Source organism: Pseudomonas sp. GW822-FHT02G04 (assembly GCF_058802085.1).
Genome location: NZ_JBXANU010000012.1, coordinates 1 through 115,343 on the forward strand (window position 1 = coordinate 1; position 115,343 = coordinate 115,343).

At 60.4% G+C, this 115,343-nt stretch carries 96 protein-coding genes and 1 pseudogene (1 of these 97 running past the window's edge); 59 read left to right on the forward strand and 38 right to left on the reverse strand.

The genetic code is table 11. The features are described 5' to 3' along the window. Nucleotides 1–162: 162 nt before the first annotated feature. Together AC1RO5_RS16410 and aptA are read right to left on the reverse strand one after the other, a co-directional pair. Nucleotides 163–1,656 (reverse strand): CoA-acylating methylmalonate-semialdehyde dehydrogenase, encoded by a 1,494-nt coding sequence (locus tag AC1RO5_RS16410; RefSeq protein WP_105340352.1) that lies wholly within the window; start codon nucleotides 1,654–1,656, stop codon nucleotides 163–165. A gap of 63 nt (nucleotides 1,657–1,719) precedes the next feature. Then, entirely contained in the window at nucleotides 1,720–3,069 is a 1,350-nt protein-coding gene (gene aptA, locus AC1RO5_RS16415; protein WP_493176250.1) for an omega-aminotransferase AptA, read from the reverse strand. Between the two features lie 125 nt (nucleotides 3,070–3,194). On the opposite strand from aptA, the gene AC1RO5_RS16420 reads away from it, so the two are divergent. The 3 genes from AC1RO5_RS16420 to AC1RO5_RS16430 all read left to right on the forward strand — a co-directional run bounded on the left by AC1RO5_RS16420 (nucleotide 3,195) and on the right by AC1RO5_RS16430 (nucleotide 5,465). Then, a complete protein-coding gene (locus tag AC1RO5_RS16420; RefSeq protein ID WP_007940170.1) occupies nucleotides 3,195–4,115 on the forward strand; it encodes a LysR family transcriptional regulator in 921 nt (306 codons plus the stop codon). A 110-nt stretch (nucleotides 4,116–4,225) separates the two neighbouring features. Then, nucleotides 4,226–4,876: a TetR/AcrR family transcriptional regulator gene (locus tag AC1RO5_RS16425; RefSeq protein WP_493176252.1), complete on the forward strand. Its 651-nt coding sequence runs from the start codon at nucleotides 4,226–4,228 to the stop codon at nucleotides 4,874–4,876. A gap of 7 nt (nucleotides 4,877–4,883) precedes the next feature. Further along, nucleotides 4,884–5,465 carry an IMPACT family protein gene (locus AC1RO5_RS16430; protein WP_493176253.1) on the forward strand — a complete coding sequence of 194 codons (582 nt, stop codon included), beginning with the start codon at nucleotides 4,884–4,886 and terminating at the stop codon, nucleotides 5,463–5,465. 371 nt (nucleotides 5,466–5,836) lie between these two features. Here the strand turns inward: AC1RO5_RS16430 and AC1RO5_RS16435 are convergent, their stop codons facing one another. After that, on the reverse strand, nucleotides 5,837–6,013 hold the full coding sequence (locus tag AC1RO5_RS16435) for a hypothetical protein (RefSeq protein ID WP_493176254.1): 177 nt from the start codon (nucleotides 6,011–6,013) through the stop codon (nucleotides 5,837–5,839). Between the two features lie 30 nt (nucleotides 6,014–6,043). On the opposite strand from AC1RO5_RS16435, the gene AC1RO5_RS16440 reads away from it, so the two are divergent. From AC1RO5_RS16440 to AC1RO5_RS16450, 3 genes are read left to right on the forward strand one after another with little or no spacing between them, the layout of a single operon-like run. Next, nucleotides 6,044–7,609, forward strand: coding sequence for an ABC transporter ATP-binding protein (locus AC1RO5_RS16440; RefSeq protein ID WP_493176255.1), 1,566 nt, complete (start codon nucleotides 6,044–6,046; stop codon nucleotides 7,607–7,609). An 11-nt stretch (nucleotides 7,610–7,620) separates the two neighbouring features. After that, nucleotides 7,621–8,727, forward strand: coding sequence for an ABC transporter permease (locus tag AC1RO5_RS16445; RefSeq protein WP_018928370.1), 1,107 nt, complete (start codon nucleotides 7,621–7,623; stop codon nucleotides 8,725–8,727). Then, a complete protein-coding gene (locus AC1RO5_RS16450; RefSeq protein ID WP_493176256.1) occupies nucleotides 8,727–9,653 on the forward strand; it encodes an ABC transporter permease in 927 nt (308 codons plus the stop codon). The genes AC1RO5_RS16445 and AC1RO5_RS16450 overlap by 1 nt, the downstream gene beginning before the upstream one ends. On the opposite strand, the gene AC1RO5_RS16455 is transcribed toward AC1RO5_RS16450, so the two are convergent. Further along, nucleotides 9,650–10,063: a hypothetical protein gene (locus AC1RO5_RS16455; protein ID WP_493176257.1), complete on the reverse strand. Its 414-nt coding sequence runs from the start codon at nucleotides 10,061–10,063 to the stop codon at nucleotides 9,650–9,652. The two genes, AC1RO5_RS16450 and AC1RO5_RS16455, sit on opposite strands and share 4 nt — an antisense overlap. Before the next feature lie 92 nt (nucleotides 10,064–10,155). Here AC1RO5_RS16455 and AC1RO5_RS16460 point away from each other — a divergent pair, with 92 nt between their 5' ends. From AC1RO5_RS16460 to AC1RO5_RS16480, 5 genes are all read left to right on the forward strand, one after another. Next, nucleotides 10,156–10,842: an SDR family oxidoreductase gene (locus AC1RO5_RS16460; RefSeq protein ID WP_493176259.1), complete on the forward strand. Its 687-nt coding sequence runs from the start codon at nucleotides 10,156–10,158 to the stop codon at nucleotides 10,840–10,842. 191 nt (nucleotides 10,843–11,033) lie between these two features. After that, nucleotides 11,034–12,392 (forward strand): 8-oxoguanine deaminase, encoded by a 1,359-nt coding sequence (locus tag AC1RO5_RS16465; RefSeq protein WP_493176261.1) that lies wholly within the window; start codon nucleotides 11,034–11,036, stop codon nucleotides 12,390–12,392. A 236-nt stretch (nucleotides 12,393–12,628) separates the two neighbouring features. Continuing rightward, nucleotides 12,629–13,711 carry a BMP family ABC transporter substrate-binding protein gene (locus tag AC1RO5_RS16470; RefSeq protein ID WP_493176262.1) on the forward strand — a complete coding sequence of 361 codons (1,083 nt, stop codon included), beginning with the start codon at nucleotides 12,629–12,631 and terminating at the stop codon, nucleotides 13,709–13,711. Nucleotides 13,712–13,847: 136 nt separating this feature from the next. Continuing rightward, nucleotides 13,848–14,813, forward strand: a complete 966-nt coding sequence (locus AC1RO5_RS16475; protein ID WP_493176264.1) for a 2-oxoglutarate and iron-dependent oxygenase domain-containing protein — start codon at nucleotides 13,848–13,850, stop codon at nucleotides 14,811–14,813. Between the two features lie 81 nt (nucleotides 14,814–14,894). Further along, nucleotides 14,895–15,848: an adenosine deaminase gene (locus tag AC1RO5_RS16480; protein ID WP_007940157.1), complete on the forward strand. Its 954-nt coding sequence runs from the start codon at nucleotides 14,895–14,897 to the stop codon at nucleotides 15,846–15,848. Nucleotides 15,849–15,938: 90 nt separating this feature from the next. Here the strand turns inward: AC1RO5_RS16480 and AC1RO5_RS16485 are convergent, their stop codons facing one another. The 3 genes from AC1RO5_RS16485 to vimR all read right to left on the reverse strand — a co-directional run bounded on the left by AC1RO5_RS16485 (nucleotide 15,939) and on the right by vimR (nucleotide 19,439). After that, nucleotides 15,939–17,321, reverse strand: a complete 1,383-nt coding sequence (locus tag AC1RO5_RS16485) for an MFS transporter (RefSeq protein ID WP_493176265.1) — start codon at nucleotides 17,319–17,321, stop codon at nucleotides 15,939–15,941. 137 nt (nucleotides 17,322–17,458) lie between these two features. Beyond that, complete coding sequence (locus tag AC1RO5_RS16490; protein WP_493176266.1) at nucleotides 17,459–18,193, reverse strand: ArsR/SmtB family transcription factor; 735 nt, start codon at nucleotides 18,191–18,193, stop codon at nucleotides 17,459–17,461. A 316-nt stretch (nucleotides 18,194–18,509) separates the two neighbouring features. Further along, nucleotides 18,510–19,439 carry a transcription regulator VimR gene (gene vimR, locus AC1RO5_RS16495; RefSeq protein WP_493176268.1) on the reverse strand — a complete coding sequence of 310 codons (930 nt, stop codon included), beginning with the start codon at nucleotides 19,437–19,439 and terminating at the stop codon, nucleotides 18,510–18,512. 119 nt (nucleotides 19,440–19,558) lie between these two features. On the opposite strand from vimR, the gene AC1RO5_RS16500 reads away from it, so the two are divergent. Both AC1RO5_RS16500 and AC1RO5_RS16505 read left to right on the forward strand, forming a co-directional pair. Further along, nucleotides 19,559–20,572 (forward strand): zinc-binding alcohol dehydrogenase family protein, encoded by a 1,014-nt coding sequence (locus AC1RO5_RS16500; RefSeq protein ID WP_493176270.1) that lies wholly within the window; start codon nucleotides 19,559–19,561, stop codon nucleotides 20,570–20,572. 164 nt (nucleotides 20,573–20,736) lie between these two features. Next, a complete protein-coding gene (locus AC1RO5_RS16505; RefSeq protein ID WP_493176272.1) occupies nucleotides 20,737–20,907 on the forward strand; it encodes a hypothetical protein in 171 nt (56 codons plus the stop codon). An 8-nt stretch (nucleotides 20,908–20,915) separates the two neighbouring features. Here the strand turns inward: AC1RO5_RS16505 and AC1RO5_RS16510 are convergent, their stop codons facing one another. Both AC1RO5_RS16510 and AC1RO5_RS16515 read right to left on the reverse strand, forming a co-directional pair. Beyond that, the gene (locus AC1RO5_RS16510) at nucleotides 20,916–22,112 is read right to left on the reverse strand and encodes a multidrug effflux MFS transporter (RefSeq protein WP_493176273.1); all 1,197 of its coding nucleotides are present in this window, start codon (nucleotides 22,110–22,112) and stop codon (nucleotides 20,916–20,918) included. A gap of 109 nt (nucleotides 22,113–22,221) precedes the next feature. Next, nucleotides 22,222–22,419, reverse strand: coding sequence for a heavy-metal-associated domain-containing protein (locus AC1RO5_RS16515; protein WP_111455406.1), 198 nt, complete (start codon nucleotides 22,417–22,419; stop codon nucleotides 22,222–22,224). Between the two features lie 161 nt (nucleotides 22,420–22,580). Between AC1RO5_RS16515 and AC1RO5_RS16520 the strand changes: the two genes are divergently transcribed. The 3 genes from AC1RO5_RS16520 (at nucleotide 22,581) to cueR (ending at nucleotide 25,865) form a co-directional block, all read left to right on the forward strand. Continuing rightward, on the forward strand, nucleotides 22,581–22,964 hold the full coding sequence (locus tag AC1RO5_RS16520; RefSeq protein ID WP_493176275.1) for a hypothetical protein: 384 nt from the start codon (nucleotides 22,581–22,583) through the stop codon (nucleotides 22,962–22,964). Between the two features lie 94 nt (nucleotides 22,965–23,058). Beyond that, on the forward strand, nucleotides 23,059–25,452 hold the full coding sequence (locus AC1RO5_RS16525) for a heavy metal translocating P-type ATPase (protein ID WP_493176277.1): 2,394 nt from the start codon (nucleotides 23,059–23,061) through the stop codon (nucleotides 25,450–25,452). Next, nucleotides 25,449–25,865 (forward strand): Cu(I)-responsive transcriptional regulator, encoded by a 417-nt coding sequence (gene cueR, locus AC1RO5_RS16530; RefSeq protein WP_493176279.1) that lies wholly within the window; start codon nucleotides 25,449–25,451, stop codon nucleotides 25,863–25,865. The genes AC1RO5_RS16525 and cueR overlap by 4 nt, the downstream gene beginning before the upstream one ends. Here cueR and AC1RO5_RS16535 read toward each other — a convergent pair. Together AC1RO5_RS16535 and AC1RO5_RS16540 are read right to left on the reverse strand one after the other, a co-directional pair. Continuing rightward, nucleotides 25,816–27,042 carry an MFS transporter gene (locus tag AC1RO5_RS16535; RefSeq protein WP_493176281.1) on the reverse strand — a complete coding sequence of 409 codons (1,227 nt, stop codon included), beginning with the start codon at nucleotides 27,040–27,042 and terminating at the stop codon, nucleotides 25,816–25,818. The genes cueR and AC1RO5_RS16535 overlap by 50 nt on opposite strands. 97 nt (nucleotides 27,043–27,139) lie before the next feature. Further along, a complete protein-coding gene (locus AC1RO5_RS16540) occupies nucleotides 27,140–28,033 on the reverse strand; it encodes a PA4780 family RIO1-like protein kinase (protein ID WP_019651901.1) in 894 nt (297 codons plus the stop codon). A 600-nt stretch (nucleotides 28,034–28,633) separates the two neighbouring features. On the opposite strand from AC1RO5_RS16540, the pseudogene AC1RO5_RS16545 reads away from it, so the two are divergent. Beyond that, nucleotides 28,634–29,566, forward strand: a pseudogene (locus AC1RO5_RS16545) (cache domain-containing protein); the annotation flags it as partial. Nucleotides 29,567–29,695: 129 nt separating this feature from the next. Further along, nucleotides 29,696–30,424, forward strand: a complete 729-nt coding sequence (locus tag AC1RO5_RS16550; RefSeq protein WP_370694720.1) for a methyl-accepting chemotaxis protein — start codon at nucleotides 29,696–29,698, stop codon at nucleotides 30,422–30,424. A 116-nt stretch (nucleotides 30,425–30,540) separates the two neighbouring features. Here AC1RO5_RS16550 and AC1RO5_RS16555 read toward each other — a convergent pair whose 3' ends face one another. Beyond that, the gene (locus AC1RO5_RS16555) at nucleotides 30,541–31,332 is read right to left on the reverse strand and encodes an AraC family transcriptional regulator (RefSeq protein ID WP_493176283.1); all 792 of its coding nucleotides are present in this window, start codon (nucleotides 31,330–31,332) and stop codon (nucleotides 30,541–30,543) included. A gap of 84 nt (nucleotides 31,333–31,416) precedes the next feature. Here AC1RO5_RS16555 and AC1RO5_RS16560 point away from each other — a divergent pair, with 84 nt between their 5' ends. Next, a complete protein-coding gene (locus AC1RO5_RS16560; RefSeq protein ID WP_493176284.1) occupies nucleotides 31,417–32,445 on the forward strand; it encodes a bile acid:sodium symporter family protein in 1,029 nt (342 codons plus the stop codon). Here AC1RO5_RS16560 and AC1RO5_RS16565 read toward each other — a convergent pair whose 3' ends face one another. After that, entirely contained in the window at nucleotides 32,446–33,723 is a 1,278-nt protein-coding gene (locus AC1RO5_RS16565) for an acetyl-CoA C-acetyltransferase (protein WP_493176286.1), read from the reverse strand. A gap of 192 nt (nucleotides 33,724–33,915) precedes the next feature. On the opposite strand from AC1RO5_RS16565, the gene AC1RO5_RS16570 reads away from it, so the two are divergent. Together AC1RO5_RS16570 and AC1RO5_RS16575 are read left to right on the forward strand one after the other, a co-directional pair. Then, nucleotides 33,916–35,268 (forward strand): 3-oxoacyl-ACP reductase, encoded by a 1,353-nt coding sequence (locus AC1RO5_RS16570; protein ID WP_493176288.1) that lies wholly within the window; start codon nucleotides 33,916–33,918, stop codon nucleotides 35,266–35,268. A gap of 2 nt (nucleotides 35,269–35,270) precedes the next feature. Further along, the gene (locus tag AC1RO5_RS16575) at nucleotides 35,271–36,125 is read left to right on the forward strand and encodes a MaoC family dehydratase (protein WP_493176289.1); all 855 of its coding nucleotides are present in this window, start codon (nucleotides 35,271–35,273) and stop codon (nucleotides 36,123–36,125) included. A 179-nt stretch (nucleotides 36,126–36,304) separates the two neighbouring features. On the opposite strand, the gene AC1RO5_RS16580 is transcribed toward AC1RO5_RS16575, so the two are convergent. After that, nucleotides 36,305–36,715: a response regulator gene (locus AC1RO5_RS16580; RefSeq protein ID WP_493176291.1), complete on the reverse strand. Its 411-nt coding sequence runs from the start codon at nucleotides 36,713–36,715 to the stop codon at nucleotides 36,305–36,307. Nucleotides 36,716–36,801: 86 nt separating this feature from the next. Beyond that, the gene (locus AC1RO5_RS16585) at nucleotides 36,802–36,999 is read right to left on the reverse strand and encodes a Flp family type IVb pilin (RefSeq protein ID WP_493176293.1); all 198 of its coding nucleotides are present in this window, start codon (nucleotides 36,997–36,999) and stop codon (nucleotides 36,802–36,804) included. A gap of 327 nt (nucleotides 37,000–37,326) precedes the next feature. On the opposite strand from AC1RO5_RS16585, the gene cpaB reads away from it, so the two are divergent. The 5 genes from cpaB (at nucleotide 37,327) to AC1RO5_RS16610 (ending at nucleotide 42,610) form a co-directional block, all read left to right on the forward strand. Further along, entirely contained in the window at nucleotides 37,327–38,259 is a 933-nt protein-coding gene (cpaB, locus tag AC1RO5_RS16590; protein ID WP_493176295.1) for a Flp pilus assembly protein CpaB, read from the forward strand. 86 nt (nucleotides 38,260–38,345) lie between these two features. Then, on the forward strand, nucleotides 38,346–39,551 hold the full coding sequence (locus AC1RO5_RS16595; RefSeq protein WP_493176297.1) for a CpaE/TadZ family protein: 1,206 nt from the start codon (nucleotides 38,346–38,348) through the stop codon (nucleotides 39,549–39,551). Continuing rightward, the gene (locus tag AC1RO5_RS16600; RefSeq protein ID WP_493176299.1) at nucleotides 39,548–40,828 is read left to right on the forward strand and encodes a TadA family conjugal transfer-associated ATPase; all 1,281 of its coding nucleotides are present in this window, start codon (nucleotides 39,548–39,550) and stop codon (nucleotides 40,826–40,828) included. Before AC1RO5_RS16595 ends, AC1RO5_RS16600 begins: the two co-directional genes overlap by 4 nt. A 10-nt stretch (nucleotides 40,829–40,838) precedes the next feature. After that, complete coding sequence (locus tag AC1RO5_RS16605) at nucleotides 40,839–41,723, forward strand: type II secretion system F family protein (RefSeq protein WP_493176301.1); 885 nt, start codon at nucleotides 40,839–40,841, stop codon at nucleotides 41,721–41,723. Next, nucleotides 41,720–42,610: a type II secretion system F family protein gene (locus AC1RO5_RS16610; protein WP_493176303.1), complete on the forward strand. Its 891-nt coding sequence runs from the start codon at nucleotides 41,720–41,722 to the stop codon at nucleotides 42,608–42,610. The genes AC1RO5_RS16605 and AC1RO5_RS16610 overlap by 4 nt, the downstream gene beginning before the upstream one ends. Nucleotides 42,611–42,668: 58 nt before the next feature. On the opposite strand, the gene AC1RO5_RS16615 is transcribed toward AC1RO5_RS16610, so the two are convergent. From AC1RO5_RS16615 to AC1RO5_RS16625, 3 genes are all read right to left on the reverse strand, one after another. Continuing rightward, on the reverse strand, nucleotides 42,669–43,043 hold the full coding sequence (locus AC1RO5_RS16615) for a DUF6124 family protein (protein WP_493176304.1): 375 nt from the start codon (nucleotides 43,041–43,043) through the stop codon (nucleotides 42,669–42,671). Between the two features lie 851 nt (nucleotides 43,044–43,894). Continuing rightward, nucleotides 43,895–44,686 (reverse strand): response regulator, encoded by a 792-nt coding sequence (locus tag AC1RO5_RS16620; RefSeq protein ID WP_493176305.1) that lies wholly within the window; start codon nucleotides 44,684–44,686, stop codon nucleotides 43,895–43,897. Between the two features lie 121 nt (nucleotides 44,687–44,807). Continuing rightward, the gene (locus AC1RO5_RS16625; RefSeq protein ID WP_493176307.1) at nucleotides 44,808–45,278 is read right to left on the reverse strand and encodes a prepilin peptidase; all 471 of its coding nucleotides are present in this window, start codon (nucleotides 45,276–45,278) and stop codon (nucleotides 44,808–44,810) included. Nucleotides 45,279–45,353: 75 nt separating this feature from the next. On the opposite strand from AC1RO5_RS16625, the gene AC1RO5_RS16630 reads away from it, so the two are divergent. Then, the gene (locus tag AC1RO5_RS16630; protein ID WP_493176309.1) at nucleotides 45,354–45,794 is read left to right on the forward strand and encodes a TadE/TadG family type IV pilus assembly protein; all 441 of its coding nucleotides are present in this window, start codon (nucleotides 45,354–45,356) and stop codon (nucleotides 45,792–45,794) included. Further along, the gene (locus tag AC1RO5_RS16635; protein WP_493176311.1) at nucleotides 45,791–48,562 is read left to right on the forward strand and encodes a PAS domain-containing sensor histidine kinase; all 2,772 of its coding nucleotides are present in this window, start codon (nucleotides 45,791–45,793) and stop codon (nucleotides 48,560–48,562) included. Before AC1RO5_RS16630 ends, AC1RO5_RS16635 begins: the two co-directional genes overlap by 4 nt. Here the strand turns inward: AC1RO5_RS16635 and AC1RO5_RS16640 are convergent. From AC1RO5_RS16640 to AC1RO5_RS16660, 5 genes are all read right to left on the reverse strand, one after another. Then, nucleotides 48,532–50,514, reverse strand: coding sequence for a pilus assembly protein TadG-related protein (locus tag AC1RO5_RS16640; RefSeq protein ID WP_493176312.1), 1,983 nt, complete (start codon nucleotides 50,512–50,514; stop codon nucleotides 48,532–48,534). The two genes, AC1RO5_RS16635 and AC1RO5_RS16640, sit on opposite strands and share 31 nt — an antisense overlap. 320 nt (nucleotides 50,515–50,834) lie before the next feature. Continuing rightward, entirely contained in the window at nucleotides 50,835–51,392 is a 558-nt protein-coding gene (locus tag AC1RO5_RS16645) for a DUF4136 domain-containing protein (RefSeq protein WP_493176314.1), read from the reverse strand. 53 nt (nucleotides 51,393–51,445) lie between these two features. Next, complete coding sequence (locus tag AC1RO5_RS16650; protein WP_493176315.1) at nucleotides 51,446–52,075, reverse strand: DUF4136 domain-containing protein; 630 nt, start codon at nucleotides 52,073–52,075, stop codon at nucleotides 51,446–51,448. A gap of 12 nt (nucleotides 52,076–52,087) precedes the next feature. After that, the gene (locus AC1RO5_RS16655; RefSeq protein ID WP_493176316.1) at nucleotides 52,088–52,837 is read right to left on the reverse strand and encodes a methyltransferase domain-containing protein; all 750 of its coding nucleotides are present in this window, start codon (nucleotides 52,835–52,837) and stop codon (nucleotides 52,088–52,090) included. After that, the gene (locus AC1RO5_RS16660) at nucleotides 52,837–53,139 is read right to left on the reverse strand and encodes a MazG-like family protein (protein ID WP_477812994.1); all 303 of its coding nucleotides are present in this window, start codon (nucleotides 53,137–53,139) and stop codon (nucleotides 52,837–52,839) included. The genes AC1RO5_RS16655 and AC1RO5_RS16660 overlap by 1 nt, the downstream gene beginning before the upstream one ends. Nucleotides 53,140–53,330: 191 nt before the next feature. Here AC1RO5_RS16660 and AC1RO5_RS16665 point away from each other — a divergent pair, with 191 nt between their 5' ends. Together AC1RO5_RS16665 and AC1RO5_RS16670 are read left to right on the forward strand one after the other, a co-directional pair. Further along, a complete protein-coding gene (locus AC1RO5_RS16665) occupies nucleotides 53,331–53,624 on the forward strand; it encodes a hypothetical protein (RefSeq protein WP_493176318.1) in 294 nt (97 codons plus the stop codon). A 61-nt stretch (nucleotides 53,625–53,685) separates the two neighbouring features. Beyond that, complete coding sequence (locus AC1RO5_RS16670) at nucleotides 53,686–55,026, forward strand: MATE family efflux transporter (protein ID WP_493176319.1); 1,341 nt, start codon at nucleotides 53,686–53,688, stop codon at nucleotides 55,024–55,026. Nucleotides 55,027–55,049: 23 nt separating this feature from the next. Here the strand turns inward: AC1RO5_RS16670 and AC1RO5_RS16675 are convergent, their stop codons facing one another. From AC1RO5_RS16675 to AC1RO5_RS16700, 6 genes are all read right to left on the reverse strand, one after another. After that, nucleotides 55,050–55,847, reverse strand: coding sequence for a DUF4123 domain-containing protein (locus tag AC1RO5_RS16675; RefSeq protein WP_493176321.1), 798 nt, complete (start codon nucleotides 55,845–55,847; stop codon nucleotides 55,050–55,052). After that, nucleotides 55,844–57,166 (reverse strand): contractile injection system protein, VgrG/Pvc8 family, encoded by a 1,323-nt coding sequence (locus AC1RO5_RS16680; protein ID WP_493176322.1) that lies wholly within the window; start codon nucleotides 57,164–57,166, stop codon nucleotides 55,844–55,846. Before AC1RO5_RS16680 ends, AC1RO5_RS16675 begins: the two co-directional genes overlap by 4 nt. Before the next feature lie 233 nt (nucleotides 57,167–57,399). Then, nucleotides 57,400–59,313: an arginine decarboxylase gene (gene speA, locus AC1RO5_RS16685; RefSeq protein ID WP_007937227.1), complete on the reverse strand. Its 1,914-nt coding sequence runs from the start codon at nucleotides 59,311–59,313 to the stop codon at nucleotides 57,400–57,402. A gap of 220 nt (nucleotides 59,314–59,533) precedes the next feature. Beyond that, a complete protein-coding gene (locus tag AC1RO5_RS16690; RefSeq protein ID WP_493176324.1) occupies nucleotides 59,534–59,905 on the reverse strand; it encodes a translation initiation factor Sui1 in 372 nt (123 codons plus the stop codon). 175 nt (nucleotides 59,906–60,080) lie between these two features. Further along, nucleotides 60,081–60,638, reverse strand: a complete 558-nt coding sequence (locus AC1RO5_RS16695; RefSeq protein WP_019582277.1) for an NUDIX hydrolase — start codon at nucleotides 60,636–60,638, stop codon at nucleotides 60,081–60,083. A gap of 3 nt (nucleotides 60,639–60,641) precedes the next feature. Beyond that, entirely contained in the window at nucleotides 60,642–61,709 is a 1,068-nt protein-coding gene (locus AC1RO5_RS16700) for a DUF2333 family protein (RefSeq protein WP_019582276.1), read from the reverse strand. Nucleotides 61,710–61,998: 289 nt separating this feature from the next. Between AC1RO5_RS16700 and gcbA the strand changes: the two genes are divergently transcribed. The 15 genes from gcbA (at nucleotide 61,999) to AC1RO5_RS16775 (ending at nucleotide 82,186) form a co-directional block, all read left to right on the forward strand. Then, nucleotides 61,999–63,669: a diguanylate cyclase GcbA gene (gcbA, locus tag AC1RO5_RS16705; protein WP_493176326.1), complete on the forward strand. Its 1,671-nt coding sequence runs from the start codon at nucleotides 61,999–62,001 to the stop codon at nucleotides 63,667–63,669. Between the two features lie 954 nt (nucleotides 63,670–64,623). After that, complete coding sequence (locus AC1RO5_RS16710) at nucleotides 64,624–65,667, forward strand: methyl-accepting chemotaxis protein (protein ID WP_493176428.1); 1,044 nt, start codon at nucleotides 64,624–64,626, stop codon at nucleotides 65,665–65,667. A 98-nt stretch (nucleotides 65,668–65,765) separates the two neighbouring features. Next, nucleotides 65,766–67,508 (forward strand): protein-disulfide reductase DsbD, encoded by a 1,743-nt coding sequence (locus AC1RO5_RS16715; RefSeq protein ID WP_493176328.1) that lies wholly within the window; start codon nucleotides 65,766–65,768, stop codon nucleotides 67,506–67,508. 132 nt (nucleotides 67,509–67,640) lie between these two features. Continuing rightward, nucleotides 67,641–68,093, forward strand: a complete 453-nt coding sequence (gene aroQ / locus AC1RO5_RS16720; protein WP_007937215.1) for a type II 3-dehydroquinate dehydratase — start codon at nucleotides 67,641–67,643, stop codon at nucleotides 68,091–68,093. A 48-nt stretch (nucleotides 68,094–68,141) separates the two neighbouring features. Continuing rightward, complete coding sequence (gene accB, locus AC1RO5_RS16725; protein ID WP_018928421.1) at nucleotides 68,142–68,606, forward strand: acetyl-CoA carboxylase biotin carboxyl carrier protein; 465 nt, start codon at nucleotides 68,142–68,144, stop codon at nucleotides 68,604–68,606. Between the two features lie 17 nt (nucleotides 68,607–68,623). After that, a complete protein-coding gene (accC, locus tag AC1RO5_RS16730; protein ID WP_007937211.1) occupies nucleotides 68,624–69,982 on the forward strand; it encodes an acetyl-CoA carboxylase biotin carboxylase subunit in 1,359 nt (452 codons plus the stop codon). Nucleotides 69,983–70,139: 157 nt separating this feature from the next. After that, nucleotides 70,140–71,693 (forward strand): RNA/DNA-binding domain-containing protein, encoded by a 1,554-nt coding sequence (locus AC1RO5_RS16735; protein ID WP_493176329.1) that lies wholly within the window; start codon nucleotides 70,140–70,142, stop codon nucleotides 71,691–71,693. A gap of 168 nt (nucleotides 71,694–71,861) precedes the next feature. Beyond that, complete coding sequence (prmA, locus tag AC1RO5_RS16740) at nucleotides 71,862–72,740, forward strand: 50S ribosomal protein L11 methyltransferase (protein ID WP_493176330.1); 879 nt, start codon at nucleotides 71,862–71,864, stop codon at nucleotides 72,738–72,740. A 30-nt stretch (nucleotides 72,741–72,770) separates the two neighbouring features. Then, a complete protein-coding gene (locus tag AC1RO5_RS16745; protein ID WP_493176332.1) occupies nucleotides 72,771–73,997 on the forward strand; it encodes a DUF3426 domain-containing protein in 1,227 nt (408 codons plus the stop codon). A 185-nt stretch (nucleotides 73,998–74,182) separates the two neighbouring features. After that, nucleotides 74,183–75,193, forward strand: coding sequence for a tRNA dihydrouridine synthase DusB (gene dusB / locus AC1RO5_RS16750; RefSeq protein ID WP_018928425.1), 1,011 nt, complete (start codon nucleotides 74,183–74,185; stop codon nucleotides 75,191–75,193). Continuing rightward, nucleotides 75,190–75,510, forward strand: a complete 321-nt coding sequence (gene fis / locus AC1RO5_RS16755; protein WP_007907419.1) for a DNA-binding transcriptional regulator Fis — start codon at nucleotides 75,190–75,192, stop codon at nucleotides 75,508–75,510. The genes dusB and fis overlap by 4 nt, the downstream gene beginning before the upstream one ends. Nucleotides 75,511–75,591: 81 nt before the next feature. After that, the gene (gene purH / locus AC1RO5_RS16760; RefSeq protein ID WP_019650620.1) at nucleotides 75,592–77,199 is read left to right on the forward strand and encodes a bifunctional phosphoribosylaminoimidazolecarboxamide formyltransferase/IMP cyclohydrolase; all 1,608 of its coding nucleotides are present in this window, start codon (nucleotides 75,592–75,594) and stop codon (nucleotides 77,197–77,199) included. A 151-nt stretch (nucleotides 77,200–77,350) separates the two neighbouring features. Further along, on the forward strand, nucleotides 77,351–78,646 hold the full coding sequence (gene purD, locus AC1RO5_RS16765) for a phosphoribosylamine--glycine ligase (protein WP_493176333.1): 1,296 nt from the start codon (nucleotides 77,351–77,353) through the stop codon (nucleotides 78,644–78,646). Between the two features lie 99 nt (nucleotides 78,647–78,745). Continuing rightward, a complete protein-coding gene (locus AC1RO5_RS16770) occupies nucleotides 78,746–81,523 on the forward strand; it encodes a hybrid sensor histidine kinase/response regulator (protein ID WP_493176334.1) in 2,778 nt (925 codons plus the stop codon). A 66-nt stretch (nucleotides 81,524–81,589) separates the two neighbouring features. After that, a complete protein-coding gene (locus tag AC1RO5_RS16775; RefSeq protein WP_019582263.1) occupies nucleotides 81,590–82,186 on the forward strand; it encodes a MarC family protein in 597 nt (198 codons plus the stop codon). Between the two features lie 14 nt (nucleotides 82,187–82,200). Here the strand turns inward: AC1RO5_RS16775 and AC1RO5_RS16780 are convergent, their stop codons facing one another. The 8 genes from AC1RO5_RS16780 to AC1RO5_RS16815 all read right to left on the reverse strand — a co-directional run bounded on the left by AC1RO5_RS16780 (nucleotide 82,201) and on the right by AC1RO5_RS16815 (nucleotide 96,444). Beyond that, a complete protein-coding gene (locus tag AC1RO5_RS16780; RefSeq protein WP_493176335.1) occupies nucleotides 82,201–89,289 on the reverse strand; it encodes a TcdA/TcdB pore-forming domain-containing protein in 7,089 nt (2,362 codons plus the stop codon). Between the two features lie 331 nt (nucleotides 89,290–89,620). Then, on the reverse strand, nucleotides 89,621–91,321 hold the full coding sequence (gene cobJ, locus AC1RO5_RS16785) for a precorrin-3B C(17)-methyltransferase (protein WP_493176337.1): 1,701 nt from the start codon (nucleotides 91,319–91,321) through the stop codon (nucleotides 89,621–89,623). After that, the gene (locus AC1RO5_RS16790; RefSeq protein ID WP_493176430.1) at nucleotides 91,321–92,052 is read right to left on the reverse strand and encodes a precorrin-2 C(20)-methyltransferase; all 732 of its coding nucleotides are present in this window, start codon (nucleotides 92,050–92,052) and stop codon (nucleotides 91,321–91,323) included. The genes cobJ and AC1RO5_RS16790 overlap by 1 nt, the downstream gene beginning before the upstream one ends. Beyond that, entirely contained in the window at nucleotides 92,052–92,678 is a 627-nt protein-coding gene (locus AC1RO5_RS16795) for a precorrin-8X methylmutase (protein ID WP_019650629.1), read from the reverse strand. Before AC1RO5_RS16795 ends, AC1RO5_RS16790 begins: the two co-directional genes overlap by 1 nt. After that, nucleotides 92,671–93,972: a precorrin-3B synthase gene (gene cobG, locus AC1RO5_RS16800; RefSeq protein WP_493176339.1), complete on the reverse strand. Its 1,302-nt coding sequence runs from the start codon at nucleotides 93,970–93,972 to the stop codon at nucleotides 92,671–92,673. The genes AC1RO5_RS16795 and cobG overlap by 8 nt, the downstream gene beginning before the upstream one ends. A 167-nt stretch (nucleotides 93,973–94,139) precedes the next feature. Continuing rightward, the gene (locus AC1RO5_RS16805) at nucleotides 94,140–94,802 is read right to left on the reverse strand and encodes a hypothetical protein (RefSeq protein ID WP_493176341.1); all 663 of its coding nucleotides are present in this window, start codon (nucleotides 94,800–94,802) and stop codon (nucleotides 94,140–94,142) included. Between the two features lie 53 nt (nucleotides 94,803–94,855). Beyond that, on the reverse strand, nucleotides 94,856–95,671 hold the full coding sequence (locus AC1RO5_RS16810) for a hypothetical protein (protein ID WP_493176343.1): 816 nt from the start codon (nucleotides 95,669–95,671) through the stop codon (nucleotides 94,856–94,858). A gap of 122 nt (nucleotides 95,672–95,793) precedes the next feature. Continuing rightward, on the reverse strand, nucleotides 95,794–96,444 hold the full coding sequence (locus AC1RO5_RS16815; RefSeq protein WP_493176345.1) for a hypothetical protein: 651 nt from the start codon (nucleotides 96,442–96,444) through the stop codon (nucleotides 95,794–95,796). A 235-nt stretch (nucleotides 96,445–96,679) separates the two neighbouring features. Between AC1RO5_RS16815 and cbiE the strand changes: the two genes are divergently transcribed. The 14 genes from cbiE (at nucleotide 96,680) to AC1RO5_RS16885 (ending at nucleotide 111,352) form a co-directional block, all read left to right on the forward strand. Continuing rightward, complete coding sequence (cbiE, locus tag AC1RO5_RS16820) at nucleotides 96,680–97,891, forward strand: precorrin-6y C5,15-methyltransferase (decarboxylating) subunit CbiE (protein ID WP_493176346.1); 1,212 nt, start codon at nucleotides 96,680–96,682, stop codon at nucleotides 97,889–97,891. Beyond that, a complete protein-coding gene (locus AC1RO5_RS16825) occupies nucleotides 97,884–98,981 on the forward strand; it encodes a cobalt-precorrin-5B (C(1))-methyltransferase (RefSeq protein ID WP_493176347.1) in 1,098 nt (365 codons plus the stop codon). Before cbiE ends, AC1RO5_RS16825 begins: the two co-directional genes overlap by 8 nt. Beyond that, on the forward strand, nucleotides 98,978–99,712 hold the full coding sequence (locus tag AC1RO5_RS16830) for a cobalt-precorrin-6A reductase (protein ID WP_493176348.1): 735 nt from the start codon (nucleotides 98,978–98,980) through the stop codon (nucleotides 99,710–99,712). Before AC1RO5_RS16825 ends, AC1RO5_RS16830 begins: the two co-directional genes overlap by 4 nt. A 159-nt stretch (nucleotides 99,713–99,871) precedes the next feature. Further along, nucleotides 99,872–100,183, forward strand: coding sequence for a hypothetical protein (locus AC1RO5_RS16835; protein ID WP_018928436.1), 312 nt, complete (start codon nucleotides 99,872–99,874; stop codon nucleotides 100,181–100,183). 48 nt (nucleotides 100,184–100,231) lie between these two features. Further along, nucleotides 100,232–100,630, forward strand: coding sequence for a DUF2946 domain-containing protein (locus AC1RO5_RS16840; protein WP_493176350.1), 399 nt, complete (start codon nucleotides 100,232–100,234; stop codon nucleotides 100,628–100,630). A 48-nt stretch (nucleotides 100,631–100,678) separates the two neighbouring features. Next, on the forward strand, nucleotides 100,679–101,158 hold the full coding sequence (locus AC1RO5_RS16845) for a copper chaperone PCu(A)C (RefSeq protein ID WP_493176352.1): 480 nt from the start codon (nucleotides 100,679–100,681) through the stop codon (nucleotides 101,156–101,158). 21 nt (nucleotides 101,159–101,179) lie between these two features. Next, nucleotides 101,180–101,650: a DUF2946 domain-containing protein gene (locus tag AC1RO5_RS16850; protein WP_493176353.1), complete on the forward strand. Its 471-nt coding sequence runs from the start codon at nucleotides 101,180–101,182 to the stop codon at nucleotides 101,648–101,650. Between the two features lie 83 nt (nucleotides 101,651–101,733). After that, nucleotides 101,734–103,851, forward strand: coding sequence for a TonB-dependent copper receptor (locus tag AC1RO5_RS16855; protein ID WP_493176355.1), 2,118 nt, complete (start codon nucleotides 101,734–101,736; stop codon nucleotides 103,849–103,851). Between the two features lie 150 nt (nucleotides 103,852–104,001). Next, complete coding sequence (locus AC1RO5_RS16860; RefSeq protein ID WP_493176357.1) at nucleotides 104,002–105,381, forward strand: PepSY-associated TM helix domain-containing protein; 1,380 nt, start codon at nucleotides 104,002–104,004, stop codon at nucleotides 105,379–105,381. 151 nt (nucleotides 105,382–105,532) lie between these two features. Continuing rightward, entirely contained in the window at nucleotides 105,533–107,653 is a 2,121-nt protein-coding gene (locus AC1RO5_RS16865) for a TonB-dependent receptor (RefSeq protein ID WP_493176359.1), read from the forward strand. A gap of 185 nt (nucleotides 107,654–107,838) precedes the next feature. Continuing rightward, nucleotides 107,839–108,627: an ABC transporter ATP-binding protein gene (locus AC1RO5_RS16870; RefSeq protein ID WP_493176360.1), complete on the forward strand. Its 789-nt coding sequence runs from the start codon at nucleotides 107,839–107,841 to the stop codon at nucleotides 108,625–108,627. Further along, a complete protein-coding gene (locus AC1RO5_RS16875; protein ID WP_493176362.1) occupies nucleotides 108,624–109,571 on the forward strand; it encodes an ABC transporter substrate-binding protein in 948 nt (315 codons plus the stop codon). The genes AC1RO5_RS16870 and AC1RO5_RS16875 overlap by 4 nt, the downstream gene beginning before the upstream one ends. Then, complete coding sequence (locus tag AC1RO5_RS16880; RefSeq protein WP_493176364.1) at nucleotides 109,568–110,578, forward strand: FecCD family ABC transporter permease; 1,011 nt, start codon at nucleotides 109,568–109,570, stop codon at nucleotides 110,576–110,578. The genes AC1RO5_RS16875 and AC1RO5_RS16880 overlap by 4 nt, the downstream gene beginning before the upstream one ends. A 402-nt stretch (nucleotides 110,579–110,980) precedes the next feature. Continuing rightward, complete coding sequence (locus AC1RO5_RS16885; protein WP_493176365.1) at nucleotides 110,981–111,352, forward strand: DUF6124 family protein; 372 nt, start codon at nucleotides 110,981–110,983, stop codon at nucleotides 111,350–111,352. 336 nt (nucleotides 111,353–111,688) lie between these two features. Here the strand turns inward: AC1RO5_RS16885 and AC1RO5_RS16890 are convergent, their stop codons facing one another. After that, a protein-coding gene (locus AC1RO5_RS16890; RefSeq protein WP_493176367.1) for a hypothetical protein crosses the window boundary here: on the reverse strand, nucleotides 111,689–115,343 show its 3' portion. Its footprint extends 986 nt past the window's final position; the window shows 3,655 of its 4,641 coding nt (coding positions 987–4,641); the start codon falls outside the window, past its right edge — the gene reads right to left on this strand; it ends in the stop codon at nucleotides 111,689–111,691.

Genomic DNA, 115,343 nt, shown 5'->3' on the forward strand with positions numbered 1-115,343 from the left:
GTTTACCAAGGAGTTTTCCGTTTCGACTGCGCCGGAAGTGGGGCGAATTATAGACGTCCAGAATCTGCCGTCAACCTCTAATTTCACATTTCTGTCATATAGGTCAAAACAGCCCGAAAACACAAAGGCCGACCTCTAGAGGTCGGCCTTCTGCCCTTCTACTTACAAGCTAGGGAATGCGAATTGCGAAGCTTCATGACTTGCCCGTTGCGGCCAGCGCTGGGTAATAGCCTTGCGACGGGTATAGAACCGCACGCCATCCGGACCATAAGCATGCAGATCGCCGAACAGCGAACGCTTCCAGCCGCCAAAGCTGTGATACGCCACTGGCACCGGTAACGGTACGTTGACGCCGACCATACCCACTTCGATTTCATCGCAGAACAACCGCGCCGCTTCCCCATCACGGGTAAAGATGCAGGTGCCGTTGCCATATTCGTGATCGTTGATCAGTTGCATCGCCTCTTCCAGGCTGTTGACCCGGACGACGCACAGCACCGGCCCGAAGATTTCTTCTTTATAGATGCGCATCTCCGGCGTGACGTTATCGAACAGGCAGCCGCCCAGAAAGAAGCCGTCCTCATGACCGGCCACGCTCAGACCACGACCGTCCACCACCAGCGTCGCACCGGCGGCTACGCCGTCTTCAACATAACCACTGACCTTGTCCCGCGCCTGACCGGTGACCAGAGGCCCCATGTCCAGGCCACAAGTTGTACCCGCGCCGATTTTCAGTGCCTTGATCTGCGGTGTCAGTTTGGCCACCAACGCATCCGCCACCTGGTCACCGACACACACGGCCACCGAAATCGCCATGCAGCGCTCACCGCACGAACCGTAAGCGGCGCCCATCAACGCGCTGACCGCGTTGTCCAGATCCGCATCCGGCATCAATACCGCATGGTTCTTCGCCCCGCCCAGCGCCTGGACGCGTTTGCCGCGCTTGGTGCCTTCGGCGTAGATGTATTCGGCAATCGGCGTCGAACCGACGAAGCTCAACGCTTTGACTTCCGGCGCTTCAATCAGCGCGTCCACTGCGGCCTTGTCGCCATGCACCACACTCAGCACGCCTTTCGGCAGGCCGGCTTCCAGTAACAATTGAGCGATCAGCAGCGTGGAGCTTGGATCGCGCTCGGACGGCTTGAGGATAAAGCAGTTGCCGCAGACAATCGCCAACGGATACATCCACAGCGGCACCATGGCCGGGAAGTTGAACGGGGTAATGCCGGCCACTACACCCAATGGCTGGAAATCCGACCAGGCATCGATGTTCGGCCCGACATTACGGCTGTACTCACCCTTGAGGATTTCCGGTGCCGCGCACGCGAACTCGACGTTCTCGATCCCGCGCTTCAATTCACCGGCAGCATCTTCCAGGGTCTTGCCGTGTTCTTCGCTGATCAGTTGTGCGATGCGGGATTCGTTCTGTTCCAGCAGTTGCTTGAAACGGAACATCACCTGAGCGCGCTTGGCCGCTGGCGTATTGCGCCAGGCCGGGAACGCAGCCTTGGCCGAGTCGATGGCTTTCTGAATGGTTTCGCGGCTGGCCAACGGCAGCTTGTGGATAACCTGGCCGGTGGACGGGTTGAACACATCGGCCGTGCGACCGTCTTCGGTCACCAGTTCGCCATTGATCAAATGCGGGATGAGGCTCATGCGGGGCTCCTGAAATTGTCCACAGGCGTCCTTTGAAAGGACGCCTTTATATAGAAGAGGGAATCAGTCGATCTTGTTCAGCACTTCGCCGACTGCATCGAACAGACGATCAAGGTCCTGCGGCTTGCTGTTGAAGGTTGGGCCGAACTGCAGGGTGTCGCCGCCGAAGCGCACGTAGAACCCGGCTTTCCACAGCGCCATGCCAGCTTCGAACGGACGCACGATGGCATCGCCGTCGCGAGGTGCAATCTGGATCGCACCGGCCAACCCGTAGTTGCGAATGTCGATGACGTTCTTGCTGCCCTTCATACCGTGCAGCGCGTTTTCGAAATGCGGCGCGACTTCAGCCACGCTCTGCACCAGGTTTTCCTTTTGCAGCAGGTCGAGTGCCGCCAAGCCCGCGGCGCAAGCCACCGGGTGCGCGGAATAGGTGTAGCCGTGCGGGAATTCCACCGCGTACTCAGGCGTCGCCTGGTTCATGAAGGTCTGGTAGATCTCGGAGCTGGCAATCACCGCGCCCATCGGGATCGCGCCGTTGGTGACTTGCTTGGCAATGCACATCAGGTCCGGAGTGACACCAAAGCTGTCGGCACCGAACATCGAACCGGTACGACCGAAACCGGTGATCACTTCGTCGAACACCAGCAGGATGTTGTGCTGATCGCAGATCTCGCGCAGACGTTTGAGGTAACCCTGCGGCGGAACCAGCACGCCAGCGGAGCCGGCCAATGGCTCGACGAATACCGCAGCGATGTTCGAGGCATCGTGCAGTTCGATCAACTTGAGCAATTCATCCGCCAGCGCGATACCACCCTGCTCCGGCATGCCACGAGTGAAAGCATTGCTCGCCAACAAGGTGTGCGGCAGATGATCGACATCCATCATTGCCTGACCGAACAGTTTGCGGTTGCCGTTCACGCCGCCGAGGCTGGTGCCGGCGATGTTCACGCCGTGATAACCACGAGCGCGGCCGATCATCTTGGTCTTGGTCGCCTGGCCTTTCAGGCGCCAGTAGGCACGCACCATTTTCACCGCGGTATCTGCACATTCGGAACCCGAATCGGTGAAGAACACGTGATTCAGATTGCCCGGGGTCAGGTCGGTGATTTTCTCGGCCAACTGGAACGACAGCGGGTGACCGTACTGGAAGCCCGGCGAGTAATCGAGGGTGCCCAATTGCTTGGCCACCGCCTCCTGGATTTCCTTGCGGGTGTGCCCGGCGCCGCAGGTCCACAGACCCGAGAGCGAATCGTAGACCTTGCGGCCCTTGTCGTCTGTCAGCCAACTGCCCTCGGCCGCCACGATCAGACGCGGGTCACGCTGGAAATTGCGGTTCGCGGTGTAGGGCATCCAGTGAGCGTCAAGCTTGAGCTGGCTGGCCAGGGAAGTCGGGGCGTTTTCAGGCACGTTCATGGGCAAAACCTCGCAGAGCAAATAAGCGGCGTGGAGATCAAAAGCGTTCTTGCAGCTAAATTGCCACGGGGATAAAGTCGGTGAAATCCAACTTTTCTAACCTTCAGTCAGGCCCGGACTAAACTATGAGTACCCGTCGCCCCGATCCGTTAGCGCAAGTCAGTGACTTTGATATCCGCCTGCTGCGGATTTTTCGTAGCGTGGTGGAGTGCGGCGGCTTTTCCGCGGCGGAATCGGTGCTGGGTATCGGTCGTTCGGCTATCAGCCAGCAAATGAGCGATCTGGAGCAGCGCCTCGGCCTGCGCCTGTGCCAGCGAGGTCGCGCGGGGTTTTCCCTGACCGAAGAAGGCCGCGAGGTCTACCAATCTGCGTTGCAGCTATTAAGTGCGCTGGAAAGTTTCCGCACCGAGGTCAACGGCCTGCACCAACACTTGCGCGGCGAGTTAACCATCGGCCTGACCGACAACCTGGTCACCCTGCCCCACATGCGCATCACCCACGCCCTGGCCCAACTGAAGGAACGCGGCCCCGACGTGCAGATCCAGATCCGCATGATCGCGCCCAATGAAGTCGAACAAGGCGTGCTCGACGGTCGCTTGCATGTTGGCGTGGTGCCGCAAGCCAGCGCGTTGTCGGGGCTGGAGTATCAGCCGCTCTACAGCGAACGCTCGCTGCTGTATTGCGCGGTCGGCCATCCGTTGTTCTATGTCGACGACAAACAACTGGACGATGAGCGCCTCAACAGCCAGGACGCCATCGCCCCGACCTTCCGTTTGCCCGCCGAGATTCAGGCCCATTACCAGGCGCTCAATTGCACCGCCAGTGCGTCGGATCGCGAGGGCATGGCCTTTCTGATCCTGACCGGGCGCTACATCGGTTACCTGCCGGATCACTACGCCAGCCTCTGGGTGCAGCAAGGCCGTTTGCGTGCACTGAAACCCAAGGCACGTTTTTATGACCTGAGCCTGGCATCGGTTACACGCAAGGGCCGTCGCCCGCATCTGGTTCTGGAGAGCTTTTTGGAGAGTCTGGCGGCGACTCGCTGAAAGCTTGCGGGAGCGGTGCCCAAGGTTTTATCACCATAGGACTTGTCTGAGGCCCGTGGGTGCGTTATCAACGCATCTGGTTGCACCCATCTACCTGTTCGGAAGTGCCTATGACCTTTGAAGTCCCAGCCCACGGCGGCAAACCCGCCAGCCGCATTCGTCAGAAGAACGAAGAGACCATCATCAAAGCCGCCGAAGACGAGTTCGCCCGTCACGGGTTCAAAGGCACCAGCATGAACACCATTGCGCAGAAAGCCGGGTTGCCCAAAGCGAATCTGCATTACTACTTCACCAACAAACTCGGTTTGTATGTGGCGGTGCTGAGTAACATTCTTGAATTGTGGGACAGCACCTTCAATACCTTGACCGTCGAGGACGATCCGGCAGAAGCATTGACGCGATACATTCGCGCAAAAATAGAATTCTCCCGGCGCCAGCCACAGGCTTCGCGGGTCTTCGCGATGGAGGTCATCAGCGGCGGCGATTGCCTGACCGAGCATTTCAACCAGGACTACCGCACCTGGTTTCAGGGGCGGGCCGCGGTGTTTCAGGCGTGGATCGATGCCGGCAAAATGGACCCGATCGACCCGGTCCACCTGATTTTCCTGCTGTGGGGCAGCACCCAGCATTACGCCGACTTTGCCACGCAGATCTGCCGTGTCACCGGGCGCACCAAGTTGACCAAGCAAGACATGGAAGACGCCGGCAGCAACCTGATTCGCATCATTCTCAAAGGCTGCGGCCTGACGCCGGCTATTTAAGACACCCATGCCTTTTACCCTCAGCGGTTTTTGCGAATACCGCGAAGAGATTCGCAAAAGCCGCTTCATCGCCCTCGCCGCGCCGATCACCAGCGCAGCCGATGCCCAGGCGTTCATCGAGCAGCACAGTGATTTGAACGCCTCGCACAATTGCTGGGCCTGGAAGCTCGGCGATCAATACCGCAGCAGCGACGATGGCGAACCCGGTGGCACCGCTGGCCGGCCGATCCTTGCGGCGATTGAAGCGCAGGATTGCGATCAGGTCGCGGTCGTGGTGATCCGCTGGTATGGCGGCATCCAGTTGGGCACCGGCGGCCTCGCCCGAGCGTATGGCGGCAGTGCCAACAAATGCCTGCAAGGGGCACCGAAAGTCGAGTTGATCAGTCGGGTGCCGGTCAGTTGTGCCTGTGCATTTGGCGAGTTGGCGCTGGTGAAGCTTCGGGTGGCGGAGTTGGGTGGTTTGGTGGTGGAGGAAATCTTCACGGCCAATGGTGTGGAACTGCAATTGGCGATTGGCGACGGGCAGATAAGTACGCTGCAAACGCAGCTGGCGGACTTAAGTCGCGGGCGTATTTTGTTGCAGCGTTGAAGGTCAAAAGATCGCAGCCTTCGGCGGCTCTAAGCGCCTGCGGGCGCTGCGATCTTTTGGGGCACCCCGATTTTCTTTGCTCTCGACACTTGCCCACATCTGCTGTGCACCCGGCTGTGGATAACCTGAGCACATTCTGCTGTAACCCTTCTGTCATGCGGCTTTGCGGGCTTTGCTCATTTTTCGTCCAACTCGCCATCCGCGACGTTTATTCCATGTAAAAACAATCAGTTAGAGTGGTTTATCGCTATTAGAAGAAAGCCCCTCAGTGCTTATGCCCACACGGTCGGCTTGCGCACAGATACTGTGGAACAAGCTGTGGATAACCCGTTCATGGCTGGCGCAGCCCCATGCCTGACAATGCCTGCAGCCTATTGCTCGTTTTTTGACCAATTGATCGCGCGCAAAACCGGAGCCTGATCAAAAACCTTGCCCTCAAGTGGTGCCTCTCCAGGAGTTGGAATAGGTCGAGGCAGCGTCCGCAACGCCTGTGCGAACAGGCTTTTGTTGATTTCCTGACTCAATGGCCAGGAAATTGCTTTATCCACAGGCATATCTTTTTGCGACCCGAGCCTGTCATGTCCAACCCTGCGCCTCCCCCCGATCAAACACCCCGCCTGCAATTGCGCAGAATCAGCAAACGTTACCCCGGTTGCCTGGCCAACGATGCCATCGACTTGAGCATTGCGCCCGGTGAAATCCACGCCCTGCTCGGCGAAAACGGTGCGGGCAAAAGTACCCTGATGAAGATCATCTACGGCGTCACACACGCAGACTCAGGGGAGATGATCTGGCAGGGCCAGCGCGTGAGCATGCGCAATCCGGCCCAGGCCCGCGGCCTCGGGATCGGTATGGTGTTCCAGCATTTTTCGCTGTTCGAAACCCTGAGCGTGGCGCAGAACATCGCCTTGGCGATGGGCGCTGCGGCCGGTACGCCGAAGCAGCTTGAACCGAAAATTCGCGAGGTGTCCCAACGCTATGGCATGGCCCTGGAACCGGAGCGACTGGTCCACAGTCTGTCCATCGGCGAGCGTCAGCGGGTGGAAATCATTCGCTGCCTGATGCAGGACATCCGCCTGCTGATTCTCGATGAACCGACGTCGGTACTGACCCCGCAAGAGGCCGACGAATTGTTCATCACGTTGCGCCGACTGGCCGCCGAGGGCTGCAGCATTCTGTTCATCAGCCACAAGCTCGGCGAAGTGCGCGCGTTGTGCCACAGCGCCACGGTGTTGCGTGGTGGACGAGTGGCCGGGCATTGCGTGCCGGCCGAGTGTTCGGACCGGCAACTGGCGCAGTTGATGGTCGGTGAAGCCGCCGAGTTGATTACCGACTATCCGAAGGTCAGGGCTGCTGATGCGTTTCTGAACGTGACTGGATTGTCCTGGCACAACCCGGACCCGTTCGGCTGCTCGCTCAAGGGCATTGATCTCGAGGTGCGCAGCGGCGAAATCGTCGGTGTCGCAGGGGTCGCCGGCAATGGCCAGGATGAGTTGCTGGCCTTGCTTAGCGGTGAAGAACGGCTGCCGGGAAATGACGGGGCGAAAATCAGTTTCGGCGGGCAACCGGTGGCGCACCTGCGGCCGGATGCACGACGCAAACTCGGCCTGGCCTTCGTCCCCGCCGAGCGTCTGGGCCATGGCGCAGTACCGGAACTGAGCCTGGCGGATAACGCCCTGCTCACCGCATTTCAACAGGGGCTGGTCAGCAATGGGCTGATCCAGCGCAGCAAAGTCGAGGCACTGGCCGAAGACATCATCCGCCGCTTCGAGGTCAAGACACCCGATGCCCAGGCACCGGCTCGCAGCCTGTCTGGTGGCAACTTGCAGAAATTCATCCTCGGCCGGGAAATCCTTCAGCAACCCAGGTTGTTGGTGGCCGCGCACCCGACCTGGGGCGTCGACGTCGGCGCCGCCGCAACCATTCACCGGGCGCTGATCGCCTTGCGCGACGCTGGCGCGGCGATCCTGGTGATCTCCGAAGACCTCGACGAACTGTTCCAGATCAGCGATCGCCTCGGCGCCCTGTGCGGCGGCCGGCTGTCGACACTGCAAGCCACCGTCGACACCCGCCTGATCGATGTCGGCGGCTGGATGGCCGGCAAGTTCGATGCACCCCAATCACCTGCACCCGTAACGCTTTAACGGAGTTTCACATGCTGCTTTCTCTCGAACCCCGTGGCCAGCAATCGCGCCTGATGTTGTGGTGCTCGCCGTTGCTGGCGGCTGTGTTGACCCTGGGCTGTGGCTCATTGTTGTTTATTGCGCTGGGCCACGACCCATTGCTGACCTTGCACACCCTGTTGATTGCACCGATCAGCGACCTGTATGGCGTCTCCGAACTGTTGGTCAAAGCGTTGCCGATTCTGCTCTGTGCATTGGGCCTGGCAGTGGCGTATCAGGCACGGATCTGGAACATCGGCGCCGAAGGTCAGTTGCTGCTCGGCGCCTTGGCCGGCAGTGCATTGGCGGTGAACATCATCGACCTGCAAAGCCGTTGGGCGCTGGTGTTGATCCTGCTCACCGGCACCCTGGCCGGTGCCGCGTGGGCCGGGCTGACGGCATGGCTGCGTACACGCTTCAACGCCAATGAAATCCTCACCAGCATCATGCTCAATTACATCGCTTTGAACCTGCTGCTGTTCTGTGTCCACGGGCCGCTGAAGGACCCGGCCGGGTTCAACTTTCCGGAGTCGGCGATGTTTGGCGATGCCAGTCGTTTGCCGTTGTTGATGGAGGACGGTCGGGTTCATGCGGGCGTGTATTTCGCCTTGCTTGCGCTGGTTGCGGTGTGGGTGTTGTTGCAGAAGAGCTTTGTCGGTTTCCAGATCAAGGTGCTCGGGCTGGACAAGCGCGCGGCGGGTTTTGTCGGCTTTCGCGAGAAGCGGCTGATCTGGCTGGCGCTGTTGATCAGCGGTGGCCTGGCGGGGCTGGCCGGGGTTTGCGAAGTCACCGGGCCCATCGGACAACTGGTGCCGCAGGTTTCGCCGGGTTATGGCTATGCGGCGATCACCGTGGCGTTTCTCGGGCGGCTGAATCCCATCGGCATTCTGTTTTCCAGCCTGTTGATGGCGCTGCTGTACATCGGTGGCGAGAGCGCGCAGATGAGCATGAACCTGCCGCAAGCCATCACTCAATTGTTCCAGGGGATGATGCTGTTTTTCCTGCTGGCCAGTGACGTGCTGATTCTCTACCGACCACGTTTGAACCTGCGCTGGGTACGGCGCACCTCGACCACCGCCGTACAAGCAGGAGCCTTGTGATGGATATCGATCTGCTGAGCAATATTTTTTATGCCATGGTTCGCTGTGGCACACCGCTGCTGCTGGTGGCGTTGGGCGAGTTGATCTGCGAGAAGAGCGGCGTCCTCAATCTTGGGCAGGAAGGCATGATGCTGTTTGGGGCGGTGATCGGTTTTATCGTCGCCCTGAACAGCGGCCACCTCTGGCTCGGCGTGTTGCTGGCGATGTTCGCCGGGATGCTGTTGTCGTCGCTGTTTGCCCTGGTGGCGCTGGTGTTCAACGCCAACCAGGTGGCGACAGGGTTGGCGTTGACGATCTTCGGCGTGGGCCTGTCGACCTTCGTTGGCGCTGCGTGGGTCGGCAAACCGCTGGCGGGTTTCGAGCCGTTGGCGATTCCTTATCTGAGTGAAATTCCGCTGATCGGGCGGATGCTGTTTGCCCAGGACCTGCTGGTGTATCTGTCGTTTGCCCTGTTTGCGCTGGTGGCCTGGGTGATTGTGAAAAGTCGCGTCGGGTTGATTATTCAGGCGGTCGGCGAAAGCCCGGATGCCGCCAGTGCGATGGGCTTGCCGGTGTTGCGCGTGCGTACGCTGGCGGTGCTGTTTGGCGGGGCGATGGCGGGGTTGGCTGGGGCATATTTGTCCCTGGCCTATACGCCGATGTGGGCGGAGAACATGAGCGCCGGTCGCGGCTGGATTGCCCTGGCGCTGGTGGTGTTTGCCAGTTGGCGAGTGTGGCGGTTGCTGCTTGGAGCGTATCTGTTCGGTCTCGCCAGCATCCTGCATTTGGTGGCGCAGGGGTTGGGGCTGGCAATTGCGTCGAGTCTGCTGGCGATGCTGCCGTATGTCGCGACCATTGTGGTGTTGGTGCTGCTGTCCCGGGATGCCGTGCGCACACGATTGTATGCGCCGGTGTCGTTGGGGCAGCCGTGGCGGGCGGGGCATTAAGTGGTGGCCCACGAAGGCGTCCGAACAGGCAACGCTTGGGCCACACCCCACATCAGTTCAAAGAACAGGAAAATCACCAATAGCGAACTCGCCCCACGGGCCAGCGCATAAGCCTGCCAGGCCGAAAACAGAAACCTCCCCACCGCGTCATATCGCCCAAACATCTGCTGCGGATCGCGAATCCGCAGCACGGCCCATACGCACACAATCGAGCCCAACAGATTGGCCATCAACATGTGCACCGGCTCGAACGGCGGTAGCTCGCCGGGCAGATTGAAAGTCTGACTCAGGTTTAACAGCACGCCATGCAACGCCGCAAAACTCCACGGCGTGGCAAATGCCGCCGTGACGATCAGGTCGTACCATGCGCTGCCACGCACCAGCTGACGATATTGCGTTGCAGTCCACATTGGCATTGCTCCATACATTCAGGGAGCAACAAGGCTAAAGCCTGGAGTATGCTCCAAGGTCAAGCCCTCTCGAGACATCAAGGAAGCCATTCATGTCCACGGCAAAAACCGCGCTCATCATCGGCGCCTCCCGGGGCTTGGGCCTCGGTCTGGTGAAAACCCTGCTGGCCGACGGCTGGCAAGTCACCGCCACCGTGCGCAACCCGCAGGGTGCCGAAGCCTTGCAGGCGTTGGGCAAGGTACGGATCGAAAAACTCGACATGGACGATCAGCAAGCGGTCATCGCCCTCAGTCAACAGCTCAAGGGCGAGGTGTTCGACCTGTTGTTCGTGAATGCCGGGGTCAAGGGGCCGGAAGTCCAGACGCCGGGTAGCGCGACCCTGGCCGAGGTCGGTCAATTGTTCTTCACCAACGCCGTGGCGCCGATCAACCTGGCCCAGCGCTTCGTCGCGCAGATTCGTGAAGGCAGTGGCGTGCTGGCGTTCATGAGTTCGGTGCTGGGCAGCGTGACCATGCCCGACGCGCCGGAGCTGGCGCTGTACAAGGCCAGCAAAGCGGCGCTGAACTCAATGACCAACAGCTTCGTCACGCAATTGGGCGAACAGAAACTCACCGTGCTGTCGCTGCACCCGGGCTGGGTGAAGACCGACATGGGTGGCGAAGGTGCCGACATCGATGTGGAAACCAGCACCCGCGGGTTGATCGACCAGGTGAATGCGTATGCCGGCAAGGGCGGGCATCATTTTGTGAACTACCGGGGTGAAACCATTCCCTGGTAACACTACCTCCCTGTGGGAGCTGGCTTGCCCAGCTCCCACAGGTTTTTGCATCGTCTGGTCGCGTGAGGCTTGCCCGTAACACGGTTTTGTTCGAAACTCCGCACCTCGCCCCCCGCGGCGACCCTGGATCAGCAGACAGGGCAACACTGAGCTGGCAACCCTGAACCCCACTTTCAGAGGAGCCGGCCACTATGCCTGCGACCCGTACCTGGTTAAAAAATCCCCTCGCCATTTTCACGGCCAACGCGCTCGATGCCCGTGGCGGTCTGGTGCTGCAAGACGGTTTGATCGTCGAAGTGCTCGGCGTCGGCCAGCAACCGTCAGCACCCTGTGGACAAGTCTTTGATGCCCGTGAACATGTGATCTTGCCGGGGCTGATCAACACCCATCACCACTTCTATCAAACCCTGACCCGCGCCTGGGCGCCGGTGGTCAATCAGCCGTTATTCCCATGGTTGAAAACCCTCTATCCGGTCTGGGCGCGACTCACGCCGGAAAAACTCGCCCTCGCCACCAAAGTCGCGTTGGCCGAGTTGCTGCTGTCCGGCTGCACCACCGCGGCCGATCACCATTACCTGTTTCCTGAAGGCCTGGAAAATGCGATCGACGTGCAGGTCGAGAGTGTCCGCGAACTGGGCATGCGCGCCATGCTCACTCGCGGTTCAATGAGCCTTGGTGAAAAAGACGGGGGGCTGCCGCCGCAGCAGACTGTCCAGGAAGGCGAAGTGATTCTCGCCGACAGCCAACGCTTGATTGCCGAGTACCACGAACGTGGTGACGGCGCGCAAATCCAGATCGCTTTGGCGCCCTGCTCGCCATTTTCAGTCACCCCGCAAATCATGTCCGCCAGCGCCGAACTGGCAAACACCCTCGACGTACGCCTGCACACTCACCTGGCCGAAACCCTCGACGAAGAAGACTTCTGCCTGCAACGCTTCGGCCTGCGTACCGTGGATTATCTGGACAGCGTCGGCTGGCTCGGCCCACGCACCTGGCTGGCCCACGGCATTCATTTCAACCCCGACGAAATCGCCCGCCTCGGCGCGGCCGGCACCGGTATTTGCCATTGCCCGAGTTCGAACATGCGCCTGGCTTCAGGGATTTGTCCGACCATCGAGTTGACCGACGCTGGCGCGTTGCTGGGCCTGGGCGTGGACGGCTCAGCGTCCAACGATGCCTCGAACATGATGCTCGAAACCCGACAGGCGCTGTACATCCAGCGCCTGCGTTATGGCGCAGAGAAGATCACCCCGGAACGCGTATTGGGCTGGGCCACCAAGGGTTCGGCGCAGTTGCTCGGGCGCAGCGACATCGGCGAACTGGCGGTGGGCAAGCAAGCGGATCTGGCGCTGTTCAAACTGGATGAACTGCGCTTCTCCGGCAGCCATGATCCGGTGTCGGCGCTGTTGCTATGCGGCGCGGACCGGGCAGACCGGGTGATGATCGGCGGCAAGTGGCGAGTGATCGATGGGCAGGTTGAGGGGCTGGATCTGAAAGGGTTGATCGCCGATCACAGTCAAGCGGCTCGGCAGTTGATCGCCGGCACCTGACACACTCCCCCGCTCCCACAGTTTTGTGTGAGCTGTCCGCACCAGCGGATGGCATGAGTTGGAGCCTCTGCACCGGGTTGGCTCCGGTGATGATTGAACATCAAAAGATCGCAGTCTTCGGCAGCGCCTACAGGGGCGTGAGCTGCCGAAGGCTGCGATCTTTTTATTTTGTTGTCCTGTTGGTCAGTAATTTGCATTGACCCGGTACACCTCACAACAAAATGGAGTTCCAGTTCATGCACAAACGTCCGTTGAAGCAGCTGCTTTGCGCTGTCGCCGCAGCCATCGGTCTGAGCGCCAGCCTGACCGCCAGTGCTGCCGCCCCGCTGAAAGTCGGCTTCGTCTATATCGGCCCGATCGGTGATCACGGCTGGACGTATCAGCATGAACAGGGGCGCAAGGCACTGGCAGAGAAGTTCGGCGACCAGATCACCACCAACTACGTGGAGAACGTCGCCGAAGGCGCCGATGCCGAGCGGGTGATCCGCAACATGGCCAAGGACCAGTACGACCTGATCTTCACCACGTCTTTCGGCTACATGAACCCGACCCTGAAAGTTGCCAAGCAATTTCCCAAGGTGACCTTCGAACACGCCACCGGCTACAAGCAGGACAAGAATCTCGGCACTTACCTGGCACGCACTTATGAGGGCCGCTACGTCGGCGGTTTCCTTGCGGCGAAGATGACCAAGACCAAGAAAATCGGCTACGTCGCTTCCTTCCCGATTCCAGAAGTGATCCGCGACATCAACGCCATCCAGCTGGCCCTGAACAAGTACAACCCGGGCACCGAGATCAAAGTGGTGTGGGTCAATTCCTGGTTCGATCCGGGCAAGGAAGCCGACGCCGCCAATGCGCTGATCGATCAGGGCGTGGACGTGGTGTTCCAGCACACCGACAGCCCGGCGCCGATCCAGGCGGCAGAACGGCGTGGCGTATATGCCGTCGGCTATGCATCGGACATGGCGCACTTCGGGCCGAAAGCGGTGCTGACGTCTATCGTCAACGACTGGGGCCCGCACTACATTCAGGCGACTCAAAGCGTGCTCGACCATGCATGGAAATCGCAGGATTACTGGGGCGGTTTGCAGGAAGGCACGGTTGAACTGCCGATCAGCGACCTGGTGCCGGCCGCGGTGAAAACCGAAGCCGAGCAGATCATTGCCGACATCAAGAGCGGTGTGCTGCATCCGTTCACCGGGCCGATCAAGGATCAGGCCGGCGTGGAGAAAATTCCGGCGGGCGTGAGCGCGACCAATGCGCAACTGGCGTCGATGAACTACTACGTGGAAGGCATGAAGGCCGAGATGCCGAAGTGATTTTTTACCCGTGACACCGCCAAGATCGCAGCCTGCGGCAGCGCCTACATGGATTGACTTACACCTGTAGGAGCTGTCGAGCGAAGCGAGGCTGCGATCTTTTGGCCCCAGCATAAAACCTCGCCTGGAGCACTTCATGAACCAACTCCCGATCATCGACATCGCCCCGCTCTACAGCGATGACGCTCAAGCCTGGCAATCGGTCGCCACAGACATCGACCGCGCCTGCCGCGAATGGGGCTTTTTCTATATCAAGGGCCACCCGATCGCCCCGTCGCGCATCGAGGCCGTGCTCGACCATGCCCAACGCTTCTTTGCCCTGCCCACCGCCGAAAAACTCAAGATCGACATCACCCAGACCCGCCACCACCGCGGCTATGGCGCCATCGCCACTGAACAACTCGACCCGGGCAAACCCAGCGACCTGAAAGAAACCTTCGACATGGGCCTGCACCTGCCCACCAATCATCCCGAGGTGCTGGCGGACAAACCCTTGCGCGGGCCCAACCGTCATCCGTCGATGCCAGGCTGGGAATCGCTGATGGAGCAACACTACGTCGACATGCAGGCGCTCGCGCAAATCCTGCTGCGGGCCATGACCCTGGCATTGGGCATAGAGCGTGACTTCTTCGATAGCCGTTTCAAAGAACCGGTCAGCGTGCTGCGGATGATTCATTACCCGCCACGTCATACGGCCAGCTCCTGCGATCAGCAAGGCGCCGGCGCCCATACCGATTACGGCTGCATCACCCTGCTCTACCAGGATGCCGCCGGCGGCTTGCAAGTGCGCAACGTAAAAGGTGAATGGATCGATGCGCCGCCGATTGAGGGCACGTTCGTGGTCAACCTCGGCGACATGATGGCGCGCTGGAGCAACGACCGTTACCTGTCGACGCCGCATCGGGTGATCAGCCCGCTGGGGGTGGATCGGTATTCGATGCCGTTCTTTGCCGAGCCGCACCCCGATACCCCCATCGAATGCCTGCCCGGTTGCCAGGACGAACAGCATCCGGCGAAGTATCCGGCCACCACCTGCGCCGAATTCCTGCTCTCGCGCTTCGCCGACACCTACGCCTATCGGCGGGAACAGGAAGCCATGTAATGAACCGGCTGGTCAGGTTTTACTCATAGTTTGTGCGGGCATCTGTAGAATGCCCTCATTGCACCTGATGAGATTTCAAAAATGTACGACTGGCTGAACGCTCTGCCCAAGGCAGAATTGCACTTGCACCTGGAAGGTTCGCTGGAGCCTGAGCTGCTGTTCGCCCTGGCCGAACGCAACAAGATCGCCCTGCCGTGGAGCGACGTCGACACCCTGCGCAAGGCCTACGCCTTCAATAACCTGCAAGAATTTCTCGACCTGTATTACCAGGGCGCCGATGTATTGCGCACCTCCCAGGATTTCTACGACCTGACCTGGGCCTACCTGTTGCGCTGCAAAGAACAGAACGTGATTCACACCGAACCGTTCTTCGACCCGCAAACCCACACCGACCGTGGCATCCCGTTCGAAGTGGTGCTCAACGGCATCGCCGCCGCATTGAAAGATGGCGAACAGCAACTGGGAATCACCAGCGGTTTGATCCTTAGCTTCCTGCGCCACTTGAGCGAAGACGAAGCGCAGAAAACCCTCGACCAGGCGCTGCCGTTCCGTGATGCGTTTGTCGCCGTGGGCCTGGACAGTTCGGAGATGGGCCACCCGCCGAGCAAGTTCCAGCGCGTGTTTGACCGTGCCCGCCACGAAGGCTTCCTGACCGTGGCCCACGCCGGTGAAGAAGGCCCGCCCGAGTACATCTGGGAAGCCCTCGACCTGCTGAAAATCCAGCGCATCGACCATGGCGTGCGCGCCATCGAAGACGAGCGCTTGATGCAGCGGATCATCGACGAGCAGATCCCGCTGACAGTGTGTCCGTTGTCGAACACCAAGCTCTGCGTGTTCGATCACATGTCCCAGCACAACATTCTCGAGATGCTTGAGCGCGGTGTGAAGGTTACGGTGAACTCCGATGACCCGGCGTACTTCGGCGGCTATGTCACCGAGAACTTCCACGCGCTGTACACCGATCTGGGCATGACCCAGGATCAGGCCAAGCGTTTGGCGCAGAACAGCCTGGATGCCAGATTGGTCAAACCTTAAGTCAGCCTTCGCGGGCAAGCCTCGCTCCTACGGGTTTTCCTTGGACCTTGTAGGAGCGAGGCTTGCCCGCGAAGAACGATAACTCGGTGTCTAGTCTACTGGCACCGGCTCGCTCAATTCTTCCAATGTCTTGCCCCGGGTCTCCATCCCGAAGATCCACACCACCCCCGCCGCAATCGCAAAACACATCGCCCCCAGCGCAAACACCCCGCCCTGCCCCGTCATTGGGAACACCAGCCCGGTCACCAATGGCCCGAGCAGCGAACCGACGCGGCCGATGGCCGAAGCGAACCCCGAGCCCGTGGCCCGTGCCGATGTCGGGTACAACTCCGGGGTGTAGGTGTAGAGCACCGCCCACATGCCGAACAGGAAGAACTGCATCAGCAGTCCCGAGGCGATCAACAGGCTGACGTTGCCGCCGAACACCGCGCTCTGGCCATAAAGAAACGCCATCACCCCGCCGCCGAGCATGGTCACGACGCACACCGGTTTACGCCCCCAACGCTCCACCAGCCAGGCGGCCATGAGGAAACCGGGAATCCCGCCGAGGGAAATCAGCACCGTGTAATACACCGACTGGGTCACGGCGAAGCCCGACTGTTGCAGCAGCGCACTGAGCCAGGATGTCAGGCCATAGAAACCCAGCAAGGCGAAGAACCACACGCTCCAGATCATCATCGTGCGCTGGCGATACTGTGCCGACCAGATTTCCCGCAGCGCAGAGAAGAAGTTGCCCGGTTGACTCGCCACCCGCGGCAGGCGAATCGGCTCAGGCAGATCCGAACGGCCCAATGAAGCCCGAACCCGTTCTTCGATGCGGCGCAAAACCGTGTCCGCCACATCATGATGCCCGGCCTGCTCCAGCCAGCGCGGCGACTCGGGAATGAAAAAACGAATCGCCAGGACGAACACCGCCGGCACCGCCAACACCAGAAAGATGTCGCGCCAGCCAATCACCGGCAACAGGAAGTACGACAGCACCCCGGCCGCCACAAAACCGAGCGGCCAAAAACCGTCCATCAACGCGATGTATCGCCCACGCCGCTTGGCCGGAATCAGCTCCGACAGCATCGACTGCGCAATCGGAAACTCCATACCCATACCGATCCCCAAGAGGATTCGGAACAACGTCAGCGTTTCGACGTTCTGCGCCGTGGAGCACAGATAGCTGGCGATACCCCACAACACAATGCTCCACTGGAACACCGGTTTGCGCCCGAAGCGGTCGGCCAGCATGCCGGACAGCGAGGCGCCCACCACCATGCCGAAGAAACTCGAACTGGCCAGCAACCCGGCCTGCGCCGTGCTCAGGCCGAACTCGGTTTTGATCGAGCCGAGCAGGAAGGTCATCATCGCCAGGTCCATGGAGTCGAAGAAAAACGCCAAGGCAATGATGATGAAAATGATGCGGTGATAACCACTGATGGGTAGCCGTTCCAGTCGTTCTGCCGCGCTGAAGCTTCGTGTTTCCATGCCACATTCCCCCAATCCGAAAGTCCCCGGATTGAGTGTGCGCGATAGTCGCTGGGGGTTATTGCTGGATGCGACCTGCCCACAGCTCTGAACGACGCCTGAAGCCCAGGATCCCGGACGTCGCTCCCACAATGGCTCTAAAGCGCCATTTCCAGCTCGGTTTCCTTGGCGAAACGATGGATTTCACGTTGCCCCGTGGCCGTGATCTGCAAGGCTCGAGAATCGCTGGGCAGGCTCAACCAGCCGGACTGCATGAACAGTTGCAACAAGGCTGCCCCCAAAGAACCACCCATGTGCGGGCGTCTTTCGCTCCAGTCCGGGCACGCGCAGGCGACTCTGCCGTTGCGATGGGCCAGCGCCTGGATGAACACACCGCGTGCTGCCAATTGCGTGGAACCCTTGTGAGTGATCATGACCCGCTGATCGAGCTGCTCGATCCAGCCGGCATCCAGCAGACGCTGGTAAAGATCGGCGGCCAGGGTGCCTCCCAGATGGTCGTCGCAGAGTCGGGCCCGCAGCAGTGACGAAGGCGCCGCCTGAGGTTTGGCGATAGGGCTCGGGCGTTTGAACACCTCTGGAATATCCTGAGGCGCGCTGGCCAGGGTAGCACTGGCCAGGGCTTCTATCGCGGCGCCGACTTCGGGCGCGGCAAGCCGGAAAAACCGTTTGCGCCCACGGGTTTCGACTTTCAACAGACCGCCGGTGGACAAGCGCCCCAAATGCGCACTGGCCGAAGACGGCGACAGGCCCGCCAGCAACGCCAGCTCCTCGGTATGCCGCGCCGCGCCGTCCATCAAGGCCCACATCATTGCGCTGCGCTTTGGGTCAGCCAGCAACGTGGCGATCTGGCTGATGCAAGGTGCATGTTCCATGTATTCACTCCCTGTTGAATCGTTTCGTCTACTGCTCAGAGACATCTTGACCAGTAATGTGTCTTCGGCCAAGACGCGAAAACCGCCATAAGCCGGGCAAAGCCACCCACTCACCCAAGCCATTGCTTCGCGGGTGCAGCGAAGGTCCGGTGATGACCGTAGGGTCTGACCGACTCGAACGTGGACTCGCCATTGCGAGATCGACGGTGCGTACATGAGGCGGGCGCTAGTATAAGCGGGTTAACCGCCGGTTCCTGCCCTCGGGAATCCATTGGTGGTGATAGTTCCTGACAGAAATTTCGCTATTTGCCTGCGACTAATGATCGACACCCGATATCGTCGGAAATTGACTGCTTATCCGAGCGCATCGGCTGGCAAGCATTTCCCGCAAAAGGTTCACCGGCTTACTCAATTGTGCGCGATGGGCGCACAGTAAATTCAGCGGTGCACGCTCACAGAGCAGTTCAGGCATCAGCACTTTCAAGCGACCGGCGAGCACATCGGCGGCGACGTCGAGCCAGGACTTATACGCAATCCCCGCTCCCGCCACGGCCCACAGCCGAACCACATCGGCATCGTCACTGAAGCGATCGCCGCTGACTGTCAGGCTCACCTCGCGTTTGCCGTCGTGAAAACTCCAGTGATCGTGGACCCGGCTACCGAGCATAAACAGCAGGCAATTGTGCTGAGCCAATTGCTCCAGATGCCGTGGTTCGCCATGTCGGGCCAGATAGCTCGGCGCAGCACACAGCACGCGGCGGTTCTGCGGCGCGATAGGCAACGCCACCAGGCTCGAGTCTTCCGGCTCGCCGTAACGCAGGGCGATGTCCACCGGTTGGCGGAACAGGTCGGCGATGCGGTCGCCCAGCAGCAACCGCACGGTGAGTTTTGGATGCTCGCGCTGAAACTCGTCGAGCCATGGCAACAGCAGGTTGCGACCGAAATCCGAAGGCGCGGACAACTGCAAAATCCCGCTGACCTGATCCTGCCCACTGGCCAGCAAGCGGCGGCCTTCATCGAGGTTGCTCAAGGCAGCCCGGGCGTATTCCAGAAAGCCCTCGCCTTCGGCCGTCAGGCGCAGGCTGCGGGTAGAACGGGTGAGCAAGCGTGCGCCAAGTTGTTGTTCGATGCGCTTCAACGCCGCGCTGGCCACCGCCGCCGACATATCCATCACCCGTGCCGCCGCCGACAGACTGCCCAGGTCCGCCGCCCGAACGAACAACTGCAAGTCATCGAAACGCAACATCTTCAGCCCCGATTATCAAAAAAATATTGAAAGAGACTGCTCTTTTAGCGGGTTTTATCTTGCAGAGAAATAACCAATCATCTGTGCCATCGAAATCATCCCTCTCCCAGGACCCCACTATGAAAGCCATTGCCTACTACGCCTCCCTGCCGATCAGCGACGAAAAATCCCTGCAAGATATCGAACTGCCAGAACCGGTCGCCGGCCCGCGCGACCTGTTGGTGGAGGTCAAAGCCATTTCGGTCAACCCGGTGGACACCAAGATTCGCCAGAACGTGCAGCCTGAAAGTGGCGCGGCCAAAGTGCTGGGCTGGGACGTGGCGGGAGTGGTCAAGGCGGTTGGCAGCGAAGTGACCTTGTTCAAGGCCGGCGACAAAGTGTTCTACGCCGGCTCCATCGTCCGTGCCGGCGGCAACAGCGAGCTGCATGTGGTGGATGAGCGCATCGTCGGCCATATGCCGAAGACCCTTGGTTTCGCCGAAGCCGCCGCCCTGCCGCTGACCGCCATCACCGCGTGGGAACTGTTGTTCGAACGCCTGCAAATACGCGAAGGCAAAACCGATGAGGGTCAGAGCCTGCTGATCGTCGGCGCCGCCGGGGGCGTTGGTTCAATCCTCACGCAATTGGCCAGCCAGCTCACCGGGTTGAAAGTCATCGGCACCGCGTCCCGTGCACAAACCCAGAGTTGGGTGCGTGATCTGGGTGCCGATCAAGTGATCGATCATAGTCAGCCGCTGAGCGAAGAACTCAAACGTGCCGGGTTCGAACATGTCACCCACGTCGCCAGCCTGACCCAGACTGACCAACACCTGGATCAATTGGTGGAGGCGTTGGCGCCGCAAGGCAAACTGGCGCTGATCGATGATCCGAAGGCGCTGGACGTGACCAAGCTCAAGCGCAAGAGCCTGTCGCTGCACTGGGAGTTCATGTACACCCGCTCGCTGTTCGAAACCGCCGACATGATCGAGCAGCACAAACTGCTCAACCGCGTCGCCGGGCTGATCGATGCCGGGACACTGAAAACCACGGTCGGTGAGCACTTCGGAACCATCAACGCCACCAACCTGCGTCGCGCCCATGAACTGCTGGAAAGCGGCAAGTCCAAGGGCAAGATTGTGCTTGAAGGATTCTGACCCGAAGATCAAAAGATCGCTGCGCCAGCGATCTTTTTGCCGTCAGTCAGAGAGTTGATCGTTGTCACAATTGCGATCGTATTCAGGTCTACAATCGAAAACTCTGCGAATAATCTTTTACGTGATGTCTTTTGCGAGACGTCTTTCACAAGAGGAACTCAGCAATGAAGATCCTGATAAAAGAATTGGCAACATCCCGCTGGCAGGTTCGCCTGGATCAACACGCTGTGACGTTCCGCAGTGAAGCCGAAGCCCTGGCCTTCACTAAAACCCTTGAGGCGCGCTTGTACGCGCCCCATCAGATTCCCGGTCGTCAGCAACGCGCTGCCGGCTGAGTCCGTCCTCAAACCTGGGCTTGCTCCAACGCCCGGGCATTCTGCAAACGCCGGGTGAGCATCGCCACGCTCACCACCACTATTGCGCACAGGCTGATGACCATGGCCATCGGCATGGCACTGCCATCGTGCAAAACACCCACCAGCGCTGCGGCCCCGGCGGCAACGCTGAATTGCAGGCAGCCGAGCATCGCCGAGGCACTGCCCGCCCGTGCGCCCTGCCCGCTCATCGCACAGGCCGAGGCGTTGGGCACGATACAACCCAGGCTGGCGATGCAGACAAAAAGCGGAATCAGCAACGGCCACAAGTGCGCAGTGTGCAGCGAGCTGACCGCCAACAGGGCCAGACCGCCCGCCAGGTAGAGCCAGACGGTACGCGCCAGCAAAAAGGCCGGACCGCGCTTTGCCAACAAACGGGCATTGACCTGGGCCACCAGAATGAACCCCGCCGCGTTAATCCCGAACAGCCAGCCGAAATGCTCGGCCGGCACGCCATAAAGTTTGATGAAGACGAATGGCGAGCCCGCGATGTAGGCAAACATCCCGGCGATGGCGACACCACCGGTCAGGGCGTGACCGACGAATATCGGGTCCGCCAGCAACCGACCGTACTGGCGCAGCGCGCCTGACAACGGTTGGCGCGGCACATGGGCCGGCAGACTTTCCGGCAGCCCGAGGGCCACCGCCAACCCGGCCAATGCACTGAAACCGGTCAGCGCGAGAAAGATCGACTGCCAACCCGACGTGTTGACCAACAACCCGCCCAGCATCGGCGCAAGAATCGGCGCCAGGCCCATCACCAGCATCAACTGCGAAAAGACCTTCGCCGAACCCACCGCATCGCATTTATCGCTGACCACCGCCCGGGCGATCACCATGCCCGCGCAACCGCCCAGCGCCTGGACGAAGCGTGCGCCGATCAGCCACTCAAGAGTCGGCGCATAAGCACAAGCCAATGAGGCCACGGTGAACAGGCCGACACCGGTCAGCAAGGGAATCCGTCGCCCAAAGCGATCCGCCACCGGGCCGTACGCCAGTTGGCCGATGGAAAGCCCAAGAAAATAGGCCGCCAGGGTCAGTTGAACGTGTTTTTCGTCGGTACCGAAAGCGAGCGCCATCGCCGGGAAGGCCGGCAGGTAGAAATCGATCGCCAGCGGACCGAAAGCGCTCAAGGCGCCGAGAATCAGGATTGTGCGCAGGTTCATCAGGCGTCCAGGTTGGGCAGACAGGTTAGCCATGGATCGGCAGGCTGACAGTCTAGCCGGGCGTGGACGCCTTGAACATTCCGTTAGGTCGCTAACTATTAAAAATAGCTCAGGCCTGTTTAACCCCGTAACCCTCTTCAGTGATGGCGGCGATCACCTGATCGGCTGTCAGCGCACTTTCTACGCCGACTTCTTTTGCCGCCAGATCGATGCGCACGCTGGCTGCCGGATCCTTGGCTTGCAGCGCCTCAGTAATGGCCTTGACGCAGTGACCGCAGGACATACCTTCAACGTTGAACACTTGCATGGGACATCTCCTTTAATGAAGTCCTTACATGAGGGTTGCGCGCAGTCTCGAGCTTGCCACCATGGCAAGGTCAAGTTCTGAAACAAGCTGCCGGGCTGGCAATCGGCGTCGCGCTCGGCCAAGCTGCGCCCATCAATGACTCGACATCAGGAGATTCAGCCATGCGCTGGTCAGCTCTCAGCCTGTTTGGCTTCCTCAGCCTCTTTGCCGCGACACCTTCGGTTCAAGCCGCCGGGGAGGACTACGGCGTGCTGATCATTTCCCGCGAGCGCCTGGAAGTGTCGACTTCCTGCGAGATCGGCGTGTACATCCAGGATCAGTTGGCCGGGCGGCTGTTCCAGGAACAGAGCACCTCGTTCAACCTGCCGCCGGGCAATGTGTCCCTGCGCCTCAAACTGCTGCCGGGCCAGGCGCCGGGGTGCAACCCGGGCATGCTCGCGCCGGGGTCGCAGGACATCACACTCAAGGCTGGGGATGTGTTGAAGTTCCGGATTGCGATGACGCAGGAAGGGATGTACCTCAAGCCTGCGGCTTTGGAATACTGAGTCGTCTGCGATCTTTTGATCTGAGACATGGCACTTGACCTTGCCAGCATGGCAAGGTTGATCCTGTAGGCAATTTCTACAGGGAGCGTGACCGATGTCCGAATCCACCACTTTCGATCTGCCGATTGCTGGCATGACCTGCGCCAGTTGTGCCGGGCGTGTCGAGCGTGCCTTGAGCAAAGTCATCGGCGCCACGGCCGTCAGCGTCAACCTGGCCACCGAACAGGCTCGGGTGCAAGCGCCCAATGACAGCTTGCCAGCCTTGATGGACGCCGTGCGGCAGGCCGGTTACAGCGTGCCGCAGCAGACCCTCGAATTGAGCATCGACGGCATGACCTGTGCGTCTTGCGTCGGCCGCGTCGAACGGGCATTGACCAAGGTGCCGGGGGTGAAGAGTGTCAGCGTCAACCTGGCCAACGAACGGGCGCACCTCGAACTGCTTGGCCAGGTCGATCCGCAAACCTTGATCGGCGCCGTGACCAGGGCCGGTTATTCCGCCCGCGTCTGGGAAGTCGAACACCCGCAAACCGACAATCAGCAACAACGCCTGAACCGTGAACGCTGGGCCTTGCTGGCGGCCATCGCCCTCGCCTTGCCGCTGGTGCTGCCAATGCTGCTGCAACCTTTCGGTGTGCACTGGATGCTCCCGGCGTGGGTGCAGTTCGCGTTGGCAACGCCGGTGCAATTCGTCTTCGGCGCCCGTTTCTATGTCGCTGCGTGGAAAGCCGTGCGCGCCGGTGCCGGCAACATGGATTTGCTGGTGGCTCTGGGTACCAGCGCCGGCTACGGCTTGAGCGTTTACGAGTGGGCCACTGCCGTCGGCCGCCTGCCGCACCTGTATTTCGAAGCCTCGGCGGTGGTGATTGCCTTGGTATTGCTGGGTAAATACCTGGAAAGCCGCGCCAAGCGCCAGACCGCCAGCGCCATCCGCGCCCTCGAAGCGCTACGCCCGGAGCGAGCCATTCAAGTGATCGACGGCCGCGAGCAGGAGGTTGCGATCAGCGCTTTGCGCCTCAACGATCTGGTTCTGGTCAAACCCGGCGAGCGCTTTCCGGTGGATGGCGAAGTGGTGGAAGGCCAGAGCCACGCCGATGAAGCGTTGATCAGCGGCGAAAGCCTGCCGGTGCCTAAACAACCGGGCGACAAGGTCACCGGCGGTGCGATCAATGGCGAAGGTCGGTTGCTGGTGCGGACTTTGGCGCTCGGCGCAGAAACCGTGCTGGCGCGAATCATCCGCCTGGTCGAAGACGCGCAGGCGGCGAAAGCGCCGATCCAGAAACTGGTGGATAAAGTCAGCCAGGTGTTCGTGCCCGTGGTGCTGCTGATTGCGCTGGCAACCCTGGTTGGTTGGTGGCTGTACGGTGCGCCGCTGGAAACCGCCTTGATCAACGCCGTCGCAGTGTTGGTAATCGCCTGTCCTTGTGCGCTCGGGTTGGCCACACCGACCGCAATCATGGCAGGCACCGGCGTGGCGGCGCACCATGGGATTCTGATCAAGGATGCCGAAGCCCTGGAGCGCGCCCACGAAGTCAGCGCCGTGGTGTTCGACAAGACGGGCACACTGACCTCGGGCACTCCGCGCATCGCGCATTTGAGTGCCATCGAGGGTGACGAAGCGACCTTGCTGCAAATGGCCGGTGCGCTGCAACGCGGCAGTGAGCACCCGCTGGCCAAGGCTGTGCTGGATGCCTGTGCCGAACGCGGCTTGACCGTGGCCGATGTCAGCGACAGTCAATCGCTGACCGGGCGCGGCATTGCCGGCAGCCTCGACGGTCGGCGATTGGCTTTGGGCAATCGGCGTTTGCTGGAAGAAAGTGGCTTGAATGCCGAGCCATTGGCCGACTCCGCAACCGCCTGGGAAACCGAAGGCCGGACCCTGTCCTGGCTGATTGAACAAAGCCCCGAACCTCGGGTGCTGGGCCTGTTCGCTTTCGGTGACACGCTCAAACCCGGTGCCCTGCAAGCGGTGCAACGCTTAAGCGCACGCGACATCAGCAGCCACCTGCTGACCGGCGATAACCGCGGCAGCGCCAAAGTCGTCGCCCAAGCGCTGGGCATCAAGGATGTTCACGCCGAAGTACTGCCAGCGGACAAAGCCGCCACCGTCGCCGCCCTGAAAAAAACCGACGTGGTGGCGATGGTCGGCGACGGCATCAACGACGCCCCGGCCCTGGCCGCTGCTGACATCGGCATCGCCATGGGCGGCGGCACCGACGTCGCCATGCACGCTGCCGGGATCACCCTGATGCGCGGTGATCCACGGCTGGTGCCAGCGGCGCTGGAGATCAGCCGCAAGACCTACGCGAAGATTCGCCAGAACCTGTTCTGGGCCTTCGTCTATAACCTGATCGGCCTGCCACTGGCGGCATTCGGCTTCCTCAACCCGGTGCTGGCCGGCGCGGCCATGGCGCTGTCGAGCGTCAGCGTGGTCAGCAATGCGTTACTGTTGAAAACCTGGAAGCCCAAAGACCTGGAGGACAACCGATGAATATTGGCCAAGCGGCCCGGCAGAGCGGTCTGAGCGCGAAGATGATCCGTTATTACGAATCCATCGGCCTGCTCAAGGCGGCCCATCGCACCGACAGTGGCTACCGGGTCTATGGCGACGACGACCTGCACACCCTGGCGTTCATCAAGCGCTCTCGGGATCTGGGCTTTTCACTGGAAGAGGTCGGCAAACTGCTGACCCTCTGGCAGGATCGCCAACGCGCCAGTGCCGATGTAAAGGCCTTGGCCCGTCAGCACATCGACGAGCTGAACCAGAAGATTCGCGAACTTGGTCAGTTGCGCGACACCCTGCAAGACCTTGTTGAACACTGCCACGGCGACCACCGCCCGGACTGCCCGATCCTCAAGGAGCTGGCGTCGGGGGGCTGCTGCGTCGAACCCGCTCACTCTTGAGCGCCAGCCCCTTCACCACCAGCAACAGGGTGAGGGGAATGCCGTGGAACAACAGCACCACCGCGCCGGGTGTCCACCAGGAATAGAACGGCGCGGCGATCAACATGCCGACGCCGAACCCGGTCATTTGCAGCAGCGTCAGAAAACTGAAAATCGGCAGGCGCAGGCTGTCCGGTTCACGTTGCAGGCGCGACATCAGGCCAACCTCCGAGAACCCGTCGCCTATCCCGGCGGGCAACGAAAACAGCAGCAAACCGTACAGGGTCTGCTGCTGAAACGTCAGGATGAAGCCGCAGGACATCAGCAACACGCCAAAGAAAAATCGCCGCTCAAGGTGCGCGTTGTCCGTGCCTTTCAGGCGACTGGCGATTCGCGCACCGATGAACTTGCCGCAGGCCCACACCGCCAGCATCAGGCCCAGGGTGGTGCTGGCCGACTCGGGTGTGAGCAGTTTTGAAATAATGGGAAGACCGACGTTGTGCGCGGCGCTGCCCAAGGTGTCGGCCATGGCGACGACCAACATCGCCGCCAGTACCGGCGCCGTGCGCAAACCCTGGCGCAAGGCCTGCCATTCGCCCTGTTTGTGAAGAGGTTCATCACAGCTGGGGGCCGGTCCGCAAAACCGCAGTGGCACAATCAGCAGCGCCGCCAGCAGGTACGTGACCACGTTCAACGCAAATACCGTTTCAAAGCCAAAACCCGCCACCAACAACCCAGCCACCAGACTCCCGCTGACCATCGCCGCAGACGACGCTGAGGTTATCCAGGCGTTGGTCTTGAGTAATTGCGCTTCTTCGATCAGGTGCGGCAATTGGCTGTTGAGGCCGATGGCGAACATCGAATTACCAAACCCCAGGCCAAACGCGATCAGCGGTAATAGCAACGCTTGTTGGCTGACCGGCAGCACCAGCAGCAGACCCAGCAAACCGGCACGCAGCAGATCGAAGGCAATCAGCGGCAGGCGCCCGGCCCAGCGGCGATAGAACCGGGTGCCGATCAGGCTGGCCAGGATTCCCCCGGCGACACGGCTGGCGAGGAAGATGCCGACGCTCATGGCGCTATTACTGAGCAGGTAGACGTAGGTAGCCAGGGCGACCATGTTGAGGAAAGCGCCGAAATCCGAAATCAGCCGGGCGGCGACGATCAGTTGGGCATTGCGGGTGGATGGGGTGTTCACAATCAATCCTTGAATGTGCGAAGTGTTCCTGGCCCCCTACAAGGGGATCAGGGAGATCACAAAAAACCCGGCCGAAGCCGGGTTTTGGGTCAACCGATCACTGCATCCACGGTGGAGGCGGTTCTTCGGTCTTGCTCGGTGGCGCATCGTCCGCCGCCCGAACCGCTTGGCGACGCTCTTCATCGAGACGGGCCGCCTCGATCTCACGCATGATCCCGCCAACGTCCGCCAGCTCTTCCGGCTCGTCGAACTCGCCAGTCAACACGCTGGCCGGGTGCAAGGTGCCGGCTTCGTACAATGCCCACATTTCCTTGGCGTACTTGGTGCGTTTCAACTCCGGTGCAAAGCGACCGAAGTACGACGCCATGTTGCCCACGTCCCGCTCCAGCATGCTGAACGCGTGGTTGTTGCCCGCCGCATCCACCGCTTGCGGCAGGTCGATGATGACCGGGCCGGTCGGTGTCAGCAGCACGTTGAACTCGGACAGGTCACCGTGCACCAGACCGGTACACAGCATCAGCACGATTTGCGAAATCAGGTAAGCGTGATATTCGCGTGCCTGGTCCGGCTCCAGCACCACATCGTTCAGGCGCGGTGCGGCATCGCCGTACTCGTCGGCCACCAGCTCCATCAGCAGCACGCCTTCGAGGAAGTCATACGGCTTGGGCACCCGCACACCGGCACTGGCCAGGCGGAACAGCGCCGCCACTTCAGCGTTCTGCCAGGCGTCTTCGGTTTCCTTGCGACCAAACTTGGAGCCCTTGGCCATCGCGCGAGCCTGCCGGCTATTGCGCACCTTGCGGCCTTCCTGATACTCGGCCGCCTGACGAAAACTACGTTTGTTCGCCTCCTTGTAGACCTTGGCACAACGCAGCTCGTTGCCGCAGCGCACCACATAAACAGCTGCTTCTTTACCACTCATGAGTGGGCGCAGCACCTCGTCGACCAGACCGTCCTCGATCAGGGGTTCAATGCGTTTTGGAGTCTTCATCAGCTTTTATTGTGGGTCCTTTATTACCAAACACGCGAAAGTCATTCGTTATACGGCAATCCTCTCATTCGGGGGAGGGGTTGCCGACCTATGAACGTCCCCATGAACATCAAGAAGCACACAATGTGCCGGATTAATCAGGCAAAACTCATCGACCGCCCAGGATCATAACTGAGCCTGCATCACTTGTTGACGAAGGGATACAAGGGCAATTGCGACAGAATCTAACCTCGATCCCTGCCCTTCGCAGGATTTTTCTCAACAGACCTCAATTTCCCGGTTCCCCGGCCGAATTCATTAGAGAGAAAAGGAATTGTCTGACAAACGCCCCGACAACAATCAAGAAGGCGCGCTCAAGGATCGGGGCATATCAAACGTTTTCGGCTGCCAATAATCCGCGAGTCATCAGTACTGCGTGGGCCTACAAGAAAAACTGGAGCGCGGATGAACATCAAACAGAAGCTGACCTGGGCGTTTGCAATCATCGCCTGCTTGCCCGTGGTGCTGGTCGCCACCCTCGTTGTGCTGAACTTGCGCAGCGATGCCAAGGACAATTTTGTCGACGGCAGTGGCCGCGAGATTCGTCAGGTCAGCAATGCCATGCAACTGTTCTTTGATGGCATCAGCCAGAACGTTGAGTACCTGGCGACCCAGCCGCTGATCAAGAACTCCGACGACAGCCTCAAGACCTACATGAGCGCCAACGCCGAGAGCATTCCCCAAGGAGAGATGGACAAAAAGGTCTTCGCCCTTCTCCAGGACTTGGGCAACAGCCACCCGGCCTACGCCTATGCGATTCTCGGGACTGCGGCGGGCGGTTACGTGTCCTGGCCGGACGATGCGAAGCTGAGCAATTACGACCCGCGCCAGCGCCCGTGGTACAAGGCGGCCCAGGCCAAGCCGGGCAAGCCGTTTCGCACCGAGGCCTATTACTGGGCTCAGGATGACGCGACCTACGTCAGCACCGTGCGCACCATCGATAACAAACTGGGCACCAATGGCGGCGTAGTCAGCATCGACGTAACGCTCAAGCAGCTCACTGAAATCGTCAAACAGATCAAACTCGGTGAAACCGGCTACCTGATGCTGGTGGAAAACACCGGCACCATACTGGTCGATCCCAAGCAGCCGGAACACAACTTCAAAGCCCTGAGCAGCCTCGGCGACGGCTACGCGCAACTCGGCAAGGCTGGCAAAGGGCTGGTTGAGGTTGAGCTCAATGGCGAGCGCTACATGGCCAACGTCTGGCCGTCGGAGCAACTGGGCTGGACCTTTATCGGCCTGATCAAGCAGACCGACGTGATGAGCTCGGCCACTCAACTGACCTGGCTGATCGCGATCATCGCAGCAGTACTGGCGGTGTTCTTCGCCATCGTCGGCGCCAGTTTCGCCAGCCTGATCGTGCGGCCGATCCGCAGCGTGGCCAGCGGTCTGGAAGGCATCGCCCAGGGTGAAGGCGACCTGACCAAGAATTTGTCCATCCGTGGCAGCGACGAAACCGCGCAACTGGCCAACTGGTTCAACCAGTTTCTGGCGGCGATCCGCAACCTGATTCAAAGCATCGGCGGCGCCGCGACCAAGATCCTCGCCACCTCCCAGAGCTCGACCCAGGTGTCCAGCGACATGGCCGAAGCCGCCGGGCGTCAGCGTGAAGCGGTGGACATGGTGTCCACGGCGTTCCACGAAATGGTCGCCACCGCCAACGAAGTCGCGCGCTCCTGCAGCCAGGCCGCCGAGTCGGCCGACAGCGGTCAGCGCCAGGCCCGTGAAGGCCAGCAGCAGATTGATGCCGCGGTGAGCAGTGTCGATCGCTTGAGCCAGGAAATCGAACAGTCGGCGCAATCGATGCAACAGCTTGAGCGCGATAGCAACGACATTCAGTCGATCCTCGGGACCATCCGTTCCATCGCCGAACAGACCAACCTGCTGGCCCTGAACGCTGCCATCGAAGCGGCCCGGGCCGGTGAACAGGGTCGTGGCTTTGCGGTGGTGGCCGATGAAGTTCGCGCCCTGGCCAAACGCACTGCCGATTCCACGGCGGAAATCGACGGCCTGCTGGGCAACCTGGCCAAGCGCACCAGCCAGGTGACGCAGCAGATGCACGCGAGCCTGGAGGTGTCTCAGCAATCGGTGACCCGCATCGGTGAAGCGCGCAGCAGCTTCGGGCAGATCCGTGAGTCGGTGGATGTGATTCGCGACATGAACACTCAAATCGCCACGGCGGCTGAGGAACAGCATCAGGTGGCCGAGGACATCAATCGGCATATCAGCCAGATTCATGGCGATGCGCAGTTGGTGGCGGAGCTGGCAAACTCGGCGCGGCTGGACTCTCAGAGCCTGGCAGGGTTGTCGAATGAGCTGGACGGGTTGGTTCGGCGCTTCAGGACTTGAGTGCGCGTGATCGTTCCCACGCTCTGCGTGGGAATGCCTCAATGGACGCTCCGCGTCCGCTTCGGCAGGGACGCGGAGCGTCCCGGGCTGCATTCCCACGTGGAACGTGGGAACGATCATTGCTTGAACAACTCCCCGGGGGTAAACCCGAATAACCCCTTGAACGCCGCAATAAACGCCGACGTCGAGTCATACCCGCAAGACAGCGCAGCATTGGTCACGCTGTCCCCCTCCTCCAGCAAACTCAACGACGACAGCAGCCGCATACGCTGCCGCCAACCGCGAAAGCTCAGCCCGGTCTCGCGCTGAAACAAGCGCATCAGGGTTTTCTCCGACGTGCCCAAACGCTCGGCCCATTCCTGCAAGGTCACCGTGCGCTCGGGGCTTTCGATCAGCTCGTTGCACAAGCCCAGCAGACGTTCATGCCGGGGCAGCGGCAAGGAAAACCCCACCTCCGGCAGACTCGCCAACTGATCCAGCAGCACGCCCACCAATCGCGCCTCCTGACTGTCGCCCTGTGGATATTCCACCGGCAACAGGCAAAACCGCTTGATCAGCTCCCGGGCCAATGGCGTGACTTCCAGCACCCGACAACGCCCGTCCGCCCATTGGCAGTCCTCGCGGCGCACGTACAGGCTGCGCATTTCGGCACGCATCGAGGTCACGACCTGGTGCTCGAGATCCGCTGGAATCCAGATGCCCCACTGCGGCGGCGCAAAGAAACTGCCCTCGGCGGTGTGCACGCCGAGAACGCCGCTGATGGCGTAGGAAAACTGCACCCAATCGTGACGATGAGGCGGCGTCCACGAACCAGCGTTCAGGCTTTCCGCCCGCGCATACAACGGACGCGGCAACACCGTCAGCGCCGGGATGGTCCGCTCGAGGGTAAGTTGTCCGTTAGTCGGCATTGATTGGCCTTATGTCGCAAGACGGCTGATAGGGCCGACGTTAGGCTAAGTCTTCAATTCTTACAAATGTATTCGGTGACGATTATGCATGCCTTCAAACACCTCAAACGCGTGGTCACCGACTGGTTCTTGTGCGGCATGCTGATCGCCACGCTGCTGGCGTATTTCTTCCCAACCTTCGGCGCCACCGGCGGCGGGATGCATGCCGAGTGGGTGATCAACATCGGCGTGTTCCTGGTGTTCTTCCTGCACGGGGTCAACCTCTCCAGTGAGCAGATCCGCCACGGGCTGAAAAACTGGAAGCTGCACGTGATGGTCCAAGTCTTCACCTTTGCGGTGTTTCCGTTGATCTGGCTGCTGAGCGACAAACTGCTGGGCTCACACATTCCATCGTTGCTGATGCTCGGTTTCCTCTACCTCTGTGCCCTGCCCTCGACCATTTCCTCATCCGTGGCCCTCACCGGCAGCGCGGGCGGCAACGTACCGGCGGCGATTCTCAACGCGAGCCTATCCAGCGTGTTGGGGATTTTCCTGACACCGTTGCTGGTGAGTTTCGTGGTCGGCAGCGGCGCAGGCGGCATCGACCTGGGTTCAACCCTGCTCGATCTGTGCGCGATGCTGTTGTTGCCGCTGGTGCTTGGGCAATTGTTGCGGCCGTTGCTAGGAAAAATTTTCGCCCGATACAAGCGCTACACCAACATCGCCGACAAACTGGTGATCCTGCTGCTGGTGTACTCGGCGTTCTGCAACTCGATGGTCTCGGGGATGTGGCAGCAACAGGGCAACAGTGTGATTCTCACGGCGTTGATTGGCAGCGCGATTCTGCTGGCGGTCATTCTGTGGATGACCACCCGCACCGCCCGTGCGCTGAAATTCAGCCCCGCCGATGAGATTGCCGCGGTGTTCTGCGCCAGCAAAAAATCCCTGGCGGCCGGGGCGCCGATGGCGGCGTTGATCTTCGGCGCCAACCCTGGCCTTGGGTTGATCCTGCTGCCGATCATGATCTACCACCCGTTGCAGCTGATCGTGTGCTCGGTGATGGCCGAGGGTTACGCCAACCGCAACCGACAACTGGCCGCGCAGCAAAACGCGGCAGTGCTTAGCCCTCAATAATCAGCGCTCGATAATCGCCGTCACGCCCTGACCGCCGGCGGCGCAGATCGAGATCAACCCTCGGCCCTTGCCCGCCGCATCCAGCAGCTTCGCCAGGTTGGCGACGATGCGCGCACCGGTGGCGGCAAACGGATGCCCGACGGCCAATGAACTGCCTTTGACGTTGAGGCGGCTGCGGTCGATGGAACCCAACGGCGCGTCAAGGCCGAGGCGGGTTTTGCAGTACTCCGGATCTTCCCAGGCCTTCAATGTGCACAACACCTGCGCGGCGAACGCCTCATGGATTTCGTAGTAATCGAAGTCCTGCAAGGTCAGGCCATTGCGCGCCAGTAAACGCGGCACTGCATACACCGGCGCCATCAGCAGCCCCTCGGCACCCTTGACGAAATCCACCGCCGCCGCCTCGCCATCGCGCCAATAGGCAAGCACCGGCAAGCCGCGCTCCTTCGCCCATTCCTCACTGCCCAGCAGCACCACCGACGCGCCATCGGTGAGTGGCGTGGAGTTGCCCGCGGTCAGGGTGCCCTTGGCACTTTTCTCGAAGGCCGGTTTCAGTGAGGCGAGTTTTTCCAGGGTCAGCTCCGGGCGCAGGTTGTTGTCCCGGGTCAGGCCGAGGAACGGCGTCATCAGATCGTTGTGCCAGCCTTCGGCGTAGGACGCCGCGAGTTTCTGATGGCTTTCGAGGGTCAGCCGATCCTGCTCGTCACGCGGGATGCCCCAGGTCTGGGCCATTAACTCACAGTGTTCGCCCATCGACCGGCCGGTACGCGGCTCGCCGATGCTTGGAAAGTCCGGGATCAGGTGTCGGGGACGCAGTTGCAGGAAGATTTTCAGTTTGTCGGCGGTGCTTTTGGCGCGGTTGGCTTGCAAGAGGATCTTGCGCAGGTTTTCGTTGACGCCGATCGGCACGTCGGAGGCCGTATCGACGCCGCCGGCAATGCCGCATTCAATCTGACCCAGGGCGATTTTGTTCGCCACCAGCAACGTCGCCTCCAGCCCCGTACCGCAGGCCTGCTGGATGTCGTAGGCCGGCGTCGTCGGTGACAACCGCGAGCCCAATACGCATTCGCGGGTCAGGCCGTAATCGCGCAAATACTTGAGCAACGCCCCGGCCGCCACTTCGCCCATGCGCACACCGTGCAGGTTATAGCGCTCGATCAGGCCTTCCAGCGCTGCGGTGAACATCGCCTGGTTACTGGCAGTGGCGTACGGCCCGTTGGACCGGGCAAAAGGAATACGGTTACCACCGATAATCGCGACGCGGCGCAGCTGAGTCATGAAAAAAGCTCCTTCTGATAGTCAATGGTGAACACACATCCCTGTGGGAGCGGGCTGCAATTCCTGAAAGACCTGCTAAACCCAAGCTCAAACCAACCTGCAATGTTCAAGCGTAGGCCTTATCTCGTGGATCGAACGACTAATTGCCATTCCTGGTCCACACTTTTAACCCCGGCTTCTGGAGCGTGATTCATGTCTGACCGCTATATCGACTTCGCCAATTCGTCCATCGGCCATCGTGTGGTCGGTGCCCTGGGTCTGCCGTCGCCGGTACGGCTGGAACGCTGGCAAGCAGGCCGGCTGCGGCCTGTCGAGGGGGCGCTGTTGATTGGCGGTGGCCCGCTGACAGAAAAAGTCAGCGCCTTGGCCAACCGCCTGACCGACACGACTTACAGCTACGGCACCGACCCGACCCTGGCCACCGAGTGGATTCCCGGCCACGGCCAGAAACTCAAAGCCGTGGTGTTCGACGCCAGTGACCTGGTGCGGGTCGATCAGCTGAAACAGCTGCGCGAGTTCTTCCAGCCACTGATGAAAAACCTCGATCACCATGCACACCTGGTGATTCTTGGTCGGGCGCCGGAGACCTTGAGCGACCCGTTCGCCGCCAGCGCCCAACGGGCCCTGGAAGGGTTCAGCCGTTCGCTGGCCAAGGAACTGCGCAGCGGCGGCACCTTGCAGCTGATCTATGTCGGCGAAGGGGCCGAAGATCAACTGGAAGGCCCGTTGCGGTTTTTCCTCTCGCCCAAAAGTGCGTTCATTTCCGGGCAAGTCATACGCTTGAAGGCGTGTGCGACGCAGGTGATGGACTGGACCCGCCCCTTGTCAGGGCGCAAGGCACTGGTAACGGGCGCGGCCCGTGGCATCGGCGCCTCGATCGCCGAAACCCTGGCCCGCGATGGCGCCGAGGTGATTCTGCTCGACGTGGCACCGGCCAAAACCGATCTCGACGCCCTGGCCGCGCGCCTCGGCGGGCGCAGCATCACCCTGGACATCTGCGCCGAAGACGCCGCAACGCAACTGATCGAACACTTGCCGGATGGCGTCGACATCGTGGTGCACAACGCGGGCATCACCCGGGATAAAACCCTGGCCAACATGACCCCGGAATTCTGGGATGCGGTGCTGGCGGTCAACCTCAACGCGCCGCAAGTGCTGACCAAGGCGCTGCTCGACAGCGGCACCTTGCACGACAATGGCCGAGTGATCCTGCTGGCGTCCATCAGCGGCATCGCCGGCAACCGCGGGCAAACCAATTACGCCGCGAGCAAGGCCGGACTGATCGGCCTGGCCCAGGCCTGGGCGCCGCTGCTGGCAGGGCGCGGCATCAGCATCAACGCGGTGGCGCCAGGATTCATCGAAACCCAGATGACCGCGCACCTGCCCTTCGGCGTACGCGAAGCCGGGCGGCGCTTGAGTTCGTTGGGCCAGGGCGGCCTGCCGCAAGACGTCGCCGAAGCCGTGGCCTGGATGGCACAACCGGGCACCGGAGCGTTTACCGGGCAAGCGCTGCGCGTGTGCGGGCAAAGCGTGTTGGGAGCCTGACCATGAACACCGACTGGCACACACTCACTCGCGAACCCAACTTGCAGGCGTTGTATGTGAAGGCGGCGATGCGACGTAAAATCACCGGCACCGCACTGCCTGAGCTGGGTTATCACTGTTGGGTCAATGTCGATCCGAAACGCCTGGAGGCTTATCGCAAGGTGTGTGGTTTCGCCGACAACGGCCTGCTGCCACCGACGTATCCGCACATTTTGGCGTTCGCCTTGCAGATGCAACTGCTCACCGCCAAGGCATTTCCGTTCCCGCTGCTGGGGCTGATTCACTTGAGCAACCGCATCCGCATCTTGCGCCCCATGGGCGGCGTGAGCCGCGTGCGGGTCAGCGTGAAAGTGCAGAACCTGCAACCCCATACCAAGGGGGCGACCTTCGAGTTAGTGACGACGCTCGACGACCAGTTGGGGCTGCTGTGGGAAGCTGAAAGCCAGATGCTCTGTCGCGGCGTCAAACTGGCAGGCGAGCCTGTCGAAGATGTTTTTGCACCAGCGCTGTCGCTGACCGAGGTAGCCCACTGGAAAGCGCCGGCGGACATTGGTCGCCGATACGCCAAAGTGTCTGGAGACTACAACCCGATCCACCTGAGCGCGATCAGCGCCAGACTCTTCGGTTTCCCCAGCGCCATCGCCCACGGCCTGTGGAACAAGGCGCGGACCCTGGCAGCCCTGAGCGATCATCTACCGACGGCCAACGTCGAGATTGCGGTGCAGTTCAGAAAACCGGTGCGTTTGCCCAGCGAGGTGACGCTGATGTCCAGCGCCGCAGGGTCCAGTGGGGATTTCCAGTTGATGGGTGCCGGGGAGATCGAGCATATGGTGGGGCAGTGGCGACCGGTTGCCTGATGGATTGTGGTGAGGGGGCTTGCCCCCTCTGATCGTTCCCACGCTCTGCGTGGGAATGCAGCCCGGGACGCTCCGCGTCCCAAGAGCCGAACGCAGAGCGTCCGTAGAGGCGTTCCCACGCAGAGCGTGGGAACGATCAAAACTAGGGCGATGCCCCAGATGGATACCTACACCGCGGATCAGGAACTCACCAAACCCCGAGGCTGCGGAAACAAATTATTCAACGTCTCCAACAACCGCACGTGATAAATCGGCTTGCGAAACAAATCCAGCACCTGCAAGCGCAACATGTCACTCACATCCTCCATATCCGCATGCCCCGACGTCACAATCACCGGCAAATGCTGACGAGCCGTATGCTCACGCAGACGCTTGATCAACGACATGCCACTCTCCTCCGGCATCCGCAGATCAGTAATCACCAACGCAATATCAGGATGACGAGTCAAATGATGCAGGGCGAGCTTGACCGACGTTGCCGTAAAACACGTAAAGCCCTCGCCCTCCAGCAACTCCGCCAGTTCCAGTAACGCATCCTCCTCATCATCGACCAGAAGAAGCTGTTGGCGAGGGAGCGCTGGAGCGTTCATGGGGGTAACACCTGCAATGGACTAAGCCTTGACGTTAGAAGCCCTTTGCGGGATTGGCAAATGACTGCCCATGCATAGCGGTCAAGTCAAAGCGCGTTTTGAAGCGCGGTAAACAATGTGGTGACCCTCGTGGAGATGGGTGTCACAAACGCCGCAAGCGCGAGTGCCACCATGCCTGCAATGATCGCGTACTCGATGCCCGAAGCGCCTTCGGTGTCTTTGGCAAGGTCTTTGTAAAAAGCGATGTGGGATTTGATCTTCTGAACCGTCTTAGTGAAGAACATGACATGCCTCCTGAATGACAGCGGATGTTGCACGACCGCAACATGATGCCCCTATGCCAGCATCAGCATTGTCGGCAAACCCATGGCCAACAACTGTAAGAACGCATTAATACTTAAGCAGTAACCGGTTGATTAACGTCACAAAACAGCACTTTGGGCTTCAGCCCGTTACTTTTGTCAGATATTTACCGTCGTATGATGGCATTTTGCTTTACCTGCGCTACCGTCAAATAGCGAAACAGTCCCGCGTTCATAACTGCCTGATTGCGAAGTCATCTCGTTAGAAGGCTTGGGGGCGCTACGCCGCAGGAAAGGGGGAGAGCCTTCATGAACAGCCGCGTCACCCTGGGCCTGGCCGGGCTGTTTCTGGCAGGCGCCATCATCGCCGGTTACTGGGGGCTGGCGCTGAGTCGTCAACCGGCTCCCGAGCCCGTTGTGCAATCCGGCACGCCAGCAGCATCAATGCTGGTGTCAGTGGATGACCCGACCCGCCAACCGGTGGTGGTACTGCTGCGTGATATCGCGCCGTTTGAGCAGATCACCGCCGCCGACGTGACCCTGGAAAAACTCCGTACCGCCCCGGTCGGCAGCCTGACCCGTCTCGATCAAGCCATTGGTCGTACGCCCTGGCGCGCGCTCACCGCCGGCAGCTGGCTCAATGATCAAAGTTTCGAAGCCGGCGGTACGCTGGCGCGGATGATCCGCGCCGATGAACGCGCCCTCGCCGTGGCGGCGGATGATGTGATCAATGTTGGCGGCCAACTGAGCCCCGGCGACTATGTCGACGTGCTGCTGTTTCTGCGCATGGACACCAACAACCTCCAGCAGTCGGCCCAGGTCGTGGTCCCGGCATTGCGCGTACTCGGGGTCGGCGAGCAGTTGGGGCTGACGAATGATGGCAAGCCTGCCAATCCGGCACTCAGCCATGAAGAAAAACTCAAGCAGGAGCAACTGCGCACCAGCGCCCGCACCGTGTTGCTCGCCGTCCCTGAATCCCTCTTGAGCCGCCTGATGCTCGCGGCGCAGGTCGGGGTTTTGCGCCTGGCCGTGCGCAGCGCCGAGGAACAACGCCTGAGCCAATACTGGGCCGGCCGTGGTGACTCATCGGCGAGCCTGGCCAACGCCAACCGCGAGCTGGTGCAGTTCAGTCAACTGGCCCTGGCCGGCACGCCACAATCCCCCGCCCCCAGAGGCGCAGCACCGCGCAAGCCGAGCGTGGAAGTCATCCGTGGCAATGCAGTCACCCAACAAACGCCCTGAATCGAGCGAGGACTCTCCATGCGCAGATGTTTCACGCAGCACTTCCTCGAAAACGGCCACGTCGATAAACACGGCGGATTATCGCAATGAGCCAAAGCCAGAACCTGAGCCAGACCTTCCTCGCGATCACACGCAACAACACCGACTTCGAGTGGCTGCAAGGGGCGCTCGCCCCTTTGGGCCGAGTGATCAGCGCCGGTGGCGGCAACCTCGACGAGCTCCTGACGCTGGTGGACGTGACCTTCGCCAGCCTGGTGTTCGTGGGCCTGGACCATGAGCATGTGGTAGCCCAGAGCGCGTTGATCGAGGGCGCCCTGGAAGCCAAACCGATGCTGGCGATCGTGGCCCTGGGCGATGGCATGGACAACCAACTGGTGCTCAATGCCATGCGCGCCGGAGCGCGGGATTTTGTCTCTTACGGCTCGCGGTCCAGTGAAGTCGCCGGCCTGGTGCGACGCCTGGGTAAACGCCTGCCGACCGTGGCGCCGAACACACAACAGATTCCACAAGGTGGCCTGACCGTACTTTACGGCGTACAGGGCAACGGCGACGGCGCGTTGCTCGCCAACCACCTGGCGCACGTGGTGCAAAAGAGCGGCCAGCAAACACTGTTGCTGGATCTGGGCCTGCCCCGTGGCGACAGCCTGGCGCTGCTGGGGCTGGAGAGCTCGTTTCATTTCGGCGATGCATTGCGTCACCTCAGGCGCCTCGACGCAACGCTGATCGACAGCGCCTTCACCACCTGCAACGCCGGGCTGCGAATTCTCGCCTACGCCAGCAACGATGAACCGCTCGAACAGACCAGCGCCGCCGAGCTGTACATGCTGCTCAGCGCCTTGCGCCAACATTTCCAGCACATCGTGGTGAACCTCACCGGCCAGTCGGACAGTGAAGCATTGCGCACTTTCGTCAGCCATTGCGACAAGTTGCTGTGGTACACCGATCAGAACGTGCTCGACTGCCGACGCAACCTTGAGGTGCTCAGCCGCTGGCGCGAAAAAGGCCTGAAGCTCGACCACGCCAGGTTGCTGGTGGATCGCTACCTGCGCAGCGTCGCACCGGACTCCGACACCTTGGGCAAAACTTTCGGCATGGAGGTGATCGCGGTGTTTGCCTACAGCCCGGAAGTGCGGCTCAACGCCAAGAATCAGGGACTGAGCCTGTTCGAGCTGGCCCCACGCGAGGGCCTGACCCAAAGCCTGCGCACCCTCGGCGAACGGCTGGCCAAACGCTCCGAAGGCCTGGATAAGCCCAAGGCCGGCTGGTTCAACCGGTTGAGGGGCGTGCAATGAGCGGGGAAAAACTCTTCGGCGCCCTCTCGCACGGGCCGACCGGCAATACCGACCACGAAGGCCTGAAACTGGTGCTGCACCGCTACATCATCGACGCCATCGAAGAGTCCGGAAAAAACCTGCTGGAAGGTTCGCGGCCCATGCTGTCGCAGTTCGTCACCGACAAAGTCGCCGAGTACATCGCCCGTCTGCACCTGGCGATATCCCGCTACGAAATGGAACGGCTGGCGGAAGAAATCGTCGACGAACTCACCGGTTTCGGTCCGCTGGAAGTGCTGCTGCGCGACTCGGCGGTGACCGAGATTCTGGTCAACGGCCCACACCGGGTGTTCGTCGAACGTGAGGGAGTGTTGCACCTCAGCGACCTGCGATTCATCGACGACCACCATGTCGAGCGGGTCATGCAACGGATTCTCGCGCCCCTGGGCCGACGGCTCGATGAGTCTTCACCGATGGTCGATGCACGCCTGCCCGATGGCAGCCGGGTCAACGCGATCATTCCACCGATCGCCCTCGATGGCCCATGCCTGTCGATTCGAAAATTCCGCAAGGACATGCTCAAAAGCTCCGACCTGATGGCGATGCAAACCATCGACCAGGCAATCTTCGAGTTCATTCAGGAGGCTGTGGGCAAGCGTTGCAACATCCTGGTCAGCGGCGGTACCGGCACCGGCAAGACCACATTGCTGAACATTCTCAGCCAGTTGATCGCCCCTCACGAACGGCTGGTCACCATCGAAGACGTCGCCGAACTGCAGCTCGGTCATCCTCACGTGGTGCGCCTGGAAACCCGACCGCCGAATGCCGAAGGCCACGGCGAAGTGAAGGCCAGCGACCTGATTCGCAACGCACTGCGAATGCGCCCGGACCGGATCATCCTCGGCGAGATTCGCGGCGTCGAAGTGGTCGACGTACTCACGGCCATGAACACCGGGCACGACGGTTCGATGAGCACCGTACACGCCAACAACGCCCAGGATGCGCTGTTGCGCCTGGAGACGCTGGTGGGCCTGACCGGACGGCTCATCGCCGAACGCACCCTGCGGCAAATGATTTGCGCGGCGCTGGACGTGGTGATCCAACTGACGCGCCTGCCCGATGGCCGCCGTTGCGTCAGCGAAGTGGTGGAGGTCGTCGGTATTCGTGATGACGTCTACGTGACCAACACACTGTTCCGCTTCGACCGACGTACCGGCCGCGGTTTTCTGCGCGAGGCGGCCAACCCCGCCGGCGACAAACTGCGTCGCGAGTCGGCGCTCTCTCCCTTGGCGTATTGAAGGTCACAGCATGCTCAAACCGGCGCTGCTCATTCTGCTTTGCCTGACGTTGCTGGGTGTGTCGATCCGTTTGATCTACAAAGGTCTGCGCCAGACCGGCATCGATCGAACCCTTGGCCGTCTGACGCAGGGGCAACCGCAACTGACCGTCGCGAAATCATCCTGGTCTGGCCTGGAACGGGCCTTTCTACGCGCCGGTCTCGGTCGTCCCACGGAGCGCCTGGGGTCGTGGCTGCTGCTCTGGGCCTCAGCCGTTTTGCTGGGATTTGCCCTGGCGGGCTGGATCGGTTTGTTGATGTTGTTGCTGGCGCCGCCCCTCGCTCTGCGGCTGTACATCAGTTGGCGCTATCAGCGCCGGCTCAAGCGCATGATCGAACAACTGCCGACGTTGCTCGATCACACGGTGCGCAGCCTGAAATCCGGACGCACCCTGGCCGATGCGGTGCTGGGCGCCATCAACGCCGCCGAAGCGCCACTGAAAGACGCCATGGGTCGGGTTCAACGCAACGTGCACTTGGGCGTCAGCCTGCCGGACGCCGTTTCGGACCTCGCCGAGTTGTATGAAAAAGACGAGTTTCGCTTGTTCGCGCTGGGCCTGAAGGTCAATCACCGCTACGGCGGCAATGCCAGTGAGCTGTTCGAGAACCTGATCAAAATGATCCGCGAACGAGACCAGGCGTCGCGCCAACTGCGCGCCATGACCGGCGAAACCCGCGTCACGGCCGTGGTCCTGGGGCTGATGCCAGTGGGGCTTGCCGGTTACTTCCTGGTGTCCAACCCGAAATACCTGCTAGCCATGTGGAACAGCGGCTCGGGACAAATGATGCTGGCGACCGCGTTCGGTTTACAGGTCGTGGGCTGCCTGGCGCTGTGGCGCATGTTGCATAGCGTATGAAAATCGCCCTGCTGATGAGCGCACTGCTGTTTCTGGCGGCCACACTGTTGTTGCTCAGCGGCCTGCTGGACCAGCACCGGCGTGCGCGCCAGGTGGCCCAACGGCTGGACGGCAAACCGCTGAGCGACCATCGCGTCAGTCACTGGCTACACAGGCTGGGCGACAGCCGCATCGGTCAGCGTTCGATCAAACTGGACAACGAAACCCAGACCCTGCTTAACCGCCTCGGCTGGCGCAGCGCTCGACAACGCTCGCTGTTCGCAGCCTGCCAGATCGGCACACCGGTGCTGGCGTTGGCCCTGTGCCTGCTGATCCAGGGCCTGTTCTTCCCGCAAGTGAACAACCACTGGATCACCCCGACCCTCGCCACCGCCCTCGGCTACCTGCTGCCCAAACGCTTGTTGGCCGCTGCCGCACAGCAGCGGCAAAAACAACTGGCGATCGAGATATCGACCTTCATTCCACTGCTGCGCATCCTGTTCGAATCCGGCATGGCGGTGGAACAATCACTGCGAGTGTTGAGCGTCGAAGGCAAACAACTGCTACCGGCCCTGACCCACGAATTGCGCCTGATACTGGCGCGGGTTGATTCCGGCCTGGAACTGGGCGAAGAACTGAACAAGGCCACCCAATTGCTCTCGGTGGACGAATTCACCGATACCTGCGTAATCCTTCAGCAACTGATCCACCAGGGCGGCGGCGCAATGAAATCACTGCTGGCGCTCAAGCTGCTGCTCGATGACCGACGCCTGACACGCTTGCAGGAATACATCTCCAAGATGTCCGCCAAAATGTCCGTGGTGATGATGCTGTTCCTCTTCCCGGCGCTGCTGATCGTGCTGGCCGGACCGAGCTTCACCGCGCTGGCGCGGGCGTTTGGTTCTTGAATGACCGGTGATCCTGTAGGAGCGAGCCTGTGGTGAAGGGGCTCGCTCCTGCAAGGGGTCAGCTGTGTGGCGCGGGTTTGGGTACGTCGACGTTATCCAGCACCCGATTCACCGCCAGCTCGGCCAGCATGATGACCTGCTGAATCGCCAGGAGCGTATGCCGCTGCGGGGCGTCGACATAGGCGGCGATGTCGCTGGTCATGACGCTGGCCGAGGCCAGTGATTCGCAGACATGAGCGAGCAGACTTTCGTTGTCCATGTCCGGGGCGACCAGAAACATCCTGCTTGGCTTGCGGCCTTCGGGTTGTTTGGGTGGTGGCTTGAGGTAGTGGTCGAGCGCGCGTTCGGCGGCTTCGTTGAGTTTTTTCGAATCGAGGGATTCGTAGGGCGAAACGTCATCAGTTTCAGGGGGATTTGGTGTGGCTTTGAACATGATTACACCTCCGGGATGAAATGGAGCCACTTCCAAATTGCCGCGACGCAATTTGGGGTGGCAGCTGTACGCGGGTTCGCGGACCGATCCCTGGAGGCATACATCGGCATACCCGAAGGTATCCCGCGCACAGTCGCCATGACACGATACGACAGACACCAAAAAGTGTTGTTGTTCGGTGGAGCGATTATGCCTCAAGAATCGAGCCGCGACGCCCGGTCGCTGAGTTGTCAGCGACGGACAAAGGCTAGAGACGCAGCTTCCGACGGGCAACCTGAAAAATGCGTGGGAAAGATCTGCGCACTTAGACATCAATTAAACATTCAAAAGCGGAACGCGGAGCGTCCCTGGCGGCGTTCCCACGCGGGAGCGTGGGAACGATCATGCAGGTACAGACGAAAGAGATTGGTCGGCTGTCAGGCCGCCTTCGCGGGCAAGTCGGATCGCCGCACCGCTCGCTCCTACGGTGGAGCGGCGTACATCCGCCAAACTACAGGCCGAGCGTTAGCTCGCCTGCCGCTTTTGATCTTGATTCACCCGCCCCTTCGGGAGGCTGAGTGGAGGTGTTCATCTGGGGATTGGCGCGCAGCGCCGTTCGACGCAGTCGAACCCATCGCATGTAGGTTGAAGCGAAGCCAACCGTAGGGCGATGCCCCCAGATGGATACCGGAGCGAAGGAACGCCGAGCCTTAGCGAGGGGCCGTACGCTTGGGGCGAGACCTTTTGGTTCCTTTTGGGGCGTTTGCCAAAAGGGACTCGCCGTCAGGGCGAAACCATAAGTAGCCGTTACCGCAGAAACGGATATGTACACACCGCAAACAAGAACATGGTCGGCCCAAAGGCCGCCAAGATCAGCGCGCAGAAACCCGCCGCCCCCCGGCATTCCCGGGCGACAACGCCAACGCCACCTGCGTACGATTATGCATATGCGTCAACCGCAACACCTGCGACACATAAAGCTTCACCGTGTTCTCGGTAATCCCCAACTCACAGGCAATCTGATAATTGGTCTGCCCCTTGCCCACCAACTGCGCCACCTCCAACTGCCGCGGCGACAGCTGATTGAACACCGCCGGCATCCCCACCACCCGCTCCGGTTCACCGAGCACACCGTCAACCGAACCTGACACAGGTTCCGGGGACGCCCCCCGACGAACCTTGTCCAGATCCTGATAAAGCTCATCGATCGATTCACAAAGGTACTGCAGCTTCTGACTCAAATGCCCCAACTGCAGGTTCTTCTGCCGCTCCTGCAAGGCCACCTCCTGGCGCTGCAAACCTTCGAGCAACTCAGCCAGATCAATCGGTTTCTGATAGTAATCGGCGAACCCGATACGCAAAGCCTTGATCACATCCTGCTTGTTCGCATGCCCGGTGAGCATGATCGCCTCGAACGCCCGGTGCTTGCCGGACAACCGCTGCAGCGCCTCGACAAGCTGGATGCCATCCATGTCAGGCATCTGCAAATCACACAGCACCAAGCCGATATTCATGTCTTCGCTGAAACGCTCGATCGCCTGATGGCCGGAGACACAAGGCACACAGCGATAACCATTGCCCTCGATGAACTCGCAAAGCTCTTCGACAATCAACGGCTCATCATCCACCACAAGAACTTTTACTGCCGAGGTAAGCTTGTTCACGTGCCACTCCCTGCCAAGTCTGGCTTGGCCGCTCCTGCACTGACACCACAGGCTGTACAACAACTGTTTTGAAAGTAGACGCACTTTCCGACTATGTACATAGAACAGGTGACGCCTGCGATTAATGCATCCAGGCCAGTGTGAGCAGCACACCCACCAGCACGAACGGCGCAAAGGGCTGCTTTTTTGACGTCCCAGGCTCGAGGTAACGAAGACGCGCCCTAAGCCCCTGACCCATATGCAGCCAGAGTCTTGGCGCCAGCAGCAACCAGAGCGCACTGGCCACCCCGGCGCCGATGAAACCGCCGAGCAGGTGCGTACCGTCCGTCGCAAGGCCCAGCGTCGCCATCAGCTTCACGTCGCCTGCCCCCATGCGTCGCAACGCATAACCGGGCAAGGTGAAGGCCAATGCCAACAACAAAGCCCAGCCGCCCTGCACAGCCTCGGCCCCCAGCCATGTGGTGCCCGTCCACAACAGATAGGCCAACGCCAACACACCTGCGCCAAGGGTCAGGCCATTGCCGATGTGGCTCTCTCGGGCATCCTGTGCTGCGCAAAGCGTCAGCCAGATGAGTAGGACAAGGCTCTGCATCCGGTAAAAAACGTCCGTTTTGGCTGAATGATTCTATGCTGACACTACGCAGTAATTGTCAGGGTAGACGCACTCATGAATACAGGCCTCCCCCGCAAACAAAAAGGTGCCGTGGCGATTGAGTTTGCCTTGGTGTTCATCATATTTTTTGCCGTGTTTTATGGGCTGGTCAGTTACAGCCTGCCACTGTTACTGATGCAATCGTTCAATAAATCGACGGCCGAAGCGGTGCGCCGCAGTGTGGCGCTTGACCCGGGCACCGCCAATTACGACACCGCCGTACGAACCGTTGCCACCACCGAACTGACCCGGCAGCTGGCCTGGATTCCCGCCGCGCTGAATTTCAACGTGGCCACCGACGCCAGCGCCACCTACACCGGCGGCGTGCTGACGGTCACCATCAACTACCCCACCAGTAAACTGAATCAAGTGCTGCCGTTCCTGGTGCTGCCGGGAATCGGCTCGGTGCCCAATCTGCCGGCGACCCTCACGGCCCAATCGAGTCTGCAGTTTTGAGCTCCGGGGACAAACTCTTCGGACGTCTGCTCAATCGCCATCCGCCACAGACCCCGAATACGCCAGACCCTGCGAGCGTGCAGCGTGTCGGTTTGCAGCTGCATCTGGATGACGAAGGTCGAGTGATTCACCTCAGTGGCCCGCTGCGTCATCTGCTTGAGCAACAAATAACCGACACGCAGTCACCACCGCACCTGCTCGATTACCTCATGCCCCATAGCACCCTGTCGGTTGAAGGCACGCCGGCCGAGTGGCAGGGACAGAGCCTGGACCTGGACTTTTTCAGCCTCGCCGGACAACCGCTGCATCTACGTGGCTGGGTGCAACCGTCGGGCGAAGAATGGTTGTTGCAGTTGATCGATATCGGCGACTTGTTGCTCGAACGTCGACAAGCGCGCAGCCGTGAACAATGCCAGTTGCTCGCGGCGCAAGTCAGCGAACAATTGCGCCTGTGCAGCCCACCTCGTCTGCCCGAGGTGCTGGCGGAGCAACTGCAAGGCCTGGCCCAGCGTTTTCAGATCCCGTGCATGGCCATGGCCTTGCTCGATGAACAGGCCGAGGGTTGGTTGATTCACCAGCAGTATGCGGCCTTCGATGCGCCAAGGTTGTGGGATATCAATCAACGCCTGGGCACCGGCCTCGACAGTTTGAACGGCTCCGTCCCCCAACAGCTGACACCCAGCGAGCACCCACGCCTGCAAAGCATTTTCGGCAACGCCGAAGGGTTCGCGGTGCCCTATCGCAATGCCCGGGGCGTGGTCGCGTGGTTGCTCTGTGGTTTCTACCCGGTGCAAGAACGTGCCCCCGACTTGAGCGAGCGCGACTGGTTGCAACTCACCGCCGCCCTGGCCGGGCCGCTGCTGGAGCGCTTGCGCGAGCATCAGCACCATCTGCAACTGGAGCGCCTGGAATCTCTGCAAGCGTTGCTCGGTACCGGCTGGTGGGAGGTTTTCAGCGACCATGCCGAGGTGCAATTGGCGCCGTCGCTCGCCAGTACGCTGAACCTTACGAGCGCTCGTTTTCCGCTGCACGACTGGCTCGAACAGATTCATCCCGCCGACCGTGAAGAGCTGACGATTCGCCTGCAATCCTTGCAGGACGAAGGCGCGCCGTTGCTGTTGTGCGTACGCCTGCATCACCCCGACACGACACAAACGCCAATCTGGTATCGACTGCAAGGCCAGGCATTGGGCATCGGTAAAAACCGCCGGCTGGTGGGCTTCATGCTCGACATCAGCGACATCAAAAACCAGCAGCAGAACGCCGCTGCCGCCCATGCCCGGCTGGACAACCTGATCGCCAGTTCACCGGCGGTGATCTACGTGCAGCGCTACGTCGAAGGGGCGCTGCAACCGACGTTTTTCAGTGACAGCCTGCTGCCATTGCTCGGCTGGTCGCTCGCCGATTGCGCCGCAGGCTCGCTGGTGGAGCGGGTCCATCCCGAAGACCGCGACGGCTATTTCGAACGCACCCGGCAACTGCTGCGCGAGGGTTCGGTGAGCGCCCGTTATCGGCTGCGCGACAGTCGCGGCGATTACCACTGGCTGCTCGACGAAGCCAAACTGCTGCGCGACGACCTCGGGCTGCCGGTGGAAGCCGTGGGCCTGTGGCTGGATGTCACCGAGGCAACCTTGGCCGCCGAGAAAGTCAAACAGAGTGAAGAGCGCTATCGGATTCTGGTGGAAGATTCCCCGGCGATGATCTGCCGCTATCGACCCGACCTGACGCTGACCTTCGGTAACCGGCCACTGGCGACCTATCTGGAATGCCAGCCCGAGCAGCTGCCGGGGGTAAACCTGGGTAGCTGGATGTCGCCGGAACAGTGCGATGCGTTCCTCCAACGCCTCAGTCGACTGAGCCCGGAGTTCCCGGTCAGCACCGCGGAAATCAACCTGCAACTGCCAGGACGGGAACACGCCTGGTGGGTCTGGTCGGATCGCGGTGTGTTTGACGAGCAGGGTCGCTTGCTTGAGATTCAAGCCGTGGGCCGCGACAACACCGAGGTCCGGCGCGCGCAGCAACAGCTTACCCAGAGCGCGAAAATGGCCACCCTCGGCGAAATGGCCACTGGGCTGGCCCATGAAATCAATCAGCCGCTGAACGTGATGCGCATGGCCATCGTCAATGTGCTCAAGCGTCTGAGCAATGGCGACGCGCAAATCGATTACCTGACAGACAAACTCAATCGCATCGACGCACAGGTCCAGCGCGCCGCGCGGGTGGTGGATCACATGCGGGTGTTCGGCCGGCGTTCGGAGATCGAACAGCAGCCGTTCAATCCGGTTCAAGCCATCGAGGGCACGCTCGCGCTGCTGTCCGAAGGCCTGCGTGGCAAAGGCGTCGATCTGCGGGTCAGCGAGAGTGGTTTTGATGTGCAGGTGCGCGGTTATGTCGATCAGCTGGAACAGGTGCTGATCAACCTGATGGTCAATGCGCGGGATGCATTGCTGAGCAAACGCGAGACCGACCCGGCGTTCAAACCGTGGATTTCGTTGTACACCGAATACGATGAACACGCGGTGCGGCTGTGGGTCGAGGACAACGGCGGCGGTATCGACCCGCGGTTGCTGGAGCGGATTTTCGAGCCGTTCTTCACCACCAAACCGGTGGGCGTCGGCACCGGGCTCGGGTTGTCGGTGAGTTACGGCATCGTCGAGAACATGGGCGGACGGTTGAGCGTAAGAAACTCGGCCGAGGGCGCGCGGTTCTGTATCGAGCTGCCGATTGTCCCGGGCGATCAGATCACCAGCGTCGCGCGCCCAGAGTGACAGCTAAGGTTGGCGCCGACATCGACCTTGTTCAAGTCGACCCCAAGGCTTATCAGCACGGTGTTGATCAGACTGTCGAGCAATGGGTTGAGCACGCCGTTGATCGCGCTGCCCAGCAAACTGGTCACGCTGCTCAGGATCGCTCCCAGACCGCCGACGAGACTGCCCGAAGGGCCATACATATCAACGTGAAGGTTAACCGGGGTGTTGAGCAGGTTGCTGACGATGCTGCTGGTGGAAAACGAGTAGTAGAACGGTGGCTGGTTGATGTCCGGCAGGCTGCTGGCGGGGGGTGCGGAGTAGACGTGGGGCATGTTGGTGCTCGGCGTCACACTGGTGTCGGCGACGATATCGATGCCACCACCGACACCGGGCACACGCGGATCGCAGGTGATAGGCACGAACAAAAATCTGCGACAGGTTTTGATGCCGATATCGATCAGCTTCAACGGCTGCACCGTGACCGCCGGCGGTGTGGTGTTGCTGCCAAACATGCTGACCGCATCGATCCGGCCGATTTTCAGGTTCACCAGCGATGTGCTGGTGCTGGTGGTCAAGGTTTTATTGGTGTTGCTGACGCAGCTGTAGGCCGTGACGTAACTGTTGGCACTGGCGACATCCAGCGCCACGTCGAGCCGTATCGGCCCCGGCAACACCATGATGTCAGGCGTCTGGCAGGGTACGCCGATGGCACAGGTCAGTGAATTGAGCACGGCCACCAGGTCGAGGTTGAGCAAGGCGTTGAGGGTGTTGGTCAGCGGTCCTGCCAGATCCGCCGCCGCGTTGACCAGGGCCGCGATGGCGTCCAGCGCCGGCAAGTCGATCGACAACAATGTGCGAAGCTGCGCTGTTTTCACATAGATCCGATTGGGCCCCAGCGGATCCAGCGCGGCGTTTTTCGGATTGCCTATCGCGGAGAGTTGCGGCGGCTCCAACACCTGCACCCGAGCGGTGATTTGCGCCAGCCCTGCCAGATTGATCGGCACTGTCGCCACCACACCGTTTTTCTTGTTGGCCAGTTGCACGACGCCTTCGATCAGGTTGAACACACTCACAGTCGTCGCGAACGTTGAGATGTCGCTGCCGCTCTCGACGTGCAGCAGATTGCCCAACACCACAGTCGTGGAGCCAGCGGCCACCTTGAGCGCTTGCAGACCGACAATGGTCGCCGTCGCGCCGAGGGTGCCGCCGGGGTCCAGCACATTCACGGCGGTCTGGATCAATTGGCTGACGGCCACCGAAGCGCCCAATACCTGGCCATACCCGGCGGCGTTGAGACCGAGGTCGACCTTCAGTCGATCAAGGTAACCCAGCAGGCTGATGTTGGTGTTCACCAACCCATCCCACCCTGCCACGGACACGTTCAGACTGCCTCCGAGCAAACCGCCGAACAGCGCATTGAGGGTAGCCGACTTGCTGCTATCGACGCTCAGCGCCGTGGTACGCAGGGTCAGCGATGCCAGCGGTGGCGGCAGCGCCGCGACGGCAGTCGCAGTCAGGTTGAGGGTCGCCCCGGCCGGAGCACCGCCGAACAGGGCGCCAACGCCACCGGCGAAACTCTGCTGCACCGAATGGCTGACGATCACCCGAATGGCTTCGCTGCTGCTTGGGTTAGCCACAAAAACCCGCAGACTGTTGGCGTCCAGGCTCAAGGTGCCACAGGCTACCGCCAGGCTGCGCGTGGGGTCAGGAAGGGTGAAGCCGTTGCGGTTTACGCTGGCAGTGGCATAGACGGTCGCGGTGGTACCCGCGGCGCAATCACCGTTACGCGTGGCAGCCTCCAGTGCGGCCATGTCCGCTAGCCGCTGCAAGCTGCGTTTTTCCAGGTACAAGCGGCCACTGTCGACCACGATCAGCAGGAACACCAGGGCCATGCCGAGGGTCAGCACCGCCATCAGACCGATCGCTCCCCGTTGCCGGGCCGGGCTACGAAACTGCAAGCGGGGAGACATGGCGCACTCCTTTGCCGGCGCACCGCCGAGGGCTACCTCCATTGATGAACAGCAGTGTAGACAAGGGTTTGCCGGATTGCTGGCAACTCGCCATCCCACCAACAAAAACTCCCTGTGGGAGGGCAATGCTGCTCACAAAAGAGAGTCTTGAATCAGAGAAACCTGTGGCGAGCGAGCTTGCTCGCGTTGGGCTGCGTAGCAGCCTCAAAAATCTGACAACCACTGTCGATTTTGTGAGCGCTACGCACTCAAGCGGGAGCAAGCTCCCTCGCCACAGGCCCGCTTCCACAGTGGGTCTGTGGTGTCAGGCAGTTCAGGGTTCAGCGCGGTGGATAGTTAGCCAATATGCGCCCGACCGTCTGGCGTATCGTATTGCTGCGGTCCTCTGGCTTGGGTGTGCGGCTGAGCGTTTGCTCGTCGCTGCCGCGCCACACCAGTTTGCCGTCCTTGCCATCGAGCAGGTCGATCTGGATGGTCGCCACCTTGTAGCTGACGTTGCGGGTTTCGTTGTACATCGGCCCGCCCCAATAACCGTTCCATGGGCCACCCCAACCGCCGCCATAGTTAGTGGTCACTTGTTGCTGGCGATCTTCAACGATCAGGTAGGTTTGCACCTTCAGGTCTGCCTTGGCGCCGGCGGCGGCCGGACGCAAGCCACGCTGATCCAGTTGATCGGCAACGGCCTGGCGGATGCGTTGTTCGGTCAGGTCACTCTTGATCCGTGGGTCATCGGGACGGTATTGCACGGCGGGCTCTTTCCAGCTCCAGCTGCGATAGGCGGCAAAGTCGCGACTGGCATCGAAGTCATGATTGACCTGGTTGGCGGCGCAGGCAGTGAGCAGCGCAGCCATGGCCAGTAAAACGAGACGGCGGAACATGATTTTTCTCCAATTGAAGACATGCACCTGCGGGAGGCTTCCTGAACAGGAAGCTAACTAGGAGGATACGCCGACATGGCCTTTTCGACAGCTTCGCGCAGGGCATCGGCACGCTCGCTCTGGTTGCCCTGACTGCTGGTTTCGGCACTGGCACTCCACACCGGTTGACCGGTGCTCGCGTCGAACAGATCGACCCGCACCACCACGACTTGCACCTGATAAGTACGGATGACCGGCACCGTGTTGTACATGCCGTAACCACTGCCGTAGCGGTTGTAACCGCCGCCGTAATACCCCCCTCCGTAGCCGCCACCGTAACCAGAGCCGTCCTGCACCTGACGCAAGCGGGTTTCCAGGCGCAGGTCAGCGCTGACCAACAGGTCCGCCGGGCGGTTGTCATGCAACGGGCGCAGGCCGCGTTGATCGAGGGCATTGCTGACGGCTTCGGCCACCTGCTCCGAGTCAGCCCAGGCCGTGCCCGCAGGCAGGCGCCCGTTGAGCCAGGCCCAGCTGCGATAGCGGCCGTAATCGCGTGGCGCCGCCGGGTAGGCGCTGCGGTCGAAAGTGCCGGCGGCCTGGGGCGGCGCCGGTGGCAGGGGCCTGGACGTCGCGATGTAAGGGTTGCTGCCCTGACAGGCCGCCAACCCCAGACAGATCAACAGTAACCCTGAACGACTTTTCATTGCGCGCTCCGGTCAGATCGGCCGACAGATCCAGTGCAAGTAGCGCCCAAGCCCGGCGAAGCTTGGGTGACGGCGGTGGGCCAGCTCCATTTCCAGCAAGTCGAGCAGTTCGGCGCGGGCCTGGAATTCCACCGGCATGTAGTCGTGAAAAACCCGCACTCCACTCTGGCTTTCGACCCGCCACAGGCCCTCAAGTTGCGCCGCCAGTTCCCGTGGATCAAGCGGCTGTTGCGGCGTCAGGCTCTGCTTCTCGCCGGCCATATCGTTCTTGCGCATCTTGCGGAAATGGCCCTTGAGCAGGTTGCGGTAGATCAGCGCGTCGCGGTTATAGAACGCCAGGGACAACCAGCCGTCCGGCTTCGTCAACTGATGCAGCACCGGCAAAATCGCATGGGGTTCGGCCAGCCATTCCAGCACGGCGTGGCACAGCACCAGGTCATAGGGTTCGGTGAGTTGACCGAGCAACTCCTGCCACGGCGCTTGAATGAACGTCGCCGTCTGCCCGGCTTCGGCGAAACGCTGGCGAGCGCCTTCAAGCATCGGCTCGGCGGGTTCGGCCAGGGTCACCTGATGACCGCGCTGGGCCAGCCACAACGACATGTGGCCCAGGCCGGCGCCGATGTCCAGTACGCGCAACGGGCGGTCCGGCAGGGTTTCGGCCAGGTCGGCCTGCAGTACTGCGAGGCGGATCGCCCCTTTGGCGCCCCCGTAGATTTTTTCGGCGAAGCGGGTCGCCAACTGATCGAAATGACGGTCGCTCATCAGCTGAACCGCCGTTCGCTGTCCGCGAGCTTGCTGCGTACCACTTCATTCATGTCCAGCCCCAACTCGCTGCACAGCAGCAGTAGATACAGCACGATGTCGCCGATTTCCTGCCCGGCATGGGTCAGTTTGTCCGCCGGCAACTGGCGCGACTGGTCTTCGGTCAGCCACTGGAAGATTTCCACCAGCTCGGACATTTCCACGCTCGCCGCCATGGCCAGGTTTTTCGGGCTGTGAAATTGCCGCCAGTCATTGCGGTCACGAATGGCGTGCAGGCGTTCGGTCAGTTCAACAAGGTTCATCGGGCTCTCCTGAAGGCGTATAGCTTCAGGGGGATGGCGGGTGAAGGCAAGTAGCAGCGTTGTGCCTGCGTACTTGCGCCATACTCAAAAAAATCGCAGCCTTCGGCAGCTTCTACGGGAACCCGGGAGCACGATCAATAGCCCAAGGCTCGGATCCGGCAACCACGCCACCACTCCATCAGGACGTATACATGCAGGTAGACAGCTTTTTCGAATGGCTCGGCCAGGCAATCGGTTCGGTCATCCGCTTTATCATCGATGCCCTCAGTGGTCTGTTCAGCCTGTTGAGCAACGCCAGCAGCAATTTTGTCGAAGGGCTGGCCCAGGCATTGGGCATGGAAACCTCGATCATCAGCATCATCACGTTGATCCTCGGGCTGATGCTGCTGTGGTCGGCGATCCGCGCCTTCATGAACGCGTCGATCATCATGGGGATTATCTGGTTGCTGCTGGGGTTGTGGTTGCTGAGCTGGATCATTCACTAAGCCCACTCGATCACGACAAAACAAACTACCGCTACAATGCAGGCGCCCCCAAGGAGCCTGCATGTCCAACCTGATTGCCGACTGGCGCGACCGTCCGACCCATCGTCGCGTCTGGGCGCTCGCCGCCCCGATGATTCTCTCGAACATTTCCGTACCGCTGGTAGCGCTGGTCGACAGTACCGTCATCGGCCACCTGCCCCATGCTCATCAGCTCGGCGCCGTCGCGGTGGGCGCCAGTCTGTATACCTTTCTCGCCTGGGCCATGGGCTTTCTGCGCATGGGCTCCACCGGGTTCGCCGCCCAGGCTGCCGGGCGCGGGGACGGCGCAGCGTTGCGGCAGATATTGCTGCAAGGTTTGTTGTTGGCCGTGGGCCTGGCCATTCTGTTGGGGACGTTGGGCGTGCCGTTGAGCGGGGGTGCGTTGCACTTCATGCAACCGTCGGCAGAGCTGGATCAATTGACCCGCGAGTTCTTCCACACGCGGCTGTTCGGCCTGCCGGCGGCGCTGGCCAGTTATGCGCTGGTCGGCTGGTTTCTCGGCACCCAGAATGCCCGGGCTCCGCTGGCGATTCTGCTGAGCACCAACCTGGTCAACATCGCACTCAACCTGTGGTTTGTGCTCGGCCTGGAGTGGGGCGTGGTCGGCGCGGCACGGGCCTCGGTGATCGCCGAGTGGACCGGCGCATTGATCGGCCTGTTCATGACCCGCAACGCCCTGCGCGCCTATCCCGGCCATATCGCCTGGGCCGCATTGGCGTTGTGGCAGAGCTGGCGCCCATTGTTGGCGGTCAACCGCGACATCTTCATCCGCAGCCTGGCGTTGCAGTCGGTGTTTTTTCTGATCACCGTGCAGGGCGCACGACTGGGCGATGCCACGGTCGCCGCCAATGCGTTACTGCTTAACGGCCTGTTGCTGACCGCCCACGCACTGGACGGTCTGGCCCACGCCGTGGAAGCCCTGTGCGGACACGCCATTGGCGCTCGCGACCGACAGGCCCTGCGCCGCTCACTGGTGGTGGCGTGCGGTTGGTCGCTGCTGGCAAGCCTGGGGTTTGCCTTGCTGTTTCTGTTCGCCGGGCACCTGTTCATCCAGATGCAAACCAACATCCAGAGCGTGCGCGACACCGCCTTCATCTATCTGCCGTACCTCGCCGCGCTGCCGCTGATTGCGGTCTGGAGCTACGTGCTCGACGGTCTGTTCATCGGCGCCACCCGCGCCCGGGAAATGCGCAACGGCATGCTGTTGACGGTGATCCTGCTGCTGCCCTTCGCCTGGATGATGAAAGACTTGGGCAACCATGGACTGTGGATAACCTTCCTGTTGTTCATGTTGCTGCGCAGCCTGACCCTTGGCACGTTCGCCTGGTACTTGCGCAAGAACGACAGCTGGCTCAAAGGATGACGAGCGGCAAACCTTCAACTCGTTCAGGGTTGATCGTTTTGCCACAGGTTGCGCAGGCTATCGAGACGCTCTTGCTGGGTGGTTCCCGATAACGGCAGCCCCGGCACGACATCGGGGTGCTGCAAGCGCAGCCATAACCAGCCATCGAGCACCGGGCGTTCACTGAAACCCAGTTCCAGCCCTTCCTGCATATGAGCCCACAAGCTGTTGTAGTCGGTCCCGGTGGAGCGGCTCCAGCGCCAAGCGTGCTGTTCCAGCAAGCAGGTTTGCAAGGTGTCTCGCTGACGCGGGCTGAGGTCTTCTTCAACGGCCAGCGGCCTGACGGCAAGCCGCGGATTGAACAACTGCTGCCAGCCCTGACAGCCAATGGCCCGGTCGGCCCAGGTACCGCCGAACCAGCGCAACTGATCGATCGGACCGAGCCAGCGACTCAGCTCCTGCGCATCGCAGGCATCGAAAAAGTAACTCGCCGTTTGAGGGTTGCAGTAACTCAACAAGGCCCGGTGATGCAGGCTGAAGGTGACGGTGAGCATGCGGCGCAAATGCTCCAGCAGCTGTGATGAAGAGGCTTCACTGACCAGCAGCAACCCGCTCCACGTGTGCGGCTCACTGAAGTACAGCTCGGCGAGCGCCGGGCATGAGCGAAGGTCGACCAAGGCTGGTCCGCGCTCACGCAACGGGTGAAACTCGGTGCCTTCGAACAGCCAGAACCATCGGGCATGAGCAAACTGTTGCGGCAACATCACACCGGCCTGAGGCACGCCCGGTACATCGAGCAACAGCCATTGCGGGGTCGAGTCGGGCGCCTGAACGGCAATCATGCCGCACCGCTCTGGCCAAGCTGCATCGCTGCCCGGCAAGTGCATAAGGATTGCGCGCAATGACTGAAGCTGCCCCCACCGGGCAGTAGACACAGGAGCACCAAGGGTTCACTGGATTGCAGCAAACCCAGTAAACCATCAACCGCGCGGCTGGCTTCAGTGGTTGAGGCGGATAGCAGCTCGGCCATGGCTGACTCTGCGCTGGACGGTGGTCCGGGAAGAAATCCGCTGATCAAGGGTTGGTCGGGATCACCTTCGATAAAGCTCACCAGCACTTGCGCGCCCTCACTCAAGGGCACGACACCCGCGCCTTCCAGCTCGCCAGACAACGGCAACCAACAGTGGCTGGGGGCTGCGCCCTCGCCTTGATAAAGCCAGTCAAACTGCACGGCAACCGATCTGCCGGGGTCGGGACAAGACTCTCCGACGTTGACTACCCATCCCCGTTGCAGGCTATGCATCCTCGGTTTCACAACCGGATGAGCCGCAATGAAAGGCACCTCCTGCACAACGACGCGCAACTGGTTGCGATACAAAAAACCTGGCTGCTGTCCTCCCTGGTGCTCGACATGGGTCAATAGCCAGAGACGATTCCAGTGCGAACACGGATGACCGGACAGCGGCATCAGTTGACCACTGCGCAGCGTTGGCAGGTTCGTCTGCCCCTCGGCAATCTGCCCGCAGCCATGAAGCTTGAACTGATGCACTCCCGGTCGTTCGCTCTCATCCTCGAAGACCCTCTCTTCGCCACGGCAAAACTGCCCAAGACCGTCGCCCAGGACCAGACAATGCCCGCGCACGCGGTGCTCGAAGTAGTAATGAAGCCGCTCCTGGGCGCATAGACGCTGGAGAAACTGCAGGTCCGATTCCCGATACTGCGTGCAGAAATCACGGGGCGGATAATCGCCGCTCAGGTCGAAACGACGATCCTTGCCGGCAATCCCATGCTCCTTGAGCACCTGAGCAAGAATCTCCGGCACCGAGCGATCGCTGAAAATTCGCTGATTGAAGCGCTGGGCCAGGCAAGCAAGCCTGGGGCCCAGACGTACACGACAAAGCCTGGGCTCATCGCCATGGCCAGATTGAACGAGGCCAAGCAACTGCCCGTGAATACCCTCCCCCTGCGGCCCGAAGTGCAAAAAGGCCGAGCGGTACAGCAGGCTTGCAAGGTCCAGCGTCGGGTCATCGTTCAGCAGATCCACGTCGAACGCAAAAGGCTCGCTGATGGCTTCACTACCGGTAAAGGCCAAGACCTCAAAGGGGTCGGCAAGACCCGCTATATCCAGACGAAATGACGGTTCGTTGACTGGATCGAACATCGGCGATTCTCTACAGGAGGGGCGGCTGGGGATTCTCGCTGAGAGACATGGCCGAGTAGAGTGCCGAAGTACAACTTAGGAAATGACCTACGTGAAAAGAAGACCACATCGCTTGGATTGCTCGGTATGTGGGTTATTTCGCGTGAAAAAAGAGAAGCCCCGTACCAGGTCATCTGAAATTTCCGCAACGTACGGAGAAATTTCAGACAACCTGATGGGCGCGGTGCCTTACCTCAAGAAGACAGGTAAGACGAACGGGTCAGGCCCAGACGCAAGGCATCGAGGAACTGGGTGCGTTCGCTGGCGCTGATGCGGGCACTGGCGCACTTGTCGCGGTAGTGGGTCATCAGCTCTTCCGGCGACAAGTGCACGTAACGCAGCATGTCTTCGATGGTGTCGTGGGTTTCGATACCGGCGTGGTACACGCTGCCGTCGGCATTCTGATAGATGTTCACCGAGTCGGTGTCACCGAACAGGTTGTGCATGTCGCCAAGAATTTCCTGGTAGGCACCCACCAGGAAGATCCCCAGCAGATAGTCTTCACCGTCATTCAGACCGTGCACCGGCAGGCTGGTCTCGATGCTCTGCTCGTCGACGTACTGCTTGATCTTGCCGTCGGAGTCGCAGGTCAGGTCTTGCAGCACCGCACGGCGCAGCGGCTCTTCGTCGAGACGGTGCAGCGGCAGGATCGGCAGGACCTGGCCGATGGCCCAGGTGTCCGGCAGGCTCTGGAATACCGAGAAATTGCAGATGTACTTGTCGGCCAGCTTGTCGTTGAGTTCGTCGAGCACCTGACGGTGGGAACGCTGACGGGCCTTCAATGAGTTGTGCAGACGGCGGCAAACGGCAAAGTAGCATTGCTCGGCCAGGGCTTTTTGCGCCAGGGTCAACTTGCCATCGGCGTATTGGGTGGCCACGTCGCTCATGTAGTGCGTGGCGCGCCAGTAGGTCTCGGTGACCATTTCGATGTCGGTCGGGCCGAGCAGGTCAACCAGCCACTGCACGGTTTCCGGCAGCTCTTCCTTGTTGTCGATCTTCGGCACGTCGTCGTTGTGTTTCTCGACGTCGGTCACCTGAACCACCAGCATCGCGTGGTGGGCGGTCAGGGAGCGGCCACTTTCAGAGAAGATGTTCGGGTGCGGCAGGCTCTGCGCATCGCAGAATTCCTTGAGCATCCCGACCACGACACCGGCGTAATCGTCCATGTCGTAGTTGATCGAACTGGCGTTACGCGAGTGAGTACCGTCGTAGTCCACGCCCAGACCGCCGCCGACGTCGATGTGATCGACCGGCAGGCCAAGGTTGCGCAGTTCGCCGTAGTAACGAATCGCTTCCTTGAAGCCGTGCTGGTAGTCCGCCAGGTTGGCGATCTGCGACCCCATGTGGAAGTGCAGCAGGCGAATGCCCTGGTCCAGGCCAGCGGCACGGAAACGCTCGACCACCGACAGCAGTTGCGCCGCCGACAGGCCGAACTTGGATTTTTCGCCACCGGTGTCTGCCCACTTGCTCGACGCCAGGGACGACAGACGCACGCGCAGGCCGACCTGTGGCTTGACCTTGAGCGACGCCGCTTCTTCGATCACCAGACCGACTTCGGATTCTTTCTCGATCACGATGAACACGTTGTGGCCCAGCTTCTGGCCCATCAGCGCCAGACGGATGAACTCACGGTCCTTGTAACCGTTGCAGACGATGGTGCCACCCTTCGGCGCCAGGGCCAGTACCGCCAGCAGCTCAGGCTTGGAGCCGGCTTCCAGACCGATCGAGACGTTCTGGGTGGCGATGATGTTTTCAATCACCGCTTCCTGCTGGTTGACCTTGATCGGGTACAGCGCGGTGTACTTGCTCTGGTATTCCAGACGCTCGATGTTGGCGTCGAACGCACCGGTCAGCTGACGCACGCGGTCTTGCAGGATGTCTGGGAACCGCACCAGCAACGGCAAGGACAAACCGCTTTTGCGCAGTTGGTCGACTTGCTCGAACAGGTCGATAGGCGAACTGGTCGGGCCGTTCGGACGAACTTCGACGCGACCGGCGTCATTGATCGCGAAATACCCGGCCCCCCAATGGCGAATCCCGTAAACACTGCGGCTGTCCGCAACTGTCCATTGGCTGCCATCGTCTTTGCGTGTGCGTCTTACGGACATCGAAGTCCCCTATAAAGAAGTCATAGAGCGTCGCCTTGAGTTCAGGCCGGCGCAGTCTAAAGAATGAAAATGACGGTTCGTCAACGAGGGGGTAGACCTCGCTGACCGCAGTGAGTTTAGAAACCGGTCATGAACAGGCTCTGTGAAAACCATGGAGACGACGCCAGACCAGAATGCAATCAGGACTGGATCAAGCCGCGGGTGGTTTTCACAGAGGCTGCTAGCCGCCGGACTTCTTCGCTTTGAAACCGTGTTTGATCAGCTCAGCCAAGAGTAGCTCGACATGATCGCCCTGGATTTCGATGATCCCGTCTTTCAACGCCCCACCGGTCCCGCAACGTTTCTTCAACGTGGTGGCCAGTTCCTTGAGCGCGTCTTCGGCCAACGGCACGCCGGTGATGGTCGTCACCGTCTTGCCGCCACGGCCCTTGCTTTCGCGACGCACGCGAGCGATGCCGTCGCCGGACGGGATAACGGTTTGTTTGCAGATGCAGGCGTCCACCGGTTTACTGCATTCCGGGCAATGACGACCTGCGTCGGTGGAAAATACCAGGCCACCAAGGGCGGCGAAGGATGCGGCTTTTTTGGCCACCGGCAATCCTCTTGGGAGGACAAAGACTGATCGCAACCTTGGGCAAGGTTATCGACCGCGAAGCCCCACTCAGGCAGGGGCAGCGCTACTGAGCCGGGCACTGCCGGTTCAGTTTGAAAAGGTCGCGCAGTGTAACGGCAAAAAGCCGACTTGCTAAGAGCCAATCGGCGCCAATTTACAGCTCTTTTGCGACGTCATCCCCTTGGGCGCGAAGATAGCGCTTCAGGGCTGCCAGAGAGTCCGGGCAGTACGGCTTTTGCTGGATTTCCAGCAGGACCTGATCAATCGGGATAAAGCGCGCTTCCAGCACCTCTTCCGGTTGCAGGATCAATGGGCCGTCCCACACCGCCGAAAACGCCGAGCACCAGAGCCGGTTGCCGGTGTCCTCGAAGAAAAAGTGATCATGGGCGGTCAGTTCCACACCGCTCACACCCAGCTCTTCTTCCAGTTCACGGGCCGCCGATTCGGCGTAGGTCTCGGTGGCCAGCACCATGCCGCCGGCCGCCACGTCCCAGTAACCGGGATAAATCGCTTTGCTCAGGGTGCGCCGGTGCACGCACAGCTCGCCGGCAGAATTGAACAGCATGATGTAGGTGCCGCGCCCGATCAGCCCGCGCTCGCGCAAGTCGGAGCGCACCAGAGCGCCGAGCAGGTTGTCCTGCTCGTCGACCCAGGCGATCTGTTCGGCATCGGAGGCCGCGCGGTGGGCCGCCTCTTTAGCGCTATCTACCATGACTCAGCCCTGATTGAGCAGTTGACGCAAGTCGATCACCGCGGCGTTGGCCCGGGAGATGTAATTGGCCATGACCAGCGAGTGGTTGGCCAGCACACCGAAGCCGCTGCCGTTGAGGATCATCGGGCTCCAGACCGGCTCTTGCGAGGCCTCCAGCTCACGGATGATCTGGCGCACGCTGACCGTGGCGTTTTTCTTCGCCAACACATCGGCGAAGTCGACTTCGATGGCGCGCAGCAGATGGGACAATGCCCAGGCCTGACCGCGGGCTTCGTAGAACACGTTGTCGATCTGCATCCACGGGGTTTCGACGACTTCTTCGTCAACCTGCGGCACCTGGCCGAGCGCCGGGACTTCGGTTTTCAGCGCGGTGTTGAGCTTGACCCGGCCAACGCTGGCCGACAGCCGTTGCGACAGCGAGCCCAGACGGGTCCCTACATCACCCAGCCAGTTGTTCAGGTTGTCGGCGCGGGCGTAGAACAGCGCGCTCTTCTGGTCAGGCCCCGACAGGCGTGCCTGATAACGGCTCAGGGAGTTGATGCCTTCCTGATACTCGGACTCACTGGATGGCAGCACCCAGCTCTTGTTGTCGAAGTTGAAGCGCGGCTCGGCCTTGGCCAGGTCGGCGTCTTCGGCGGACTGCGACTGGGAACGGGCGAAGTCTTTACGCAGCGCACGGCTCAGGTCGCGGACCTGGACCAGCACGCCATATTCCCAGCTCGGCATGTTGTCCATCCACAGGCCCGGCGGGAAACGGTCGTTGGAAATATAGCCACCCGGTTTGGTCAGCAAGGTACCGGCGACAGTCTTGAGGGTTTCCACCGTGGTGTACCCGACCACCATCTGCTTGCCTTCTTTCTCGGCTGCCACCTGGGCATTTTGCTGAACCGGAAAGAGCGCGGGCTCCTGGCTCCAGTACCAGCCCAGCGCGATAGCCACCAACAGGTAAAGGCAAATCAGAGTGGCCAGCGCCCGACTGAACAACAGGCCACCAAAATAACTGCGGGTGGCCGATTTCGGTTCAGCGGCACGCTCAGGCGCGCTGCCCGTGCGGTTCTTCCAGTCCAGCATGGCGATATCCTTTCAATCACTTGAGTTCATCGGTTCGACTACAACCCTACGCCATCGTGCCTTATTTGCCGCGCATTAAATCCTGCGGGACACAGCAAACCACACAATGACTGCAATCGAGCCGCCACTATAAATGAAGCACAGCGTTGAGCCTATGCGACCAGTCGGTCGGGAACTGAATGATGTCGCTTTGCAGATTATTGACATACGACAGTCATGCAATCGAAAAGAGGTGCTAGCATAGAGCCACCAGTCGATCTCAGCATGCACCCTAACTAGTAGTCAGGATATGACCGAGCCAGAAGACCCCAGCCGTGAGCGCCTCAAGCACCACTTTGCCCAGCGGGTAATTCATCAGGCACGTCAGATTCTTGAGATATGGCAACGCCTGCAACGCAACGAATGGTCCATCACCGACTTGTCGGAGCTGAGCGAGGCCAATCTGCGCCTGCTGCGCTTTGCCGAACGTTTCGAACAACCGGAACACACCCTGCTGGCCCGTCATATCGGCCAGTCGCTGGAGGCCGTCGACGCCAATCGCGGACGCCTGAGCAGCGGATTGATCACCGACCTCAACCGCCTGATGCAGCGCTTGTCCCGCACCGGCCTGCGCCATGGCGATCAGCTCGAACACACCTTTCTGCCACCGCTACGCAAGCCGATCTACGTGATGTTGCAAGATCACGACCGGGCAGAACGGCTGGCCAAGCAACTTGAATTCTTCGGGCTCAGCGCCCAATCCCTGGGCAGTGTCGCCGCGTTCCGCGCCTCGATGGTCGAGCGCTTGCCGGCGGCGATCGTCATGGATGTCGACTTCAGCGGTGCCGGCATCGGCCTGAAACTGGCGGCAGAAGCCCAGCAAGGCCTGGAGCAGCCCTTGCCGCTGTTGTTTTTCAGCCTGCACGAGACCGACACCCCGACCCGTCTCGCCGCCGTGCGCGCCGGTGGCCAGGAATTTCTCACCGGCACCCTCGAAGCCTCGAGCCTGCTGGAAAAAATTGAAGTGCTGACCTGCGTCGCCCAGTACGAACCTTATAAAGTGCTGATCATCGACGACTCCCGCGCACAGACCTTGCACACCGAACGCCTGCTCAACAGCGCCGGGATCGTCACGCGGACCTTGATCGAACCGATCCAGGCCATGGCCGAACTGGCGGATTTCCAGCCAGACCTGATCATCCTCGACATGTACATGCCGGCCTGCACCGGTACGGAACTGGCCAAGGTGATCCGCCATAACGACCGCTATGTCAGCGTGCCGATCATTTATCTGTCGGCCGAAGACGATCTGGACAAGCAGCTCGACGCCATGAGCGAGGGCGGCGACGACTTCCTGACCAAGCCGATCAAGCCACGCCACCTGATCACCACCGTGCGCAACCGCGCGGCGCGGGCGCGCAATCTGAAAGCGCGGATGGTGCGCGACAGCCTGACCGGTTTGTACAACCACACTCACATTCTGCAGTTGCTCGAAGACTGTTCATTCCGCGCCCGTCGCGAAAACAAGCCGCTGAGCTTTGCGATGCTCGACATCGACCACTTCAAACGGGTCAACGACAGCCACGGCCATCCCATGGGCGACCGGGTGATCAAGAGCCTGGCGCTGTTCCTCAAGCAACGGTTGCGCAAGACCGACTTCATCGGCCGTTACGGCGGTGAAGAGTTCGCCATCGTCATGCCGGACACCGATATTGAATCGGCCTACAAGGTGCTCGATGAAATCCGTCAGCGCTTTGCCGAAATTCACTACCCCGCTCAGCCCCAGGACCTCTGGTGCACCTTCAGTGCCGGCGTCGTCGAACTGCACGAAGGCTCCGACAGCCTGATGATGGCCACACAGGCAGACGAGGCGCTGTACCGCGCCAAGGACGCCGGACGCAACCGCGTGCAAGCCGCGCGGGAGTCAAAGCAAAGTGCCACTTTTTCATCGGAGTCGACCGATTCGGTCATAACGCTGTAACAGAAACGCAATAACTTCAGGCACTTACCATTCTGCCGTTGGTAGTCCGCAATGCGCCTGAAGCTGTTGACCAATCTCAATACCCTCCTTCTGGTTGCCGTGTGCGTGGCCCTCGGCGCTACCCTCTGGTGGTCGCAAAAAGCCCTGGAACGCCCCTATCTGTTGATGGAGCGTTACCTGGGCCTGTCCCAGCAGTTTCAAAATGAAGTGGCGCGCAACGTCGAGGATTACCTGGCCAGCGGCGATGCCCTGCGCCTGAGCAGCGCCAGCCAGGCCATCGACAGCCTGCACAAGGAGCTCGGCGAGTTGCCGCCGCCCCTGGCCGATACCTTGCGTCCCAGCCTGTCGAACCTGGAGGAGTTCAGCAAGACGGACCTGCTGGCTGCCGGCAAACTCGCCGGCGATCCACAAGCCCTGCTGCTGCAAGCTGAACGCGAGCTCGGCGCCAGCATCGATCAGCTCAGCCAGTACGCCAACGGCAACGCGGCGTACCTGACGCCTTTGCTCGCAGCTTCCCAGCATCTGGGCAAGTTGTCTTTGGCCCGGGACAAACTGGTCAGCAGCGGGCGCAGCGAACTGGCCGCCGATGTCGAGCGCGAAGTCGCCAGCATCCGCGTTCAGGCTGAACAATTGAACACCTTGCCGCTGCTGGGGGTGACTGCCAGCAGTGAATCGAACACCGATGATTTCTCCGCCATGATGGGCCTGGAGAACAGCGAGAAAGCCGTCGCCGAAGACGCCGGCGTCAGCCTCAAGCGTGAACTCAACAGCCTGCTCACCCGCTACCCGGCTGAACTGGCACGCACGCGCGAACAGATCCAGAAACGCGCCGACCTCAGCGCCGCGACTCACTTGAAAATCACCGCCGTGCAACAGGCCATCGCCGGGCTGGAACCGGTAGTGCGCGCCCAGCACGGGCAAATCCAGGGCGAAGTGCGGCTGATGCAGGGCGTAATGATCGGGCTGATTCTGCTGATCGCCTTGCTCATCGATACCTTGCAGCGACGCCTGGCCCGAACCCTGACCAATCTGGCGCCAGCGCTTTCGATCTGGGCCGAGGGCGACTTCAGTCGCGACATTCAACTGGGTGCGACCAACCGCGAGCTGCATGACATTCAAGCCTCGCTCAATCGCTTGCGCGCCTATCTGGTCGACCTGGTGGGGACCATTCGCCTCAACGCCGAGCAAGTCGCCGGCAGCAGCCGGACGCTGGCCGAATTGAGCAACGACCTGCACAGCGGCGCCGAGCATCAGGCCGGCGACACCGCGTTGATCCGCGACTCTCTCGGCGAACTCGAGGCGACGATTCAACAAGTCGCCGGTGACGCCAGCCAGGCCGCGAACGCCAGTCGTCATGCAGGGCTGGCGGTGGAGCACGGTCAGAAAGTCATCGGCCTGAGCCTCACCGGATTGCATGCGCTGGTGGGTGAAGTGCAAGGCAACGCGCAGATGATCGAACATCTGGCCGAAGAATCGGCGACCATCGGCGGCGTGCTGACGGTAATTCGCTCGATTGCCGACCAGACCAACCTGCTGGCGCTGAATGCGGCCATCGAGGCGGCCCGCGCCGGAGAGATGGGCCGGGGGTTTGCGGTGGTGGCCGAAGAGGTTCGCTCACTGGCGCAGCGTACCGCCGGTGCCACGGCCGAGATTCAGACGCTGATCGCCGGCCTGCAAACCGCCGCGCGGCAATCAGTCGAAGGCATGCGCGCTCAGGTCGAACACGCCGAAGCCACGGCCAATCAGGCCCAGGCGGCCGACGGTGCGCTGGATAAAATCGTCGGGGCGATCCAGACCATCTCCGACACCGCCGTGCGCATCGCCGATGTCACCGCCCAGCAGAGCGGCGCTGTCAGCGAAATCCGCGATCACAGTGAGCGGATTCATCAATTGGGCGGGGATAACTTGCTGCGCATCGGCGAGGGGCGTGAGCAAGGGGAGAATTTGCTGGTGCTGGGCGGACGGTTGCATACCGCCGTTCAAGCCTTCCGCGTCTAATAAATCGCCATCGCGGGCATGTTCACCACCCATTCCCCATTCTGCACACCAGCCCACTGTCCGCTATCATGCCCGCACCTCCGATACGCGAGATTGTCATGCGCCGTTTGCTCTGCCTGCTGTTTTTAGTGCTCGCCCTGCCGGCCTCCGCCGCCGGGTTGCTGGACAGTCGGCCCAGTTCCACGCTGGGCTCGATCAACAACAGCGCCGACTTCCTGCCGGTGCGCGAAGCCTTTCAGTTGAGCCTGGTAGAAAGTACGCCGCAATCGATCAAGCTGCGCTTTGTCGCCACCGAGGGTTACTACCTCTACCGCCATCGCTTCCAGTTTCGCGCCGATCCGGCCGACGTTGACCTCGGCGCGGCTCAACTGCCCAAGGGCGAACAAAAGCACGATGAATACTTCGGCGACGTCGAGGTTTACCACGGCATTCTCGATGTAGAACTGCCACGCACCGATTCCCGCGCCTTTACGCTGGCCGTGACCTATCAAGGCTGCGCCGACAAAGGCCTGTGCTACCCGCCCGAGACCGAACGCCTGAGTATTGATGGCAGCGGCGCCACGACCACAGCCTGGGGCTGGCGCGAACTGGCGCTGTTCTTCCTCGCAGGCCTCGGCCTGACCTTCACCCCCTGTGTGCTGCCGATGCTGCCGATCCTCTCCGGGGTGGTCCTGCGCGGGCAGATCGGCGGTTTACGTGGCTTCAACCTGTCGCTGGCTTATGTGCTGCCGATGGCCATCTGCTTCGCCCTGCTGGGCGCCTTGATGGGCATGTTCGGCGCACAGCTTAATCTTCAGGCGCGCTTGCAATCGGCCTGGGTGCTGGTGCCGTTCGCGCTGTTCTTCGCGGTGTTTGCCTTGGCGATGTTCGGGGTGTTCGAACTGAAACTGCCCTACGCCATCAGCAGCCGCCTGGACCGGATCGCCGGGCGTACCGAGGGCGGCTCGCTGTGGGGCGCGGCGGTGCTGGGCGTGGTGTCGAGCCTGCTGGTTTCGCCCTGCGTCTCGGCCCCCTTGGCCGGTGCGCTGCTGTACATCAGCGCCAGCGGCGATGCGCTGGGTGGCGGCTTGAAACTGTTCATGCTCGGCCTGGGCATGGGCGCGCCGCTGTTGCTGGTAGCGACTGGCGGCGCGGCCTGGTTGCCGAAAAGCGGGCCGTGGTTGATCTACGTGAAAAACGCGATTGGTGTGCTGCTGCTGGGGCTGGCGATCGGTTTGCTCAGCCGGGTATTGCCGGGCCAGATCACCTTGCTGTTGATCGGCTTGCTCGCCGGTGGCGTCGGTTTGTTCATGGGCGCGCTGGAATTCGTCTATAAACCGCCGAGAAAACGCTTGGGGCAATTGTTGGGGATGTTCCTGCTGTTTTATGCACTGGCCTGTTGGTACGGCGCGTTCAGCGGTCAGTCCGATCCGTTCAACCCCATTGGCCAGCCGCGCATCGTCGCCAGCAACGAGCAGCAACCGCAAATCGCCAGCACCTGGCAAACCATCACCACTCCAGCCGAACTGGATCGTGTCCTTGCCGAAGCCAAATCCTCCGGCACGCCGCTGCTGCTCGACTGGTACGCCGACTGGTGCATCAGTTGCAAAGTCATCGAACACGACGTGCTCAACGATGCCAACGTCATCGAACGTATCAAAGGCTATCGACTGATCCGTTTCGACATCACCGCCAGCAACACCGAACAGCGCGCCCTGCTCGACCGCTACAAGCTTTTCGGCCCTCCGGCGCTGATGTTTTTCGGCAGGGACGGCGTCGAACGCACCGATGTGCGAGTGATCGGCGAGATAAACGCCACGGACTTCGCCGAACGTGTTGCGAAAGCAAATGACCGGATTTAATCACCCGGTCACATATTTCGCGTAAACATCGGCCATCGTGCTGCCTATTGCATAGAACTGGACAGTCACAAAGGCTTTGCGGCATAGTCGCCGGGTTCTGACAATTGCACACAGATAACAAAGGAGCAGCAGATGGCGACCCTATTGGTTTTGCACGGCCCTAACCTGAACCTGCTCGGCACCCGGGAACCGGGTGTCTACGGTGCAACTACCCTGGCGCAAATCAACCAGGATCTGGAACAGCGGGCGCGCAATGCCGGTCACCATTTGCTTTACCTGCAAAGCAACGCCGAGTACGAATTGATTGACCGTATCCACGCTGCTCGCGGCGAAGGTGTGGACTTCATTCTGATCAATCCAGCAGCTTTTACGCATACAAGTGTCGCATTACGTGACGCGCTGCTGGCGGTGAGCATCCCATTCATCGAAGTGCATTTGTCTAACGTGCACAAACGCGAACCTTTCCGCCATCACTCTTACTTCTCCGATGTAGCGGTGGGAGTGATCTGCGGCCTTGGCGCCAGCGGTTATCGACTGGCCCTGGAGGCCGCCCTAGAGCAGCTTGAAAGACAGGCAACAGCTTGAACAACAAGCGTTAAACGCCCCTGACCGACCCTTGGGAGTTGATGATTCATGGATATCCGTAAAGTTAAGAAACTGATCGAATTGCTGGAAGAGTCCGGCATCGACGAGCTTGAGATCAAGGAAGGCGAAGAGTCCGTACGCATCAGCCGTCACAGCAAGACGCCGGCTCAGCAGTACTACGCACCGGCTCCGATGCATGCGCCGGCACCGGCACCAGTTGCTGCCGCCGCCCCGGTTGCTGCCGCTGCTCCTGCGGCTCCAGCTGCCCCAACGCTGAACGGCAATGTTGCCCGTTCGCCGATGGTCGGCACGTTCTATCGCAAATCTTCGCCGTCCTCGCCATCCTTCGTTGAAGTCGGCCAGACCGTGAAGAAAGGCGACACCCTGTGCATCGTCGAAGCCATGAAGATGATGAACCACATCGAAGCTGAAGCCAGCGGTGTGATCGAATCCATCCTCGTCGAAGACGGCCAGCCGGTTGAGTACGACCAACCGCTGTTCACCATCGTTTGAATCGCGGAGAGCCTTTGATGACTGCGAAGTTGGAAAAAGTTCTGATCGCCAACCGCGGTGAGATCGCCCTGCGGATTCTGCGTGCCTGCAAGGAAATGGGCATCAAGACCGTCGCCGTTTACTCCAAGGCCGACAAAGAGCTGATGCACCTGGGCCTGGCAGACGAATCCGTCTGCATCGGTCCGGCCTCCGCTGCGCACTCCTACCTGCACATTCCGGCCATCATCGCCGCCGCTGAAGTGACCGGTGCTACCGCCATTCACCCAGGCTACGGTTTCCTTGCGGAAAATGCCGACTTTGCCGAACAGGTAGAGAACTCCGGCTTCGCGTTCATTGGCCCGAAAGCCGACACCATCCGCCTGATGGGCGACAAGGTATCGGCCAAGCACGCCATGATCGCCGCTGGCGTTCCAACCGTTCCGGGTTCCGACGGCCCACTGCCTGAAGACGAAGAAACCGCTCTGCGCATTGGTCGCGAAGTCGGTTACCCGGTGATCATCAAAGCCGCTGGCGGCGGTGGTGGTCGTGGCATGCGCGTGGTGCACAAAGAAGAAGACCTGATCTCCTCGGCGAAACTGACCCGTTCCGAAGCGGGCGCAGCGTTCGGCAACCCGATGGTCTATCTGGAAAAATTCCTGACCAACCCACGTCACGTGGAAGTTCAGGTGCTTTCCGACGGTCAGGGCCACGCCATCCATCTGGGCGACCGCGACTGCTCGCTGCAACGTCGTCACCAGAAGGTTCTCGAAGAAGCGCCGGCACCGGGCATCGACGAGAACGCGCGCGAGGAAGTCCTCGCCCGCTGCGTCAAGGCTTGCATCGACATCGGCTACCGTGGTGCCGGCACTTTCGAGTTCCTGTACGAGAACGGCCGCTTCTACTTCATCGAGATGAACACTCGTGTCCAGGTAGAGCACCCGGTATCGGAAATGGTCACCGGCATCGACATCGTCAAGGAGATGCTCAGCATCGCCGCCGGCAACAAGCTGTCGTTCACCCAGGATGACGTGGTCATCCGCGGTCACGCGCTGGAATGCCGAATCAACGCCGAAGACCCGAAAACGTTCATGCCGAGCCCAGGCACGGTCAAGCATTTCCACGCACCAGGCGGCAACGGCGTTCGCGTCGATTCGCACCTGTACAGTGGCTATGCCGTTCCGCCGAACTACGACTCGTTGATCGGCAAGCTGATCACCTACGGCGCAACCCGTGACGAAGCCATGGCGCGCATGCGCAACGCGCTGGATGAGATCGTTGTCGACGGGATCAAGACCAACATCCCGCTGCACCGCGATCTGACCCGCGATGAAGGCTTCTGCAAAGGGGGGGTGAACATTCACTACCTCGAGCACAAGCTGGCCGGCGACAAGCACTAAGCTTCAGCCGGAACATGACAAGGCCGCCTTCGGGCGGCTTTGTTGTTTCTGAAGGTTTCATCCATCCCTATGGGACTTAACTGACAGGCGCTAGCCTGTTCGGGCTGGCTATAATCGCCCCTTATTCAGCGCAACGCTGACAAACCAGAGCCCGCCCATGCCTGAAAAACTGCCGATAAACCTGAACGACCTGCTACGCCAGCGGACAGTCGAGGGCGAGCGAATTGAATATAAAACGGGTTGGAATCCTGATCCGATCATTCGCACGCTCTGCGCCTTCGCCAACGACTTTGAAAACCTGGGCGGTGGTTATGTGGTTATTGGGCAGGATTGCGATACCAATGGTCAGCCGGTCTTTCCTCCCCTGGGCCTTGCCGATCAGGATCTCGACAAGATCCAGCTCGAACTGCTGGCCGCTTGCCAATCCATTCAGCCAGCCTACTTTCCCGTGTTGAGCATGGAAGAGGTTGAAGGTCGCAAGCTGATAGTACTGTGGGCACCAGGCGGGCAAAATCGCCCGTATAAAGCCCCGGCAGCGGTGACCTCCAAGCACAGGAGCTTGCATTACTACATCCGTCGTTACAGCAGTACGGTGGAAGCCAAGGGGGAAACCGAGCAGGAACTCTTGAGTCTTGCCGCCAAGGTACCTTTCGATGATCGCTTCAACCTGGCCACTAGCGTCAGCGATCTATCCAAACCCCTGATGCAAAGCTTCCTGCAGGAGGTTGGCAGTGCCCTCGCCGACGACGCAGGCAGCATGCCTACCGAGACACTGGGCCGACAAATGAACGTCGTGGGTGGCCCGACCGAGTCGCCGTGGCCCAAGAATGTTGGTCTGATGTTTTTCAGCACTACACCCGAGCGATTCTTTCCAGGGACACAGATTGATGTGCTGTGGTTTCCCGAAGGTGCTGGCGGCGACCGTTTTGACGAAAAGATTTTCACAGGCCCACTGGCAAACATGACCCGCGAGGCACTGGCCTATATTCAGCGCAATTTCCTGCATGAAACGGTCATCAAACACCCGGACCGCGCCGAAGCCACACGGGTCTGGAACTTCCCTTTCGCGGCGATTGAAGAGGCGCTGGTCAACGCCGTATATCACCGCTCCTACGAGGAACGCGAACCGATAGAGGTCCGCATCAGCCAGGAAGAATTGGTGATTTTGAGCTTTCCTGGACCTGACCGCTCAATTCGCCTGGAAGACTTGCGAGCCGGTCGAGCCGTTAGCCGTCGTTACCGCAACCGACGAATTGGGGAGTTTTTGAAGGAGCTGGACCTGACGGAAGGACGCTCGACAGGAATTCCCAAAATTCTCAAAGTCATGGCCACCAATGGCTCACCTGCACCGCTGTTTGAAACTGACGATGACCGGATTGCTTACGTCGTTCGACTGCCCGCACACCCTCTGTCACAGAGCAAAGGAGCAGTGACCGGGGAGGCCACCATGGAAGTCACCATGGAAGTCACCATGGAAGTCGCTGCGTTACTGAACGTCATCGATGGCGATATGAGCAGGCTAGAACTTCAAACCGCCATGAACTTGAAAAACGCCGACCACTTTCGTAAGGCTTACATATTGCCTGCCATTGCTGCCGGGGTTCTTGAAATGACGCTGCCCGAACAACCTAACAGCCGCCTGCAACGTTACCGCCTGACGAACAAAGGCCTGCAATGGCTCACAGTCAAAAACGCAGGAAATCCGCATTAAGGTGTGATCCAGACCAACAAGGCCGCTTTCGAGCGGCTTCGTTGTTTCTGCCCCCCCGTAGGAGCGAGCATGTGTCGGCCTTGTCGTCTTCTGCCGCGCGCTCGCGTAAACTTGCGCGCTTCTCGCAGCCCGCTAGGCTGCAATCTATATTTTTCAAAGGTGCCCGCCATGCCTTGGCTGCAAGTCCGTCTCGCCATCAGCCCAGAACAAGCCGAAACCTACGAAGACGCTTTCCTTGAAGTGGGCGCCGTGTCGGTGACCTTCATGGACGCCGAAGACCAGCCGATCTTCGAGCCGGAACTCAACACCACCCCGCTGTGGTCGCACACACACCTGTTGGCCCTGTTCGAAGGCGGCACCGACGCAGCCAGCGTGCTGGCCCACCTCGAGTTGCTGACCGGCAGCCCGCTGCCCGAGCATCACAGCGAAGTGATCGAAGACCAGGACTGGGAACGCAGCTGGATGGATGGCTTCCAGCCGATGCGCTTCGGCCAGCGCCTGTGGATTGTCCCGAGCTGGCACGCCGCACCCGAGCCTGATGCGGTAAACCTGCTGCTGGATCCGGGCCTGGCGTTCGGTACCGGCACTCACCCGACCACCGCGCTGTGCCTGGAATGGCTCGATGGCCAGGACCTGAAAGACTGCAACGTGCTGGATTTCGGCTGCGGCTCGGGGATTCTGGCGATTGCCGCCCTTCTGCTGGGTGCCAAGCAAGCCGTCGGCACCGATATCGATGTGCAGGCCCTGGAGGCCTCCCGCGACAACGCCGGACGCAACAACATTGCCGAAGAGCTGTTCCCGCTCTACCTGCCGGAAGATTTGCCGCAGGTTCAAGCCGACGTACTGGTCGCCAATATCCTCGCCGGCCCGCTGGTGTCCCTGGCGCCGCAACTGTCCAGCCTGGTCAAGCCCGGCGGTCGCCTGGCGCTGTCGGGCATCCTCGCCGAACAGGGCGAAGAGGTCGCCGCCGCTTATGCCCGGGACTTCGATCTGGACCCGATCGCCAATCGCGACGGTTGGGTACGCATCACTGGCCGTCGGCGCTAGAATGAGCGCCTGCATAAACCGGATTGCCGCATGACCGATAGCTTCGTCACCCAATGCCCGCATTGCCAAACCAGCTTCCGCGTCAGCCATGCTCAGTTGAGCGTGGCCCGTGGGGTGGTTCGTTGCGGCTCGTGCTTGCAGGTGTTCAACGCCGCCAGGCAGTTGCTCGAGCAACGGGCCGGCAAGGAAGCGGTAAAACCGGTTGCATCGGCGCCCGCAGAACCGCCAGTGCAGCGGGCCATCAGCCAAAAGCAATGGACCGCTGCCGAAATGGACCTGGACAGCCTGGACCTGGACGAAGAACTCGCCCGGCTCGAACAGCGGGAAATCCAGCCGACGACGGAGTTCGGTCGCCCCCGCGAAGACAGCCTCAGCGCTCGCCGCGACAGCGCCGAGCACGACGAAGCCCCTTGGTCCGACAGCCTCTTCAGTGAATCGGCCGCCGATCGCGCGCAATCCGTCAACGTGCAGACGCCTGAACCGACGATCGAGCCGAGCAAACACTCGCGCACCGAGCCCTCGCTGTCCATGGAGCCCGTGCCACTGGACGATGAGCCCGAGATACAGCAGCTGCGCCTGCACGACCCGCTCGACGCCCCGATCCCTTTTGGCAGCCTGTCGGCGAAAACCGATGACGATGAGATCGACGATGACCTGCCCTCCGTCGAGCCTCTGCGCAAGCGCCGCGAACGCAGCGAGCCGGCCCTGCGCGCTGAAGTGCTGCAGGATCTGACCGACGACCCGTTGCAACTGGATTGGCAAAAACGCCGCTCCCCCTGGGGTCGGCGCTTTTTCTGGCTGCTGCTGATCCTGCTCGGCGCCGCCGGCCTCGTTGGCCAATACGTCGCCTACCACTTCGACGAACTGGCGCGCCAGGACCAGTATCGTCCGTGGTTCCAGCAACTGTGCCCGCACATCGGCTGCACAGTGCCGTCCAAGGTCGACATCGCGAAAGTCAAAAGCAGCAATCTGGTGGTCCGCAGCCACCCGGACTTCAACGGCGCGCTGGTGGTCGATGCCATCATCTACAACCGTGCGCCCTTCTCCCAGCCGTTCCCGCTGCTGGAGCTGCGCTTTGCCGACCTCAACGGCCACCTGATCGCCAGCCGTCGCTTCAAGCCCGGCGAGTACCTCAACGGCGATCTCGAAGGCCTGGCCGAAATGCCGCCGCAAACGCCGATCCACATCGCGCTGGACATTCTCGACCCAGGCCCCAAAGCGGTGAACTACAGCCTGAGCTTCCATTCGCCCGAGTGAAACACTCAAGCGTTGCAGGCTTGACGACGGTTTCCTGACTTTGGCCGTTCAAACCAAACCGCTGGCGATAACGAATTAGTTGTTCAGATTTTGTTCAATTCAGCCTTTATCCAGTCATCGAGAGCGGGTATCATGCCAACCCTTTTTCGAACTCTCATGATCCGGCCCCACAACAGGGAAGTCCTATGTCGGCGGTACGCATCGGTCCATATACATTGCACAACGGCTTGATCCTCGCCCCCATGGCGGGTGTCACCGACCAGCCCTTTCGTCAGCTGTGCAAACGATTGGGCGCAGGACTTGTAGTCTCGGAAATGGTCACCAGCGACATGAGCTTGTGGAACACCCGCAAATCGCGGATGCGCATGATCCACGAAGGCGATCCCGAGCCCCGCTCGGTACAGATCGCCGGCGGAGATGCGCAGATGCTGGCGGATGCGGCCCGGGCCAACGTCGAACTGGGCGCACAGATTATTGACATCAACATGGGCTGTCCGGCGAAGAAGGTCTGCAACAAGGCTGCCGGCTCCGCACTGTTGAAGGATGAAGCATTGGTGACCGAGATCCTGCAGGCCGTGGTGGCTGCGGTCGATGTGCCGGTCACCCTGAAGATCCGCACCGGCTGGGACCGGGCGAACAAGAATGGTCTGACGGTGGCGAAGATCGCCGAACAGGCAGGCATTACGGCGTTGGCCGTACATGGCCGCACCCGTGCCGACCTGTACACCGGGGAAGCCGAGTACGACACCATTGCCGCGATCAAGCAGGCGGTGTCGATTCCGGTCTTCGCCAATGGCGATATCGATTCGCCCGAGAAAGCCCGGTACGTGCTCGACGCGACCGGTGCCGATGGCCTGTTGGTGGGCCGGGCTGCCCAGGGGCAGCCATGGATTTTTCGTGAAATCGACCATTATCTGCGTACCGGTGAAAAACTCCCGGCACCGGAACTGATCGAGGTGGAATGTATTCTGCTTGAGCATCTGGCCGCGCTGCATGCCTTCTATGGCGACGTCATGGGCGTGCGCATAGCTCGCAAGCATGTGGGCTGGTATCTCGCAACCTTGCCGGGCGCCAGGGAGTTTCGCGCCCACTTCAATCGTTTGGAAGATACGGAAGCACAATGCGCCTACGTTCGGGGCTTCTTCGCCGAACGCTACAAGAGCCTGACAGGGGACGGAGAAGGGGTGGCCGCATGACGATGATGACCGAGACTTTAGTGAGTGGAACAACACCCGTGAGCGACAACGTGAATTTGAAACAGCACCTCAATACACCGAGCGAAGAAGGTCAGACCCTTCGCGGGAGTGTCGAGAAGGCGCTGCACAATTATTTCGCCCACCTTGAGGGCGCTGCCGTCACGGATGTGTACAACCTGGTGCTCTCCGAAGTCGAGGCTCCCCTGCTCGAATGCGTGATGAACTACGTCAAGGGCAACCAGACCAAAGCCAGTGAGCTGCTCGGGCTGAACCGGGGCACCCTGCGCAAGAAACTCAAGCAGTACGATTTGCTGTAAGCATTCAATCAAACCAGAAAGGCGCCCGCGTAAAACCGGTCGCCTTTTTTGCTGACTCCTTTGCTTTTGATGGAAATTGAGATGACCGACCAGACTACCCGCCTGCCGATCCGCCGCGCCTTGATCAGCGTTTCCGACAAGACCGGGATCCTTGAATTCGCCAAAGAGCTCGAAGCCCTGGGCGTAGAGATCCTCTCCACCGGCGGGACGTTCAAGCTGCTGCGCGACAATGGCGTTGCCGCAGTGGAAGTCGCGGATTACACCGGTTTCGCAGAAATGATGGACGGCCGGGTGAAAACCCTGCACCCGAAAATCCACGGTGGGATCCTCGGTCGTCGCGGTATCGACGACGCCATCATGAGCGAGCACGGCATCAAGCCGATCGATCTGGTAGCGGTCAACCTGTACCCGTTCGAAGCCACCATTAACAAGCCAGGCTGCGACCTGCCGACCGCCATCGAGAACATCGACATCGGCGGCCCGACCATGGTTCGTTCGGCGGCAAAAAACCACAAAGACGTGGCCATCGTGGTGAATGCCAGCGATTACGCCAACGTTCTCGAAAGCCTCAAGGCCGGCGGCCTGACCTACGCTCAGCGTTTCGACCTGATGCTCAAGGCCTTCGAACACACCGCAGCCTACGACGGCATGATCGCCAACTACATGGGCACCGTGAACCAGGCGGCTGAAACCCTCAGCACCGAAGGCCGCAGCGAATTCCCGCGCACCTTCAACAGCCAGTTCATCAAGGCTCAGGAAATGCGCTACGGCGAGAACCCGCACCAGAGCGCGGCGTTCTACGTTGAAGCCAAGCCTGCCGAAGTCGGCATCGCCACCGCGACCCAACTGCAAGGCAAAGAGCTGTCGTACAACAACGTGGCCGACACCGACGCCGCGCTGGAATGCGTGAAGAGCTTCGTCAAACCGGCCTGCGTGATCGTCAAGCACGCCAACCCGTGCGGCGTGGCCGTGAGCCCGGACGCCGAAGGCGGCATCCGTCAAGCCTACGAACTGGCCTACGCCACCGACACCGAGTCGGCGTTCGGCGGCATCATCGCGTTCAACCGCGAGCTGGATGCTGAAACCGCCAAGGCCATCGTCGAGCGTCAGTTCGTCGAAGTGATCATCGCCCCGTCCGTCAGCGCAGAAGCCCGCGCCATCGTGGCAGCCAAAGCCAACGTACGCCTGCTGGCCTGCGGCGAGTGGTCGGCTGACCGCGTTCCGGCCTGGGACTACAAACGCGTCAACGGCGGTTTGCTGGTACAGAGCCGCGACATCGGCATGATCGGCAGCGAAGACCTGAAAGTGGTGACCAAGCGCGCCCCGACCGAGCAGGAAATCAACGACCTGATCTTCGCCTGGAAAGTCGCCAAGTACGTCAAGTCCAACGCCATCGTCTACGCCAAGAACCGTCAGACCATCGGTGTCGGCGCCGGCCAGATGAGCCGCGTGAACTCCGCGCGTATCGCCGCGATCAAGGCTGAACACGCCGGTCTGCAAGTCGCCGGTTCGGTGATGGCATCCGATGCGTTCTTCCCGTTCCGCGACGGTCTGGACAATGCGGCCAAGGTCGGCATCACTGCGGTGATCCAGCCAGGCGGCTCGATGCGTGATGCTGAAGTGATTGCTGCTGCCGACGAGGCCGGCATCGCCATGGTCTTTACAGGCATGCGCCACTTCCGTCACTGATTTTCCTGCTTGATCGTGCCCACGCTCTGCGTGGGCTCGCAGCCCGGGACGCTCCGCGTCCCTCGGACGCAGAGCGTCCGTTGAGGCATTCCCACGCGGAGCATGGGAACGATCAGCCCCTACAGAATTAGCGTCATCCGAGGTTTTTGAAATGAATGTTTTGATCATTGGCAGCGGTGGCCGTGAACACGCCCTGGCCTGGAAAGTGGCTCAGGATCCGCGCGTGCAGAAAGTGTTCGTTGCCCCGGGCAACGCAGGCACCGCCATTGAAGCCAAGTGCGAGAACGTCGCCATCGACGTGCTGGCCCTCGAGCAGCTGGCTGACTTTGCCGAGAAGAACGTTTCCCTGACCATCGTCGGCCCGGAAGTGCCGCTGGTTGCAGGCGTTGTCGATCTGTTCCGCGCCCGTGGCCTGGATTGCTTCGGCCCGACCGCGGGTGCCGCGCAACTGGAAGGTTCGAAAGCCTTCACCAAGGATTTCCTGGCGCGTCACAAGATCCCGACCGCCGACTACCAGAACTTCACCGAGATCGAGCCGGCCCTGGCTTATCTGCGTGAAAAAGGCGCACCGATCGTGATCAAGGCCGATGGCCTGGCCGCCGGCAAAGGCGTGATCGTGGCCATGACCCTGGCCGAAGCCGAAGACGCGGTGCGCGACATGCTCGCTGGCAACGCGTTTGGCGATGCCGGTTCCCGCGTGGTCATCGAAGAGTTCCTGGACGGCGAAGAAGCCAGCTTCATCGTCATGGTCGACGGCAAGAATGTACTGCCGATGGCCACCAGCCAGGACCACAAACGCGTCGGCGACGGCGACACCGGTCCGAACACCGGCGGCATGGGCGCTTACTCCCCGGCACCAGTCGTCACCGCCGAAGTGCATCAGCGGGTCATGGACCTGGTGATCTGGCCAACCGTGCGCGGCATGGCCGAGGAAGGCAACGTCTACACCGGTTTCCTCTATGCCGGCTTGATGATCGACAAGGCTGGTAACCCAAAAGTTATCGAGTTCAACTGCCGTTTCGGCGATCCTGAGACCCAACCGGTGATGCTGCGTTTGCAGTCGAGCCTGGTGTTGCTGGTCGAAGCGGCCCTGGCGCAAGCGCTGGACAAGGTCGAAGCACAGTGGGATCCACGTCCGAGCGTCGGCATCGTATTGGCCGCTGGCGGTTACCCGGGTGACTACGCCAAAGGCGTTGCCATCAACGGCCTGGATGCAGCCGCGGCACTGGAAGGCAAAGTCTTCCACGCCGGTACTGCACTCAAGGACGGTCAGGTGGTGACAGCCGGTGGTCGGGTGCTGTGCGCAACCGCCATGGGCACCAGCGTCGACGCAGCCCAGCAGCAGGCTTACAAACTGGCGGCTAAAATCGATTGGGAAGGCTGCTTCTATCGTAAGGACATTGGCTACCGCGCCATTGCCCGCGAGCGTGGCGAAAATCAGGAATAAGCCATCCATTCGGCCAGGCAAGAGCTTGCAGCCCTTGCCTGACTATTCCGGCGCCGCGCATAGTTATATTCTGGCATCAACCTACGAAGGGATTTCGCCGTGCGCTGGCTCAGGATTGCCATAGGCTTCACCGTCACTCTGCTGACCTTGCTCTGCATGCTCCCGGCCCAGGCCACGCAAGGCAGTGGCTGGGCGGTATTGCTCGACGAACAGGGCGACCTGCAGCTGAGCGACATCCGCTCCAGCCGCTACACCAATCAATTCAGCCCCATCGAACTCGACCGCCTCACCGCGGCCGGGCCCGAGGGTGCGCTTTGGCTGCGTTTCAGGCTGGCACCCGGCAAACACGAACAGTTGCTGAGGGTCTTCGCACCCGACCTGTCGCACCTCAATCTGTATGTGCTCGACGGCGACCAGCTGATCGATCAATTGAATACCGGCACCGGGCAGCCTCAGGCTGAGCGCCCCCTGCCCAGCAGCGACTTCATGTTGCCGCTGCCACAAAGCGACAAAACCCTCGACGTCTATATGCGACTGGTCTCCGAACACCAGTTTCGGCCTTACATCACCCTGCAATCGGCGGTCATGAGTGCAGCCACTCAGAACCAGACGTTGATCTACGGTCTGCTCTTTGGCTGTCTCGGGATGCTGATCCTGCATAACCTGACCCGCTACACCTACACCCGCTCGCGCAGCAGCCTCTGGCTGGCAGCGTGCGAAGGATTGCTGCTGCTCAGCCTGGTGCTACTGCTGAACCTGGCCCGACCATGGCTGCCGAACTGGTCCGTCGTACAAACACCCGGTGCCTATCTCGCCTTGCTGCTGACCGCGCCTTGCGGCCTGATGTTTGCCTACCGCTTCTTCGCCCCGCTGGGCCCACACCCGCTGAACAAGCTGCTGCTGGGGAACATCCTGTTCATCGTGGCCTGCGGCCTGCTGCTGTTGTTCGTCAACACGTTGCCGCTGAACCTGATCACGTACGCGCTGGTTGCCCTGGCCGGTCTGAGCATGCTGTTCGTCAGCGCCCATCACTGGCAAAAAGGTTATCGCCCGGCGCGCCTGTTCGTGGCGGCCATGGTGGTGTTCAACCTTGGCACGTTGATTATCCTGCCGGCGCTGCAGGGGCTGACCCTTGTCGCCCCGCAAGGCCTGATCATCACCTTGCTGGTATTTATCTGTATCAGTGGCCTGTTGATGAGTGTGGCCCTGGGCGAGCGACAGCGTAGCATCACCGAAGACCGTTTCAGCGTCAGTCGCGACCTGGCTGCCAGCAATGCGGAAATCAACGCCAAAGCCGAATTCCTGGCGAAAATCAGCCACGAAATCCGCACCCCGATGAATGGCGTGCTGGGCATGACCGAACTGCTGTTGGGCACACCGCTGTCGGTCAAGCAGCGCGACTATGTGCAGACCATCCACAGCGCCGGCAACGAACTGCTGACGCTGATCAACGAAATTCTCGACATCTCCAAGCTCGAGTCCGGGCAGATCGAGCTGGACGACGTGCAGTTCGACCTCAATGCCCTGATCGAAGACTGCCTGAGCATCTTCCGCGCCAAGGCCGAACAACAGAACATCGAGCTGATCAGCTTTATCCAGCCACAGGTACCGCGCGTCATCAGCGGTGATCCGACGCGCCTGCGCCAGACCCTGCTGAGCCTGCTGGAAAACGCCCTGAAGAAAACCGATGAAGGCGAGATTCTGATCGTTGTCGCCCTGGATGAACGCAGCGCCAAACCGCGGCTGCGCATCGCCGTACAGGACAGCGGCCAGCCGATGGAAGCTGAAGAACGCGACGCGCTGATGCACGCCGAGCTGCACAGCAAACACTTCCTCTCGGCCACCAGCCTGGGGGGCAATCTGGGGCTGGTGATTGCCCGTCAGCTGATCCGTTTGATGCAGGGCGAATTCGGCATCAAGAGTGGCGCCAACCAGGGCAGCACATTGTGGCTGACCCTGCCACTGGACCCGGACCGTCTCGAACACCCGACCTCGGACCTGGACAGCCCGTTGCAAGGCGCACGCGTACTGGTCGTGGACGACAACGACACCTGTCGCAAGGTGCTGGTGCAGCAGTGCAGCGCCTGGGGCCTGAACGTCAGCGCCGTGCCGTCCGGCAAGGAGGCGCTGGCGCTGCTGCGCACCAAGGCACACCTGCGCGATTATTTCGACGTGGTCCTGCTGGACCAGAACATGCCCGGCATGACCGGCATGCAACTGGCCGCCAAGATCAAGGAAGACCCGAGCCTGAACCACGATATTCTGCTGATCATGCTCACCGGCATCAGCAACGCGCCGAGCAAGATCATCGCGCGCAACTCCGGGATCAAGCGCATCCTCGCCAAGCCAGTGGCCGGCTACACCCTCAAGACCACCCTGGCGGATGAACTGAACCAGCGCAACAACGGCCCGGCCACCTCACAGCACCTGCCCACAGGCCCTACCCTTCCGGTCAAGGTGCCCAGCGATTTCCGTATCCTGGTGGCTGAAGACAACAGCATCTCGACCAAGGTCATCCGCGGCATGCTGGGCAAGCTCAACCTGCAACCGGATACCGCCAGCAATGGCGAAGAAGCCTTGGTGGCAATGAAGGCCCAGCGTTACGACCTGGTGCTGATGGACTGCGAAATGCCAATCCTTGACGGCTTCTCCGCCACCCAGCAATTGCGTGCCTGGGAAGTCGGCAACCAGCGGATTCGCACCCCCGTGGTGGCGTTGACCGCGCACATCCTTGCCGAGCACAAAGAGCGCGCCCGTCAGGCCGGCATGGACGGGCACATGGCCAAACCGGTCGAGCTGTCGCAGTTGCGCGACCTGATCGAGCACTGGGTTGCCCAACGTGATCAACAGAACCGGTCAGCAGTTCAGACTTCCTGAGCCGACAGACCTCACAGCGCCTGATAGACTCCCCCCCTCGACCTCCCTCGCCAGTGAGCTTGCACCATGCTCCACGTGTTGTTCAGCGTTTACCTGAAGATGTTGGTGCTCTATAGCCCGTTCTTCGTGCTGTCTTGTTTCATCAGCCTGACCCGCGGTTATTCGCGCAAGGAACAACGTCGCCTGGCCTGGAAAGTGGCGATTGCCACACTGGTTTCCAGCGTCTTGCTGTACCTGTTCGGGAGGGTGATATTTGACGTGTTCGGCATTACCGTGGATGCATTTCGCATCGGCGCCGGCAGCGTGCTATTCATTTCGGCGCTGGGCATGGCTCAGGGCAAGTCGGTGGTGCAGACCGACAATGTGCAGCAGGACGTGACCATCGTCCCGCTGACCATCCCCCTGACCGTCGGCCCCGGCACTATCGGCGCCTTGCTGGTGATGGGCGTGAGCCAGCCGCATTGGGACGACAAACTCACGGCCATTCTCAGTATCGCCCTCGCCAGCTTCACCGTTGGCGTGGTGCTGTATTTGTCGAACCGCATCGAACGGATTCTGGGTGACCAGGGGTTGCAGATTGTCAGCCGGTTGATGGGATTGTTCGTGTGCGCTCTGGCGGCACAGATTATCTTCACCGGGGTGAAAGGTTATCTGGTGCCGTAATCAGCCAAGGAGCTCTAAAAAGCCGATTCTGCGAGCGCCTCGATCTGATAATTCGACATCAGCTCCGTTAACATTGCGCTGCCCGAAATGCCCTTTTGCCTCAGCAACTCGGTCACTATTTCCGAAATCGCGCGCGATCGATAACCACTGAGCGCAAGGAACACGTCCCCCCGCAACGTCACATCCGATGAGTAAACACCGCGAAAGATCAGACTGTGCCCGCTGTCCAGGCCGTTCATTACCAGGTGTTCATCGACCAGGCTGACCCATAACTGATCCATGATTGAAGCGTCCAGAATCAGCTTCCCCGGAATCAAGGGTGGGTGCTCAAGCGGGTAACGACAATCGACGATAACCGATTCAAGTTTCAACCACGCCGCCTGGGTCAGCCGGCCAGTCGTTGTCCCTTGACCCATTTTGAGCACCAGGATGCTGACATCATCGGCAATCAACGGGAGAAGGTCATCGGCCGTCTTCAGCCCCTCGACCACCAGTACTTCGGCGTTTCGCTGAATATACTCAAGCGGCCCGACCGTATTTTTTTGCGGATAGGTGTGCAACAAACCATTCCCGATTTGGTGCAGCATCACATTGGTTTGATGCCGGGTACCCACCAGCGTGTATTGCGCAGGAAGGGTGGCTTTCGGAATCCGGATCAATCGTCCGGTCCGGACCACATACCATTGAAGGTAGTCAGGATCTTTGACGGACAGAAAATCGGCGCATCGATGTTGGTTCGCCAGCGCCGCCAGCCGCTCACTCAATGGGCCGTCCAGTGCAGCGACCCAGAGGCTGTCCACACCCGTAACCCGTACCGGTTCGTTGTGCTGTAAATCCACCTCCACGCCTTCGAGAGTCGTCGCCCTCAGACCCGCGCCCTCTACCGTCACGTCGGTAAAGTCCCAAGGGGCCCACACCTGTATCGGGGCCGGCAATGCCTCTACTTGCAAAAGTCTGGTGCCTTGGGCAAATGCCGTACTCAAATGTTTCGTATCAATGAAGCGCTGGCTGAAAATCTTGTGCGTTGAAAGATCGAACAACCAGGCGGCCTGATTATCTGGAGCAATACTCAGTAACCGTACTTCTTTTCCATGGCCAGGATCCGAGAGCAACAGTCGATCGTCCAGGTACCAGGCGCACAAACCGGCATCCCCCGTAAAGTTGGTCAACCCAAGGAGGGCGAAACTCGACACTGGATAGCGCGTCGACACTTGCGGCAGTGCGGACCACCACTGGGCTCGATCCTTGAACCAGGTGTCGGTGAGTCCGCCCAATCGAAGCGTGCCATCGGGCATCACATTGAAGAACAGACCGGATTCGGTCAGAGCCAGGTAGCCCTGCTCAACGGCGACAACATTATTCAGGCCCGAGGGTGCAATTTCTGTGGAAGACCATTGCACGCGGCCATCCACCATCGACCTTTGCTGTCGCACGAGGCGTTGGTCAGGCTGGTCGTAGGTAACAAATACTTCGCCCTTGGCACCGGCAGGAACAATCAGTCGAAGATTATTCAGAATCGAATCTTTCCATCCCCGCGCATGGCGACGTCGGGCCGGCGCACGGATGATCAACCCGTCAACCTCTCGGACCCAGACCAGATCGTGCCACTTGTCTTCGAACTGCCAACAAATCGAAACCAGCGCCCCGGGGCGCCAATTCACGGTATCGATGGACTCTGCCGGCAACACATAGTTGCCCAGCACCTGCTTCCAGTCCGTGAGCGTGTTGACCTGTAGAACAGCCTGCAATGCCGGATCGTGACCGCGGGTGATCGAGCCAAGCAACACCGCACCGTCATGGATCATATATGTCAGCTCATCATGCGGGCCTTCCTTTGGAATGGACTGCTGCACGATCTGAATGCCGCCATTGGCCACGGCCTCACAGCGGACAATGGTCAAGCCTTCTCTTACCAGCAAACGGTAGCGTTGGAGCAGCGTGCCGGTGATCGCGTCGACCTGCCAGACATCGAAGTTCTCGGGGTGATAGAAATAGGCCGAGCCCTCGACCACCGCGCCCAACACGACCTCGTCGGCCAACAGCACATTCGGGTCGCGGATATACAGAAAACGATCCTCAGCCGAGTCGTAATACGCAGCCACCGTCCTCGGTTCGTCCGGCTTTTCAAACGGCACCACAAAGTTGTGTACGGAGGTGTAAGGCATGGCCAGTCGATGTTCACGAGCCAGTGATTTGAAGTGATCCAGCAACGCTTGCTCTCCGAGCGCCGGATCGGCCGTTTCTTCGATCACCTCCAATTGCAGGGCAACAAGATCAACGCGCACGATCTTGTTACCCGCCAGTTTGAGCAACACATCGTGAACGCCGCTTCCTGTGAACTTCACAGCCAGAGCGCCCAACATGAGGCTACCCGCGGGCTCTATCCGGATGTCTGTCTCCGCCAGCCAGGTAGCCAGCAATACCCAGTGCATGGCCGTATGACCCGGCGCGTCGAGTTCAAGGCTCACCCCCTGATTGAGCAGCACGGAACATTGAGCGCCGGCACCGGCTATCCGATAGGAGACCAGCCCGTGCCATGCCTTGGGTAGCACAGGCACCACCAGCGAGCGCTCAACGTTATCGAGACGAACGTTGAAAACTGTTGGTTTGCAGACAGGGCTCAGTCGGTGGACAACGTATTCACCCGGAAACGAATAAAAGGAAAACAGGAACTGCCATTTCCCCTGTTCGTTCTTTTTCTCCAGCCGACGTGCCGTATCGAATCCACCAGCATGACGAAACGTGACAAACGGTAGCAACTTGTACTCATAGCCATACCAGGTTTTGGGTGTGCACGGCAAAACGATCGTCTGCCCAGGCTTCGGAGAGAAGAGCGCCGAGCCCGACAACTCAAGGCCCAGGCGTATATCGATGGCGCGGTGATAATCCTCATCGTAATCCGGAACCCCGAAATGATCCCGAAGCGGGAACAGTTTCGGGCTGTCAAAATGGACCGTTGATGTGCGTAAATCCAGTTCGGTGAACACCAGCAACGGATGTGCAATCCACGCATTCGACGCCTTGTCCAAGTGAAAGCCGCCCTGAAGATACGCCCTCTCCAGTCGTTCAAAAAAGAGGCCGACCCCTTTGGCCTCCTCGGCAATGGTGGCAAACCCTTCGGCCAGCGCAGCGACACCCACCGCCAACCCGCCCAGAATCACCCCGACACCGCCCAGCACCGCAGATACGGCACCTGCGCCGGCCAATCCCGCACCCAGCCCGGCCGCCCCCAACACGGCGCTCGCGGAGTCGAACGCCAATTGCGTCCCGAACTGCGCCTTTTCAATGTCATTGCCGGCATGGCTCAACTGGTAAATATCAAACCCGACATTCACCATTCCCAACACCGTGCCAACGCCTTCATTCGCCACATGCCCCAACGCCTTTTGCACCAATGGCGCACTGGTGCGAGCGATCAGCTTTTCATCATCCAGGGCCTGTCGCACCAGTGTCACAACGCCAATCACATCCACCACATTGCCATGGACCAGTTGGGCGTAGTTGACGTAGGCATGCAGGCGAATGGCAGTGGTCAGTGCCTTGTCGCTACCGCCGGCCGCGCCTTCGTGATGACGCAGCGAGTTCATCAAGGCCTGTACGGTGAAACCGGCATTGAGCGTATGAACGCTACCGGCGTCCACAGGATCAGGCGAGTTGGCCGGCGTATGCGGTTGAGCCGCCAAGGAATGGAAGGTTTGCGAGAGGAAGTTTTTAATCCTGAGGAGTCGATGATCATCGGTGGTGACACGCACAATGGTCTGAGCAGGATCGTTATTGACCAGACTGATTTTGTAAGCGCCTGTCGGGGTGATCTCCAATGTCTCAAACAACGCAACGGCAGCCGACGATAGCCCGTGTTTCTCCTGTAGCTGCCATGTCGCCTGCGCGATCTGCCCGCCCCACCAGTGAGCGTCCAGTTCCAGCAACGAACTGCCCAATACCCCATTGTTGACCAACGACCGCCCTCTTGCGCTGGCCAGCCGCTGTCTTGCCCGGGGCGCCTGTTCGGGCAGGCTGCCCGACTCGGAAAGACTGGACACCCGGACACCCGACGACAGTACCCGTTCATTGAGTCGGCCAGCGTCGAGTTCAATCAAATCAAAGGTTGGACGCGCAGGCTCTCCATAAGCGGCGTAAGGCTTGGCCATCTCTTGCCGAACGAAAAAATTAGTCAACGCTTTGCTGAGCGCTTCAGCGGTATCAAACTCGAAAACACTAAAATTCGGATCGTAGAAATGATAAGTACTGCGGCCTCCACTGAGTGTTTTGGCCACCAGCATCGAGTGGTTGTCAGAGTTGAGCATCAGGGTGCTGCTGCCGGTTTTACCTTCGAGCGTCGCAATGACGTGTGCCAGATCGGAGCGCACCACCGGGCCGCCCAAGTCATGGACGTCAACATCGCGCAGTTCCTCGATAATGCTTACAAACGCTTTTGAATGGCCGCTATCAGGTTCAATGACCGCCAGGTAAAACCGCTCACGCAGGGTGTTGGCGGCTTCGTCACCCTTGCTGATCGCCGCCGCCATGGCCAATGCCAATGGGTAGCAACGCCCCGCGATCCGGTCACCGGCCCCTTGAAGCAACAAATCCTGCGGCACCAGTTTGAAGCTGCCGTGATCGAAACTTTCCAGCACATCGGCCATGCGCTCGGCAATCCGGTCACGGAATTCGAGTTTTGCTACCTGCTGAATACTGGCGACCTGACGCCCCCATTGCAGCAAGGTCAGTGCCCCCTCCAGCGCCTGTGTCTTCAGTTCAATGCTGGTCTCGGACAACGCCAAGGAAGGTATCGAAGCGCTGGCCAACCCGGCAACGAATGCGGGGTGATTTTCTTTGAACAGCTCCCGTTCAATTGCCCCGTAACGGTGTGACACGCCCAACTCGGACACATTGTTGGCGAGGTTTTCCAGGCGTGCGTTGACGTGTTCAAAGTTGCGTTGATCCATTGCACGCGCGCCCAGCAACGAACCGATCAACAACCGCTGCAAGGGGTTAAGCTGTTCAATCTGCAAAGTGCCCCGGCCAATTCGATGAAGCAATTCATCAAGCGGCAGATCCAAGGTTGCCGGCTCCCCGACCAACGATGGCGGTAGCGTGATCTCCTGTGTGAGGATGGACTGGCGCTCGTCAAAACTCAGCTGCACTTGCTTGTCGAAAGTCACTTCACCAGAGACCCGTTGGCTCATCGCTCGCAAAAAGGACTCACCAAGGTGCTGCGCCAAGGACTGCAGCAATTCGGTCGACATCACATGCCGACCTTCGATGACTGGCCAGCCATGGTCGAAATGGATTGTCTGACTGTTTAGTAATTGATCCACCTTACCGACGTAACGCGCCTTGAATTGCCCGGCCTCCCAACGTTGTTTTTCTTTGCGCAGCCACTCGACGGTGTCGTTTTCGTTCTCTTTCCAGGAATGATCCAGCTCCTCCTCGGTGGCCCGGTTCACCATGGCGGCGGCGGCAATAGCCACATCCTTTCGCCATACCCCCGCTGCTGGAGGTGTGTAGTGGATTTTTGCGTAATCCGCGAGTGCATCGCGCATCGCCGCAGGCCCGGTCAGATAGATTGTCACTTCGCTCTGGGGGCGAATGCCGTCGCTATAGTAAATCGCTGCGGCTTCCATCAAAAAAGTGAGGGCGAGTTCTTCTTCAGGCGGGAGTGCATCCAACGGGCCAAATTTTTTCTCGACCACCTCCCGCGCAAAACCACTCATGGCCTCGCTATCAATCAAGGCGACCTGGTTCTCCACGGCCAAGCGGGCCGTGGCATCAACAATCTCATAGTTGAGTTTGAAACGATCGATGACAGCGCTCAATGTTGCCGATCCGGCATGAGCCATGAGAAACGCATTACTCAGGCTGGCCTGCTCGGCAACCGCCCGCATTCCGTCCGGACGTACGAGACGTTCGAGGGGGGCGCGAAAAACGCTGTTCAAGTCCGGGCGACTTTTCGCGAAATGCTCCAGTGCCGGACGATGCTGTGCAGGGATCACGTCGAAATAGTTTGTATATTTATCTCTTAACGCCGCTCGACCTGGCATCCATCCAGGATTTTGATCGAGCATCAACTGCAACACACCCAGGCGCGCATCGTTGCTGAATTGACGGATCTCCACATCGCCCAACTTTTCCACAAGAGGTGGCAAGTTATCGACATCTGCGTAAAATCCGCCTTCAGCCATCAAAGCTTCAATGCGCACCACATCGGAGGCGGCGGCAAAATTGCCTCGCAAACTTATTTCCCGCTCATAAATGGTCTGCAAGTGCAGCGGTGTTGCACTCTCCACCAAGTCGCGAAGCTCTACTCCCGCCTCGACCAATGCCAACAGGCTCTGACTGTTCTTTTTCCGCAAAATTTCCAGGGCTTTTTTATCCTGGCCATACCCACGAACCAGAAGATCAATTCGGGCGTCATCCGCTTTAACACCGCGCTCTGCCGCCTTGTTGATATGTGCGAACATTTGCTGCTTGAGAACTATCGCTCGCTCCTCATATTTGTCACCCAGTTCAAGAAATGTTCCAGTGCTATATCCGCCATTAATCATCGCATCGGCCTTCGCGGCCTCGACAATGATCCGGTTGGTTTCATAGGCCAATAACGCGTCGCTGTCATACCAGAGTTTCACGGCATAATCGTGCCCGGCCAAAACCTTGCACCAAACATTAATGTAGTCGCGCTGAATATTTCCAAGCTCCCCTCCAAGCCAAACGAAGTGTAGATTTTTCGGCACTTCGGTTGCTGCGGCAGACAGTTCTGCAATGCTGGTGGACAGCCGCGTGTGAAAGCCTTCGACCCTGTCGCGGATTTCAGTCAGACCCAGAGCGGCAGCGCCCTCCGGCGCAGCTTTCGGCTCCATTTCCACAGCACGTCGATGCCGGCTCCTGGATTCAACAAAAGCCCCTAGGGCTTCGCGCAGCAAACCAAGCGGTGGAAGCATTCTCGGAAAATCGAGCATGCCGATACAAGAAAAGTAATATCGAAATACCGCATCGTATTCCTCTGTACCTTTATGTTCCTGTAACGCCTTCTCAAGATCAGACAGTTTAAATAAATCAATAAAATTGACGTAACCGCTCACACGACGAGCCGTTTGCTCACCCATAAAAGATACTTCCCTGTAAAAATAAAAATTCCTCACCCATTAAAATGAATGGGTGCATCCGACGCTCATTCAACACTAACTGAACAGCACTTCAGCCCGGAAGCAAAAAACAAACAACTGATGACCAACCGAACACTCAGAAACATTAAAGCCATCAAACACAACAAAAAAAAGACAGGTGAAAAGGCAACCTTCAACAAACTCGACAGTTTTCTTTTTCACTAGAGAAAAACAAACTTACATCAAGACATCTAATCGCCTGCCGCAAAAACTTCCTGTTTATCAACGCCAGGCCATTTTGAAACGCGGCCTCCAGCGAGGCCGCCGACACTCATGATGTTGGCTTGTCGCCATACCAACGAGGCGTATACACCCACTTGCCGCCCTCGGCACGAGGAAACACGCAAGTGGTGGAGGAGCCGATCAGCACCATGGTGCGCATGTCGACCTGATCGGGGGTCAGTTCGCCGAGCGTCGTGACCCGGAGCGTCTGGCCGGGGCGACCGATGTCACGGCCCAGCACCACCACCGTTTCCGGCGTTCGATGCCGGCCGACGATGTCCAGCGCCTGGCCCAGTTGCCATGGCCGTGCACGGGAGATCGGGTTGTAGAACGCCAGCGCCAGATCGGCCTCGGCCGCCAGGTCCAGACGCTTTTCGATGATCGTCCATGGTTTGAGGTTGTCCGACAGCGACATCACACAGAAGTCATGGCCCAGCGGCGCACCGGCCTGCGCAGCAGTGGCCAGAGAAGCAGAAACGCCTGGAAGGATCTCCAGATCAACGCTGTGCCATGCAGGCTCACTCGACTCGTGCAACGCCTCAAGCACCGCCGCCGCCATGGCGAACACGCCCGGATCCCCGGATGAAACCACCACCACCGAGCGCCCTTGGGCCGCCAGCTCAAAGGCGTGGCGAGCGCGTTGCATTTCCTCGCGATTGTCGGTGCAATGCAGCACCTGATCGTCGCGAAATGGCCCGGCCATGCGTACGTAGGTTTCATAACCGAGCACGTCATTAGCGCGCGCCAGTTCGGCCTTGACCGCCGGCACCATCAGTTCGGCAGCGCCAGGGCCCAGGCCGATCACAGCCAAACGACCGCGCGCACGACCGATCTGCGCAAGCTCCAGTGGCTGACTGGCCACCGCGATGGCGATCCCACTGTCCGCCGTCACGATTGTGGCGTTCGGTACGGTGTGGCGGGCCAACTCGCTGACGCCGCTGACCGACGCAAACCGCAGCGGCACGCCCAACTCAAGCGCCGCTTCGCGCAACGCAGGGTTGGCCATGTCCAGGTCGCTGGCCAACAGGCACGCCAGCGATTGCACGGCGATTTTCGCCTGATGCAAAGCCATTCGAACGGCGCTCGGCAGGTCCGCCACCTCGGCGCTCACCGCCACCAGCACGCTGCACGGGTAGATCATCAATTCATTGGCCGCAGGCGTGCGCTCGGCACTGCCGACATGTATCGACAACCGAGCCAGGGGATCTTCCGGTAACTGTGCCTGATCAAGCCACGGCGCAGCCCCTTCAATGCGCACGCTTTGACCCGCGAGCAAATCCGAGACGAAGCGCTTGCCCAGTTCCAGATCACCCAGGGCGTAGCCGCTTGGTGGATTGAGCAGGCAAGTGCCGAAGCGCAATTCACCGCTGGTGGTGATCGCCGCCGCGACGTCAAGGCCGGCGGCAATCTCGCGCGCCATGACGTTCACCCCGCCGAGACCACCGAGCAGCGGCACCACCGCGCTGCCGTCCTCAGCCACGGCCAGCACCGGCGGCTCGACGCCCTTCTCCAGCAATAATGGCGCCAGGGTGCGGATCACGATCCCGGCCGCGCACAGAGCGATGATCGGTGTGTCCTGTTGATAAAGCTCGCGCAAGGTGGCGCCGAACTCGTGATAGACACGGTCCGCGCCCTCAACCCGCTCGGCCAGGCCGTGGATCATTGCGCCGGGATACACCTGCTGGATTTTGCGCGCGGTCGCGAGGCTGCCATTGCCCAGAATGACGATCGCCGGAACGGGACGGGACATCAACCTTGCCACCTTTCACCGGGAACGATGATCAACGAGAAGTAGGGCGAGGACATCGGCTCGACCTGATCCAGCGGGACGATTTTCTGATTGGCCATGGTCGCGCGCTCAACGTACAGCGCACGCTGCGCCAGACCGAGCTCTTCGAGCACCTGACGGACCTTGGGGAAGTTGCGCCCCAACTTCATGATCACGGCGGCATCGGCATCGGCCAGCCGACGCTTGAGATCGTCGTGGGGCAGCACGCCGGACAGCACCGACAGGCTCTGATTGCGATACACCAGCGGCGCACCCAATACGGAAGCGCCACCGAGCATCGAGCAAACACCCGGCACGACTTCGGCTTCGTAACGCTCGGCCAGTCGATCGTGCAGGTACATGTAGGAACCGTAGAAGAACGGGTCGCCTTCGCAGATTACTGCCACGTCGCGGCCCGAATCCAGATGCGCAGCGAGTTGCTCACCGGCCGTATCGTAGAAATCGCTGATCACTTGTTCATACGACAACGGCGCCGGCAGCGCTTCGGTGGTCACCGGATAAACCAGCGGCAGCAGGGTTTGTGCATCTTGCAGATGCGCTTCGATGATGCCGAACGCATTGCCCTTCTTGCCCTTTGCGACGAAGTACGCCACCACCGGCGATTCGCGCAGCAGGCGCAAGGCTTTGACGGTAATCAGTTCCGGATCACCGGGGCCGACGCCCAGGCCAATCAAACGTCCAGGTTGCTGCATCATTCGATCTCCGTGGCGAGGGCGTTGACGGCGGCGGCGGCCATGGCGCTACCGCCCAACCGGCCTTGCATGATGACGAAAGGCACGCCACGGCTGTCCGCCGCGAGCATCGCCTTGGATTCGGCGGCGCCGACAAAGCCCACCGGGAAGCCGAGGATCAGCGCCGGTTTCGGCGCGCCGGCATCGAGCATTTCCAACAGATAAAACAGTGCGGTCGGTGCATTGCCGATTACCACCACACTGCCTTCCAGATGCGGGCGCCACAGCTCCAGCGCGGCGGCGGAACGGGTATTGCCCAACTCACGGGCAAGCTCCGGCACGCTGTCGTCGCGCAAGGTGCAGATCACCGGGTTGTTGGCCGGCAAACGCGCGCGGGTCACGCCTTCGCTGACCATCCGCGCGTCGCACAAAATCGGCGCACCGGCTGCCAGCGCATCGCGCCCGGCCTTGCCCGCGCCTTCGGAAAATTGCAGACCGTCGATGGCTTCGACCATGCCGCAGGCGTGGATCACCCGCACGGCGAGTTTCTCCAGATCAGCCGGAATACGGTCGAGATTGGCCTCGGCACGAATGATCGCGAAGGAGTTGCGATAGATCTCCTGACCGTCGCGGATGTAATCAAGCATCAAGGGCGCTCCGTGAGCGGGCGTCGAGCAAAGCTGCGACCGCTTCAATAGTAAGGTTGTGTGCGTGCAGGGCGCCGAAACCCGGCTGCCCTGCATCGCGAAAATAGAGGTCGTAGTAACCGGGGGCGACAGCCAACAGCGTGACCGGCGCCACATGGGCCACGGCGCAGGAACGCTGGCAGCCGGACACATGCACCGTTTGATCGTGACGTCGCAACAGCGCGGCCAATTGCACGGCGTCGCGCTTGGTATCGGCCAGGCCTTTAGCGCAGCCAGCGGAACCGGTGCAGGCGATCAGCCGTGACAAGGGCTGATCGGCCTTGCACAGCAGGCCCAGTTGTTCCAGGCGCCGAATGACTTCGGGTGCCTGCTCTTTTTGAACCGTGGGCAGCAACAGACTTTGCCATGGGGTGAAACGCAGGCTCGAATCGCCGAACTCGCGCGCCAGTTGTGCCGCCCCCCTGAGCATGGCGGGATCGAGTCGCCCCAAAGGAGGTACAGCGCCGATGTAGACATACTCGATTTCACGTTGCGGATGAGTGCCGATGTGCAGCACGTCCGGACTCGGTGAACGCTGCCAATCGGAAATCGACTTCAAGCGCACCTGCTCGGCCAGGCGAGCAAGAAACTCTGCGAGCGGGTATTCGGCCAGCAAATGACGCATCCGTGTTTGATCGGGACGCGCCAGGTCGAGAAACAATTCCAGCACCGCAACCACCAGCGCGTGCCCCTGCTCGAGTGAAACCGCGCCTGCGGGCTTGTCCGTGGGGCAACCCGCCAGACCGAATGCCAGTAACTGTTCGCCCTCTTGCTCAGCAGCAGACAACCACAAATCATGCGGGTGTTCGAGCATCGCCAACGCCTCGCCGCCATCCAGTTGCACGGCAAATTTGGCGCTGAGTTCGTGGAAACGTTCATGGCTTTGCAGCGTGGTGAGGATCTGTTCCGCCAGCGCACGTGTGTCGAAGAGCATGTGCCGGTCGACCCCGGCGGTCGGGCTTAGCATCAGGTTGCGCACATCGTCGCCCGCAGCAGTGCGCGGGCCCAACCCTGCGGCGAGCAGGCTGTCGATCAGGGCCGTTTGCTCGCTGCCAATCCCGCGAATCTGCAGGTTGGCCCGGTTGGTCGCCTCGATCACGCCCCCTGCAAACCGTTCGGCCGCGCTGGCCACCGCTTCAGCCTGGGCTGCGCTGATCGAGCCACCGGTCAATTTGATCCGGCAGATGCCGCCGTCCAGCGCCTGGACGATACGCAGCAACCCCGGGCAGGCCGAGGGGCGTAAAGCGGTGGACATCGGGCGTTCGTTCAAAGGGGCGACCGGCAGTGTGGGAAAGGCGCTTCGCGGAGCGAAGGCGCGGTATTATGCCTGCTTTGTCCGACGGCATGAAAAACCTGCCCGTCGAATGGCCAGTCGACCGAACCGACAAGCGAATCGCAGGCACTCAACCCTGGGGCTCGACATCAAATAAACGGAATGATCTGTTCCTGACGCCGAGAGCCCAGCAATGAAATAACTTTCGCTCGGGAAAGGTCGTAGTCTTCTGGATCTATCAGCGCCTTGTAGCCAGTGACCGACACGTTCCCTGGTACTTTTTCAGTGCTGAAACGGTGGCAAAGAAGGTTATCAGCTACTACTTCATCAATCTCGAAAGATATCACCGCAACAGACATGGCAATGCCTTGAGAGAGCACACCGATCTTGAACCGTATCCACCGTTCCTGCTGCAGAGCATACTTTCGGAGCACTTCGTTCGCCGGGGAAGTCACTGCCTGGTCAGACAAAAGTTCCAGATTTGTGTACAAAGCCTCGGCAGTCGCTGCAGGCATCCACTGACGCAGAACCTGTTGCGCCAGCTCAGCCAAGGTAAAACTGCCGGGCAAAGGCACGGGAAGGCTGACACTGGGATCGTCCAACAACGTTGCGCCCATGACTCTCATGGCCATCTTGTCGGCGTGAGCCCAAGACTCGAACTCTGTCAAATCAGGAACTTTATGAGACGCTACTGTTTGAGAATAAAGCAGTGCATCCAGACCGTCGTACCTCTCCGATTCCGGCAGTTCGTCGGCCATTAAAATTACGGCGCCGGCACAGATGGAAGCTTTAAAGCCAAAACCTGCATTCATTGATATTCCCCTAATAAAAAGCCAGAGGCTTACGCCTCTGACTTCAATTAAATTCAGGCTGCGCCAAATTCATAGCTGAGCGCTTTTTCGCGCTGCTCGGTCAATGCCTTGACGATCAGTGGTTCGACAACCAGATAGTCTTCTTCGTCCATATGCATGGTGGCTGCACCGTTATAAATTTCGACGCCGGAGGTACTCCATTCCACAAACAACACTTTTGTCGGCTGAGCGGCGGCGAAGTACTGAACAGCACCAATTGCCAGGGTGATATCACCTTCAGCGCCCTCCAGAGCACTCGTCATGCAGAAATTCCCGCCTTCGGCCTTCTTCGAATTACGCTCGAAAAGGGTCAACGCTTCAGGCTCATCCTTCAGCGCCTTCATGGTAGCGTCTGCCACGTCGGAGAGTACTTTTAGTGCCGCCGCACCTTTAGACACCGCCGCGTTCACCGCGGTATGGAGAACGGAGAGCGCAACATTATCCATGGTCAGTTTTTGGGAGCTGGCTTGATAGCGATTATAAGGCTCACTAAAAGCAAACCATCCCGCGAGCTTCATAAGCCTCATGAACTCGTTGTAACGCTGCTCTTTCTGATTTGGGCTCGGGTATTTCAGCAAGGCAACCAGATCAGCATACATACAAGTGTTTTTGACAATACGCTTGCTTCGTTTGGACATGCTTTTGTCGAAGCCCGCGATACCTGTACCCATGACAGCTGCATTAAGCTCATCCTTGTCGATGGGCAAATTACTACTGGAAGATACTTTAAACGAACGAGGTACTGGCTGCGCAGCAATAAGTTTATTGTACTCTTCAATTAGCGCAACTCGTTCAGCTACGGAAGATACTTGATTGGACAATTCAGTCATAACATTGATTCCTTTCAGATTTTTAAGCGCCCTCATGGCGCCAACTCAAACTAACTTCCACCCAGCATTTAATCAACCCACAAGAGATTCAATTCATTTCAGCGCGAACCGCCCAGGCGAAGTTACCTCGTCAACTCGATTTCCTTGATTCGCATTTCTCTGACAGCCTCGCTCAGGTCTGCTCGATATTTATCCATTTGACGTGGAGTGATCACGAACCGCCGAGCTTGAATATCAAGTTGCGATTTCGAATGCTCAACATCCCAAAATAAATAAGTGGACACCCAGTTGGCGCTAAGCAACCGTACATTACTGATTACTATCTCAAGCTCGCCGTGGCGATTGTACTGCGCCGGCAAGAAACGAAAATCCCCCCATTGCCTTGCACTTTCCGTGAGCAAATCAAGCCCGGCAACGTTGTGCTCAAGCAGTTGAAAAGTTTCTTGTACCTGCTTCAGCTTTGCCCTGCTCACCAACCCGGACAAGGACTTCGCCCAACTCCCCAACAAGTCGCCGGAAAAATTTTTATCAACGATTATCACGGGCTCGTGCTCCAACCCCCAACCGACAGACCAAAGCCATCCCGAGTAAAATTCGAACCATTGCGCAGGCTCACGCTTTCTATCATGGCGAAGGTCAGCCTTAAACTGCGCCCAACGCATACTGTCCTTGATGTATTGTTTATCCCGCCTGGACAAGTCAGGGAAAAATGCCAATAGGTTACTACCGAGCACGGTGGAACTACTCTCTCCAGATGGCTGCGCATCACTCACATACATATCCATTGTTAATCACTAACTTCCTGATCATTACTTATTAATTCAGCACGCCCATCAAACGCACATGCTGCACTTCATAAAAAACACACTAACAACAAACCAAGAACTCTAGAAAAAACAACATCGACATTTGATGTCCAGCAGTGTTCGATAAAATCGATAGCAGTCAGGTGAAGAAAGCCGCGCTATGATGCCGCCCATTAACGATGAACGCGTAATGAGGAGCGGCATGATTCCTTGGCTTACGGTTGTAGGCATAGCTGAAGACGGCTTCAAGGGACTGGGCAAAAACGCCCGGCGCGCCCTGATGGGCGCCTCGCGGATCGTCGGCGGCCAGCGTCAGCTGGATCTGTTGCCGGAGTGCATCCGTGGCGAGCGCCAGTTGTGGCCGAGTCCATTCAACCTGGCTCCGGTGCTTGAACGCCGTGGTGAAGCGGTTTGTGTGCTGGCCAGCGGTGATCCGATGTTCTTCGGCGTCGGTGCCAGCCTGGCGCGGCAACTGCCCAGTGCAGAAATGCTGGTCCTGCCCGCGTCGTCTTCGGTGTCACTGGCGGCCGCTCGCCTAGGCTGGCCGTTGCAGGATGTAGTGACCCTGTCGGTGGTCGCCCGCCCCGTCGCCGCACTCAACGCGCAGTTGTTCAGCGGCGTGCGTTTGCTGGTGCTGAGCAACGATGGCCAAAGCCCGGCCGCCGTTGCAGCACTGCTGCGTGAACGCGGTTTCGGTCCGAGCCGTCTCAGCGTGCTGGAACATCTGGGCGGTGCAGCGGAACGGCGCATCGATGGGGTCGCCAATGACTGGAACGCTCCATCGGTCGCCGATCTGAACCTGATCGCCATCGAGTGCATCGCCGAGCCGAACACTCCGCGCCTATCAAGACTGGCCGGCCTGCCGGACTCTGCCTTCAAGCACGACGGTCAACTGACCAAACGCGACGTCCGCGCGATTACCCTTGCGCGCCTCGCCCCGGTTTCCGGCGAGCTGCTGTGGGACGTCGGCGCCGGCAGCGGCTCGATCGGCATCGAATGGATGCGCGCTCACCCGAGCTGCCGGGCGCTGGCCATCGAAGCGGATGAGGGACGGCAGTCGTTGATCGAATACAACCGCGATGCCCTGGGCGTTCCCGGTCTGCAACTGATTCGCGGCAGTGCACCGCAAGCCCTGGCCGGGCTCGAACGCCCGGACGCGATATTCATCGGTGGCGGCGTCACTCGCGAGGGCGTGCTCGATACCTGCTGGGCCCAGCTCAAACCCGGCGGCCGGTTGATCGCCAACGCCGTGACCCTGCAAAGCGAAGTGACCCTGATGGCCTGGCGTGAACGGCATGGCGGTGAGCTGACCCGCATTCACGTCGCCCAGGCGCAACCGTTGGGCGAGTTCGATACCTGGCGTCAGGCGCTGCCGATTACCTTGCTGGATGTGACGAAACCCCTCGATGCGTGATGAAACCGCCGAACAACCCGCCCCGCTGCGCAGCGGCCTGACCACCGGCAGCTGCGCCACCGCCACCAGCCTCGCAGCGGCCCGCCTGCTGCTCAGTGGCATAGAAGCGGACGCCGTCGAGATCATTCTGCCCAAAGGCAAACGGGTGCAGATGCGCCTGGAATTCTGTCGGCTGACGGACAACGGTGCCGAAGCCGGAACGATCAAGGACGCTGGCGACGACCCGGACGTGACCCACGGTGCCCTGCTGTTTTCCCAGGTGCGCCTGCACGGCGAACCGGGCATCCGCTTCAGCGCCGGCCGAGGCGTGGGCACCGTCACCCGGCCCGGGCTGGTGCTGAACGTCGGCGAACCGGCGATCAACCCGGTGCCGCGCAAGATGATCACCGACCACCTGACGTTGCTGGCCGAGGAGCTGGATTACCAGGGCGGCTTCGAGGTCACGGTGAACGTCGAGGACGGCGAAGCCCTGGCGCTGAAAACCATGAACCCACGGCTGGGAATTCTCGGCGGTTTGTCGATCCTCGGCACCAGCGGCATCGTCCGGCCGTTCTCCTGCGCGGCCTACATCGCCTCGATCCACCAGGGCATCGACGTCGCCAAAACCAACGGTTACCTACACATCGCCGCGTGCACCGGCAACGCCAGCGAAGACACCATGCGCCGGGTCTACGACTTACCGGAAATCGCCCTGATCGAAATGGGCGATTTCGTCGGTGCGGTGCTCAAGCACTTGCGCAAAGTGCCTGTGGATAAACTCAGCCTGTGCGGCGGCTTCGGCAAGATCAGCAAACTGGCGGCTGGGCACATGGATTTGCACAGTCGGCATTCAAGCATCGACCTGCCGCAACTGGCCGAATGGGCCGCGGCAGTCGGCGCGGATGAAGCGTTACAACAGGCGATCCGCGACGCCAATACCAGTCAGCAAGCGTTGGCGATGGCCAGCGCGGCCGGGATCGCCCTCGGCGACGCGGTGTGCCAGCACGCCCTCGACTTTGCCCGCAGCGTGGTGCCAGCGCAGGTTCAGGTCGAAGTATTCGCCATCGATCGCCAGGGCGGGATCGTCGGCCATGCGGGTGTTTTTCAATGAAGCGTGTGTTGTTGCTCGGCGGCGTCACTGAGGCCCTGGCCATCGCCCGAACCCTGGGCCCGGAGCACATCTATAGCCTGGCCGGTGTCGGTCGTGTGCCGACGGATCTGAACTGCCAGGTCCGCGTTGGCGGCTATGGCGGCGCCGAAGGTCTGGCGCAGTTCATTCGTGACGAAGGCATTGACCTGCTGCTGGATGCGACCCACCCCTACGCGGCCCGCATCAGCCACAACGCCGCCACCGCCGCGAAGTTGAGCGGCATTGCCTGCTGGGCCTTGCGCCGTCCGGCCTGGCAGCCACAAGCCTGCGACGACTGGCGCGAAGTCAGCGACTGGGCCGAGCTGATCGAAGCGCTGAAACCCTTTCGCCGACCGCTGTTCACCCTCGGTCGCGAACCATTGCAGCACCTGCACGAAATCCCGCCGGAGCAATTCTGGACGTTGCGTGCACTGGACGTTTATCCGGGCAACGAGCGCTGCGAAGTGATCGGCGCGCGTGGGCCGTTTCTGATCGAGGACGAACGCGCGTTGTTCGAGCGGCGGCGGATCGACGTGCTGATCAGCAAGAACAGCGGCAGCACCGCTACAGAGCCGAAACTGGACGTGGCGCGGGAGCGTGGGGTGCCAGTGCTGGTGTTGAAGCGGCCGGTGTTGCCGGGGGTTGAGCGGGAGTTTGGGTCTGTGAGTGAAGTCTTGGCGGCCCTGATAGCAGAACCAATGCAAAACCTGTAGCAGCTGGCGAAGCCTGCGTTCGGCAGCTGCTACAAAGAATATGCAACGCCCTACATATCCATCGGACCTAACGCACAACATCATCCAAATCGACTGACTTGTGGGCTCACAACTTAACACCCATATTTCAAGCCCCACCCATGTAACGGGAAATGGCGGATGACTGAAAAATTCACTCGCTTCGATATCACTGAGTTTCTCCTGACGTCTGCCGATATGTGGCACTACATCAAGGCCTGCGAAGAGGAAGACCCAGGCGATGGAAGCTTCAATCGTGTAGCGCTCAGAGATGTCAAACACACAATCCGGGCAAGAATCCAAAGTGACCCTCAATTCGCTCAGGCATTAAGAGTCGAAGTCGCTACACTCTTTCAAAACGGCGAGGCTGAGCTTGCACGCCGGCTGCTCGATATGCTGACTGACTCGCTGCGACACCACACCGCACGCGGTCTTTTTACTTATCGCCCCTGATCAGGCTAAATAGCCGCGCCTGATCGCCCACTCAAACGGATCTGTCCCATGTCCCGACAACGGCTCGCATTTGCCTGGATCGCCTGCTTTGCAGTGCTGTTCAACATGCTCGCCATGCCGATGTCCGGAGCGATGGCGCAAACGGCGAAATCGCCGGCCGAACAGTTGCTGTGGGGCAGTTTCTGCTCTTCCAGCGGCACGAAGCTGGTGGCGATTTCCCTGGGCGACATCGAGCAGAAAGCCCCGCAGAACGACGATCATTCCAACATGCAGCATTGCTGGTGTTGCTCGGGCTCCGCGCCGTTGGTGGCGTTGCCGGGGCATGCGCCGCAGTTGTATTTCGCGCGTTTCGACGCCAATCGAAGCGTGCCGCCCGCCACGCTCGACACACCGACACCGCGCCAGCAATGGCCGAGTCTTAACCCCCGCGCGTCCCCTCTGGTGTGATTCCTTCTCGCAATTGACCTGCGTTTTGAATCGTTCTGGAGAACTGCCATGTTGAACAAACTCATCGTCCTGGCTGTGTTGCTGCTGCCTGCCTGTTTTGCCAATGCCCACGAATACAAGGTTGGCGAACTTGAGATCGCCCATCCGTGGTCGCAGGAGTTGCCGCCCAACGCGCCCACCGTCGCGGCGTATTTCGTGATTCACAACAGCGGCAAAACCGCTGACCGGCTGCTCAGCGTCGGATCGCCAATATCCGGCAAGGCCGAGTTGCACGAACATGTGATGCAACACGATCTGATGAAAATGCAGCAAGTGCCCAACGTCGAGATTCCGGCTGGTGGCGAAGTCACCTTCGCCCCGATGGCGTACCACGTGATGCTGCTGGAGCTCAAAGACCGCAGCCTGTTGAGCGACGGCAAGCACTTTCCGCTGACCCTGCACTTCGAGAAGTCCGGTGATGTAACGGTCGAGGTCTCGGTGCAGAAAAAGGCACCGGACGGCATGCAAGAGCACATGCACGCCCAGTAATCGCCTCCGTTGAAAACGCCTATGCGCCCGCATAGCGCCAGGTCATCCGCGCGCCGCCGTCAGCCAATGAGCCTGACCCGCGGCAGCTGGATCAGCCTGTTCGCCATGCTGATGATCTTTATCGGCCCGCTGATTTCTCAGTCGATGCCGATGGATTCGCGCGCGCCTGCTTCTACAAGCATGGCTATGGGCATGTCCATGAACATGTCGATGGACATGAGCATGGACATGTCGGCGATGGAGCACGCCGACCACGATGCACAACCCGCCGCCGAACACTGCCGGCCGGCAGCCGAGCATCACGTGCTGTGGGAAAAGTGCGGCTATTGCAGCCTGCTTTTCAATTGCCCGGCGCTCACCGGTGGCGCTTCATTCACCGCGTTCGATACCCCCCCCGCCACCACCTTCACCACACCCGCCACCCGCCTGGGCCATGCCCGGCAAACCTTCTTCCCCGGCGCCCGCACCCGCGCCCCGCCCATCGTCGCGTAAACACCCGCCTCTGATCTCACACGGTTTAGAAGACAGCCACAGGCTGCCGGCCGTGTCGTTTACGACTGTTCGATGGAAATTTCATGTCCAGGTTTTCTGCTGACACACGTTTGGGCGCTGCCCAGGCTTTTTTTGCCCTGAATCAATCCCGCGTTCGCTTCAGGCACGCCACCGCCGCTCTTTGCGGCTTGTTGCTGACGCCAATGGTGCTGGCCGATGAACACGCCGGCCACACCGAAGAACTAAGCCCGACGGTGATCACCGCCATCGCGCCGAGCTCGCCGCTGACCGTCGTCACCAACCCCAAGGACCCGCGCCAACCGGTGCCGGCCAGCGACGGTGGTGATTATCTGAAGACCATCCCTGGCTTCGCGCTGGTGCGCAACGGTGGCACCAATGGCGACCCGGTGCTGCGCGGCATGTTCGGCTCGCGTCTGAATATCCTCACCAACGGCAGCATGATGCTCGGCGCCTGCCCCGGCCGGATGGACGCGCCGACCTCATACATCTCACCGGAAACCTACGACAAACTCACCGTGATCAAAGGCCCGCAAACCGTGCTCTGGGGCCCCGGCGCATCGGCCGGCACCATCCTGTTCGACCGGGAGCCGGAAAGCTTCGGCGAACTCGGCACCCGGGTGAATGCCAGCGTATTGGCCGGCTCCAACGGCCGCTTCGACAAAGTGCTGGACGCCGCCGCTGGCGGGCCGCTGGGTTACGTGCGCGTGATCGGCAACACCGCGCATTCCGATGACTACAAGGACGGCAACAACGACACCGTGCCCTCGCGCTACGACAAGTGGAACGGCGATGTTGCTGTCGGCTGGACGCCGAACGCCGACACCCTGCTGGAATTGACTGCCGGCAAGGGCGACGGCGAAGCCCGTTACGCCGGGCGCGGCATGGACGGTTCGCAGTTCTTGCGCGAAAGCCTCGGCCTGCGCTTCGAGCAGTCGAACATCGGTGAGGTGCTGGATGAGGTCGAGGCGCAGGTCTACTACAACTACGCCGACCACGTGATGGACAACTACACCCTGCGCACACCGTCCGGCACCGGGATGATGGCCGGCCCGATGGCCTCCAACGTCGACCGCCGGACCCTCGGTGCGCGGATCAAAGCCACCTGGCGCTGGGCCGATGTGCAGCTGATCAGTGGCCTGGATGCGCAGACCAACGAACACCGCCAACGCAGCGCCATGGGCGTCGACACTTACAAGGATGTGCCCCGCAACAAGGACGCCGACTTCCACAATTACGGCGTGTTCAGCGAACTGACCTGGTACGCCGCCGACCGTGATCGACTGATCACCGGCGCACGACTGGACCGTGCTTCGGCCAAGGATTATCGGCAGACCATCGGCTCCGGGATGATGGCCCGCCCCAACCCGACCGCCGACGACACCCGTGCCGACACACTGCCCAGCGGTTTCGTGCGTTACGAGCATGACCTGGCCGACAGCCCGACCACGCTGTACGCGGGCCTCGGCCATGTCCAGCGCTTCCCGGATTACTGGGAGCTGTTTTCACCCAAGTCCGGCCCTGCCGGTTCGGTGAATGCGTTCGACTCGATCAAACCGGAGAAAACTACCCAGCTCGACTTCGGCCTGCAATACAAGACCGCAGACCTCGAAGCCTGGGCCTCGGGTTACGTCGGGCAGGTGCGTGACTACATCCTGTTCAACTACACGCCGGGGATGATGGGCATGACCTCGCAAGCCGAGAACATCGACGCGCGAATCATGGGCGGCGAACTCGGTGCGGCCTACAAGCTGACGCCCAACTGGAAAGCCGACGCGACCCTGGCCTATGCCTGGGGCAAGAACAGCAGCGACGGCAGCGCCTTGCCGCAGATGCCACCGCTGGATGCACGTTTCGGCCTGACCTACAGCGAAGACAACTGGAGCGCCGGCGCCTTGTGGCGGGTGGTCGCGGCGCAGAACCGCATCGACCGGAACAAGGGCAACGTGGTCGGCAAAGACTTCGACAAAAGCTCGGGGTTCGGCGTGTTCTCGCTCAACGGCGCGTACCGGATCAACAAAAACTGGAAGGTCAGCAGCGGCGTCGACAACTTGTTTGGCAAGGCCTACGCCGAACACCTGAACCTGGCCGGCAACGCCGGTTTCGGCTTCCCGGCCAATGATCCGCAAGCCATCAACGAACCGGGGCGCACGCTCTGGACCAAGGTGGACATGAGCTTCTAACAAGAAAAATCAAAAGATCGCAGCCTCCGGCAGCTCCTACGGGATGTGTGTACACCCGCAATTGCGGCGGCATCCTCGGCCCATGTAGGAGCTGCCGAAGGCTGCGATCTTTTAACAAAAACAATTGAATCGCCACGCGGAGCACACCCGATGAAACAACCCAAACCGAATTTCTACAACCTGGCCTGGCGTTGGCATTTCTATGCCGGCCTGTTCGTCGCGCCATTCATGGTGATGCTGGCCCTGACCGGCATCGTCTACCTGTTCAAACCACAACTCGATCCGTTGATGTACGGCAGCCTGATGAACATCCCGGCCGGTCATCACACCGTGGCCGCCGACGACCTGCTCAAACGGGTGAAAGAGGCCTATCCACAAGCCCGGATCAAACAATACCTGCCGCCGGTCAACGCTGAACGCAGCGCGCAATTTGTGGTGATCAATGAAGGTCATGAACTGAACGTGTTCATTGATCCATACCACGGCGACATCCTCGGCGAGCAGGATGCGAAGAACAATCTGCAGGCGCTCGCACGTTCGATCCACGGCGAGTTGATGATTGGCACCGTCGGTGATCGGCTGGTGGAACTGGCCGCCGGCTGGGGCGTGGTGTTGGTGGTCTCCGGCGTCTTTCTGTGGTGGCCGCGTGGCCAGCGCGCCGGCATTCTCTGGCCGCGCTTGAACAGTCGCGGCCGCGTGCTCTGGCGTGACCTGCACGCAGTGACCGGGTTCTGGGGCGCGGCCTTGCTGCTGGTGATGCTGCTCAGTGGCATGACCTGGACCGGGTTCTGGGGCAAGCAATACGCCGACCTCTGGAACCGCTTTCCGGTCGCGATGTGGAATGACGTGCCCAAATCCGACGTCGAGGCCCGCAGCCTCAACAGCGCCACGCGCCAGACCGTGCCGTGGGCCATGGAAAACACGCCGATGCCAATGTCCGGCGACCACGCCGAACACATGGCTCACACCGGCACGCAGGCCGGTCCGGCAGCGCCGACCATCAGCCTGCAAGACGTGCAAAACATCGCCGTGCAGCGCAAGGTCGAGCCCGGCTACAGCATCACCTTCCCCACCACCGCCACCGGTGTGTTCACCATCGCGGTGTTCGCCGACGACCCGCGCAACGACGCCACCCTGCATGTCGACCAATACACCGGCGACGTCCTCGCCGACGTGCGCTGGCAGCAATACAGCAACGTCGCCCGGGCCACGGAAGTCGGCGTGATGCTGCACGAAGGCAAGATGTTCGGCCCGTTCAATCAGATCATCGTGCTGCTGATCTGCCTGATGATCTTGCTCAGTGCCGTCAGCGGCGTGGTGATCTGGTGGAAACGTCGGCCACAAGGCAAATTCGGTGTGCCGCCGTTGCGTCACGACCTGCCAAAATGGAAAACCGCGATGGTCATCATGTTCGCGTTGGCAGTGATGTTTCCGCTGGTGGGGGCTTCGCTGGTCGTTGTGTGGGCATTGGATTGGCTGCTGTTGTCGCGCCTGGGTCGGCAAACTGAATCCACCTCACCTTCATCATGAAACAGGCGAGATGCGCGTTTTAGAAGGATCTGTAGACTTTTCGCGCTTATCTCACGGCCATTTTTAGTGTTACTGTATAACGAAAATGTGCCGCCATTGCCCGCAGCCGGATGCTGCGGGTTTTCTTTTGAAGAAGTGACTCACTGCCTCGATGAACAAGTACCTCTTGTCCGGCCTCTGCCTGCTCGCGATGAATAGCAACGCCCAGGCGCAGCCGTTGACCCTGCCCACCGGCACCATCACCGCTCAAGCCAATGACGACGACACCGTCAGCCTGAACACCCCGACCACCGCTGGTACGCGCCTTAATCTCACCTCGCTGGAAACCCCGGCCAGTGTCGAAAGCCTGACTGGCGAGCAGCTCCGCGTGCGGGGTGATCGCAGCGTGCAGGACGCAGTCTCGCGCAGCACCGGGATTAGCCGCACTGGTACGCCCGGCGATGGCGGCACGTCATTGTCGGCACGGGGTTTTACCGGGCAAAGTTCAGTAATGCAGTTGTTCGACGGTAATCGGATGTATACCGGCATGGGCACCGTGACGTTCCCGGTGGACACCTGGTCGGTGGAGCGGGTCGATGTGCTGCGCGGCCCGGCGTCGGTGCTGTATGGCGAAGGCGCGACCGGTGCGGTGGTCAACGTGATCCCGAAAAAACCCTTCGAAGGCGAGATCGAAAACCACGTTCGCCTCGGTTACGGCTCCTACGACAGCCAGCAGCAAGCCTTCGACAGCGGAGGATCGTTGAGCGATACCTTGAGCTACCGCTTGAACCTCAATCGCCTGCGCAGCAATGGTTGGGTCGACCGTGGGGATTCATCCAGCGACTTCATCAGCGCCGCCCTGCGCTGGCAAGCCACGGACGATCTGGCGTTCACCCTCGCCCACGATTACGGCGACCAGAACCCGATGAATTATTTCGGCACGCCGCTGATCAACGGGCGCTTCAAAGAGAGCCTGCGCAACAAGAACTACAACGTCAGCAACGACAAGCAGCATTACAACGATCAATGGACGCGCCTGACCAGCGACTGGCAGATTTCTGAAAACATCAGTTCGAGCAACGAACTCTATTACCTCAAGGCCCAACGCCGCTGGCAGAACGCCGAGAACTACAACTTCGACCGCGACACCCAGCAGCTCAGCCGCAGCGGCTATTTCGGCATCGGCCACCAGCAGGAACAAGTCGGCGACCGCCAGACCTTCACCTTCAAACACTCGCTGTTCGGCCTCGACAGCCAGACCGTGACCGGCGTCGATTACAACCGCATCCGCTTCCAGCTCGACAGCAACTCGCCGTTCACGGACGTCTTGCCCGAAGGCCAACCAGTGGACGTGTATCACCCGCAGCGCGGCAACTTTGAAAGTGCCGATCCGTACCGCGATCAGTTCCAGTCCACCACCAGGCAAATGTCGGCCTTCGCCGAGAACCGCACCCAGCTGAGCGAACGCTGGTCCTTGGTGACCGGGGTGCGCCGCGACTATGTGCATGTGGACCGCGACAACCTGGTCGATGGCAGCCAAAGCGACAAGACCCTGACCGGCAACAACTGGAAGGCCGGGCTGGTGTTTGCCGTGACCCCGGACACTTCGTTCTACGGCCAGTACGCCACCAGCACCGACGGTGTCGGCGGCCTGATTTCCCTGAGCCCGAGCCAGCAGCAATATGACTTGTCCACCGCGAAACAAACCGAGATTGGCGTGAAACAGATGTTCTGGGACCAGCGCGGCGAGTGGACTTTGGCCGCCTATCGCATCGTCAAAAAGAAGCTGCTGACCGATGACCCAGGCAACCCGACACTCAAGCAGCAAGTCGGCCAGCAATCGTCCAATGGACTGGAAGCCAGCCTCGATCTGCAACTGCCGCACGCCTGGCAGTTGCAGGCCAACGCCGCCATCGTCAAAGCCAAATACGATGACTTCGAAGAGGTGGTCGGCGGTGTGCCGGTGTCGCGCAACGGCAATCGCCCGGTGGACGTGCCACGGCGCACCGCCAATCTGTGGTTGAGCAAAGCGATCAACGATGACCTGAGGGCCGGGGCCGGTGTGCGTTATGTCGATGCGCGTTATGCCGACATGGCCAATCAGAACGAACTGCCGAGCTACACCGTGGTGGACGCCACGCTGTCCTGGAAAGCGCTGCGTCATACGACGCTGGGGTTGCAGGTGAACAATCTGTTTGACCGCCAGTACGCGCAAAGCCAATACAATGAGGGCCAGCAGTGGATCCTCGGCGAACCGCGATCGTTTTTCGTCACCGCTGACTACACCTTTTAAAAGATGGAATGCTCTTGTGGCGAGGGAGCTTGCTCCCGCTGGGTTGCGAAGCGACCCCAAAACCAGGCGCCCCGGTTTTCTCTGACACTGCGCATTGGCTGGTTTTGCGACTGCTACGCAGCCGAGCGGGAGCAAGCTCCCTCGCCACAGGTTGTGTGCCGGTTTGAACGATCATCAGGAATGAAATGACCTCGCTGAACCTCACGAACCTCGCCTGGACACCCCTGGGCCACGGCCACTGCCATCACCAGTTCCAGCTGCGTGACGCATCGTTGCACGTGGCTGCCGGCGAGTTCGTCGGGTTGATCGGCCCCAACGGCAGCGGCAAGACCAGCCTGTTGCGGTGCGCTTATCGCTTCAGTAAACCGGAAAGCGGTGAAGTAAAACTCGACCATCACAACGTCTGGAAACAATCCTCACGCTGGTGCGCGCAACGCATCGCGGTGGTGTTGCAGGAATTCCCCGATGCCTTCGGCCTGACCGTCGAGGAAGTGGTCGCCATGGGCCGCACGCCGCACAAAGGCCTGTTCGACGGCGACACGCTTGAAGACCGAAAGCTCGCAACCCACGCCCTCGAATCAGTCGGACTCAAAGGCTTCGAAGACCACGCCTTCGCCACCCTGTCCGGCGGTGAAAAGCAGCGCGTGATCCTCGCCCGCGCCCTGGCCCAGCAACCGCAATTGCTGATCCTCGATGAGCCGACCAATCACCTCGACCCGCGCTATCAACTGGAACTGCTGCAGCTCGTCAAGCGTCTGCGGATCGGCACGCTGGCGAGCATCCACGACCTCAATCTGGCGGCAGCGTTCTGCGATCGGCTGTACGTGATCCATCACGGTCGCATCGTGGCCTGCGGCCCCCCCAAAGAAGTCCTGACCACACACCTTCTGCATAACGTGTTCGGCGTCGACGCCCTGATCGATGACCATCCCTTGCACGGCTACCCACGAATCACCTGGATAACCCAACCATGACTTTGCGTTCCCTGCTTTGCGTCGCGTTGTTGCTGGGCAGTGCCCATGCCTTCGCCGAGGCCACGAAATACCCGCTGACGGTTCAGAGTTGCAACCGTGCAGTCACCTTCAAGCAAGCGCCGAAACACGCGGTGAGCCACGACATCAACATGACCCAGATGATGCTCGCCCTTGGCCTCAAACCCAGGATGGCCGGTTACAGCGGCGTGACCGGATGGAAATCGGTGACGCCTGAGATGCAGACCATCCTCGATGGCTTGCCGGAGTTGGCGGCCAAGTACCCGTCAGTGGAAACCCTGCTCAACGCCAACGTCGACTTCTTCTTCGCCGGTTGGGATTACGGCATGCGCGTCGGCGGTGACCTCACGCCGCAAACCCTGCAACCGCTGGGCATCAACGTCTACGAGCTCACCGAGTCCTGCGCGTTCGTGATGAAGCGTCCACCGGCCAGCCTGGAAGACACCTACAACGACCTGCGCAACCTCGGCAAAATCTTCGACGTGCAGGATCGCGCCAATGCCGTGATCGCCCAGATGCAGGCGCAAGTCGCCGAGGTGCGCAAGGACCTGCCGACGGACAAGCCTCGGGTGTTTCTCTACGACAGCGGTGAAGACCGGGCCATGACCTCCGGCCGTCTCGGCATGCCGCAGGCGCTGATCGACGCGGCCGGCGGGCGCAACATTCTCGATGACGTCGAGGCGAGTTGGACCCGGGTCAACTGGGAGAACGTGGTCGAGCGCAATCCGCAGGTGATCGTGATCGTCGATTACGGCGAAGTCACCGCCGAGCAGAAGGAGCAGTTTTTGCTGAACAACCAGGCCCTGCAATCGGTGGACGCGATCAAGAACCAGCGCTTCATCGTCATTCCTTACGTACAGGCCACCCCGGGGATCGACAACGTGCTGGCGGTCGAAACCCTGGCCAAGGGTTTCCACGGCGAATGATCGACCGTCGCTATGCCTTGTTGCTGATCGGCCTCGGCGTGCTGTTGCTGATGTCGTGTGTGGTGTCGCTGGGCTTCGGCCCGGCGCGGGTGCCGGTGGACGTGGTGTGGCGGATTCTGCTGCACAAGATTTTCAGCATCGGTGTACCGGACTGGGCCACCGGACAGGAACACATCGTCTGGCTGATCCGCGTACCGCGCATGTTGCTCGGCGCGCTGGTGGGCGCCGGCCTGGCGTTGATCGGCGCAGTGCTGCAAGCGGTGACGCGCAATCCGCTGGCAGATCCACACCTGCTCGGCGTGACCTCCGGCGCGACCCTCGGCGCAGTGATCGTGGTGTTGCATGTCGGTGAAATCGTCGGCCTGCTGACCTTGCCCATCGCGGCGTTTATCGGCGCGCTGCTGAGCATGTTGGTCGTGCTGATGATCGCCAATCGCAATGGGCGGCTGGACAGTGATCGGTTGCTGCTGTGCGGTGTCGCGGTGTCGTTCGTGATGATGGCGATCGCCAATCTGCTGCTGTTTCTCGGTGACCATCGCGCCAGTTCGGCGGTGATGTTCTGGATGCTCGGTGGCCTCGGGCTGGCGCGCTGGGAATTGCTCGCCGTACCCGCCATCAGCGTGTTGCTGGGGTTGGTTTTACTGCTGGGCATGGCCCGGCCGTTGAATGCGTTGATGGCCGGCGAGCAGACCGCCGTGACCCTGGGCCTCAATGCCCGCACCGTACGGCTGCGGGTGTTTTTGATTGCCTCGCTGATGACTGGGGTGCTGGTGTCGATCAGCGGCTCGATTGGTTTTGTCGGGTTGATGGTGCCGCACATTGCACGACGGTTGGTGGGTGCCGAGCATCGTCGGTTGTTGCCGGTGTGCGTGTTGTTGGGCAGCCTGTTTCTCGTCTGGGTCGACGTGGCCGCACGAACCTTGATCGCCCCGGAAGACTTGCCCATCGGCGTCGCCACCGCCGCGATTGGCGGGCTGTTCTTCATCGGCCTGATGCGCCGGCGCTGACTCACCGCTCCCACAGGGTGATCGTTCCCACGCTCCCGCGTGGGAACGCCGCCAGGGACGCTCCGCGTTCCGCTTTGAATGTTTAACGGATGTATCAGAACTCAGACCTTTCCCACGCATCTTTCAGGTTGCCCGTCGGAAGCGGGCTCTCTAGTCTTTGGCTGTCGCTGACAACTCAGCGATCGGGCGTGAGAACCCGGTAGCCCTGTTAATCCAACATCAGTACCACCATAATTGCCGCCAGCTTACCGCTGCGTGCAATGCTCTATGGCGGCTGTGTGCGGGCGGACTTCGGTCCGGCCGGGTTTGGGGTACGACCGGTTTCTCACTCCGCACATAGCTGCCACCCCTTCATCGCGTGAGAAACGATAAGTGGTGGCTCCATTTGATTTGGTGCCCCTAATGAATAAAAAAATCGTTCCCGACCCACCCTTCAACACCACCACCCCCAACGCCGAAGCCTCGCGCAACGAAGAATTACTCAAGGATCGCGAAGCCATCAAACGCGCCCTCGACTACTACCTCGATCCCCTAGCGCCCTACACCGAAAAACCCCGCCGCCCCAGCACCATGTTCATGGTCGCCCCGAATATGGATACCGAAAGCCTCCTGGCCCACGCCTGTGAATCGTTAGCCACGGCGAGTGTCCTGGCCAGCGATTTCGCCAACGACCTGACCGGCCCGCAGCGCTACACGGCGCTGGCGATTCAACAAAGCATCATGCTGGCGGAACTGGCGGTTAACCGGGCGCTGGATAACGTCGACCCGGCGTAGCCTTCAAACACACCGCAATACTGTAGGAGCGAGACTTGCCCGCGAAAGCGGTGGGGGCAGACACATTGATGCTGGATGTGCCGCCGTCTTCGCGAGCAAGCCTGTAGTTGTTCATCCATGATGGGGGTACTCCATTGAGTCATCATTGAGCACCCACTGTCGCACTGAGAAATACGCCCATGGCGGTGCATAGTTATTTCTCTTCCCTGACTGATTGCGTTCGCGTGGCCACGGGGGCGATTGGCGGTTTTTTCATCGTCCTCATGCAGCACCACAGAGCCGTGCCAACCCGCAGGGCACGGCTCATCAAGCGCTCAGTTCAATGAATGCGGCGCTCTACAGTTCGTCATGGTCTGGCTTCGCCTCCGGTCGCACAGCCGACTTCCAGGTCGCATTCAGGCGCCCCCTGCGGTGCCAGTAATCATCGGTGTCCAATACTTCAAGCCGGCCGACGCCTGCGAGTCTGGCGAGATAGGCCGCGACTCCGTCCTTCGCCTCCTCATTTAAGAATGCAGTTTCCTGCGGCGAGAAGCTGGGGGTGAATTTGAACAGCGCGTTCCCACGACCGGTGAAGTAGCAACTGCCGCCAGAGACCCCGCTCTTTTTCACCACGTCCCTGCTGAACCACAGGTCCGCAAGGGCCAGATTATCCAGCAGCAATCGATCCGTCGCACTGGGGTCCTTAACGAACAGGTTGAAGCGTTTGTAGAAGTGATGAACAGCCACCCATTTGAAATCCTGCGGAAAAACCGGCAATGGCAACGGCTGCTCACCCGGTATCACGACCGGGGCAATCGGCCCGCCCGGCCCTGAGTAAAACAGTGCGGTGGCAGCGCCACTGTCGAGGCCGTCCTCAAGCGGCTCGACAGCAACGAACGAAGAAGATGCCTGGTGTATCAGGACGCCACCGAGATATTGCTGGCCGACGTACTCGCCAATCAGTCTTTGGGCCGAGCGTGCAGCGTCATCGGCATGTGCAAATACCGGCCCGAGCGCTAACCGGTTATCCCGCGCCCACCTCATCAGCCCGATACCGGTTTTGACACCCTGGGCATCCACCCTGAATGGCGACCAGAAAGCGCTGCGCACCACTGCCTGCAACTCACCGTTTGCAATCACTTTGCGCAAATACTCGATCAGCGATTCGTGCCCTGATTGCAGCACCTTCTCGTAGGCGACCGCGGCCTGTAACTGGGTCCACTCGGGGGCGCTGGCCTTGGGTTTGTATCGCAACAAGGCGCCATCGTCACAGGACACAAAGACGTTGAGAAAAGTAGTCACTGCCCCCGTGCGCACCCGGACAGCGTCCAACCCGTACATCAGATCCCGAGGCGAGATGAAACTCTGATGCAAGTCGTGCGGCAGTCGCCCCGCCCCGGTCGACGGACACAGATAGATTCCCTCAACGCTGTACCCCAGGGGTAATAGCCCATCGGGAAACACCTTCTCTACGGCGAGACCTCCTCGCCGCCCGCCAATTGGCAACGTTGTCACATACCGCTCGGCCTTCAGCGACTTGAGCACGAACCCGAACATCAATCCGGTTCGAGCGCCAACCGTTCGATGGACATGCCGTACGGCGTCGTCCATTTGCGTGAAGACCGGACTGAGCGCCGGATCAGCAATGGCCGACCGGTGCACTTGCGATGGGCCGCCCCCGGAATAAGCACTCCATTGTGACAACTGCCTGGCCTTGCCCCACAGCCGGCTACCCTCGATCACTTGCAACCTGCCAGTTCTTGCAACCTGATTGACGTATTCACTCGGGGTTAGCGTGCCATTGCGCATTTGCAGCTCTATCGGGGTATGTCTGCGCTGTAACTGACTGGGCGGGGCCAATGATCGCGCGAGTTGCTTTTCGGCAGCACTGGCGCTGAGGGTGTAGCTGATCAGGCTGCCATCGAGCCCCAGCAGATATTCCTTGCCGGGCGACAGCGATGGGGAAAGGCCTGAACCGGGCAGGATGTCCGCGAGAAAATCGGTGGAAAACATATTGAGGTACACGTCCCGTTCGCGGTTCGACAGCGCGAAGATGGGTTCGACCTGCACCCGGGAATGGTAGCGGGCAACGACTGAGCTTCCCGCCAGAAACAGCCCCTGTTCGATCAATTCGTCCAGACGAATCCAGCTGGCCGGGAAGTTCTCGACCTCAACGGGCACCGGCAACGTCGCGACAAACAAACCATCGGCCCGACGCAGCACCAGGCCACCGTAGATCCGCTCACGCCGCACGCCCAACTGCGTCAGCGCATAACGCACCGTGTCATCCTGCGACAGAAACACCGGGCTAAGGGCTCGCCGTTGTATCTGCACGTAAGGTTTCCAGTCGGACCCGACAATGCCTGGCTCGTCCCACAACTCACTGGTGCGCAGCACCCTCAGTTCTCCGGCCTTGGCGACCAGTTGAATGACGTTGGTATAGGGTGGCGTGCTGTTGACCAACATCGACCTCAGTTGCTGCAAACCTTTAGTGTCAAACCGGGTTGCGGTGGCCGGGTATTGATACCGCAACAAGGTCCCATCCAGGGTCGCGACAAAAACATTCAGGTCTTGAAAATGCGTAAGGCGTTGTGTGCCCTCGTCGTCATAAATCGCCGCCGCCAGTTCGGTCATGGAAACAAAATGTCGGGCAAACCAGGTATCCGCTGTCGATAACCCTTTAGGCATCCAGCTTGCCGAGTAATACAGCGCCAGAGTGCGAAACTCGTCGACCAATACGGGAGCGCCAAAATCGCTCGCCTGGTTCAATGCACCCAAGCGCCCGACAGGCACCGTTTCGGTCGCTACGTACTCTGCGCGGTCCTTGTGCTTAAGAATGAATCCCCAGCCCGCCGCAGCCGTGCGGTAGTCGAGCCTGGCTCGATGACGGGCGTTCAGCACGGCCTCTTCGGCGCTGGCAAAAATCGCCCCGAGCACCGGAGCGGAAACGCTTGCGGGAGCTGACTCATTACCCAGTACCGTTCCTCGCGGTCCCCACACATCATTGCCTGCTACCACACGCAATCGGCCGGTCCCGGCCAGCTCGTCGACCACCGCATCGGGCGCCAGAGTGCCGGCCTTCAGCTCCCGGTCGATCAGGGTGGAGCCATCGGCGAGTATGGCAACGCGCTCTTGCACCTTGTTGCGAGCGGCCACTTTCGATAAGTCGGGACTGTAAACCAGCAGGCTGTCTGGCGAACCCGAGAGGTAAAAATCGACAACGTGCGCACTCTTGGCGAGCACCGAGCGAATGTCTTCAGTGGTGAACATTTGCGCCTGCGTCAATTGCTCTTGTTCGTCGGCACGTTCAACGGAGTTTGAGTCGGCTTGCCATCGCGAGGCGTACAGGCCATAAAACGAATGCCCCTCGAGCAGCACAATCGGTGCGCCGGTAGCGTCGAGAGGGCAGAGCCAGTCCAGGGCAAACCGCGGCTGCGCGCCCGTAACCGGCTTGGTGGCGACGAACCGGTTGTTTCGATCCTGCAAAATCATCCCGACGAAACCTTGCTCACGCCGGCTGCCGATGTACTCATGCGCAAAACGTGCGGCATCGTCGGCCAGGATGAAAGCGGGACTCAAACGCCTCGACCTGGCATAGGGCTGCCAGTCGGCGCCAACGCTCCCGACAACATCCCACAACGCGCTGTCCTTCAGCACTGTCAGCTCGCCGGCTGCGGCCACCTGCTTGACGTAATCCGCGGGCTTGAGCGTGTCGGCCTTCAGTCGAGCGTTGAAGTCCGCGCTGTCCTTCAGAGGAACTTCACGCAGGTGCGCCGAGGGGCGGTACTGCAACACGGCACCGTCACGGGTTCTGGCATACACCTTCAGATAATCCGGATACTCCTGCCGGTAAACATCCCATAGCGAAAATTTGATACCCGCAGCCAACTCGTCCGGTGAAAAAAAACGTTCATAAAGCCAAGGCTCGCTGGTGCTCTGCGCTCCATCACTGTGCGATAGGAAAAAAACGCCGTGCAGGTCGAAATCGAGCAACCTTTCCAGCTTGTGATCA

Bases quoted from the DNA above. Each gene is read 5' to 3' on its own strand.
- AC1RO5_RS16440 (WP_493176255.1), top strand. From the start codon at position 6,044: ATGTCCAACCCTGCGCCTCCCCCCGATCAAACACCCCGCCTGCAATTG.
- AC1RO5_RS16810 (WP_493176343.1), bottom strand. From the start codon at position 95,671: ATGACTGAATTGTCCAATCAAGTATCTTCCGTAGCTGAACGAGTTGCG.
- accC (WP_007937211.1), top strand. From the start codon at position 68,624: ATGACTGCGAAGTTGGAAAAAGTTCTGATCGCCAACCGCGGTGAGATC.
- AC1RO5_RS16710 (WP_493176428.1), top strand. From the start codon at position 64,624: ATGATCGGGCTGATTCTGCTGATCGCCTTGCTCATCGATACCTTGCAG.
- AC1RO5_RS16615 (WP_493176304.1), bottom strand. From the start codon at position 43,043: ATGTTCAAAGCCACACCAAATCCCCCTGAAACTGATGACGTTTCGCCC.
- AC1RO5_RS16645 (WP_493176314.1), bottom strand. From the start codon at position 51,392: ATGTTCCGCCGTCTCGTTTTACTGGCCATGGCTGCGCTGCTCACTGCC.
- AC1RO5_RS16850 (WP_493176353.1), top strand. From the start codon at position 101,180: ATGCGCCCGCATAGCGCCAGGTCATCCGCGCGCCGCCGTCAGCCAATG.
- dusB (WP_018928425.1), top strand. From the start codon at position 74,183: ATGTCGGCGGTACGCATCGGTCCATATACATTGCACAACGGCTTGATC.
- AC1RO5_RS16420 (WP_007940170.1), top strand. From the start codon at position 3,195: ATGAGTACCCGTCGCCCCGATCCGTTAGCGCAAGTCAGTGACTTTGAT.
- AC1RO5_RS16875 (WP_493176362.1), top strand. From the start codon at position 108,624: ATGACTTTGCGTTCCCTGCTTTGCGTCGCGTTGTTGCTGGGCAGTGCC.
- AC1RO5_RS16555 (WP_493176283.1), bottom strand. From the start codon at position 31,332: ATGCCGACTAACGGACAACTTACCCTCGAGCGGACCATCCCGGCGCTG.
- AC1RO5_RS16640 (WP_493176312.1), bottom strand. From the start codon at position 50,514: ATGTCTCCCCGCTTGCAGTTTCGTAGCCCGGCCCGGCAACGGGGAGCG.
- cobG (WP_493176339.1), bottom strand. From the start codon at position 93,972: ATGTCCACCGCTTTACGCCCCTCGGCCTGCCCGGGGTTGCTGCGTATC.
- AC1RO5_RS16460 (WP_493176259.1), top strand. From the start codon at position 10,156: ATGTCCACGGCAAAAACCGCGCTCATCATCGGCGCCTCCCGGGGCTTG.
- AC1RO5_RS16510 (WP_493176273.1), bottom strand. From the start codon at position 22,112: ATGAACCTGCGCACAATCCTGATTCTCGGCGCCTTGAGCGCTTTCGGT.
- accB (WP_018928421.1), top strand. From the start codon at position 68,142: ATGGATATCCGTAAAGTTAAGAAACTGATCGAATTGCTGGAAGAGTCC.
- cpaB (WP_493176295.1), top strand. From the start codon at position 37,327: ATGAACAGCCGCGTCACCCTGGGCCTGGCCGGGCTGTTTCTGGCAGGC.
- AC1RO5_RS16465 (WP_493176261.1), top strand. From the start codon at position 11,034: ATGCCTGCGACCCGTACCTGGTTAAAAAATCCCCTCGCCATTTTCACG.
- AC1RO5_RS16550 (WP_370694720.1), top strand. From the start codon at position 29,696: ATGGTGTCCACGGCGTTCCACGAAATGGTCGCCACCGCCAACGAAGTC.
- AC1RO5_RS16795 (WP_019650629.1), bottom strand. From the start codon at position 92,678: ATGCTTGATTACATCCGCGACGGTCAGGAGATCTATCGCAACTCCTTC.
- AC1RO5_RS16695 (WP_019582277.1), bottom strand. From the start codon at position 60,638: ATGGTAGATAGCGCTAAAGAGGCGGCCCACCGCGCGGCCTCCGATGCC.
- AC1RO5_RS16470 (WP_493176262.1), top strand. From the start codon at position 12,629: ATGCACAAACGTCCGTTGAAGCAGCTGCTTTGCGCTGTCGCCGCAGCC.
- AC1RO5_RS16515 (WP_111455406.1), bottom strand. From the start codon at position 22,419: ATGCAAGTGTTCAACGTTGAAGGTATGTCCTGCGGTCACTGCGTCAAG.
- purD (WP_493176333.1), top strand. From the start codon at position 77,351: ATGAATGTTTTGATCATTGGCAGCGGTGGCCGTGAACACGCCCTGGCC.
- AC1RO5_RS16425 (WP_493176252.1), top strand. From the start codon at position 4,226: ATGACCTTTGAAGTCCCAGCCCACGGCGGCAAACCCGCCAGCCGCATT.
- AC1RO5_RS16595 (WP_493176297.1), top strand. From the start codon at position 38,346: ATGAGCCAAAGCCAGAACCTGAGCCAGACCTTCCTCGCGATCACACGC.
- AC1RO5_RS16840 (WP_493176350.1), top strand. From the start codon at position 100,232: ATGTCCCGACAACGGCTCGCATTTGCCTGGATCGCCTGCTTTGCAGTG.
- AC1RO5_RS16430 (WP_493176253.1), top strand. From the start codon at position 4,884: ATGCCTTTTACCCTCAGCGGTTTTTGCGAATACCGCGAAGAGATTCGC.
- AC1RO5_RS16650 (WP_493176315.1), bottom strand. From the start codon at position 52,075: ATGAAAAGTCGTTCAGGGTTACTGTTGATCTGTCTGGGGTTGGCGGCC.
- AC1RO5_RS16505 (WP_493176272.1), top strand. From the start codon at position 20,737: ATGAAGATCCTGATAAAAGAATTGGCAACATCCCGCTGGCAGGTTCGC.
- AC1RO5_RS16560 (WP_493176284.1), top strand. From the start codon at position 31,417: ATGCATGCCTTCAAACACCTCAAACGCGTGGTCACCGACTGGTTCTTG.
- AC1RO5_RS16865 (WP_493176359.1), top strand. From the start codon at position 105,533: ATGAACAAGTACCTCTTGTCCGGCCTCTGCCTGCTCGCGATGAATAGC.
- AC1RO5_RS16715 (WP_493176328.1), top strand. From the start codon at position 65,766: ATGCGCCGTTTGCTCTGCCTGCTGTTTTTAGTGCTCGCCCTGCCGGCC.
- AC1RO5_RS16835 (WP_018928436.1), top strand. From the start codon at position 99,872: ATGACTGAAAAATTCACTCGCTTCGATATCACTGAGTTTCTCCTGACG.
- AC1RO5_RS16630 (WP_493176309.1), top strand. From the start codon at position 45,354: ATGAATACAGGCCTCCCCCGCAAACAAAAAGGTGCCGTGGCGATTGAG.
- cueR (WP_493176279.1), top strand. From the start codon at position 25,449: ATGAATATTGGCCAAGCGGCCCGGCAGAGCGGTCTGAGCGCGAAGATG.
- AC1RO5_RS16675 (WP_493176321.1), bottom strand. From the start codon at position 55,847: ATGATTGCCGTTCAGGCGCCCGACTCGACCCCGCAATGGCTGTTGCTC.
- AC1RO5_RS16500 (WP_493176270.1), top strand. From the start codon at position 19,559: ATGAAAGCCATTGCCTACTACGCCTCCCTGCCGATCAGCGACGAAAAA.
- AC1RO5_RS16540 (WP_019651901.1), bottom strand. From the start codon at position 28,033: ATGAAGACTCCAAAACGCATTGAACCCCTGATCGAGGACGGTCTGGTC.
- AC1RO5_RS16700 (WP_019582276.1), bottom strand. From the start codon at position 61,709: ATGCTGGACTGGAAGAACCGCACGGGCAGCGCGCCTGAGCGTGCCGCT.
- AC1RO5_RS16410 (WP_105340352.1), bottom strand. From the start codon at position 1,656: ATGAGCCTCATCCCGCATTTGATCAATGGCGAACTGGTGACCGAAGAC.
- AC1RO5_RS16775 (WP_019582263.1), top strand. From the start codon at position 81,590: ATGCTCCACGTGTTGTTCAGCGTTTACCTGAAGATGTTGGTGCTCTAT.
- AC1RO5_RS16735 (WP_493176329.1), top strand. From the start codon at position 70,140: ATGCCTGAAAAACTGCCGATAAACCTGAACGACCTGCTACGCCAGCGG.
- AC1RO5_RS16455 (WP_493176257.1), bottom strand. From the start codon at position 10,063: ATGTGGACTGCAACGCAATATCGTCAGCTGGTGCGTGGCAGCGCATGG.
- AC1RO5_RS16480 (WP_007940157.1), top strand. From the start codon at position 14,895: ATGTACGACTGGCTGAACGCTCTGCCCAAGGCAGAATTGCACTTGCAC.
- AC1RO5_RS16575 (WP_493176289.1), top strand. From the start codon at position 35,271: ATGAACACCGACTGGCACACACTCACTCGCGAACCCAACTTGCAGGCG.
- AC1RO5_RS16855 (WP_493176355.1), top strand. From the start codon at position 101,734: ATGTCCAGGTTTTCTGCTGACACACGTTTGGGCGCTGCCCAGGCTTTT.
- AC1RO5_RS16655 (WP_493176316.1), bottom strand. From the start codon at position 52,837: ATGAGCGACCGTCATTTCGATCAGTTGGCGACCCGCTTCGCCGAAAAA.
- AC1RO5_RS16660 (WP_477812994.1), bottom strand. From the start codon at position 53,139: ATGAACCTTGTTGAACTGACCGAACGCCTGCACGCCATTCGTGACCGC.
- speA (WP_007937227.1), bottom strand. From the start codon at position 59,313: ATGTCCGTAAGACGCACACGCAAAGACGATGGCAGCCAATGGACAGTT.
- AC1RO5_RS16490 (WP_493176266.1), bottom strand. From the start codon at position 18,193: ATGGAACATGCACCTTGCATCAGCCAGATCGCCACGTTGCTGGCTGAC.
- vimR (WP_493176268.1), bottom strand. From the start codon at position 19,439: ATGTTGCGTTTCGATGACTTGCAGTTGTTCGTTCGGGCGGCGGACCTG.
- AC1RO5_RS16625 (WP_493176307.1), bottom strand. From the start codon at position 45,278: ATGCAGAGCCTTGTCCTACTCATCTGGCTGACGCTTTGCGCAGCACAG.
- AC1RO5_RS16845 (WP_493176352.1), top strand. From the start codon at position 100,679: ATGTTGAACAAACTCATCGTCCTGGCTGTGTTGCTGCTGCCTGCCTGT.
- aroQ (WP_007937215.1), top strand. From the start codon at position 67,641: ATGGCGACCCTATTGGTTTTGCACGGCCCTAACCTGAACCTGCTCGGC.
- fis (WP_007907419.1), top strand. From the start codon at position 75,190: ATGACGATGATGACCGAGACTTTAGTGAGTGGAACAACACCCGTGAGC.
- AC1RO5_RS16825 (WP_493176347.1), top strand. From the start codon at position 97,884: ATGCGTGATGAAACCGCCGAACAACCCGCCCCGCTGCGCAGCGGCCTG.
- gcbA (WP_493176326.1), top strand. From the start codon at position 61,999: ATGACCGAGCCAGAAGACCCCAGCCGTGAGCGCCTCAAGCACCACTTT.
- AC1RO5_RS16665 (WP_493176318.1), top strand. From the start codon at position 53,331: ATGCAGGTAGACAGCTTTTTCGAATGGCTCGGCCAGGCAATCGGTTCG.
- AC1RO5_RS16805 (WP_493176341.1), bottom strand. From the start codon at position 94,802: ATGAATGCAGGTTTTGGCTTTAAAGCTTCCATCTGTGCCGGCGCCGTA.
- AC1RO5_RS16880 (WP_493176364.1), top strand. From the start codon at position 109,568: ATGATCGACCGTCGCTATGCCTTGTTGCTGATCGGCCTCGGCGTGCTG.
- AC1RO5_RS16525 (WP_493176277.1), top strand. From the start codon at position 23,059: ATGTCCGAATCCACCACTTTCGATCTGCCGATTGCTGGCATGACCTGC.
- AC1RO5_RS16445 (WP_018928370.1), top strand. From the start codon at position 7,621: ATGCTGCTTTCTCTCGAACCCCGTGGCCAGCAATCGCGCCTGATGTTG.
- cbiE (WP_493176346.1), top strand. From the start codon at position 96,680: ATGATTCCTTGGCTTACGGTTGTAGGCATAGCTGAAGACGGCTTCAAG.
- AC1RO5_RS16680 (WP_493176322.1), bottom strand. From the start codon at position 57,166: ATGTTCGATCCAGTCAACGAACCGTCATTTCGTCTGGATATAGCGGGT.
- AC1RO5_RS16450 (WP_493176256.1), top strand. From the start codon at position 8,727: ATGGATATCGATCTGCTGAGCAATATTTTTTATGCCATGGTTCGCTGT.
- prmA (WP_493176330.1), top strand. From the start codon at position 71,862: ATGCCTTGGCTGCAAGTCCGTCTCGCCATCAGCCCAGAACAAGCCGAA.
- AC1RO5_RS16830 (WP_493176348.1), top strand. From the start codon at position 98,978: ATGAAGCGTGTGTTGTTGCTCGGCGGCGTCACTGAGGCCCTGGCCATC.
- cobJ (WP_493176337.1), bottom strand. From the start codon at position 91,321: ATGTCCCGTCCCGTTCCGGCGATCGTCATTCTGGGCAATGGCAGCCTC.
- AC1RO5_RS16485 (WP_493176265.1), bottom strand. From the start codon at position 17,321: ATGGAAACACGAAGCTTCAGCGCGGCAGAACGACTGGAACGGCTACCC.
- AC1RO5_RS16520 (WP_493176275.1), top strand. From the start codon at position 22,581: ATGCGCTGGTCAGCTCTCAGCCTGTTTGGCTTCCTCAGCCTCTTTGCC.
- AC1RO5_RS16780 (WP_493176335.1), bottom strand. From the start codon at position 89,289: ATGGGTGAGCAAACGGCTCGTCGTGTGAGCGGTTACGTCAATTTTATT.
- AC1RO5_RS16790 (WP_493176430.1), bottom strand. From the start codon at position 92,052: ATGCAGCAACCTGGACGTTTGATTGGCCTGGGCGTCGGCCCCGGTGAT.
- AC1RO5_RS16565 (WP_493176286.1), bottom strand. From the start codon at position 33,723: ATGACTCAGCTGCGCCGCGTCGCGATTATCGGTGGTAACCGTATTCCT.
- AC1RO5_RS16605 (WP_493176301.1), top strand. From the start codon at position 40,839: ATGCTCAAACCGGCGCTGCTCATTCTGCTTTGCCTGACGTTGCTGGGT.
- AC1RO5_RS16610 (WP_493176303.1), top strand. From the start codon at position 41,720: ATGAAAATCGCCCTGCTGATGAGCGCACTGCTGTTTCTGGCGGCCACA.
- AC1RO5_RS16860 (WP_493176357.1), top strand. From the start codon at position 104,002: ATGAAACAACCCAAACCGAATTTCTACAACCTGGCCTGGCGTTGGCAT.
- AC1RO5_RS16745 (WP_493176332.1), top strand. From the start codon at position 72,771: ATGACCGATAGCTTCGTCACCCAATGCCCGCATTGCCAAACCAGCTTC.
- AC1RO5_RS16580 (WP_493176291.1), bottom strand. From the start codon at position 36,715: ATGAACGCTCCAGCGCTCCCTCGCCAACAGCTTCTTCTGGTCGATGAT.
- AC1RO5_RS16585 (WP_493176293.1), bottom strand. From the start codon at position 36,999: ATGTTCTTCACTAAGACGGTTCAGAAGATCAAATCCCACATCGCTTTT.
- AC1RO5_RS16885 (WP_493176365.1), top strand. From the start codon at position 110,981: ATGAATAAAAAAATCGTTCCCGACCCACCCTTCAACACCACCACCCCC.
- AC1RO5_RS16600 (WP_493176299.1), top strand. From the start codon at position 39,548: ATGAGCGGGGAAAAACTCTTCGGCGCCCTCTCGCACGGGCCGACCGGC.
- purH (WP_019650620.1), top strand. From the start codon at position 75,592: ATGACCGACCAGACTACCCGCCTGCCGATCCGCCGCGCCTTGATCAGC.
- AC1RO5_RS16670 (WP_493176319.1), top strand. From the start codon at position 53,686: ATGTCCAACCTGATTGCCGACTGGCGCGACCGTCCGACCCATCGTCGC.
- AC1RO5_RS16475 (WP_493176264.1), top strand. From the start codon at position 13,848: ATGAACCAACTCCCGATCATCGACATCGCCCCGCTCTACAGCGATGAC.
- AC1RO5_RS16570 (WP_493176288.1), top strand. From the start codon at position 33,916: ATGTCTGACCGCTATATCGACTTCGCCAATTCGTCCATCGGCCATCGT.
- AC1RO5_RS16870 (WP_493176360.1), top strand. From the start codon at position 107,839: ATGACCTCGCTGAACCTCACGAACCTCGCCTGGACACCCCTGGGCCAC.
- aptA (WP_493176250.1), bottom strand. From the start codon at position 3,069: ATGAACGTGCCTGAAAACGCCCCGACTTCCCTGGCCAGCCAGCTCAAG.